Annotated in this window: 91 protein-coding genes, 1 tRNA gene and 1 pseudogene (2 of these 93 running past the window's edge); 35 read left to right on the forward strand and 58 right to left on the reverse strand. The window is 71.3% G+C overall.

Features of this window, described 5'->3' with window-relative positions:
- Nucleotides 1–57, forward strand: the final stretch of a protein-coding gene (locus tag ACIGYR_RS19225; RefSeq protein WP_391840875.1) for an LLM class flavin-dependent oxidoreductase. Its footprint begins 972 nt before the window's first position; 57 of the gene's 1029 nt are visible here — the last part of the coding sequence; the start codon falls outside the window, past its left edge; it ends in the stop codon at nt 55–57.
- 121 nt (nt 58–178) lie between these two features.
- Here ACIGYR_RS19225 and ACIGYR_RS19230 read toward each other — a convergent pair whose 3' ends face one another.
- Entirely contained in the window at nt 179–571 is a 393-nt protein-coding gene (locus ACIGYR_RS19230; protein WP_399597981.1) for an SCO5389 family protein, read from the reverse strand.
- A 277-nt stretch (nt 572–848) separates the two neighbouring features.
- Here ACIGYR_RS19230 and nucS point away from each other — a divergent pair, with 277 nt between their 5' ends.
- The gene (gene nucS / locus ACIGYR_RS19235) at nt 849–1520 is read left to right on the forward strand and encodes an endonuclease NucS (RefSeq protein WP_391840871.1); all 672 of its coding nucleotides are present in this window, start codon (nt 849–851) and stop codon (nt 1518–1520) included.
- Nucleotides 1521–1661: 141 nt separating this feature from the next.
- On the opposite strand, the gene ACIGYR_RS19240 is transcribed toward nucS, so the two are convergent.
- From ACIGYR_RS19240 to ACIGYR_RS19255, 4 genes are all read right to left on the reverse strand, one after another.
- Nucleotides 1662–4316: an ATP-binding protein gene (locus ACIGYR_RS19240; protein ID WP_399598684.1), complete on the reverse strand. Its 2655-nt coding sequence runs from the start codon at nt 4314–4316 to the stop codon at nt 1662–1664.
- A 265-nt stretch (nt 4317–4581) separates the two neighbouring features.
- On the reverse strand, nt 4582–4905 hold the full coding sequence (locus tag ACIGYR_RS19245) for an STAS domain-containing protein (protein ID WP_014675024.1): 324 nt from the start codon (nt 4903–4905) through the stop codon (nt 4582–4584).
- Between the two features lie 158 nt (nt 4906–5063).
- Nucleotides 5064–5912 carry a 3-hydroxyacyl-CoA dehydrogenase family protein gene (locus ACIGYR_RS19250; RefSeq protein ID WP_399597977.1) on the reverse strand — a complete coding sequence of 283 codons (849 nt, stop codon included), beginning with the start codon at nt 5910–5912 and terminating at the stop codon, nt 5064–5066.
- A gap of 245 nt (nt 5913–6157) precedes the next feature.
- A complete protein-coding gene (locus ACIGYR_RS19255; protein ID WP_399597974.1) occupies nt 6158–6799 on the reverse strand; it encodes a TetR/AcrR family transcriptional regulator in 642 nt (213 codons plus the stop codon).
- A 79-nt stretch (nt 6800–6878) separates the two neighbouring features.
- Here ACIGYR_RS19255 and ACIGYR_RS19260 point away from each other — a divergent pair, with 79 nt between their 5' ends.
- Genes ACIGYR_RS19260 through ACIGYR_RS19270 form a run of 3 tightly spaced genes read left to right on the forward strand, consistent with a single transcriptional unit; the run spans nt 6879 to nt 9010 of the window.
- Entirely contained in the window at nt 6879–7664 is a 786-nt protein-coding gene (locus ACIGYR_RS19260; protein ID WP_399597973.1) for an ABC transporter ATP-binding protein, read from the forward strand.
- A 10-nt stretch (nt 7665–7674) separates the two neighbouring features.
- Entirely contained in the window at nt 7675–8424 is a 750-nt protein-coding gene (locus tag ACIGYR_RS19265) for an ABC transporter permease (protein ID WP_399597970.1), read from the forward strand.
- 13 nt (nt 8425–8437) lie between these two features.
- Nucleotides 8438–9010, forward strand: coding sequence for a cob(I)yrinic acid a,c-diamide adenosyltransferase (locus ACIGYR_RS19270; RefSeq protein WP_391840861.1), 573 nt, complete (start codon nt 8438–8440; stop codon nt 9008–9010).
- A gap of 48 nt (nt 9011–9058) precedes the next feature.
- On the opposite strand, the gene ACIGYR_RS19275 is transcribed toward ACIGYR_RS19270, so the two are convergent.
- A complete protein-coding gene (locus ACIGYR_RS19275) occupies nt 9059–9604 on the reverse strand; it encodes a hypothetical protein (protein ID WP_399597967.1) in 546 nt (181 codons plus the stop codon).
- 151 nt (nt 9605–9755) lie between these two features.
- Here ACIGYR_RS19275 and ACIGYR_RS19280 point away from each other — a divergent pair, with 151 nt between their 5' ends.
- From ACIGYR_RS19280 to ACIGYR_RS19290, 3 genes are all read left to right on the forward strand, one after another.
- Nucleotides 9756–10928 (forward strand): sensor histidine kinase, encoded by a 1173-nt coding sequence (locus ACIGYR_RS19280; protein WP_399597964.1) that lies wholly within the window; start codon nt 9756–9758, stop codon nt 10926–10928.
- Nucleotides 10925–11566, forward strand: coding sequence for a response regulator (locus ACIGYR_RS19285; protein WP_399597962.1), 642 nt, complete (start codon nt 10925–10927; stop codon nt 11564–11566). The genes ACIGYR_RS19280 and ACIGYR_RS19285 overlap by 4 nt, the downstream gene beginning before the upstream one ends.
- 125 nt (nt 11567–11691) lie before the next feature.
- Nucleotides 11692–13512, forward strand: coding sequence for a glycosyl hydrolase family 18 protein (locus ACIGYR_RS19290; protein WP_399597960.1), 1821 nt, complete (start codon nt 11692–11694; stop codon nt 13510–13512).
- Nucleotides 13513–13584: 72 nt separating this feature from the next.
- On the opposite strand, the gene ACIGYR_RS19295 is transcribed toward ACIGYR_RS19290, so the two are convergent.
- The 25 genes and pseudogenes from ACIGYR_RS19295 to ACIGYR_RS19415 form a co-directional block, all read right to left on the reverse strand.
- Entirely contained in the window at nt 13585–14031 is a 447-nt protein-coding gene (locus ACIGYR_RS19295; protein ID WP_399597957.1) for a DUF2550 domain-containing protein, read from the reverse strand.
- 154 nt (nt 14032–14185) lie between these two features.
- Nucleotides 14186–14560: a F0F1 ATP synthase subunit epsilon gene (locus tag ACIGYR_RS19300; RefSeq protein ID WP_399597955.1), complete on the reverse strand. Its 375-nt coding sequence runs from the start codon at nt 14558–14560 to the stop codon at nt 14186–14188.
- A gap of 110 nt (nt 14561–14670) precedes the next feature.
- Nucleotides 14671–16107, reverse strand: a complete 1437-nt coding sequence (gene atpD, locus ACIGYR_RS19305; RefSeq protein ID WP_399597953.1) for a F0F1 ATP synthase subunit beta — start codon at nt 16105–16107, stop codon at nt 14671–14673.
- The gene (locus ACIGYR_RS19310; protein WP_391840848.1) at nt 16107–17024 is read right to left on the reverse strand and encodes a F0F1 ATP synthase subunit gamma; all 918 of its coding nucleotides are present in this window, start codon (nt 17022–17024) and stop codon (nt 16107–16109) included. The genes atpD and ACIGYR_RS19310 overlap by 1 nt, the downstream gene beginning before the upstream one ends.
- 21 nt (nt 17025–17045) lie before the next feature.
- The gene (gene atpA, locus ACIGYR_RS19315; protein WP_391840846.1) at nt 17046–18638 is read right to left on the reverse strand and encodes a F0F1 ATP synthase subunit alpha; all 1593 of its coding nucleotides are present in this window, start codon (nt 18636–18638) and stop codon (nt 17046–17048) included.
- Between the two features lie 141 nt (nt 18639–18779).
- Entirely contained in the window at nt 18780–19595 is an 816-nt protein-coding gene (locus tag ACIGYR_RS19320; RefSeq protein WP_399597950.1) for a F0F1 ATP synthase subunit delta, read from the reverse strand.
- Nucleotides 19592–20140, reverse strand: coding sequence for a F0F1 ATP synthase subunit B (locus tag ACIGYR_RS19325; protein WP_391840842.1), 549 nt, complete (start codon nt 20138–20140; stop codon nt 19592–19594). Before ACIGYR_RS19325 ends, ACIGYR_RS19320 begins: the two co-directional genes overlap by 4 nt.
- A gap of 38 nt (nt 20141–20178) precedes the next feature.
- The gene (gene atpE / locus ACIGYR_RS19330; RefSeq protein ID WP_014675009.1) at nt 20179–20424 is read right to left on the reverse strand and encodes an ATP synthase F0 subunit C; all 246 of its coding nucleotides are present in this window, start codon (nt 20422–20424) and stop codon (nt 20179–20181) included.
- A gap of 79 nt (nt 20425–20503) precedes the next feature.
- Nucleotides 20504–21274 carry a F0F1 ATP synthase subunit A gene (atpB, locus tag ACIGYR_RS19335; RefSeq protein ID WP_391841044.1) on the reverse strand — a complete coding sequence of 257 codons (771 nt, stop codon included), beginning with the start codon at nt 21272–21274 and terminating at the stop codon, nt 20504–20506.
- Between the two features lie 273 nt (nt 21275–21547).
- Nucleotides 21548–21985: a hypothetical protein gene (locus ACIGYR_RS19340; protein ID WP_391840840.1), complete on the reverse strand. Its 438-nt coding sequence runs from the start codon at nt 21983–21985 to the stop codon at nt 21548–21550.
- Nucleotides 21986–22286: 301 nt separating this feature from the next.
- Nucleotides 22287–23600, reverse strand: coding sequence for an MraY family glycosyltransferase (locus ACIGYR_RS19345; protein ID WP_399597946.1), 1314 nt, complete (start codon nt 23598–23600; stop codon nt 22287–22289).
- A 181-nt stretch (nt 23601–23781) separates the two neighbouring features.
- Nucleotides 23782–25020 (reverse strand): serine hydroxymethyltransferase, encoded by a 1239-nt coding sequence (gene glyA / locus ACIGYR_RS19350; protein WP_399597944.1) that lies wholly within the window; start codon nt 25018–25020, stop codon nt 23782–23784.
- A 100-nt stretch (nt 25021–25120) separates the two neighbouring features.
- Nucleotides 25121–25798, reverse strand: coding sequence for a protein-tyrosine-phosphatase (locus ACIGYR_RS19355; RefSeq protein WP_399597941.1), 678 nt, complete (start codon nt 25796–25798; stop codon nt 25121–25123).
- Nucleotides 25795–26442 carry an L-threonylcarbamoyladenylate synthase gene (locus tag ACIGYR_RS19360; protein WP_391840833.1) on the reverse strand — a complete coding sequence of 216 codons (648 nt, stop codon included), beginning with the start codon at nt 26440–26442 and terminating at the stop codon, nt 25795–25797. The genes ACIGYR_RS19355 and ACIGYR_RS19360 overlap by 4 nt, the downstream gene beginning before the upstream one ends.
- A 52-nt stretch (nt 26443–26494) precedes the next feature.
- Nucleotides 26495–27340: a peptide chain release factor N(5)-glutamine methyltransferase gene (gene prmC, locus ACIGYR_RS19365; RefSeq protein WP_391840832.1), complete on the reverse strand. Its 846-nt coding sequence runs from the start codon at nt 27338–27340 to the stop codon at nt 26495–26497.
- Between the two features lie 35 nt (nt 27341–27375).
- A complete protein-coding gene (gene prfA / locus ACIGYR_RS19370) occupies nt 27376–28452 on the reverse strand; it encodes a peptide chain release factor 1 (protein WP_399597938.1) in 1077 nt (358 codons plus the stop codon).
- Between the two features lie 106 nt (nt 28453–28558).
- Nucleotides 28559–28780 carry a 50S ribosomal protein L31 gene (rpmE, locus tag ACIGYR_RS19375; RefSeq protein ID WP_269661659.1) on the reverse strand — a complete coding sequence of 74 codons (222 nt, stop codon included), beginning with the start codon at nt 28778–28780 and terminating at the stop codon, nt 28559–28561.
- 154 nt (nt 28781–28934) lie between these two features.
- Entirely contained in the window at nt 28935–30065 is a 1131-nt protein-coding gene (locus ACIGYR_RS19380; RefSeq protein ID WP_399597932.1) for an LCP family protein, read from the reverse strand.
- Between the two features lie 536 nt (nt 30066–30601).
- On the reverse strand, nt 30602–32608 hold the full coding sequence (gene rho / locus ACIGYR_RS19385; protein ID WP_399597930.1) for a transcription termination factor Rho: 2007 nt from the start codon (nt 32606–32608) through the stop codon (nt 30602–30604).
- Between the two features lie 403 nt (nt 32609–33011).
- Complete coding sequence (gene thrB, locus ACIGYR_RS19390) at nt 33012–33929, reverse strand: homoserine kinase (protein ID WP_399598648.1); 918 nt, start codon at nt 33927–33929, stop codon at nt 33012–33014.
- Nucleotides 33930–34203: 274 nt separating this feature from the next.
- Nucleotides 34204–35262: a threonine synthase gene (gene thrC, locus ACIGYR_RS19395; protein WP_391840825.1), complete on the reverse strand. Its 1059-nt coding sequence runs from the start codon at nt 35260–35262 to the stop codon at nt 34204–34206.
- A 6-nt stretch (nt 35263–35268) separates the two neighbouring features.
- Nucleotides 35269–36561: a homoserine dehydrogenase gene (locus tag ACIGYR_RS19400; RefSeq protein ID WP_399597927.1), complete on the reverse strand. Its 1293-nt coding sequence runs from the start codon at nt 36559–36561 to the stop codon at nt 35269–35271.
- A 255-nt stretch (nt 36562–36816) separates the two neighbouring features.
- Nucleotides 36817–38208: a diaminopimelate decarboxylase gene (gene lysA, locus ACIGYR_RS19405; RefSeq protein WP_399597925.1), complete on the reverse strand. Its 1392-nt coding sequence runs from the start codon at nt 38206–38208 to the stop codon at nt 36817–36819.
- 54 nt (nt 38209–38262) lie between these two features.
- Complete coding sequence (gene nrtL, locus ACIGYR_RS19410; protein WP_399597922.1) at nt 38263–39516, reverse strand: ArgS-related anticodon-binding protein NrtL; 1254 nt, start codon at nt 39514–39516, stop codon at nt 38263–38265.
- A gap of 619 nt (nt 39517–40135) precedes the next feature.
- Nucleotides 40136–40627 (reverse strand): annotated as a pseudogene (locus ACIGYR_RS19415) (response regulator); the annotation flags it as partial.
- Between the two features lie 117 nt (nt 40628–40744).
- Between ACIGYR_RS19415 and ACIGYR_RS19420 the strand changes: the two are divergent.
- Nucleotides 40745–40816 (forward strand) — tRNA-Arg (locus tag ACIGYR_RS19420).
- 237 nt (nt 40817–41053) lie between these two features.
- On the opposite strand, the gene ACIGYR_RS19425 is transcribed toward ACIGYR_RS19420, so the two are convergent.
- Nucleotides 41054–41677 (reverse strand): hypothetical protein, encoded by a 624-nt coding sequence (locus ACIGYR_RS19425; protein ID WP_399597920.1) that lies wholly within the window; start codon nt 41675–41677, stop codon nt 41054–41056.
- Between the two features lie 674 nt (nt 41678–42351).
- Between ACIGYR_RS19425 and ACIGYR_RS19430 the strand changes: the two genes are divergently transcribed.
- On the forward strand, nt 42352–43224 hold the full coding sequence (locus ACIGYR_RS19430; RefSeq protein WP_391840777.1) for a hypothetical protein: 873 nt from the start codon (nt 42352–42354) through the stop codon (nt 43222–43224).
- Here ACIGYR_RS19430 and ACIGYR_RS19435 read toward each other — a convergent pair.
- Nucleotides 43211–45373 carry a DNA methyltransferase gene (locus ACIGYR_RS19435; RefSeq protein WP_399597917.1) on the reverse strand — a complete coding sequence of 721 codons (2163 nt, stop codon included), beginning with the start codon at nt 45371–45373 and terminating at the stop codon, nt 43211–43213. The two genes, ACIGYR_RS19430 and ACIGYR_RS19435, sit on opposite strands and share 14 nt — an antisense overlap.
- 199 nt (nt 45374–45572) lie before the next feature.
- Between ACIGYR_RS19435 and ACIGYR_RS19440 the strand changes: the two genes are divergently transcribed.
- On the forward strand, nt 45573–45980 hold the full coding sequence (locus tag ACIGYR_RS19440) for a GntR family transcriptional regulator (protein WP_399597914.1): 408 nt from the start codon (nt 45573–45575) through the stop codon (nt 45978–45980).
- 724 nt (nt 45981–46704) lie between these two features.
- Here the strand turns inward: ACIGYR_RS19440 and ACIGYR_RS19445 are convergent.
- On the reverse strand, nt 46705–48747 hold the full coding sequence (locus tag ACIGYR_RS19445; RefSeq protein ID WP_399597911.1) for a TerD family protein: 2043 nt from the start codon (nt 48745–48747) through the stop codon (nt 46705–46707).
- Nucleotides 48748–49577: 830 nt separating this feature from the next.
- Here ACIGYR_RS19445 and ACIGYR_RS19450 point away from each other — a divergent pair.
- Nucleotides 49578–53930: a HEAT repeat domain-containing protein gene (locus ACIGYR_RS19450; RefSeq protein WP_399597908.1), complete on the forward strand. Its 4353-nt coding sequence runs from the start codon at nt 49578–49580 to the stop codon at nt 53928–53930.
- Nucleotides 53931–54246: 316 nt separating this feature from the next.
- Here the strand turns inward: ACIGYR_RS19450 and ACIGYR_RS19455 are convergent, their stop codons facing one another.
- Nucleotides 54247–55278, reverse strand: a complete 1032-nt coding sequence (locus tag ACIGYR_RS19455) for a Ku protein (RefSeq protein WP_391840768.1) — start codon at nt 55276–55278, stop codon at nt 54247–54249.
- A gap of 53 nt (nt 55279–55331) precedes the next feature.
- Here ACIGYR_RS19455 and ligD point away from each other — a divergent pair, with 53 nt between their 5' ends.
- The gene (gene ligD, locus ACIGYR_RS19460; RefSeq protein WP_399597905.1) at nt 55332–56219 is read left to right on the forward strand and encodes a non-homologous end-joining DNA ligase; all 888 of its coding nucleotides are present in this window, start codon (nt 55332–55334) and stop codon (nt 56217–56219) included.
- A gap of 37 nt (nt 56220–56256) precedes the next feature.
- Here ligD and ACIGYR_RS19465 read toward each other — a convergent pair whose 3' ends face one another.
- Nucleotides 56257–57060, reverse strand: coding sequence for a nuclease-related domain-containing protein (locus tag ACIGYR_RS19465; RefSeq protein ID WP_399597902.1), 804 nt, complete (start codon nt 57058–57060; stop codon nt 56257–56259).
- 100 nt (nt 57061–57160) lie between these two features.
- On the opposite strand from ACIGYR_RS19465, the gene ACIGYR_RS19470 reads away from it, so the two are divergent.
- From ACIGYR_RS19470 to ACIGYR_RS19490, 5 genes are all read left to right on the forward strand, one after another.
- The gene (locus tag ACIGYR_RS19470) at nt 57161–57667 is read left to right on the forward strand and encodes a protein phosphatase (protein ID WP_399597900.1); all 507 of its coding nucleotides are present in this window, start codon (nt 57161–57163) and stop codon (nt 57665–57667) included.
- 138 nt (nt 57668–57805) lie between these two features.
- Entirely contained in the window at nt 57806–58636 is an 831-nt protein-coding gene (locus ACIGYR_RS19475; RefSeq protein ID WP_399597897.1) for a hypothetical protein, read from the forward strand.
- Nucleotides 58633–59877, forward strand: coding sequence for an ATP-binding protein (locus ACIGYR_RS19480; RefSeq protein WP_399597895.1), 1245 nt, complete (start codon nt 58633–58635; stop codon nt 59875–59877). The genes ACIGYR_RS19475 and ACIGYR_RS19480 overlap by 4 nt, the downstream gene beginning before the upstream one ends.
- Nucleotides 59878–60023: 146 nt before the next feature.
- Complete coding sequence (locus tag ACIGYR_RS19485) at nt 60024–61385, forward strand: FtsW/RodA/SpoVE family cell cycle protein (protein ID WP_391840758.1); 1362 nt, start codon at nt 60024–60026, stop codon at nt 61383–61385.
- Nucleotides 61382–62878: a penicillin-binding transpeptidase domain-containing protein gene (locus tag ACIGYR_RS19490; protein ID WP_399597892.1), complete on the forward strand. Its 1497-nt coding sequence runs from the start codon at nt 61382–61384 to the stop codon at nt 62876–62878. The genes ACIGYR_RS19485 and ACIGYR_RS19490 overlap by 4 nt, the downstream gene beginning before the upstream one ends.
- 19 nt (nt 62879–62897) lie before the next feature.
- Here ACIGYR_RS19490 and ACIGYR_RS19495 read toward each other — a convergent pair whose 3' ends face one another.
- Both ACIGYR_RS19495 and ACIGYR_RS19500 read right to left on the reverse strand, forming a co-directional pair.
- Complete coding sequence (locus tag ACIGYR_RS19495) at nt 62898–63737, reverse strand: hypothetical protein (RefSeq protein ID WP_399598645.1); 840 nt, start codon at nt 63735–63737, stop codon at nt 62898–62900.
- A gap of 58 nt (nt 63738–63795) precedes the next feature.
- Nucleotides 63796–64905, reverse strand: coding sequence for a ferritin-like domain-containing protein (locus ACIGYR_RS19500; protein WP_399597890.1), 1110 nt, complete (start codon nt 64903–64905; stop codon nt 63796–63798).
- Nucleotides 64906–65028: 123 nt separating this feature from the next.
- On the opposite strand from ACIGYR_RS19500, the gene ACIGYR_RS19505 reads away from it, so the two are divergent.
- The 4 genes from ACIGYR_RS19505 (at nt 65029) to ACIGYR_RS19520 (ending at nt 68262) form a co-directional block, all read left to right on the forward strand.
- Entirely contained in the window at nt 65029–65967 is a 939-nt protein-coding gene (locus tag ACIGYR_RS19505) for a diiron oxygenase (RefSeq protein WP_399597888.1), read from the forward strand.
- 146 nt (nt 65968–66113) lie between these two features.
- The gene (locus ACIGYR_RS19510) at nt 66114–66764 is read left to right on the forward strand and encodes a TetR/AcrR family transcriptional regulator (protein WP_391840751.1); all 651 of its coding nucleotides are present in this window, start codon (nt 66114–66116) and stop codon (nt 66762–66764) included.
- 10 nt (nt 66765–66774) lie between these two features.
- Nucleotides 66775–67077, forward strand: coding sequence for a hypothetical protein (locus ACIGYR_RS19515; protein ID WP_399597885.1), 303 nt, complete (start codon nt 66775–66777; stop codon nt 67075–67077).
- A gap of 111 nt (nt 67078–67188) precedes the next feature.
- The gene (locus ACIGYR_RS19520; RefSeq protein ID WP_399597883.1) at nt 67189–68262 is read left to right on the forward strand and encodes an NlpC/P60 family protein; all 1074 of its coding nucleotides are present in this window, start codon (nt 67189–67191) and stop codon (nt 68260–68262) included.
- Here the strand turns inward: ACIGYR_RS19520 and ACIGYR_RS19525 are convergent.
- From ACIGYR_RS19525 to ACIGYR_RS19545, 5 genes are read right to left on the reverse strand one after another with little or no spacing between them, the layout of a single operon-like run.
- Entirely contained in the window at nt 68235–69488 is a 1254-nt protein-coding gene (locus tag ACIGYR_RS19525) for a styrene monooxygenase/indole monooxygenase family protein (protein WP_391840746.1), read from the reverse strand. The two genes, ACIGYR_RS19520 and ACIGYR_RS19525, sit on opposite strands and share 28 nt — an antisense overlap.
- A gap of 44 nt (nt 69489–69532) precedes the next feature.
- Nucleotides 69533–70180: an ATP/GTP-binding protein gene (locus tag ACIGYR_RS19530; RefSeq protein ID WP_391840744.1), complete on the reverse strand. Its 648-nt coding sequence runs from the start codon at nt 70178–70180 to the stop codon at nt 69533–69535.
- Nucleotides 70161–70568, reverse strand: coding sequence for a DUF742 domain-containing protein (locus tag ACIGYR_RS19535; protein WP_391840742.1), 408 nt, complete (start codon nt 70566–70568; stop codon nt 70161–70163). Before ACIGYR_RS19535 ends, ACIGYR_RS19530 begins: the two co-directional genes overlap by 20 nt.
- Nucleotides 70565–71062 carry a roadblock/LC7 domain-containing protein gene (locus ACIGYR_RS19540; protein ID WP_399597879.1) on the reverse strand — a complete coding sequence of 166 codons (498 nt, stop codon included), beginning with the start codon at nt 71060–71062 and terminating at the stop codon, nt 70565–70567. Before ACIGYR_RS19540 ends, ACIGYR_RS19535 begins: the two co-directional genes overlap by 4 nt.
- Entirely contained in the window at nt 71059–74148 is a 3090-nt protein-coding gene (locus ACIGYR_RS19545; RefSeq protein ID WP_399597876.1) for a nitrate- and nitrite sensing domain-containing protein, read from the reverse strand. Before ACIGYR_RS19545 ends, ACIGYR_RS19540 begins: the two co-directional genes overlap by 4 nt.
- Nucleotides 74149–74521: 373 nt before the next feature.
- Between ACIGYR_RS19545 and ACIGYR_RS19550 the strand changes: the two genes are divergently transcribed.
- Nucleotides 74522–75310, forward strand: coding sequence for a protein phosphatase 2C domain-containing protein (locus tag ACIGYR_RS19550; protein ID WP_391840736.1), 789 nt, complete (start codon nt 74522–74524; stop codon nt 75308–75310).
- 4 nt (nt 75311–75314) lie between these two features.
- Here ACIGYR_RS19550 and ACIGYR_RS19555 read toward each other — a convergent pair whose 3' ends face one another.
- On the reverse strand, nt 75315–75806 hold the full coding sequence (locus ACIGYR_RS19555) for a MarR family winged helix-turn-helix transcriptional regulator (protein ID WP_399597873.1): 492 nt from the start codon (nt 75804–75806) through the stop codon (nt 75315–75317).
- A 251-nt stretch (nt 75807–76057) separates the two neighbouring features.
- On the opposite strand from ACIGYR_RS19555, the gene ACIGYR_RS19560 reads away from it, so the two are divergent.
- The 3 genes from ACIGYR_RS19560 to mscL all read left to right on the forward strand — a co-directional run bounded on the left by ACIGYR_RS19560 (nt 76058) and on the right by mscL (nt 80596).
- Nucleotides 76058–76900: a lysozyme gene (locus tag ACIGYR_RS19560; RefSeq protein ID WP_399597870.1), complete on the forward strand. Its 843-nt coding sequence runs from the start codon at nt 76058–76060 to the stop codon at nt 76898–76900.
- 533 nt (nt 76901–77433) lie between these two features.
- The gene (locus tag ACIGYR_RS19565; RefSeq protein ID WP_399597867.1) at nt 77434–79812 is read left to right on the forward strand and encodes a SpoIIE family protein phosphatase; all 2379 of its coding nucleotides are present in this window, start codon (nt 77434–77436) and stop codon (nt 79810–79812) included.
- 340 nt (nt 79813–80152) lie between these two features.
- On the forward strand, nt 80153–80596 hold the full coding sequence (gene mscL / locus ACIGYR_RS19570) for a large conductance mechanosensitive channel protein MscL (RefSeq protein WP_391840728.1): 444 nt from the start codon (nt 80153–80155) through the stop codon (nt 80594–80596).
- 235 nt (nt 80597–80831) lie between these two features.
- Here mscL and ACIGYR_RS19575 read toward each other — a convergent pair whose 3' ends face one another.
- From ACIGYR_RS19575 to ACIGYR_RS19585, 3 genes are all read right to left on the reverse strand, one after another.
- Nucleotides 80832–81842 (reverse strand): serine/threonine-protein kinase, encoded by a 1011-nt coding sequence (locus ACIGYR_RS19575; protein WP_399597865.1) that lies wholly within the window; start codon nt 81840–81842, stop codon nt 80832–80834.
- Between the two features lie 121 nt (nt 81843–81963).
- Complete coding sequence (gene lon, locus ACIGYR_RS19580; protein ID WP_399597862.1) at nt 81964–84384, reverse strand: endopeptidase La; 2421 nt, start codon at nt 84382–84384, stop codon at nt 81964–81966.
- Nucleotides 84385–84829: 445 nt separating this feature from the next.
- Nucleotides 84830–85723 carry a rhomboid-like protein gene (locus ACIGYR_RS19585; protein WP_399597861.1) on the reverse strand — a complete coding sequence of 298 codons (894 nt, stop codon included), beginning with the start codon at nt 85721–85723 and terminating at the stop codon, nt 84830–84832.
- 201 nt (nt 85724–85924) lie between these two features.
- Between ACIGYR_RS19585 and ACIGYR_RS19590 the strand changes: the two genes are divergently transcribed.
- From ACIGYR_RS19590 to ACIGYR_RS19605, 4 genes are all read left to right on the forward strand, one after another.
- Nucleotides 85925–86602 (forward strand): spermidine synthase, encoded by a 678-nt coding sequence (locus ACIGYR_RS19590; RefSeq protein ID WP_399597858.1) that lies wholly within the window; start codon nt 85925–85927, stop codon nt 86600–86602.
- 112 nt (nt 86603–86714) lie between these two features.
- Nucleotides 86715–87455, forward strand: coding sequence for a response regulator transcription factor (locus tag ACIGYR_RS19595; protein WP_391840716.1), 741 nt, complete (start codon nt 86715–86717; stop codon nt 87453–87455).
- Nucleotides 87452–88576 (forward strand): ATP-binding protein, encoded by a 1125-nt coding sequence (locus tag ACIGYR_RS19600; RefSeq protein ID WP_391840714.1) that lies wholly within the window; start codon nt 87452–87454, stop codon nt 88574–88576. Before ACIGYR_RS19595 ends, ACIGYR_RS19600 begins: the two co-directional genes overlap by 4 nt.
- Before the next feature lie 301 nt (nt 88577–88877).
- Nucleotides 88878–92693: a multifunctional oxoglutarate decarboxylase/oxoglutarate dehydrogenase thiamine pyrophosphate-binding subunit/dihydrolipoyllysine-residue succinyltransferase subunit gene (locus tag ACIGYR_RS19605; protein ID WP_399597854.1), complete on the forward strand. Its 3816-nt coding sequence runs from the start codon at nt 88878–88880 to the stop codon at nt 92691–92693.
- Between the two features lie 153 nt (nt 92694–92846).
- On the opposite strand, the gene fxsT is transcribed toward ACIGYR_RS19605, so the two are convergent.
- From fxsT to ACIGYR_RS19645, 8 genes are all read right to left on the reverse strand, one after another.
- Nucleotides 92847–95849, reverse strand: coding sequence for an FxSxx-COOH system tetratricopeptide repeat protein (gene fxsT / locus ACIGYR_RS19610; RefSeq protein WP_399597850.1), 3003 nt, complete (start codon nt 95847–95849; stop codon nt 92847–92849).
- Nucleotides 95850–95923: 74 nt separating this feature from the next.
- The gene (locus ACIGYR_RS19615; RefSeq protein WP_399597848.1) at nt 95924–97189 is read right to left on the reverse strand and encodes an aKG-HExxH-type peptide beta-hydroxylase; all 1266 of its coding nucleotides are present in this window, start codon (nt 97187–97189) and stop codon (nt 95924–95926) included.
- Nucleotides 97190–97680: 491 nt separating this feature from the next.
- Nucleotides 97681–97959: a hypothetical protein gene (locus ACIGYR_RS19620; protein WP_399597845.1), complete on the reverse strand. Its 279-nt coding sequence runs from the start codon at nt 97957–97959 to the stop codon at nt 97681–97683.
- A 92-nt stretch (nt 97960–98051) separates the two neighbouring features.
- On the reverse strand, nt 98052–101597 hold the full coding sequence (locus ACIGYR_RS19625) for an SAV_2336 N-terminal domain-related protein (RefSeq protein ID WP_399597844.1): 3546 nt from the start codon (nt 101595–101597) through the stop codon (nt 98052–98054).
- Between the two features lie 7 nt (nt 101598–101604).
- Nucleotides 101605–102618, reverse strand: a complete 1014-nt coding sequence (locus ACIGYR_RS19630) for an AAA family ATPase (RefSeq protein ID WP_391840703.1) — start codon at nt 102616–102618, stop codon at nt 101605–101607.
- Nucleotides 102619–102799: 181 nt separating this feature from the next.
- A complete protein-coding gene (locus ACIGYR_RS19635) occupies nt 102800–105493 on the reverse strand; it encodes a trypsin-like peptidase domain-containing protein (RefSeq protein WP_400014267.1) in 2694 nt (897 codons plus the stop codon).
- Nucleotides 105490–105900, reverse strand: a complete 411-nt coding sequence (locus ACIGYR_RS19640; protein ID WP_399597841.1) for a CU044_2847 family protein — start codon at nt 105898–105900, stop codon at nt 105490–105492. The genes ACIGYR_RS19635 and ACIGYR_RS19640 overlap by 4 nt, the downstream gene beginning before the upstream one ends.
- A 331-nt stretch (nt 105901–106231) precedes the next feature.
- Nucleotides 106232–106411 carry a DUF6104 family protein gene (locus ACIGYR_RS19645; protein ID WP_003992906.1) on the reverse strand — a complete coding sequence of 60 codons (180 nt, stop codon included), beginning with the start codon at nt 106409–106411 and terminating at the stop codon, nt 106232–106234.
- Nucleotides 106412–106692: 281 nt separating this feature from the next.
- Here ACIGYR_RS19645 and ACIGYR_RS19650 point away from each other — a divergent pair, with 281 nt between their 5' ends.
- Both ACIGYR_RS19650 and ACIGYR_RS19655 read left to right on the forward strand, forming a co-directional pair.
- Complete coding sequence (locus tag ACIGYR_RS19650) at nt 106693–107679, forward strand: DUF4097 family beta strand repeat-containing protein (protein WP_399597838.1); 987 nt, start codon at nt 106693–106695, stop codon at nt 107677–107679.
- A 1-nt stretch (nt 107680) separates the two neighbouring features.
- Nucleotides 107681–108754: a PadR family transcriptional regulator gene (locus ACIGYR_RS19655; protein ID WP_399597835.1), complete on the forward strand. Its 1074-nt coding sequence runs from the start codon at nt 107681–107683 to the stop codon at nt 108752–108754.
- A 608-nt stretch (nt 108755–109362) separates the two neighbouring features.
- Here the strand turns inward: ACIGYR_RS19655 and ACIGYR_RS19660 are convergent.
- Together ACIGYR_RS19660 and ACIGYR_RS19665 are read right to left on the reverse strand one after the other, a co-directional pair.
- Complete coding sequence (locus ACIGYR_RS19660) at nt 109363–110328, reverse strand: zinc-binding dehydrogenase (RefSeq protein WP_391840692.1); 966 nt, start codon at nt 110326–110328, stop codon at nt 109363–109365.
- A 193-nt stretch (nt 110329–110521) separates the two neighbouring features.
- Nucleotides 110522–111745, reverse strand: a complete 1224-nt coding sequence (locus tag ACIGYR_RS19665; RefSeq protein WP_399597832.1) for an NADP-dependent malic enzyme — start codon at nt 111743–111745, stop codon at nt 110522–110524.
- 546 nt (nt 111746–112291) lie between these two features.
- Here ACIGYR_RS19665 and ACIGYR_RS19670 point away from each other — a divergent pair.
- The 3 genes from ACIGYR_RS19670 to ACIGYR_RS19680 are packed head-to-tail and all read left to right on the forward strand — an operon-like array spanning nt 112292 to nt 115029.
- Entirely contained in the window at nt 112292–113251 is a 960-nt protein-coding gene (locus tag ACIGYR_RS19670) for an ABC transporter substrate-binding protein (RefSeq protein ID WP_399597830.1), read from the forward strand.
- Between the two features lie 39 nt (nt 113252–113290).
- A complete protein-coding gene (locus ACIGYR_RS19675; protein ID WP_391840686.1) occupies nt 113291–114226 on the forward strand; it encodes an amino acid ABC transporter permease in 936 nt (311 codons plus the stop codon).
- A 50-nt stretch (nt 114227–114276) separates the two neighbouring features.
- Complete coding sequence (locus ACIGYR_RS19680; RefSeq protein WP_399598640.1) at nt 114277–115029, forward strand: amino acid ABC transporter ATP-binding protein; 753 nt, start codon at nt 114277–114279, stop codon at nt 115027–115029.
- Between the two features lie 264 nt (nt 115030–115293).
- On the opposite strand, the gene ACIGYR_RS19685 is transcribed toward ACIGYR_RS19680, so the two are convergent.
- Nucleotides 115294–115343, reverse strand: the final stretch of a protein-coding gene (locus ACIGYR_RS19685) for a class I SAM-dependent methyltransferase (protein WP_399597827.1). It continues 709 nt past the right edge of the window; only the last 50 of its 759 coding nucleotides appear in the window; the start codon falls outside the window, past its right edge; it ends in the stop codon at nt 115294–115296.

Below are 115343 nucleotides of genomic sequence, written 5' to 3' on the forward strand. Positions count from 1 at the left end.
GCCACCGAGGAGAACCTACGGCGTCTCGGCGCCGAGGTGCTGCCCCAACTGCGCTGACCGCCCCGACGCGCAGGCCACCTGGGGGGCTTGCCGCCCCAGTAACGAATGCACCTCCCGCGGGTGGAGCGGCAAGCCGACGGCTCTCCGTCCCGGTCTCGGCCCGTGCCGCGGCCGAGCGTCAGCAGTCCCGAAGCTCCGGCGACTGGTTCAGCAACTGGCTGCGCACCGACGTGAAGCGGGCCAACGTCTCGTCCACCGAGTCGTCCAGCGGGAACACCGCCACGCGGTGGCAGTTCTGGAAGGCCAGCCGCACACCGAAGTGCCGCTGCAGCGCGCCGCGGATGGCGTCACTCGCGAGCGCGCGCAGCAGCTGACCGCGTGCCTGCTCGTCCGGCGGGGGCGTCTGGTTGTCGGCGAAGGATCCGCCGTCCACCTTCAGCTGGGCCACCAGGGAGCTGATCATCTCCCACGCGTAGGGCAGGGAGGTCCGGACGCAGTCGACGAATGCTGCTTCGTCGACCTCGCCTCGCTCGGCCTGTTCGAGTAGGGCCGGTGAGACGTCGAGCGACATGGGTTCTCCTCTCGCACCCCCGAACAGCCGGGGGTTGCCGGACAGATAGGGGAGTTCGCGATTTCGAACACGCTCAGTACATGGGCCGCAACCTCCCGTTCCCTACCGTAGGCAACGGTCGGTGACCACACCAGCAGAATGGGTATATGGAACGGTCCCGTTACGCCCACAATCGGCCAGGGATGAACAAGAGTCTCAAGGGACAAATGGTGCGATCCACAGGGAGCGGGACGGGCGGATCGCGCGCACCTGCGGGCGTCGAGTAGCGTTGCCGACCATGCGTCTCGTCATTGCCCGATGCTCGGTCGACTACGCCGGCCGGCTCACCGCCCACCTGCCCTCGGCGCCCCGCCTGATCCTGGTCAAGGCGGACGGCAGCGTCTCCATCCACGCCGACGACCGGGCCTACAAGCCCCTCAACTGGATGTCGCCGCCCTGCGCGCTGAAGGAGGGCGCGGGCGAGGACGAGGGCGTGTGGACCGTCGTCAACAAGGCGGGCGAGAAACTGATCATCACGATGGAGGAGATCCTCCACGACTCCTCGCACGAACTCGGTGTGGACCCCGGTCTGATCAAGGACGGCGTGGAAGCGCACCTTCAGGAGCTGCTCGCCGACCGCATCGAGACGCTGGGCGAGGGTTACACGCTCATCCGGCGCGAGTACATGACCGCGATCGGCCCGGTGGACATCCTGTGCCGGGACGCCGCCGGCCAGACGGTCGCGGTCGAGATCAAGCGCCGGGGTGAGATCGACGGTGTGGAGCAACTCACCCGGTACCTGGAGCTGTTGAACCGCGACCCGCACCTGGCGCCGGTCCGTGGTGTCTTCGCCGCGCAGGAGATCAAGCCCCAGGCCCGCGTCCTCGCCACCGACCGGGGCATCAACTGCCAGATCCTGGACTACAACGCCCTACGCGGCATCGAGGACGACAAACTCCGCCTCTTCTGACCCGCGCCCGGCCGACTCCCGACACTCCACCCTCCCCCACCCGATCCCGACCGGCCCCATCCCGGACACCCGATTCCGTCCCGGCGCCGGCCGCACCGGGGCGCGCGGTGCGATCCGGCCGTGCCCGTCACCCCCGTGCCGTCAGATCACCGCGTCCGGTGTTCCCGGCGGGGTCTGGGGGGCCGATGCGGTGCTTGACGTGCCCCCGGCGGAGCCGGTCGTGCCGGTGTCCGTGCCGCCCGTCGTCGTTCCGCCGCTTTCGCCGCCCGTGGTGCCGCCCGTCGTGCCGTCCGTGCTGCCGCCCGTGGAGGTACCGCCCGCCGAGTCTCCGCCGGTCGCGCCGCCCGTCGTGCCGGTGGTGCCGCCGGCCGCGCCGCCGCTGCCGCCGTCACCGCCGGTGCCACCGGTGCCACCGGTGCCGCCGGTGGACGTACCCGTCGAACCGCCGGTGTCCGTACCGCCCGTGGGGCCGCCGCTGCCCGTGCCACCGGTCGAGCCCCCCGTCGTACCGCCGCCCGACGAACCGCTCGACGAGCCGGTCGGCCCCGACGGCTCGGGCGACCTGGACGGTGAGCCGGAGGGCGAGCCGGAGCCGGCCGGGGCGACGCTCTCCGACGGCTGGGCCGTGTTCGCCGGCGGCGCCGGGTCGTCCGCCGTGCCGTACGTGCCGTCCGGCCCCGGTGAGGTCGGTCGGACGGCGGCCGTGCCGGTGCCGCCGTCCCCCGTGGTGTCGGTCGGGTCCGCGCCGGTACCGCCGTCTTCCAGGCCCTGGCTCGCCGACGGGTTGACCTCGACCTTGCCTGCCGGGTTCCGGTCGCCGTCCGGGTCGGACGACATGCCGAGGGTGATGACCGTGCCGAGCACGGCGGCGAGCAGCGCGCCGGAGCCGACCGCCACCAGGTTGCGCCGGACCACGCCCCGGATGCCGCCGCTCCGCGCCCCGGCCCGCGGCAGTTGCTGGGTGACCAGGGTGTCGCCCGCGGGGACGTACGGCACCGGTGCGGGCTCGTCCTGCCGTACCTCCGGCACCTCCTCCGCCACCGCCGACACCGGCAGCCCGGGCGCCTCGCCGGCGCGGTCGGCGAGCAGGGCCAGCGCCCGGCGGCCGGCGACCGCGCCCCGCTTGTCGGCGAGGGCGCCGCGCAGCCCGCCCGACGCCTCCAGTTCGGCACGGGCCCGGTCCAGCTGTCCGGCGCAGAGCGCGAGGATGCCCAACTCGTGGTGGAAATAGGCTTGATCAGGTACCTCGCCGGCCAGCCGGGAGGCTTCCGCGCCGGACCGCAGGGCCCGCTCCCAGGCACTCCAGTGAAGTCCGGCGGCGAAGGCGGGCGCGGCCGTGCGAGCCAGCCGCACGGCGCCGCTCTCCTCGCCCTCGGCGGACGGGGAGGTCCGCGGTACGGCGGCGGCCAGCGCGGCCAGGACCGCGTCGGCCTCGGCGCACACCCGTTCCGGGGTGACCGAGGGGTGTCCGGCCCACCAGGCGTAGTGCTGGGCGGCGGTGAGGGCGCGCTCGGCGGCGTCGGCGGCGTATCCGGCGGCCTCCAGCTGGGTCAGTACGCCGGCCGCGAGCCGGTAACGGGAGCCGACCGGGGAGACCAGGCCGCAGCTCACCAGCTCACCGAGGGAGGCGTCGGCATGGGTGTCGCCGATGAGCGCGGGCAGGTGCGCCTGGTGGGGTATCTCGCCGCCGAGGGCGACCGCGAAGCGCAGGGCGGCGCGGGCGGAGGGGGTGAGCCGGGAGGCGAGCAGCGGAGCGGGGGCCGCGGCCTCGCCGAGAGGCGGCAGCGGAACGTCCTCCGCCAAGTCCGCGGAGGGGTCCGCCTCCAGACCCGCGGGCAGGTCCGCGGCCGGGCGTACGTCCTCGAAGACGCCGTACTCGTCCACCGCGCCGGCGCTGGCCCGCAGCTGGTCGCGCTGCCGGAGCAGGGCGCCGGCCTGAACGAACCGCAGGGGCAGTCCCTCGGACTCGAACCACAGGTCCCCGGCCCAGTTGGCCTCTTCCTCGGTGAGCACCCGGCCGACGGTCCGCTCCAGGATCTCCACGCCGGCGGCACGGTCGAGGCCGGCGAGGAAGACCTCCTCGACCTCCGACTCGGCGGAGGGCGCGGGCACGTCGGGGGTGGCACCGAACAGGAACGCGCACTCGGGGGTGGCGTCGAGCAGTTCGTCCAGCGCGGCGCCGCCGAACTCCAGGTCGTCCAGGACGACGACCGCGCCGATCTCCCGGACGCGGGCGACCAGTTCGTCCCGGTCCGGGCGGTATCGGGGGGCGTCGTAGACGGTGTGGAACAGGTCGTGCAGGAGGTCACCGGGCGCCCGGTGGAAGCCGTTGAGGCGGACCACGCCGTCGGGGGCGAGATCGAGGCAGTCCTCGGCGACCAGGTCGAGCAGGGCGGTGCGGCCGGAGCCGGCCGGCCCGGTGAGGCGGACCGAACGGCCGCGGGCGAGGAGGCGGGCCAGACGTTCGCGCTCGTCCTGGCGTTCCAGCAGGGACAGCGCGGGCTGTGCGGGGCCGGGCGGCACGGGCGGGTGGGCGGCTCGTCCGGTCCCGGCACGCTCGTCGGCGGTGCGCTTGCGGGGCACGCCGGGACGCTCGGCGGGCGGGCAGGGTTCTATCTCGCTGCCGTCGACCGGATTGACGGTCACCTGGAGGTCACCGGCGACGAACTGCGCCATTCGGGCGGGCGCGGGCGAGCCGGGGGCGAAGTCGGAGGTGAGGGGGTCCCGGGACGGGCGGCGGCTGTGCGCCTGGCCGTGCTCCTCGGGTCCCGGGGTGATCGGGTCGATCGGGTCCATGGATTCCAGTCCCCCAAAAGCGTCGTGTGCCCGTGTTCCGGCCCTCCCGGCCTTTTCGCACACCGCGCTGTCGCTTCTGGTCCGGGCCCGCTCGGTCGAGGGTTGCGAGGTGGCGGGCGACCGCACCCTAAACCTTCACTCAGTATCTCCGACAGGGCGGGGTGCCATGCGGTCCGAGACGTCACGATCTCAGGAGGATTGCCCCCGCTGTGCGTTTCGGGGACGCGCCCGCTCCCGTGTCACCCGGCTCACCGCCGGGCGCGCCTCACACGCGGGGCAGCGACTCCACCCCGATGCCGCCCTCGATGGCGAGGATGCGGTGCAGCCGGGTGGCCACCAGCAGGCGCTGCATCTGCGGGGGCACGCCCCGCAGCACCAGGCGGCGCCCGCAGCGGCCGGCCCGCCGGTGGGCCCCCATGATCACGCCGAGGCCGGTGGCGTCCCAGGAGTCCAGTTCGGACAGGTCGAGCACCAGGTCGCCGACTCCGGTGTCGACGGCCGAGTGCAGGGCCGTACGGGCGTCCGCCGCGCTGCGAACGTCGAGGCGGCCCCCGACGACCAGCTCGGCGTGGTCGCCCCTGATGTGCATATGCGCTCCCCGTTGAGTGCGGTTGGCGTACTCGGTGACGGTGCTGTGCAACGTCTGACTGTGCGGGTGGCGGTGCGGTTGCTGCTTGTAAGCGAACCGATACCGAATTCACCCCTGGGAGTGACACTCCCGGGGTGATTGTCCGTGAACGGGTTGACTCAGTACTTGTAGAAGCCCTGCCCGCTCTTGCGGCCGATGTCACCGGCGTCCACCATCCGGCGCATCAGCTCCGGCGGGGCGAACTTCTCGTCCTGGGACTCGGTGTAGATGTTGCCGGTGGCGTGCAGCAGGATGTCCACGCCGGTGAGGTCGGTGGTGGCGAGCGGGCCCATGGCGTGGCCGAAGCCCAGCTTGCAGGCGAGGTCGATGTCCTCGGCGGTCGCGACGCCGGACTCGTAGAGCTTGACGGCCTCGACCACGAGGGCGGAGATCAGCCGGGTGGTGACGAAACCGGCCACGTCGCGGTTGACGACGATGCAGGTCTTGCCGACGGACTCGGCGAACTCCCGCGCGGTGGCGAGGGCTTCGTCGCTGGTCTTGTAGCCGCGGACGAGTTCGACGAGCTGCATCATCGGCACCGGCGAGAAGAAGTGCACACCGACGACCCGCTCGGGGCGCTCGGTGACCGCCGCGATCTTGGTGATCGGGATGGCGGAGGTGTTGGAGGCGAGCACGGCGTCCTCGCGCACGATCTTGTCGAGCGCGCGGAAGATCTCGTGCTTGACCTCCAGCTTCTCGAAGACGGCTTCCACGACGACGTCCGCGTCGGCGGCGGCGTCCAGGTCGGTGGTCGGGGTGATGCGCGCGAGGGCGGCCTCGGCGTCCTCGGCCGCCAGCCGGCCCTTGCCGACGAACTTGTCGTAACTGGCCTTGATGCCGTCGGTGCCGCGCTTCAGTGCCTCGTCGGTGACGTCCCGCAGGACGACCTCCCAGCCCGCCTGTGCGGCGACCTGAGCGATGCCGGAACCCATGAGACCGGCCCCGATGACGGCGAGCTTCCGTGCCACTCCGACTCCCTTGAACGCGCTCCAAGTCTGCTTCCCCGGCGGACCCTAGCGCTCTGGCGGCGCTGTGTGAGCGGTTAGTAACGCGTGTCACGGTCTCAGGGCGTGAGACGCCGGTCACGTCTTGTTCGACGGACTCGGCCGTTCTCCCGCCGGCCGGTCCCGCGGGCTCGCGGCGACGGCGGCCGGATGGGCAATTGCCCGCGAGTCAGCGCCGGTTGGCGCCTCGTGGGCCGGGGCCGGCACGCTCAGGGCGCCTTCCGGACAGCGTAGTGCAGGACCCGCTCGCTCAGCAGGTCCTCGATGTCGTCGAGGAGAACGAGCACCTCTCGTGACACTTCGTCCGTTTCGCGCCCCTTGACCATCTCGCGCCCGATGACCGCCATGATCGTGCTGTGCACCCAGCCGATCTGACCGGCCATCAGGTCCGGCAGCTCGTCGTCGTCCGCGGCGCCGGTCTCCTCGCGCAGCGTCTCCGCCAGGTTGGCCTGGACCTCCTGGGCCATCGCCCACAGCCGGGAGCGCAGGGCGGGCGCCTCCTCGACGACCTTCATGAAGGCCGCGTATCCGGGGAACAGGCCGACCCGGGGCGAGACGGCCTCCACCTCCTCGCGCAGCTCGCGCAGGACCGCGGCGGCGGCCGACTCCCCTCGCGGGCGGCCCCGCACCCAGCGGGCCAGCCGGTCGACCATGCCGGCCGAGCGGTCGAAGAAGAGGTCCTCCTTGGCGGGGAAGTAGTTGTAGACGGTGTTGACGGAGACGTCGGCGGCCTCGGCGATCTCCGCCATCGTCACCGCGTCGAACCCGCGCTCCACGAACAGCCAGGTGGCGACATCCGAGATGTGCTGCCGGGTCTGCCGCTTCTTCCGCTCCCTGAGCCCCTCTGCCATGCCCGCATCCTAACTTCGCTGGACCCACTGAAAACTTGGTGTCATTGCAAAATTTAAGGGACTCTGTTTTTCTGGGTGCATGGCAGCAGTCATCAGTACGGCGGGCCTCGCCCGCACCTTCCGGACCAAAGCCGGACCCGTCGACGCCGTCGGCGGCGTCGACCTCACCGTCCACGAGGGCGAGATCCTCGGGTTCCTCGGCCCCAACGGCGCCGGCAAGACCACCACCCTGCGCATGCTCACCACCCTGCTGAAGCCGACCGGAGGCGCGGCCACCGTCGCCGGCTGCGATCTGACGACCGATCCGGCCGGGGTGCGCCGGGCCAGCGGCTATGTCGCCCAGGCCGGCGGAGTCGACCCGCAGATCACCGTCCGGGAGGAGCTGGTCACCCAGGGCCGGATGTACCGGCTGTCCAGGGCCGAGGCGGTCGCGAGGGCCGGGGAACTCGCCCGGGAGCTGGACCTCACCGGGCTCCTGGACCGCAGGACCGGCGCGCTCTCCGGAGGCCAGCGCCGCCGTCTCGACATCGCGATGGCCCTCACCCACCGCCCGAAGGTGCTGTTCCTGGACGAGCCGACGACCGGCCTGGACCCCGGCAGCCGCGCCGATCTGTGGGACCTGGTCCGCCGACTGCGCGACGAGCACGGCACGACCGTCTTCCTGACCACCCACTACCTGGACGAGGCCGACGCCCTCGCCGACCGTCTGGTGATCGTCGACCGGGGCACGGTCGCGGCGGAGGGCACCCCGAGCGCGCTCCGGCTGCGCCATGGCGGCTCGCTCGACGCCACCCTCCAGGACACGTTCCTCGCCATCACCGGCCGCGGGCCCTCCCCGGCCGACACCGCACCCGTCGCCGTATAGGACCGCGAACATGCTGCTTCACGACACGGCCCTGATCTACGGCCGCTATCTGCGCCAGTCCCTGCGCTCCCGCTTCGCCCTGCTCTTCGGGGTGCTGACGCCCCTGCTCCATCTGCTCTTCTTCGGCCCGCTGCTCACCAGTCTGCCGCTGGGCGGCGAGGGCAGCTCCTGGCAGGTGCTGGTCCCCGGGCTGTTGCTGCAACTGGGCCTGTTCGGAGCCTTGTTCGCCGGGTTCACGGTCATCATCGAGAAGGGCCAGGGGGTGGTGGAGCGGATGCGGGTGACCCCGGTCAGCCGGCTCGCCCTGCTGCTCGGCCGGGTCCTGCGGGACGCCACGGTGTTCGTCTTCCAGGCGGTGCTGCTGGTGCTGGCGGCGCTGGTGATGGGCCTGCGCGCGCCGCTGGCCGGGGTCCTGATCGGCTTCGCCTTCGTCGCGCTGCTCACGCTCTCGCTGGCCTCGGTGTCGTACGCGCTCGGCATGAGGGTCCGCACGCCGCAGGAGTTCGGCCCGCTGATCAACATGGTGTCGATGCCGTCGATGCTGCTGTCCGGGCTGATGCTCCCGATGTCGCTCGCGCCCGCCTGGCTGGACGTGCTCTCGCACTTCGTCCCGTTCCGCTATCTGGTGGACGCCGTCCGCGACGCCTACGTCGGCCAGTACACGAGCGCGCACATGCTCCACGGCGTCCTGGTCGCCGTCGGCTTCGCGGCGCTGGCTGTGACGGCGGGCACTCGGGTGTTCCGGACGGCCGGAGCGTAACTACGCTGGCCGTATGGTCAATCTGACGCGCATCTACACCAGGACCGGCGACCAGGGCACCACCAGCCTGGGTGACATGAGCCGGGTACCCAAGACGGACCTGAGGATCTCCGCCTACGCCGACGCCAACGAGGCCAACGCGGTGATCGGCACCGCGCTCGCGCTGGGCGGCCTGGAGGCGGAGACCGCCGCGGTCCTCACCCGTGTCCAGAACGACCTGTTCGACGTGGGCGCGGACCTGTCGACGCCGGTGGTGCAGAACCCCGAGTTCCCGCCGCTGAGGGTGGAGCAGTTCTACATCGACCGGCTGGAGGCGGACTGCGACCGCTTCAACGAGCGGCTGGAGAAGCTGCGCTCCTTCATCCTCCCGGGCGGCAGCCCGGGTGCGGCCCTCCTCCACCAGGCGTGCACGGTCGTACGCCGGGCCGAGCGCTCCACCTGGGCTGCCCTGGAGGTGCACGGCGAGACGATGAACCCGCTGACCGCGACCTACCTCAACCGCCTCTCGGACCTGCTGTTCATCCTGGCCCGCAGCGCCAACGGGGAGGCCGGCGACGTGTTGTGGGTGCCGGGCGGAGAGCGCTGATCCGGTCCCCGGCTCGGGTGGGGTGCCCTGTGGTGGCCGGCCCGGTCGTCAGCGCTGCCCGGCCGGTCCCCTCTTCGGGAACAGCGTGTAGCTGCCGGCGATGACGACGTTGATGCCGATCACCCAGAGCATGCGCGTCTGCCACGCCCGCAGCGAGCCGGTGTCACCGTCGTCGCCGACGTACCAGACCGCGCCCTGGAGCAGGGCCAGGGCGACGACCGAGGCCAGGATCCAGCGGGCCGCGACCTTCCACTCGTGGACGGTGCGGGCCGTGCCGTACTTCGGGGGCTTCACCGGGGGCGGCCCGCCGGCGAAGCGGTGGGCCACCCGGGCGTCCGCCCACGTGACGGTGGAGTGTCCGAGGCCCACCGTGAACCCGATGTAGACGGCGGCGAGGCCGTGCCGCCAGTCGGGCTCGGCGCCGTTCTTCAAGTCGATCGCCGTGACCGTGAACAGCACGATCTCCAGCAGTGGCTCGCACAGCAGCAGCGCCAGGCCGGTGCGCGGCATCCGCAGCCCGTACCGGAACGCCAGTCCGGCCGCCAGCAGCACCCAGAACGCCACCTCACAGGCGATGACCATTCCGACGATCACGGTTCGCTCCCCTCGTCCACCCTTCCAGCCTCCCGGCCCGCCGCGCCGCTCTCGTCGTCGTCCCGGACGAACCCGCCGTAAGCGAAAGTCGCAGTCCGGCACCCTTCCCCGGGTGCAGGCGGGTTGCCGGGCAGCCGTGTTGGATAGGGGCATGTCCCGCCCACTCCCCCGCCCGCACCGCGACGACCTGTGGATCGCCGTGGGCGGACTGCTCGGCGGTGTGCTGCTGTGGGCACTGGGCATCCATCCGCGCCCGTCCTCGGACAGCGTCGTGCTGTGGCAGGCGCCCTGGGCCCCGCTGGTGCCGCTGGCCGTCACCGCCGCCTGCGAGCCGCTGCGCCGCGTCCGGCCGCGCACCGGACTGCTGATCGGCACCGCCGCGCTGGTCCTGGACACGGTGACCCCGGGCAGCATCGTCACCGTCGTGCTCTACACCGACCTGGTGTACGCGGCCGTCCTGTACGGCACCCCGGCCTCCGCGCGCCGCATCCCGTGGATCACCGGGATGCTGACGGTCCTCGGCGGTGTCGTCCCCGCGGCGCTCCTGCGTGATCCGCAGGGGCTGCTGATCGGGGTGGGCGTCGGGGTGATCGCGCTGGCCCCCGCCAGCACCGGCGCGCTCGTGCGCAACCACCGCGACGCCGCCGAGGCCGCCCGGCTGCGCGCCGAACAGACCGCGCTGCTGGCCGAGATGGACCGGACCCAGGCAGTGACCGCCGAACGGGCGCGGGTGGCACGGGAGTTGCATGACATGGTCGCCAACCATCTGTCCGCCATCGCCATCCACTCCACGGCCGCCCTGTCCCTGGACGACCCGGAGACCTCCGCGCGGGCCCTGACGGTGATCCGGGAGAACAGCGTGGCGGGGCTGGACGAGATGCGGCGGCTGATCGGCCTCCTGCGGGACGGCTCCGGTGACCGGGAGCCCCTGGCATCGCCCACACTCGACGGCCTCGGCGCCCTGGCCGAGGGGTTCCGCGCCCATGGCCTGGACGTCCGCCTGGACACCGGGCACGGTGAGGTGCCCGCGCCGGTCGAGCTGGCCGCGTACCGGATCGTGCAGGAGTCGCTGACCAATGCGCTCAAGCACGCGGCGGACGGGCCGGTGCTGGTCGGGCTGCGGCAGGAGGGTGGCTCCCTGTGGGTACGGGTGACCAGCCCGTACCGGCCCGGTGACCGGCCGCGCGCCCCCGGCTCGGGCGCCGGGCTCACCGGGATGCGCGAGCGGGCCGCACTGCTCGGCGGCCGGTTCGAGGCCGGCGCCGAGGACGGTGTGTGGGCCGTGCGTGCCGAACTTCCGCTCAGCGAAGGAGACCCCGCATGATCCGTGTCCTGGTCGCCGAGGACCAGTCCGCCGTACGCGCCGGGCTGGTGCTGATCCTTAGCAGCGCGCCGGACATCGAGGTGGTCGGTGAGGCGGAGGACGGCGAGCGGGCGGTCGAGCTGGCCCGGGACCTGGGGCCGGACCTCGTCCTGATGGACGTTCAGATGCCTCGTCTGGACGGGGTGACCGCGACCCGGCGGATCGTCGCCGAGCGGCTCGCGGACGTCCTCGTGCTGACCACCTTCGACCTCGACGAGTACGTGTTCGGGGCGCTGCGGGCGGGGGCGGCCGGGTTCCTGCTGAAGAACACCGAGGCGAAGGACCTGCTGGACGCGGTGCGGGCGGTGGCGCGGGGGGAGGGGATGGTCGCGCCGGCCGTGACCCGGCGGCTGATCGCCGAGTTCGCCGCGGCGCCCGCCCGGGGAGCGGAGGCCGATCCGGCCGTGCTGGAGGGCCTCACCCGGCGGGAGCGGGAGGTGCTGGGCCGTATCGGCGAAGGGCTGTCGAACGCGGAGATCGCGGCCCGGCTGAACATGGCGGAGGGCACGGTGAAGACGCACGTCAGCCGCTTGCTGGCCAAGCTGGAGCTGCGCAGCCGGGTGCAAGCGGCGGTACTGGCCAGGGAGTTGGGTCTCTGACGAGGCGCCCCCAGAGTGGTCCAGACCTATTGACCTGTGGTCCAGACCTTTCTACCCTCGCAGCACCGTGGGGCGTGAAGGCTCAGTCATGCCCCTGACATCCCCAATGACGAGGGAGGCGCAGCATGCGCTTCAGACACAGAGCCGCGGCAGGGTTCGCGACCCTGCTGCTCCCCCTGGCCGGCCTGGTCGGTCTCGCGGGCCCCGCCCAGGCCGCGACGAGCTCGACGGCGAGCTTCACCAAGACCAGCGACTGGGGAACCGGCTTCGGTGGTCAGTGGACCGTCAAGAACACCGGCACCAGCAGCATCAGCTCGTGGACCGTCGAGTGGGACTTCCCCTCCGGCACCTCGGTCACCTCCGCCTGGGACGCGGACGTCACCGGATCCGGCACCCACTGGACCGCCAAGAACAAGTCCTACAACGGCACCATCGCCCCCGGCGCCTCCGTCTCCTTCGGCTTCAACGGCGCGGGCCCCGGCTCCCCGTCCAACTGCAAGCTGAACGGCGACAGCTGCGACGGCACGACGGTCCCGGGTGACGCGGCCCCCTCCGCCCCCGGCACCCCGACCGCCTCCTCCGTCACCGACACCTCGGTGAAGCTCGCCTGGAGCGCGGCCACCGACGACAAGGGCGTCAAGAACTACGACGTGCTCCGCGACGGCACCAAGGTCGCCACGGTCACCACCACGTCGTACACCGACTCCGCCCTGACCGCCGGCACCGACTACTCCTACACCGTGCAGGCGCGTGACACCGCCGACCAGACCGGACCGGCCAGCGGCGCGGTCAAGGTGCACACCACCGGCGGCGGCACCACTCCCCCGCCCACCGGTGACAAGGTCAAGCTCGGCTACTTCACCGAGTGGGGCATCTACGGCCGCAACTACAACGTCAAGAACCTGGTGACGTCCGGCTCCGCCGCCAAGATCACGCACATCAACTACGCCTTCGGCAACGTCACCGGCGGCAAGTGCGCCATCGGTGACTCCTACGCCGACTACGACAAGGCGTTCACCGCCGACCAGTCGGTCAGCGGCGTCGCCGACACCTGGGACCAGCCGCTGCGCGGCAACTTCAACCAGCTGCGTCAGCTGAAGGCCAAGTACCCGAACATCAAGGTGCTGTGGTCCTTCGGCGGCTGGACCTGGTCCGGCGGCTTCGGGGACGCGGCCAAGAACCCGGCGGCCTTCGCCCAGTCCTGCTACGACCTGGTCGAGGACCCGCGCTGGGCCGACGTCTTCGACGGCATCGACATCGACTGGGAGTACCCGAACGCCTGCGGCCTGACCTGTGACACCAGCGGCGCGGCGGCCTACAAGAACCTGATGTCCGCGCTGCGGGCCAAGTTCGGCTCCACCAACCTGGTCACCTCCGCCGTCACGGCCGACGGCTCGGCCGGCGGCAAGATCGAGGCCGCGGACTACGCGGGCGCCGCCCAGTACGTCGACTGGTACAACGTGATGACGTACGACTTCTTCGGCGCCTGGGACGCCAAGGGACCGACCGCCCCGCACTCCCCGCTCACCTCGTACAGCGGCATCCCGAAGGAGGGCTTCACCACCGCCGACGCGCTGAACAAGTTCAAGGCGATCGGCGTCCCCGCGAAGAAGCTGCTCATCGGCATCGGCTTCTACGGCCGCGGCTGGACCGGCGTCACCCAGGACGCCCCGGGCGGCACGGCCACGGGCCCCGCGGCCGGCACCTACGAGCAGGGCATCGAGGACTACAAGGTCCTGAAGTCGTCCTGCCCGGCCACCGGCACCGTCGCCGGCACGGCATACGCGCACTGCGGCAGCAACTGGTGGTCGTACGACACCCCCGCCACCATCGCGAGCAAGATGGCGTGGGCCAAGAACCAGGGCCTCGGCGGCGCCTTCTTCTGGGAGTTCAGCGGTGACACCAGCAACGGCGAGCTGGTGAGCGCCATCAGCAACAACCTGTAGTCGGGCCGTTCCCGGTCCGATCAGAGCCACATTCGCTCCCCCTCGGCTTCGTCCGGGGGGGAGTGGATGTGGCTACGCCACGTTCACGCGCTGTCCGGGCGGGGCTGCCTCCAGCCACGCGAGAAACCCGGTCAGCGCGTCTTCGCTCATGGCGAGCTCGAGGCGGGTGCCCCGATGGGTGCAGGCGAGGATCACCGCGTCGGAGAGCAGCGCCAGTTCCTCCTCGCCCTCGGGCAGCCGGCGGCCGGCCACCTCGATCTGCGCGCGCTCCAGGACGCGACGGGGCCGGAAGGCGTAGGAGAAGACCCGGTACCACTCGATGCGGTCGCCGTTGTAGCGGGCGACGCCGTAGCTCCAGCCCTTGCCGCCCGTGTCCGGTTTCTCGGGTACGTCCCAGCGCAGGGAGCAGTCGAAGGTGCCACCGGAGCGCTGGATGAGTCTGCGGCGCAGTCCGAACAGGAAGAGTCCCACCGCCACGAGCGCGACCACGATCCCGCACACAGTCAGAGCGAGGACCATCGGCACCGACCTCCTCGTCTCCCTGGCAGCTGCGCTGCTCTTGTCACTGAGTAATGAAACCTAAAAAACACCCACATCTGCCTCAGCCGCGACCGGCACCGGATTGCTCCGGGCCGGCCGCGGCTGAGTGACGTCAACGTACGGCGCGGCTGTTTCAGCCCGCCGTCGCAGCGCGCAGTCGGACGTCCGCGCGGCGCTCGGCGGCGGCGTCGCCCTCCGCCTTGGCGCGCTCCAGCTCCCGCTCCGTGCGCTGGACATCGATCTCGTCCGACAGCTCGGCGATCTCGGCCAGCAGGGACAGCTTGTTGTCCGCGAACGAGATGAAACCGCCGTGCACCGCGGCGACGACCGTTCCACCTTCACTCGTACGGATGGTCACCGGGCCCGACTCCAGCACACCGAGCAGCGGCTGGTGACCGGGCATGACGCCGATGTCGCCGGACGTGGTGCGCGCGACGACCAGGGTGGCCTCACCGGACCAGACCTGGCGGTCGGCGGCGACCAGCTCGACGTGCAGCTCAGCAGCCAAGGGTGGCTCCTCGGGTCACCACCCGGCAGGGGTGCCGGGTGTTGGGGTCAATTCTAGAGGGCGTGGGAGAGGGGGCGGGACGCGCCCGCCCCCTCACACGAGCACGGGGCTCAGGAGACGCCCAGCTCCTTGGCGTTGGCCTTGAGGTCCTCAAGACCACCGCACATGAAGAACGCCTGCTCGGGGAAGTGGTCGTACTCACCGTCGCAGATCGCGTTGAACGCGGCGATCGACTCGTCGAGCGGCACGTCCGAACCGTCCACGCCGGTGAACTGCTTGGCGACGTGGGTGTTCTGGGACAGGAAGCGCTCCACGCGACGGGCACGGTGGACGACGAGCTTGTCCTCCTCGCCCAGCTCGTCGATACCGAGGATCGCGATGATGTCCTGGAGGTCCTTGTACTTCTGCAGGATCGTCTTCACGCGCATGGCCGCGTTGTAGTGGTCCGCCGTGATGTAGCGCGGGTCCAGGATCCGGGACGTGGAGTCCAGCGGGTCCACGGCCGGGTAAATGCCCTTCTCGGAGATCGGACGGGACAGAACCGTCGTCGCGTCGAGGTGGGCGAAGGTGGTGGCCGGGGCCGGGTCGGTCAGGTCGTCCGCGGGGACGTAGATCGCCTGCATCGAGGTGATCGAGTGACCACGGGTCGAGGTGATGCGCTCCTGGAGGAGACCCATCTCGTCGGCCAGGTTCGGCTGGTAACCCACCGCGGACGGCATACGGCCGAGCAGGGTGGAGACCTCGGAGCCGGCCTGCGTGAAGCGGAAGATGTTGTCGATGAAGAACAGCACGTCCTGCTTCTGGACGTCACGGAAGTACTCGGCCATGGTCAGGCCGGCCAGCGCGACGCGCAGACGGGTGCCCGGGGGCTCGTCCATCTGGCCGAACACCAGAGCGGTCTTGTCGATGACGCCCGAGTCCGACATCTCCTCGATGAGGTCGTTGCCCTCACGGGTGCGCTCACCGACACCGGCGAACACGGAGACACCGTCGTGGTTGTTGGCGACGCGGTAGATCATCTCCTGGATGAGCACCGTCTTGCCGACGCCGGCACCACCGAACAGACCGATCTTGCCGCCCTTGACGTACGGGGTCAGCAGGTCGATGACCTTGACGCCGGTCTCGAACATCTCGGTCTTCGACTCGAGCTCGTCGAAGTTCGGGGCCTTGCGGTGGATCGGCCAGCGCTCACCGTCGTACTGCTCGTCGACGTTCAGCACCTCACCGAGGGTGTTGAACACCTTGCCCTTGGTGAAGTCGCCGACCGGGACGGAGATGGCGGAGCCGGTGTCCGTCACGGCGGCCTGGCGGACCAGACCGTCGGTGGGCTGCATGGAGATGGTGCGGACCAGGCCGTCACCCAGGTGCTGGGCGACCTCCAGGGTCAGCGTCTTCTTCTCGCCGTCGTTCGCCGGGTCGGCGACCTCGACGTGGAGGGCGTTGTAGATCTCCGGCATCGCGTCGACGGGGAACTCCACGTCGACGACCGGGCCGATGACCCGGGCGACGCGGCCCGTAGCCGTCGCGGTCTCAACAGTGGTGGTCATTATCGGTCACTCCCCGCGGTCGCGTCGGCCAGGGCGCTGGCGCCACCGACGATCTCGCTGATTTCCTGGGTGATTTCGGCCTGGCGGGCCGCGTTGGCAAGACGGGAGAGCGTGTTGATCAGCTCGCCCGCGTTGTCGGTGGCCGACTTCATCGCGCGCCGCGTGGCGGCGTGCTTCGAAGCGGCCGACTGGAGCAGCGCGTTGTAGATCCGGCTCTCCACGTAGCGCGGCAGCAGGGCGTCGAGGACGTCCTCCGCCGACGGCTCGAAGTCGTACAGCGGGAGGATCTCGCCCTTGGGAGCGGCTTCCTCCGCGACCTCTTCGAGGCGCAGCGGCAGCAGGCGCGAGTCCAGCGCCGTCTGCGTCATCATCGAGACGAACTCGGTGAAGACGATGTGGAGCTCGTCCACACCACCCTCGGCCGTCTCCTTCTCGATGGCCTCGATCAGCGGCGCCGCCACCTTCTTGGCGTCCGCGTACGTCGGCTCGTCGGTGAAGCCCGTCCACGACTCCGCGACCTTGCGCTCACGGAAGTTGTAGTGGGCGACACCTCGCCGGCCGACGATGTACGTCTCGACCTGCTTGCCCTCGCGCTCCAGGCGCTCGGACAGCTGCTCCGCCGCCTTGATGGCGTTGGAGTTGAAGGCACCGGCCAGACCGCGGTCGCTCGTGAGGAGCAGGACCGCGGCACGGGCCGGGTTCTCCGCCTCCGTGGTGAGCGGGTGCTTGGTGTTCGAACCCGTACCGACCGCCGTGACCGCGCGGGTCAGTTCCTGCGCGTACGGCGTGGAGGCCGCCACCTTGCGCTGCGCCTTGACGACGCGCGAGGCGGCGATCATCTCCATCGCCTTGGTGATCTTCTTGGTCGCGGTGACGGATCGGATGCGACGCTTGTAGACCCGGAGCTGGGCTCCCATGAGTCAGGTCCCTTCCTTACGTCACTTGGCGGCAGCGGCAGGGGTGTCCTCGCCGAGCAGCTTGCCGTCCGAAGTCTCGAACTGCTTCTTGAACTCCACGATCGCGTCCGCGATGGCCGTGAGGGTGTCGTCGGACATCTTGCCGCCCTCACGGATGGAGGTCATGAGACCCTGCTCCTTGCGGTGCAGGTACTCCAGCAGCTCCTTCTCGAAGCGGCGGATGTCGACGACCGGCACCTCGTCCATCTTGCCGGTGGTGCCGGCCCAGACGGAGACGACCTGGTCCTCGGTGGACATCGGCTGGTACTGGTCCTGCTTCAGCAGCTCGACCATGCGCTGACCGCGCTCCAGCTGCGACTTCGAGGCGGCGTCCAGGTCGGAACCGAAGGCGGCGAACGCCTCCAGCTCACGGAACTGCGCGAGGTCGACGCGGAGGCGGCCGGAGACCTGCTTCATCGCCTTGTGCTGCGCGGAACCACCGACTCGGGAGACGGAGATACCGACGTTCAGCGCGGGGCGCTGACCGGCGTTGAACAGGTCCGACTCCAGGAAGCACTGGCCGTCGGTGATGGAGATGACGTTGGTCGGGATGAACGCCGAGACGTCGTTGGCCTTGGTCTCGACGATCGGCAGACCGGTCATCGAACCGGCACCCATCTCGTCGGAGAGCTTGGCGCAGCGCTCCAGCAGGCGAGAGTGCAGGTAGAAGACGTCACCCGGGTAGGCCTCACGGCCCGGCGGGCGGCGCAGCAGCAGCGACACGGCACGGTAGGCGTCGGCCTGCTTCGACAGGTCGTCGAAGATGATGAGGACGTGCTTGCCCTCGTACATCCACTGCTGACCGATGGCCGAACCGGTGTACGGCGCCAGGTACTTGAAGCCGGCCGGGTCGGACGCCGGGGCGGCGACGATGGTCGTGTACTCCAGGGCGCCGTTCTCCTCCAGCGCGCGGCGCACGCCGGCGATGGTGGAGCCCTTCTGGCCGATGGCGACGTAGATGCAGCGGACCTGCTTCTTCGGGTCGCCCGAGCGCCAGTTGTCGCGCTGGTTGATGATCGTGTCGACGGCCAGGGCGGTCTTGCCGGTCTGCCGGTCACCGATGATCAGCTGACGCTGGCCACGGCCGATCGGGGTCATGGCGTCGACGGCCTTGTAACCGGTCTCCATCGGCTCGTGCACCGACTTGCGCTGCATGACCGTGGGGGCCTGCAGCTCGAGGGCGCGGCGGCCGGACGTCTCGATCTCGCCGAGGCCGTCGATCGGGTTGCCGAGCGGGTCGACGACGCGGCCGAGGTAGCCCTCGCCGACCGCGACGGAGAGGACCTCACCGGTGCGGGTGACCGGCTGCCCCTCCTCGATACCGCTGAACTCACCGAGTACGACAGCACCGATCTCGCGCTCCTCGAGGTTGAGGGCGAGACCGAGGGAGCCGTCCTCGAACTTCAGCAGCTCGTTCGCCATGGCCGAGGGCAGGCCCTCGATCTTGGCGATACCGTCGCCGGCGACGGTGACCGTACCGACCTCCTCGCGCGAGGCCGCGTCCGGCTTGTACGACTGGACGAAGTTCTCCAGCGCGTCCCGGATCTCCTCCGGCCGGATCGTGAGCTCCGCCATCTGGGTTCCCTGCTCTCCTTGTTGGGCCCGAAGTTTCACTTGGGGGGATGGGGACTCCCCCCATCAGGAGGTGAATCCTCTGCACGGCCCAACCGGGCCGTCGTAAGTACGTACTGCTTTTCTCGAAGTATCGAGTTGCTGCTAGCTCGCCATGCGGCGGGCGGCCTCGTCCAGCCGGTCCGCGATCGAGCCGTTGATGACCTCGTCACCGACCTGGACCCGGATGCCGCCGACGACCTCGGGGTCGACGTCGAGGTTGAGGTGCATCCGACGCCCGTAGAGCTTGGCCAGGGCGGCGCCGAGGCGCTCCCGCTGACCGTCGCTCAAGGGCACCGCCGACGTGACGACGGCGACCATGCGGTTCCGGCGCTCCGCGGCGAGCCTGGACAGGGACTCCAGTCCCGCTTCCAGGCTACGTCCACGCGGCACGGTCACCAGGCGCGTCACCAGACGCTCGGTGGCCGGCTTGGCCCGCCCGCCGAGCAGCCGGTGCAGCAGCTCGGACTTGGCCGAGCCGCCGGCGGCACGGTCGGTGAGCGCGGCGCGCAGCTCGGTGTTGGAGGAGACGATCCGGCCGAACCGGAACAGCTCGTCCTCGACGTCGTCGAGGGTGCCCGTCTTCTCCGCGGCCGTGAGGTCGGCGATGTTCGCCAGCTCCTCCAGCGCGTCCACCAGGTCGCGGGGCTGCGACCAGCGGGAGCGCGCCGTACCGGCCACCAGGTCGGCGGTCGCGCCGCTGACCTGGCCACCGATCAGGCGCTGGACCAGCTCCGCCTTGGCCTCTGCGGGCTGCGCCGGGTCGGTGAGGACCCGGCGCAGGCCGACCTCGCGGTCGAGCAGCGCGGTGACGGCCGCCAGCTCGCCGGCGAGCTGCCCGGCGTCCACGGACGTGGAGTCCGTCAGCGCGTCGAGACGCTCGCGTGCGGCTGCCAGGGCCTCGCGGCTCGCTCCGTTCATCGCGCGGCCTCGGCCTTCTCCTCGAGCTCGTCGAGGAAGCGGTCGATCACACGGCTCTGGCGGGCGTGGTCCTCGAGGGACTCGCCGACGAGCTTGCCGGCCAGGTCGGTGGCGAGCTTGCCGACGTCCTGACGCAGCGCGGACGCGGCGGCCTTGCGGTCCGCCTCGATCTGGGAGTGACCGGCGGCGACGATCTCCTCGCGCTGCCGCTGGCCCTCGGCCCGCATCTCGGCGATGAGCGTGGCACCCTGCTCCTGCGCCTCCTGGCGCAGGCGCGCGGCCTCGTGCCGGGCCTCGGCGAGCTGGGCCTTGTACTGCTCAAGGACGCTCTGGGCCTCGACCTTCATGGCGTCGGCCTCTTCGATGCCGCCTTCGATCGCCGCGCGACGCTCCTCCAGAACCTTGTTGATGTTCGGAAGCAGCTTCTTCCAGAAGAAGAAGAACACGATGGCGAAGGCGATGGTGCCGATGAGCAGCTCAGGCCCCGGAGGAACGAGCGGGTTCTGCTCCTCCTCGGCCGCGAGTGCAACCAGGTTGGCGATCACATCAGTGCCTTTCGTCGATTCGTGTCAGGTAAGGCTGATTACTTACCGAACACGAACGGCATAACGATGCCGATGAGGGCGAGCGCCTCACAGAACGCGAAGCCCAGGATCTGGTTGGCACGGATCAGACCGGCGGCCTCGGGCTGGCGGGCCAGGGCCTGGGTGCCGTTACCGAAGATGATGCCGACGCCGATGCCGGGGCCGATCGCGGCGAGGCCGTAACCGATGGAGCCGACGGAGCCGTGGACGCCGGTTTCAGCAGCAAGGGTCTGGAGAGCGGACATGCCGGTTCTTCCTTCTCTTTCATGGACCGGTGGGGGTTGGCCACCGGACGACTGGGGGTTTGCGAGGAGGTGGTACGACTCAGTGGTGCTCGGCGAGAGCGCCCTGAATGTAGGAGCAGGCGAGGAGTACGAAGACGTACGCCTGGACGGCCTGCACGAAGAGCTCGAAGCAGATCATGGCCATCGTCATCACGAAGGAGACGCCGGCGGCCGGGACCATCCAGCTGTTCAGCAGGTACCAGGAGGCGACGGTGAACATCACCAGCATCAGGTGACCGGCGAACATGTTGGCGAACAGACGCACCGCGTGCGTGAACGGGCGGACCAGCAGGTTCGAGAAGAACTCGATGACCATCACGAGCGGCAGCACCGGGCCGAGCGACTTGTCATAGCCGGTGACGTTCTTGAAGAAGCCGACAAAGCCGTGCTTCTTGAAGGTCAGCGAAACCCAGGTGATGTAGACGACCGCTGCGAGCACCGCCGGATAGGCGATGATCGACGACACCGGGAACTGTGCCAGCGGGACCACGGACCAGACGTTCATGATCCAGATGAAGAAGAACAGCGAGACCATGAACGGGACGTACTTCTCACCCTCGCGCTTGCCGAGGGTCTCGTACACGATGCCGCGGCGTACGAAGTCGTAGCCGGCCTCGCCGATCATCTGGAGCTTGCCCGGGACGACCTTGGCCTTGCCGAAGGCGGTCCAGAAGAAGCCGACGACGAGCACGGTGGTGACGAGCGCGAGCAGCATCACCTTGTTGAACTCGAAGCCCCCGACCGTGGCGAGCGGCTTGAACAGGAACGAGTGCAGGCCCGGAGCCGGGAAGCCACACCCGTTGTCGGACATGATCCGGCAACTCCAGTCGAAGGCGAGCTGGGTCTGGTCAGCACTCACCGCGGGCTCCTTCGGCGTGACGCATAGGTACGGCAACCTCGTTGTGTCGGCGCGGCACACGGCCGCGGATCGGCACCGGACTGGTGTTACGAATGTGGGGGCGGCTGAGGGGCAAAGAGCCTCGCGTTCGAGCAGGCGTCAGCTCAGATGCCCGCGCCCGCGATGCCGCAGTTGGCACCGGACGATAGCAGGAGATCTCACAAGCCTTTATCCCGCCCCTACCCCTCACGGCTTCGGCCCTGTCTTCTCGGGCTTCTCACTCTTCGCGGAGTCCGGGTCGATGTAGAAGATCTTGGCCTTCATGTGCGCACGTGCCTGCGCGGCCATCCACACGACGGTCGCCACGACGAGCGACACGGCGAACGTCTTCGCGTTGAAGAGGGAGGTGTCCTTGAAAACAGCGACGAAGATCAGGAGAAGCAGCAGCTGGGCGACGTAGAGCATCAGGCCCATGGCCTGGAACAGCTGCGGGAGCGTTTTTGCCGTTCGCTGGAGCACGTAGAGGCCGATTCCCATGAACAGGACGGCCAGCACCGTGCCGACGACCGCGCCGAGCGCGCCCTTGCCCCCCGCGACCGCGGCGCTCACGGCGACGGCGATCACGCCGGCGGCCGCTGTGGGCACAGCGATCTGCAAGAGGTTCCGGACGTCATTGGACGGCATGGCGGCAACTCCGCTTTCACAGGGGGCAGGGTGTCGTCATGGACGAGCGTAGTCCCGGGCTGAGTGATCGAGACCTCACGCCGGCGGACCGTCGCACTACGGTCCTTCGGCTCTATCCCGGGTTCTCGTGAACCGTATCACAAACTATTTGATGAGGTCTTTACCTGCTTGGTGTGCTTGCTGTCACACATGAGAGTGACAGTGCGCGCCTGAGCGAAAACCGAGCCGTCTTGTCTGGTATTGGGAACTTTGCTCCCCCACGACTTGGCAATGCTCTAGTCAGATTCTTACCTTGACCGTCTTACCGGCGATCGACGAAACGCGAACGAGCGCCGATCGCGGTCGCCCCGTTGACGCCCGAGGCGCCGGCGGTGACCGGGGCGCGCTCCTCCGCCTCCGCGGCCTCGGACGCCGCGGTCTGCTCCAGCGCGGCGTCGGGAGCCCCGCGCCGCCTCCGGTACCGCGGCGGCACGAACCGCTGCGCCCACACCGGCACCCGCGGGGTGAAGCGCGGGAGCAGCAGCAGGATCAGGCCCACCGAGCTGAGGAAGACCACCCCCAGCACGATCCACATCGACGCCGAGTTGACGGAGTACGCCAGCGCCCCGAAGCCGATCAGCGCCGACCAGAAGTACATGATCAGCACAGCGCGGCTGTGCGAGTGGCCGATCTCCAGCAGGCGGTGGTGCAGATGGCCGCGGTCGGCGGCGAACGGCGACTGACCGCGCCAGGTGCGGCGGACGATCGCCAGGATCAGGTCGGCGGCGGGTACGGCGATGATCGTCAGCGGCAGCAGCAGCGGGATGTAGACCGGGACGGTCTGGTGGACCGCAGCCTTCTCCGAACCGGTGAACAGGGCCAGCGCGTCCGGGTCCACCTGTCCGGTGATGGAGATCGCCCCCGCCGACAGCACCAGCCCGATCAGCATCGAACCCGAGTCGCCCATGAAGATCCGCGCCGGGTGCATGTTGTGCGGCAGGAAGCCCAGGCACATGCCCATCAGGATCGCCGCGAAGAGCGTGCCGGGAGCGGCGGCCTCGATGCCGTACGAGTACCAGATCCGGTACGCGTACAGGAAGAAGGAGCCGGCCGCGATGCACACCATGCCGGCGGCGAGGCCGTCCAGGCCGTCCACGAAGTTCACCGCGTTGATCGTGATGACCACCAGCGCCACCGTCAGCAGCGTGCCCTGCCACTGGGTCAGGGCGACGTTGCCGACGCCCGGGATGGGCAGCCACAGGATCGTCAGACCCTGCATGACCATCACGCCCGCGGCGATCATCTGGCCGCCCAGCTTGATCAACGCGTCGATCTCGAACTTGTCGTCCAGAACACCGATCAGCCAGATCAGTGCGGCGCCGGAGAGCAGCGCCCGCGGCTCGTTGGACTTGGCGAAGACCTCGTTGAGGTTGGTCAGGTGGTCCGCGACCAGCAGGCCCGCGCACAGGCCGAAGAACATCGCGATGCCGCCGAGGCGCGGAGTGGGCTCCCGGTGCACGTCACGTGCCCGGATCTCCGGCATCGCCCCGGCCACGATCGCGAACTTCCGTACCGGCCCCGTCAGGAGATACGTCACCGCGGCCGTGATGCAGAGCGTCAGGAGGTATTCACGCACGGGCTTCCCCACAGGTCTCGCTGGCCATCACAGCCCCACACCCTAGCGACGGATGCATATGGATGAGGACAGCCGGGTAGCGACGATGGTTGCACGCGGGGCTGTGTGCCCCGTCCCGCCGCGGTCCCCGGAGGTCCACAACGGGACACACCAGGCTGTACGGAATCGCCCCTACCCCCGCTCAGCCGGGGTACGGCGGATAGGGGCCGGTGAGTGCGCGCACCTCCTCCCGCGCCGTGGCCGGTTCCGTCTCCCCGCGCAGCACGGCCGCCAGCAGCGCCGCGATCCGCACCATCTCCGCCTCGCCCATGCCCTGCGTCGTCACCGCGGCCGTGCCCAGGCGCAGCCCGCGGCCGTCGCCGTGCGGCAGCACGCAGCAGTCCAGCACCAGACCGGCCGCGAGGAGCCGGCCGCGCGCGGTACGGCCGTCCACTCCGAGCGGAGCCGGGTCCGCGGTGATCAGGTGGGTGTCCGTGCCGCCGGTGGTGACGACCAGCCCCTCCGCGGCGAGATGGCCGGCGAGCACGCGCGCGTTGGCGACCACCTGATGGGCGTACACGGTGAAGGCCGGTGTCGCCGCCTCGCCGAACGCGACGGCCTTGGCGGCGATGGTGTGCATCTGGGCACCGCCCTGGGTGAAGGGGAAGACGGCCCGGTCGACGCGCTCGGCCAGCTCGGCGCCGCACAGGATCATCCCGCCGCGCGGGCCGCGCAGCACCTTGTGGGTGGTCGCGCAGACGATGTCCGCGTACGGCACCGGGTTCGGTGCCGCTCCCCCGGCGACCAGGCCGATCGGATGGGCCGCGTCCGCGATCAGGTAGGCCCCGACCTCGTCGGCGACCTCGCGGAAGAAGGCGTGGTCGATGTGGCGGGGGTAGGCGATCGAGCCGCACACGATGGCCTTGGGCCGGTGGTTCCGCGCCAGGTGACGCACCTGGTCGTGGTCGATCAGCCCGGTCTCGGCGTCGACGCCGTAGCCGACGAAGTCGAACCAGCGGCCGGAGAAGTTCGCCGGCGAGCCGTGGGTGAGATGGCCGCCGTAGGGCAGGCCGAGGGCGAGGACGGTGTCGCCGGGGCGCAGCAGGGCCGCGTAGGCGGCCAGGACGGCCGAGGAGCCGGAGTGCGGCTGGACGTTGGCGTGCTCGGCGCCGAACAGGGCCTTGGCCCGGTCGACGGCGGCACGCTCGGCGACGTCGACGATCTCGCAGCCGCCGTGGTGCCGGGCGCCCGGGTAGCCCTCGGCGTACTTGTTGGCCAGCGGGGAGCCGAGGGCGGCGAGCACGGCCGGCGAGCAGAAGTTCTCGGCGGCGATCAGCTGGAGCGTCGTGGACTGCCGCGTCAGCTCCCCGAGCAGGAGTTCGGCCATCGCCGGGTCCTGCCGCCGCAGGACATCGGTCTCGTGAGCGGTGGTGACCGACATGACGGGCTCCGGGCGGTCGACGGTGACGTATCCCCAATGTAGGCCCGGGGTACGACGGACGCGCGACCGTTACCGCCATTTATGTCCGCATATTCGGGAGTCAGGTGTGCGCGGGTACGCCCGTCAGCGCGGTGACGACCGGGTCCAGCGCGTCCCGTATCTCGTCACCGATGGACCGGAAGAAGGGGAGCGGGGCGCCGTACGGGTCGTACACCTCGTCCGCCTCGGCGGTCGGGGCGAGCAGCCAGCCGCGCAGGGCCGCCGCGGCACGCACCAGTGCCCGGGCCCGCATGACCACACCGTCCTCCAGCGGCGGCAGGGTGGCCGGATCTATCGCCCGGACCAGCCGGGTGAACTCCTTCAGCGTGAAGGTGCGCAGGCCCGCCGAATGGCCCATGGAGATGACCTGGGCACGGTGGTCGCGGGTGGCGGTCAGCACCAGGTCGGCCATGATCACGTGCTCGTCCAGCAGCTCCCGGCCGACGAAGCCGGCGGCGTCCGCGCCGAACTCGCCCAGCACGGTCTCCGCGTTGGCCTCCATGGGCGCGCCCTCGTGCCCCCAGGTGCCCGCGCTCTCCACGACCAGCCCCCCACCGAGCACGCCGAGCCGCTCCGCGACGAAGTGGCGGGTCAGCCGCTCGGTGATGGGTGAGCGGCACACGTTGCCGGTGCTGACGTGGAGGATGCGGAAGGTGTCGCGGGGAAACCCGAACGTCGTCGTCTCCTCCGCGCTGAAGCCCCCGCCGCCTATGCCACGCCCCGCTTCAGGGGCCGTCAATTCGCCACCTCGAGGTCGGGTACGACCTTGCGCAGCTCCTCCGCGGAGAGCGCGCCCGCGCGCAGCAGCAGCGGCACCTCGCCGGAGACGTCCACGATGGACGACGGGACGTTGCCGGGGGTGGGGCCGCCGTCGAGGTAGACGGAGACGGAGTCGCCGAGCATCTGCTGGGCGGCGTCACAGTCCTCCGGCGCCGGGTGACCGGTGAGGTTGGCCGAGGAGACGGCCATGGGGCCGACCTCGGTGAGCAGCTCGATCGCGACCGGGTGCAGCGGCATGCGCACGGCGACCGTGCCCCGGGTGTCGCCGAGGTCCCACTGGAGGGACGGCTGGTGCTTGGCGACGAGCGTCAGGGCGCCCGGCCAGAACGCGTCGACCAGTTCCCAGGCCAGCTCGGAGAAGTCGGTGACGAGGCCGTGCAGGGTGTTCGGGGAGCCGATGAGGACAGGGGTGGGCATGTTGCGGCCCCGGCCCTTGGCGGCGAGCAGGTCGGCGACCGCCTCCGAGGAGAACGCGTCGGCCCCGATGCCGTACACCGTGTCGGTCGGCAGCACCACCAGCTCGCCCCGGCGGACGGCGGACGCGGCCTCGCGCAGACCCGTCACGCGGTCGGTCGCGTCGTTGGTGTCGTATCGCCGTGCCATGTCTAGCGGGCCTCCTCGTAGAGGTACTGCGGGGTTGAAGTCAGCGGGGTGGTCACGGCAGCGCCTTGCGGGCGGTGGCGAAGCGTGGCCGGTTGTTGAGGTCCGGGTGATCGGCCGCGTCGGCCCAGCCCCGCTCCTCGGTGAAGATCCACGGCACCTGGCCGCCCTGGGTGTCGGCGTGCTCGATGACGACGACGCCGCCGGGACGCAGCAGCCGGTGCGCGGTGCGCTCGATGCCCCGGATGAGGTCGAGTCCGTCCTCGCCGGAGAACAACGCCAGCTCGGGGTCGTAGTCGCGGGCCTCGGGGGCGACGTACTCCCATTCGGTGAGCGGGATGTACGGCGGGTTGGAGATGACCAGGTCGACCTGGCCGTCGAGGTCCGGGAAGGCGGTGAGGGCATCGCCCTGGCGCAGGTCGACCCGCGAGCCGGCCACGTTCTTCCGCGTCCACACCAGGGCGTCCTCGGACAGCTCCACGGCGTGCACGCGCGAGCGCGGGACCTCCTGGGCGAGGGCGAGCGCGATGGCGCCGGAGCCGGTGCACAGGTCGACGATGCACGGCTCGACGACGTCCATGGCGCGGACCGCGTCTATGGCCCAGCCGACCACGGACTCGGTCTCCGGCCGGGGCACGAACACCCCGGGCCCGACCTGGAGTTCCAGGTAGCGGAAGTAGGCCCGGCCGGTGATGTGCTGGAGCGGCTCACGCTGCTCGCGCCGGGCGATGACCTCCCAGTACCGGGCGTCGAAGTCGGCGTCCTTCACGGAGTGCAGTGCACCGCGCTTCACGCCGTGCACGAACGCGGCCAGCTCCTCCGCGTCGTTGCGCGGCGAGGGCACACCGGCGTCGGCCAGCCGCTGGGTGGCCTGGGCCACCTCGGCGAGCAGCAGGTTCACGCGAGTCCTCCGTGTCGTACTCGTGCGTACGGGTGTTACGCGGCGGCGAGCTTCGCCGCCGAGTCGGCGTCGACGCAGGCCTGGATGACCGCGTCGAGCTCGCCGTCCAGGACCTGGTCCAAGTTGTACGCCTTGAAGCCGACGCGGTGGTCCGAGATGCGGTTCTCCGGGAAGTTGTAGGTGCGGATCTTCTCGGAGCGGTCGACGGTACGGACCTGGCTGCGGCGGGCGTCGGCGGCCTCCCGCTCCGCCTCCTCCTGGGCCGCTGCGAGCAGCCTGGAGCGCAGGATACGCATCGCCTGCTCCTTGTTCTGCAGCTGGCTCTTCTCGTTCTGGCAGGAGGCGACGACTCCGGTCGGCAGGTGCGTGATGCGCACGGCGGAGTCGGTGGTGTTCACGGACTGGCCGCCCGGGCCGGAGGACCGGTAGACGTCGATGCGGAGGTCGTTCGGGTTGATCTCGACGTCGATCTCCTCCGCCTCCGGCGTGACCAGGACGCCGGCCGCGGACGTGTGGATCCGGCCCTGGGACTCGGTCGCCGGGACGCGCTGCACGCGGTGCACGCCGCCCTCGTACTTCAGCCGGGCCCAGACGCCCTGGCCGGGCTCGGTGGCGCCCTGGCCGCCCTTGGTCTTCACGGCGACCTGGACGTCCTTGTAGCCGCCCAGCTCGGACTCGGTGGCGTCGATGATCTCGGTCTTCCAGCCCACGCGCTCGGCGTAGCGCAGGTACATCCGCAGCAGGTCGCCGGCGAACAGGGCCGACTCGTCGCCGCCCGCGCCCGCCTTGATCTCCAGGATGACGTCCTTGTCGTCGCTGGGGTCGCGCGGGACCAGCAGCAGGCGCAGCTTCTCGGTCAGCTCCTCGCGCTGCTTCTCCAGGTCCTTGGCCTCGGCCGCGAAGTCGGGGTCGTCGGCGGCGAACTCCCGCGCGGTCCCGATGTCGTCGCCGGTCTGCTTCCAGGAGCGGTACGTGGCGACGATCGGGGTCAGCTCGGCGTAGCGCTTGTTCAGCTTGCGCGCGTTCGCCTGGTCGGCGTGGACCGACGGGTCGGCGAGCGTCTTCTCCAGATCGGCGTGCTCGGCGACGAGTTCCTCGACGGCCTCGAACATCTTGGGCTCCTGTACTGCGGTGAAGGGAAGGAGGGGCGACCAAAAACGCCGGTCCCGGGCACACCCCGGAGAAGGGCGCGACCGTGGACCGGCGAAATGGGGCTCGCTACTTCTTGGAGCCGGCAGCCTTGCCGAAGCGGGCCTCGAAGCGGGCCACACGGCCACCGGTGTCGAGGATCTTCTGCTTGCCCGTGTAGAACGGGTGGCACTCGGAGCAGACCTCGGCCCGGATGGCGCCGGACGCGATGGTGCTACGGGTGGTGAACGACGCGCCACAGGTGCAGCTGACCTGCGTCTCGACGTACTCGGGGTGGATGTCGCGCTTCAAGGTGTCTCCTAGGTTTCGGGAGGGCGCCGGGTCGCCGCCGCGGGGTGCGGGAGCGTGAACCGGAGCCGACGTACCAGTCTGCCAGGACTGGGGCCATCCACCCAAACCGGGGGTGCGGCTGTTCTATTCCTGCGGCTGAGCGGGGTGCGCGGCCCTAGTTCACCACGCCGTTGGCCTCACCCGTGGCCGTGCCCTCCGTGGCCGACTTCGGGATCGGTCTGTCGTTCTTCAGGGCGTCCCAGACCAGCTGTGCCTTGGACTTGGCCAGCAGGACGCGGTTGGGGTTGGCCGGGTCGTACTGGACGGGCATCGTCACCATCTTCATGTGGGACGAGCTGATGCCCTGGAGGTTGCCCGCGAAGTCCATCAGGGAGTTGACCGAGCCGAGGTCGGAGTCGGTGGTGACGGCCTTGGTGGCGGTGTCGGCGAGGTCGTACAGCTTCTTGGGGTTCGTGAAGACGCCGACGTGCTTGACCTGGTCGATCAGCGCCTTGATGAACGCCTGCTGGAGCTGGATGCGGCCCAGGTCGGAGCCGTCGCCCACGCCGTGCCGGGTGCGGACCAGGCCGAGGGCCTGTTCGCCGTTCAGGGTGTGGGGGCCGGCCTTGAGGTTCAGGTGGCTCTGCGGGTCGCGGATGTCCTTCGTCGTGGTGACCCGGACACCGCCGAGGTCGTCGATGAGCTCCTGGAAGCCCGCGAAGTCGACCTCGAGGTAGTGGTCCATGCGGATGCCGGTGATCGACTCGACGGTCTTCACCGCGCAGGCCGCGCCGCCGGTGGAGTACGCCTCGTTGAACATCACGCCGGACGCGGCGGCGTGCTGGGTGCCCTGCGTGTCGGTGCACTGCGGGCGGTCGACGAGGGTGTCCCGCGGGATCGAGACCACGCTGGCCGTCTTGTGACCCTCGTACACGTGGACGATCATCGCCGTGTCGGAGCGGGCGCTGCCGTCGTCGGTGCCGCCGCCGAGCTTCTTGTTCGCGCCGGAGCGGGTGTCCGAGCCAAGGACCAGGATGTTCTCGGAACCGTTGTCGATCTTCATGGGCCGGTCGGTGCCGAGGGCCTGGTTGATGTCGACGCTGTGCAGGTTGCCGTTGAGCTTGAAGTACACGTACCCGGCGCCGGTGCCGCCCAGCACGACCACGCCCGCGGCCGTCCAGGCCGTCGCGCGCATGGTCCTGCGGCCCGTGCTGGGCGCCTTGCGGCGGCGCCCCTTGCCCCGGCGGCGGGGCCCGGTCGTGCCCGGCTCGGATATGGCGGGCTCGGGCGTGCTCTCGGCGGCCACATCGCTCCTAGGTCTCGGTGGTCGGTTACCCCCTGCAGTCAGGGTCAGGCGCGGTTGTCACCGCTCCATCGTCGCTCCGACCGGTCAGACGGAGAAACTCGGGAAAGGGTTGCACAACGCACTGTGCCCGTCGCGTGCAGCGACGGGCACAGTGCGTTGCCGTACGGGTCGGGCGTACCCGGCTCACCTGCGATTTCAGCCGGAGATGTCGTACTGCTCGGCACCGGCCCCGATTGTCCTGGGTGTGGCAAAGGTCTCGCCGATCGCCGTGCCCGTGCCCGGGTACAGGCGGTGCCGCCGGAGCTTGTACCGGTTCCGGGTGGTGCTGGGCTCGAACGGCGCCGTTGCCCTCCAAGGGGCCCGTGGGGCGCCCGACCTCCGCAGCGCCGAAAGGCCGCCCCCTGTCACTCCTGTGACAGGGGGCGGCCCTACTCCGACCTGCGGGTCAGCACCCTTGAAGGCTCAGGTGAACGCGCGAGCGACGACGGCGATCCGCGTCGTCGGCCGGTCACCGTCACCTGGACGGCGCTCGGCCGCTAGTCGCCGTTGCCCGGCGTCGGCGTCGTCTTCTGGATCTGCATCAGGAACTCGCCGTTCGACTTGGTCTGCTTCATCTTGTCGAGAAGCAGCTCGATCGCCTGCTGCTGGTCCAGCGCGTGCAGCACCCGGCGGAGCTTCCAGACGACGGCCAGCTCCTCGTTGCCGAGCAGGATCTCTTCCTTACGGGTACCGGACGCGTCCACGTCCACCGCCGGGAAGATGCGCTTGTCGGCGAGCTTCCGGTCGAGCTTGAGCTCCATGTTGCCGGTGCCCTTGAACTCCTCGAAGATCACCTCGTCCATGCGGGACCCGGTGTCCACCAGGGCGGTGGCGAGGATGGTCAGCGAGCCGCCGTCCTCGATGTTCCGCGCCGCACCGAAGAACCGCTTCGGCGGGTACAGGGCGGTCGAGTCGACACCACCGGACAGGATGCGGCCGGAGGCCGGCGCCGCCAGGTTGTAGGCGCGGCCCAGTCGCGTGATGGAGTCGAGCAGCACGACCACGTCGTGACCCAGCTCCACCAGGCGCTTGGCGCGCTCGATGGCCAGCTCGGCGACCGTGGTGTGGTCCTCGGCCGGGCGGTCGAAGGTCGAGGAGATGACCTCGCCCTTGACCGACCGCTGCATGTCGGTGACCTCTTCCGGACGCTCGTCGACGAGGACGACCATCAGGTGGCACTCGGGGTTGTTGTGCGTGATCGCGTTGGCGATCGCCTGCATGATCATGGTCTTGCCGGTCTTCGGCGGGGCCACGATCAGACCGCGCTGACCCTTACCGATCGGCGACACGAGGTCGATGATGCGGGTGGTGAGCACGCCCGGGTCGGTCTCCAGGCGGAGCCGGTCCTGCGGGTAGAGCGGGGTCAGCTTGTTGAACTCCGGGCGGCCACGGCCGTGTTCGGGCGCCATGCCGTTGACGGAGTCCAGGCGGACCAGCGCGTTGAACTTCTCGCGGCGCTCGCCCTCCTTCGGCTGACGGACCGCACCGGTGACGTGGTCGCCCTTGCGCAGGCCGTTCTTGCGGACCTGGGCGAGGGAGACGTACACGTCGTTCGGGCCCGGCAGGTAGCCGGAGGTCCGGATGAAGGCGTAGTTGTCGAGGATGTCCAGGATGCCCGCGACGGGGATCAGGACGTCGTCCTCGGCCAGCTGCGGCTCGACCGCCATGTCGTCACGGCCGCGACGGCCACGACGGTCGCGGTAGCGGCCACGACGGCCACGACGGCCGCCCTCGAAGTCGTCGTCGTCCTGCTGCTGCTGGCGGTCCTGACGACCGCCGCCCTGCTGAGCCTGCTGCTGACGCTGGCCGCCCTGGCCCTGCTGGTCGTCGCCCTTGTTGCGGCGGTCGCGGTCCCGGCCACGCTCGCGGCGGTCGCGGCGGCCACGGCCCTCGCCGTCACCGGCGTCGCCCCTGGCCTCGCCCTGCTGCTGCGTGGCGGTCTCGGCCTTCGGCTCGGCCTTGGCCTCGGCGGCGGCGCTCTCGGCACCGTTCTGCGCCGGGCTGCCCGCGTCGGCGGTGGCGCGGCGGCGACGGCGCTCGGTCGGGGCGTCGTCTCCCCCACGCTCGGCTTCGCCCCCGCGGGCGGCCGGCTGGCCGGGGATCTCGATCTGCTGCTGGGCCACGGCCTTCTCGGCGGGCGTCTCGGCGGCCTTCTCGGCCTTCTTGCCGGCGTCCTCACCGGTACGGGCCTTGGAGGTGGCCCGGCGCTTCGGCTTGGTCTCGGTGGCGTCCCCGGCGGGGGAGGACGCTGCCTTGGGGGCGGCGCCCCCGGTGGCCTGCGCCTCCTTGATGACCTCGATCAGCTGGCTCTTGCGCATCCGCGCGGTGCCCCTGATCCCGAGGCCCGAGGCGACCTGCTGCAGCTCGGCCAGCACCATGCCCTCGAGGCCGGTACCGCGGCGCCGCCGGGAGCCGGCACCGGCGGCAGGCGCGGAGGCGTCCGTGGCGGGCGCGGCAGCGGTCTCCTCGACACGTGCGCCCATCAGATCGGTGGTGTCGCTCACGAAGGGTCCTTCCCTGGAGCGGACGTCGGCCTGTCTGGCTCGGCGACCGGTTGTGCTGTCCGACTACGGTCCTGTCTTCTGTGAACCGTGCCGGGGCGGTGGTCCGCCAAAGCGGCGGAAGAAATGTGCGGTGATGGCGCTTCCGCGAGTCGTGGCACCCAGTGTCACGCGGCGTGGGAGCACCAGTTCCGAAGCGTGCCCGGCGGCCCGCTCAGTGCCCGCATACGACGTACTGCCCAGGTACGGCGCAAGGAACACGGAGTGGCGCGGGAGGCTCCCGGAAGAATGTCTGTCCCGGACGGGGACACGAGGCACCTCGCCATGGTGGGGTCGGGTGCAGACTTGAGATTAACACTACCGGATCCAACAAACATTCCCCCTCTCCAAATCCGGCAACCGTGTGTCAGGTCGCAAGCGGCAGCACGCTCGCTCCCTGGACGTCCAGGTCCAGCCGGTTGGCGGCCCAGCCCGCACCCGCGAGGTGAGACACCTTGTCGGCGCTGTCGGCGTCGGCGAGGGCCATGACGGTGGGGCCGGCGCCCGAGATCACGGCCGGGATGCCGTCGCCGCGCAGCCGCTCCACCAGTGCCGCGCTCTCCGGCATGGCCGGGGCGCGGTACTCCTGGTGCAGACGGTCCTCGGTGGCGGGCAGCAGCAGCTCGGGGCGCCTGGTCAGGGCCTCGACGAGCAGGGCGGCGCGGCCCGCGTTGGCGGCGGCGTCGACGTGCGGCACGGTGCGCGGGAGCAGGCCGCGCGCGGTCTCGGTCAGGACCGGCTTTCCGGGTACGAAAACCACCGGAACGATGGAATCGTGCGGCTCCATCCTGATGGCCCGGGCGGCGCCGGCCTCCATCCAGGACAGGGTGAAACCACCGAGCAGACAGGCGGCCACGTTGTCCGGGTGGCCCTCGATCTCGGTGGCCAGCTCCAGCAGCGCGGCGTCGTCCATGCGGGCCTCGCCGCCTATGGTCACGGCGCGGGCGGCGACGATGCCGGCGCAGATGGCGGCGGAGGAGGAGCCCAGGCCCCGGCCGTGCGGGATGCGGTTGGCGCAGACGATCTCCAGACCGCGGGGCTGTCCGCCCAGCAGGTCGAAGGCGGTGCGCAGGGAGCGGACGAGGAGGTGGCTCTCGTCCCGCGGGAGGGTCTCGCCGCCCTCGCCCGCGATGTCGATGTGCAGCCCGGTGTCGGCCACCCGGACGACCACGTCGTCGTAGAGCCCCAGCGCGAGACCCAGGGCATCGAAACCCGGGCCGAGATTGGCGCTGGTGGCGGGAACGCGCACCCGGACGGCGGCGGCGCGGAAGGCTGGACCGGCCATCGCTCGAAGACTCTCCTTGAGCTGCGTGACGGTCGAATGACGCTCGAGGGATTCGATGGTCATTCGGTGGACTGCCGATGACTGACGTACGAAGACCCGTCGGGCCGCGGAGACGACGCGGCCTCGTGCCATACGCGAGGGCATATGCGGTAGGCGGGTTCGCTACAGCCTATCGAAGGAAGGTTCTGTGGCGACATAGGGCGCACAGGAGGCGCACGATGCGTGTCGTAAGCCCCCTGTGCACCGCGTCAGGGATTCACCGGAACCGGGGCGCTCAGGCGAGGCCGAGACGCTCGGCGGCGGTGGCCGCGTCGACCGGGACGGTGACCGGCTGCGGGGCGCCGGCGACGGCCCAGTCGGGGTCCTTCAGGCCGTTGCCGGTGACGGTGCACACGATGCGCTGGCCCGGGTCGACCTTCCCCTGCTCGGCGGCCTTGAGCAGACCGGCCACCGAGGCGGCGGAGGCGGGCTCCACGAAGACACCCTCCTGCGCGGCCAACAGGCGGTAGGCGCGCAGGATCTCACGGTCCGTCACCTCGTCGATGGCGCCGCCGGACTCGTCCCGCGCGGCCAGGGCGTACTGCCATGAGGCGGGGTTGCCGATGCGGATGGCGGTGGCGATGGTCGACGGGTCCTTGACGACCTCGCCGCGCACGATCGGGGCACTGCCGGACGCCTGGAAGCCCCACATGCGGGGGGTCCCGGAGGAGATGCCGTCGGCGGCGTACTCCTTGTAGCCCTTCCAGTAGGCCGTGATGTTGCCCGCGTTGCCGACCGGGAGGACATGGATGTCGGGGGCGTCGCCGAGCATGTCCACGATCTCGAAGGCGGCCGTCTTCTGGCCCTCGATGCGCACCGGGTTGACCGAATTCACCAGCGCCACGGGGTAGTTCTCGCTCAGTGCCCGCGCCAGGGTGAGGCAGTCGTCGAAGTTGCCGTCGACCTGGAGGATCTTCGCGCCGTGCACGAGGGCTTGGCCCATCTTGCCGAGGGCGATCTTGCCCTGCGGCACCAGCACGGCGGACACCATGCCCGCCCGCACCGCGTAGGCGGCGGCGGAGGCAGAGGTGTTGCCCGTGGAGGCACAGATGACGGCCTTCGCCCCCTCCTCCTTGGCCTTGCTGATGGCCATGGTCATGCCGCGGTCCTTGAAGGACCCGGTGGGGTTGGCCCCCTCCACCTTCAGGTGGACCTCGCAGCCCGTGCGCTCGGAGAGCACCTGCGCGGGCACGAGGGGGGTGCCGCCCTCGCGGAGCGTCACGACCGGCGTGGTGTCGGATACCGGCAGCCGGTCCCGGTACTCCTCGATGATTCCGCGCCACTGGTGGGTCATTGTTGGTTACTCTCCTTCAACCCGCATGATGCTGGCGACACCCCGCACGGTGTCGAGCTTGCGCAGTGCCTCGACGGTCCCGGAGAGGGAGGCGTCGGAGGCCCGGTGGGTGACGACGACGAGGGAGGCCTCGCCGTCCTTGCCCTGCTGCCGAACGGTGTCGATCGACACCCTGTGCTCGGCGAAGACGGTCGCGACCTGGGCGAGCACACCCGGTTTGTCCGCGACGTCGAGGCTGATGTGGTAGCGCGTGACGACGTCGCCCATCGGGGAGACGGTCAGGTCGGCGTACGCCGACTCGCCGGGCCCGGTGGCGCCGTTCAGCCGGTTGCGGCAGACCGCGACGAGGTCGCCGAGCACGGCGGAGGCGGTGGGCGAACCACCGGCGCCGGGCCCGTAGAACATCAGCTGTCCGGCCGCGTCGCTCTCCACGAACACGGCGTTGTACGCGCCGCGCACGGAGGCGAGCGGATGGCTCAGCGGAATCATGGCGGGATGCACGCGCGCGGTGACGGACGCCCCGTCCCTGGACCGCTCGCAGATGGCGAGCAGCTTGATGGTGCAGCCCATCTCCTTGGCGGAGCGGAAGTCGGCGGCGGTGACCTCGATCATGCCCTCGCGGTAGACGTCGTCCAGGCGCACGCGCGTGTGGAAGGCGATTCCGGCGAGGATGGCGGCCTTGGCGGCGGCGTCGAAGCCCTCGACGTCGGCGGTCGGGTCGGCTTCGGCGTACCCGAGCGCGGTGGCCTCGTCCAGGGCCTCCTGGTACCCGGCGCCCGTGGAGTCCATCTTGTCGAGGATGAAGTTGGTGGTGCCGTTGACGATGCCGAGCACCCGGTTGACCTTGTCACCGGCGAGCGACTCGCGCAGCGGCCGGATCAGCGGGATGGCGCCGGCGACGGCGGCCTCGTAGTAGAGGTCCTTGCCGTGCTCCCCCGCGGCGGCGTGCAGGGCGGCGCCGTCCTGGGCGAGCAGGGCCTTGTTGGCGGAGACGACGGAGGCGCCGTGCTCGAAGGCGGTGGTGATGAGCGTCCGGGCGGGCTCGATCCCGCCGATGACCTCCACCACCACGTCGATGTCGCCGCGTTTGACGAGGGCGGTGGCATCGGTGGTGACGAGCGCGGGGTCGATGCCCTCGCGCTCCTTGCCGGTACGCCGCACCGCCACGCCGGCGAGCTCCACCGGGGCCCCGATCCGGGCGGCGAGGTCGTCGGCGTGCGTCGTCATGATGCGCGCCACCTCTGAGCCGACCACTCCACAGCCCAGCAGCGCCACCTTCAGCGGACGCGTACGCATCATCCGACCTCGTTTCCTCATACCGTCTACGGTTGGACCAGTCTCACTCACCGGACGGGAGTTTCTACCCTTCGTCCGGATCGTGAGACATCTATTTCATTTGTACGGGACCGGAAGACCGTAGATCTTCCGGCCCCCGCACGGCGTCACCCGGCGACCGAGATCTTCCGGCCCTTCGGCGTCACCCGGCGACCGTGACCCTCCGGCCTCCGCGCAGCGTCACCCGGCGACCGTGGACCCTCCGGCCTCCGCGCAGCGTCACCCGACGTCGAGACGGAGGAGGTCCTCCTCCGTCTCACGCCGGACGATCTCCCGGGCCGCCCCGTCCTGTACGGCGACGACGGGCGGCCGGAGCACGTGGTTGTAGTTGCTGGCCATGGACCGGCAGTACGCACCGGTGGCCGGCACCGCGATCAGGTCACCCGGCGCCAGGTCGGCCGGCAGGAACGCGTCCTTCACCACGATGTCCCCGCTCTCGCAGTGCTTGCCGACGACCCGGGCGAGCATCGGCGCGGCGTCGGAGACGCGGGAGACGAGCGCGACGCTGTACTCGGCGTCGTACAGCGCGGTCCGGATGTTGTCCGACATGCCGCCGTCGACGGAGACGTACGTCCGCAGCCCGTCGAGCTGCTTGACGGTGCCGACCTCGTAGAGGGTGAAGGCGGTGGGGCCGACGATGGCGCGCCCCGGCTCGACGGAGATCCGAGGGGTCCGCAGCCCGGCGCTGTCGCACTCCCGCGCGACGATCTCGGTGAGCGCCTTGGCGATCTCGTGCGGCTCACGGGGGTCGTCGTCACTGGTGTAGGCGATGCCGAGCCCACCGCCGAGATCGATCTCGGGCAGCTCGACCCCGTGCTCGTCCCGGACGTCCTTGAGCAGGCCGACCACCCGGTGGGCGGCGACCTCGAAGCCCGACATGTCGAAGATCTGCGACCCGATGTGGGAGTGGATGCCGATCAGCTCGAGCCCGTCGAGCTCCAGGGCCCGCCGTACCGCCTCGGCGGCCTGCCCCCCGGCGAGCGGAATCCCGAACTTCTGGTCCTCGTGGGCAGTGGCGATGAACTCGTGCGTGTGCGCCTCCACGCCCACGGTGATCCGGATCTGGACCTTCTGCCGCTTGCCGAGCGACTGCGCCGCGTGGGCGACCCGCACGATCTCCTGGAAGGAGTCGAGAACGATCCGCCCCACGCCGGCGCTTATCGCGCGGTGGATCTCCTCGGTGGACTTGTTGTTGCCGTGGAAGGCGATGCGCTCGGCGGGCATCCCGGCGGACAGCGCGGTGGCCAGCTCCCCTCCGGAGCACACGTCCAGATTGAGCCCCTCCTCGTTCAGCCACCGCACGACGGCCCGGGACAGGAACGCCTTCCCGGCGTAGAAGACGTCGGCGTCCGGACCGAAGGCGGTGCGCCAGGCACGCGCCCGGGCCCGGAAGTCGGCCTCGTCGAGGATGTAGGCGGGCGTGCCGAACTCCTCGGCGAGCCGGGTGACGGGGATCCCCCCGACGGTGACCACACCGTCTTCGGTCCGGCCGACGGTCTGGGCCCACACCTTGGGGTCGAGGACGTTGAGGTCGGCGGGCGGCGCGGTGTAGTGCCCCTCGGGCAGGACGTCGGCGTGACGGGGCCCGGCGGGATGGGCGGAACGGCTCATGACGTGGCTCTCAGACTCTCTGTCTCTCTCCGGGGCGCATCCTCATCGGGCGCCTCAGAGGTGTTCGGGTGCGTCGATACCGAGCAGGGACAGGCCGCCGGCCAGCACCGTCCCGGCGGCTTCGGCGAGGGCCAGCCGGGCCCGGTGGGCGGCCGAGGGTTTCTCCTCGCCGACGGGAAGCACGAAGGGCAACAGCGGCAGTACGGCATCGGCAACGGTGACGAGATGCCGGGCAAGCCGGTCCGGGGCACGGTGGGTGGCGGCCACGGTGAGAACGCGGGGGTGGTCGGCGAGGGGGGTCAACAGGGGGCGGACGGGGGGGGTGGGGCGGGGGGCGGTGGGGGTGGGGCCTTGGGCGTCGGAGGTGGCGCCAGGGGCGTCGGAGGTGGCGCTTTGGGCGTCGGAGGTGGCGCCAGGGGCGTCGGGGGTGGGGCGGGGGCCGGTCGGGGTCGGGCTGTGGCCGGCGGAGGTGGGGCCGGAGTTCGGGGCGTCCGGCTCGGTGATGGTGCCGGGGCCGGTCGCGGCCGGGTGGGCGATGGGGCCGGAGTTCGGGGCGCCCGACTCGGTGATGGTGCCGGGGCCGGTCGCGGCCGGGTGGGCGATGGGGCCGGGCTCGGCGGTGAAGCCGAGGCGGACGGCGTTACGGCTGAGGGAACGGATGCGGGCGTGGGCGTACCGCACGCGGAACAGCGGATTGCTCTCTCGCTGGACCAGATGATCGGCGGTGATCCGGGGCCGGTCGTGCGGGGCGGGGTGGAGCAGGGCCCACTGGGCGGCGTCATGGCCGAGCGGGGCCGGGTCCTCCGGGGCGGGCACGGGCCGCAGATTGACGGGCTCGCCGTGCTCGACGGTGGCCCGGCCGCCCTGTGTCCCGACCATCCGTACGACGGCGTCGGCGACGACCTCGGCACGCACCTCGTACGGCACCCGCAGCGCGACGACCTGACCGGCGAGGGCGTCGCCATGCCCGTACCGGGTGCCCTTCTCCCGAATCTCCCGCACCAGCCCGACGACGGGGTCGGCCTGCGCGTCGAGGCTGATGTTGAGGAAACCGGGCCCGGTGACGACGACGTCCCGGATGCCGGCGGTCTCGGCGAGACGGGGCCGCAGGATCTCGGCGACCCGCAGGGGCGGCTGCCCGGCCGGCCGGGCGAGCTGCAGCGCGATGGTGGTGGCGAAGTCCCCGCATCCGCCGGGCCCAGGTTCGGACACCACGGCACGCTCGGGAACGGTCACGCTCAGCTCCCCGTCGTCGACAGCACGACGCACCGCGTGCAACACGGTGCGGGAGAGCTCGACGGGGGTCACGGGACAAGCGTAGGGGAGGAGGGGGGTCGGTACGCGAGCCGGTTATGCCTGTTCACCTGCCGGACGGATCGCCCTGCGCTCCGCAGGACCTCCCACCGGGAACGCCGCCGGACACGCCACCAGCGCGGGAAACATCGTGAAAGCCGCGGCTTCCGTCACTGTCCCGGGAGTCCTCCGTGCCCATCGGCCGCCCCACACTCGGAAGAACTACCGCGCCCGGCGAAGCCGTCACAACGGCGGAAGACTTCGTGCCCGGGGAAGCTTTCGTGCGCTCCCGGGGGGGGACGCCTTCATGACTGGGGGAGCTTTCGTACCCGGAGAAGCTTCCATCTTTCGTGCCCGGAGAAGCTTCCACGCCGGGGCAGGATGCGCCCGTGGAAGCTTCCGTACCCAGGGACGCTTTCAGGACTGGGGGGAGCTTTCAGGACTGGGTAGAGACCCCATGCCCAGGAAGGCTTTCGTGACCGGGAGAGCCCCCGGGCCCAGGGACGCCTTCATGACCGGGAGAGATCCCGTACCCGGGGATGCCTTCGTACCGGACAGACCCCTCGCCCCCGTCGATCTCCCGATCGACTTCCCCGTCACCACCCCCACCCCGATCTCCTCCGCCACTCCCGTCTCCTCCGCGCCCATCTCCCCCACGGCCCTCTCCCCCAGGCCCGTCTCCCCCTCCGCCCTCGTGCCCGGAACTCCGCTCGATGAGGTGCTTCACGAGCCGTACGAGCTCGGAGGGTTCGAAGGGCTTGGCGAGAAAGGCGTCGACGCCGACGTCGAGGCCGGCCTCGACCTCGTACTGCGTACACGCGCTGATGATGGCGAGAGGCAGGTGCTGTGTACGGGGGTCGGCCCGGAGCCGGGCGGCGGTACGCAGCCCGTCCAGCCGAGGCATGACGACGTCGAGCGTAACGACGTCGGGGCGCACTTGGTGCACCACGTCCAGACACTCGGCACCATCGGCCGCGGTCACGACCTCAAGCCCTTCAAGCTCGAGGTTGACCCTGATCAGTTGCCGGATGACCTTGTTGTCGTCCACAACAAGCACCCGACCCGAAGCGCCTGGCACAACTCGAGAGTAGGTCCGGACCGGCCACCGCGTCCGGGTTTTCCCCACTTCCACCCCGTACAGGGGACCCGCCCACCCGGCCCGGGGAAACGGGTTCCTGATCACCCCCGCGGACCTGCTAATGTTCTACCCGTCGCCGCGAGCAAGAAGCTCAGCGCCCGACACGCCCCCGTAGCTCAGGGGATAGAGCAACGGCCTCCGGAGCCGTGTGCGCAGGTTCGAATCCTGCCGGGGGCACCCAGCATGAGGTGCCCAAAGACCCCGTCACCAGCGGAAACGCTGAGGCCGGGGTCTTCGCGTATGTGCAGGCGTATGCGGCCCGAAGCAGCCGTATGTCGGGGTCTGTGGACGAGGCGTGGACGGGATCTTGAGGCATCGCGGCAGGTCACCTCGGGAAGACCCAACCCTTGTGAACTGTCGACCGGGCCGGCGCCTGGCGGCTTCACGGCCTCGGGAAGCCATCAGGTCGACAGGTCAGCCCTGGGCGGCGGAGCACGAGGACTCAACAGGATCCTCTGCCGCTTGCGGAGTGAGAGCGATGATCCCGGCCCCTTGAACGCGCGTGTCCGCCGTCAGCTTGAACGGGCTGACGCCCAGAGCCGCGGCGATCTCGGGAGCGAGGTCGAAAGCGGCCAACTTCCACTCGTCCTCGGCCTCATCGGGTTCCGTCGCCTCGTCCCATATTGCTGGCAGCCCGAGTTGTTCTCGGCGAACCCGTTCAAGGGGCAGGGGCTCTCCCAGTGTCAGGTAGGCGTCCTCAGCTTCACCGGTCTCGCAGTAGCGCCGCAGCACGACGCCGTCCTGAGCAACGAGCCAAGCCGAACCATCGCCCTGGGATCCGTAGTAGTACGCCTGGGCCTGCCCATAGCGGACGCTCAGGTCCCTGCACAGCCGCAGCACATCATCACTGCGCTCAGCGTCACACGGGTCGCACCACGGGCCGATGACCAAGGTCCACCTGTCCAACTCCGGGCTGACGTACACGCGCGCCCTGCCATCCGGATTGCCCTCGGACTCACCGTGGCCGTCAACATCGATGATTTCCTCGGCCTCAGCGAACGTCACGTGACGAAGCTGGAGAAGCCCCATCATTTCCATGACCCCCACTTGATCGCCCGTCGGTAGAGCGATCCAATGCAACCAGCACGTGGTCAGGACTCTTGGTAAATCAGCAGAAGAGGGCACGAGGACACATTGCCACGAGCTACTACAGCAACGAAGAGGCACCTGGAACTCGCCGGCTCCAGGGGCCTCAAGACAGGTGCCCGCCGGCCGCGGTCGCCTCTCCGCTCGCCGCGCCCGTAGGCAGCAGGTCACCCGCCATGGAGGACGCCATGGCCATCACCGTCGCATCTTCCCTAGGGATCCTCGGGAACTCCGCGCCGCGCACAGTTGGACCCGAGCCGCGCTGGAAAGTCACCCCCACTCCGACGACGCAGCACTGATCGTCACCGAACTCGGCACCCCTACCCTTATGCACACGCCGGCGGCGACACTGCCGGCACCTTCCACGTCACCCTCACCGTTTCCGAACTGACCATCGCCCTCGCCGTAACCGACGCGGGAGACGCCAAGACCACACCGGGGTACGTCGTGGTTGAGCCGGTCGACTCCGTGGCAAAACACCCATTCCGGGCATCGCGAACTGCGGATCGGCCGAGCGCCCTGTAGCAGTGTGATCAACACTCAGCCGATCGTCTGCCGCATGTGCTACCTCTGGCGCCATGAACTTCGATGGAACTGGCAGGGTTCGCCCTGGCGATCTTCCGGCGATGGCCTTCACCATCCTCTCGGAAAGATTCTTCGATGACCAGGGACACTCTGTTTCCTTCCAACTCCGGGACAAGCGGAACACTCAGGACGACCCCTTCGATGAGTACGTCACAGAGCTGTTGCGTCAGGAAATGCCGAAGGAAGTTATTGTTCTCCGTGCGGACAAGCCTCTGGTATCACCGGACGCCGTCATCGCTCGGCCGGAAGAATACGAGCTGCTAGAGGTCGGCGGGGTGGATTACGACCCCCGTGCGATCTTCGGTCTTGAGGTCAAGAAGGTTGATCTCGGAAAGAACGGAAAGCCTGCCCGCTCCGCGGGCTTGGACTACAACAGCACCCCACCGTGCGCGACAATGCGCGTGTACGCCGAGGACGGCAGCGAGATTCGAATCCCGGGCTTCTATCTCTTCGTTGCATTGGAAGGCAACAAAGAGGGCGGCACCGTCCGTGTGCACTCCATGGTGCTGGTAGCCGGCGCCGTCCTCAATAAGGATGTCGACCTGTACGACAGCATCACAGGCACCCGGACAAAGGAGATCGGACTCGGTACCTACGGCGACGGAGCGAATCGCCTGCGCCCTATGCTGCTGTTCTCCAACCCACTCGGCTGGGACTGGATGCTTGGCGCAGCTACGCTGATCAGCGAGCGGAATGACCTCGCGGACGAGCAGCCTCTCATCCATGTGCGCGACATGACCCGCACTGTCTCACCCGGTGTGTTCGAACTCTTCCACTGCTACCGACTTGCCAAGCTATCTCCTCCCAGGGAGGGCACCGCGCTGGATCCCTTCCCGCAGCCGTCGAAGCGTAAGGAAGAGACAGCTCAGCGAGGCCGGTTCCAGATCGACCTGCGAACGTTCACCCTCGGTTAGAGCGCACGCCGAGGACGGCGGCAGCTTCGGCGACTGCCTCGCCGGCTGTCGCCGTTAGCGATTCCACGGTCAGAGAGTTACCGGGAAGCGTGTGCAGCGCGAGGACAGACCCTCTGACTACCGACTCAACATCCGCATAACCGACCTTGACGCCTGCCTCCTGACACTCGCGCAGTGCAGCAACAGCACGTTCTCGCACCGCCTCAACTGTGGCCATCTCAGGAATGGCACGCCCTGCAGGTCGGCACACCACGATTGAGTCCAAGTTGGAGGGATCAGCAGCACTGGACTTAACGGTGCTGGTGCTCATTTCCGCCTTGACGGGCTGGATTGCGGTGATCACCAGTCCCGCGGACTCCAGCGCCTTTACCAACTCGACCCATCCAGTGATGCGTGCTTGATGGAAGGTGAAGGCGAGGATTCCGTTCGACTTGAGCAAACGCGCGCACTCTTTCCACACGGCAGCAATGGCACGGCCAAACTCTGCAGGATCAGCGGACTGAACCTCGTCCGTGTGACGGGTCGTGGCGGACTGCACCGGATAGTCGGTGAAAGGCTGGATTCCGCGAAGCCAGGCGTGGAAGAAGTCCGCAAGCTCACTGTAGTGGACGTTGTCCATAAACGGCGGATCAGTGATTACCAAGTCGACTGATGCGTCCGGAAGATCGAACGAGGCAGACGAGCCGCACTGGACGTACGCACTGGCTCGCCCATGCTCGAAGTCTTTAACGTCTCCCATTTCCAGCGAAAGAGGTTGTGACAATCCGAAAACACGCTCTGGGCCATCACCCACTGGCACGAGGTCATGCGGATCGCGCTTGTATTCCCATGCACGGATGATGCGTGACCGATAAAGCGTGGAGAAAGCCCCTGAGGACGCAGGCGTGCCCCACGGATGCGCTTCGAGCGGCGTCCGCTCGGGCTTCAGTACGTGGTTGGAAAACATGTGACGGACAGCGCCGGTTCCTTCGCCCTTGAAAGAGCAGAAAAGGTTGTTGAACTCCAACACGCCGGAGAAGAGCGCAGCCAGCGCCTCGCGCTCGGAATCCGGGGCGAGATCACGGATTGCCGAGCCGAGCAGCCCCAAGCTGTAGAGTTGACGGGCGTTGAAGAACTGCTGCCACTCACGATAGTTCCAGCGGATCGCCTGCCGGGTGTTGTGTCCGTCGTCGAGCGCGCCGACGGGCAGTACAAGCTCAGAACGCCGCTCGTCTAGAAGCTTCTCGGCTTCTGCATAGAGAGCCAGGTCGAAGTCATCGATCGGTTCGTACAGCCGCGTACCGTCAGCACCGAGTACTTGTTTTGCGTACATCCGGAACCGCGGAGGCTGGTCCTCGAGAGCAGCGAGAACTTTTGTCGTATGTCCTTGCGGGCAGGTCATGTTCGCACGGCTGACTGGTCCAGTCAGGCCCGAGGTACGGCCGCAGGAGTCGCAGACGAGCTGATCATCTTCCACCACGTTGACGATCACGACGGCGTGGCAGTGCGGACACGTCGCCCTACCGGTCGGGTACTTTTTCGGGTAAGCGTGCTGTGCGAACACGTACCGGCTGAACAGTTCCACTGGCGGCGCATCCGAAGGGCATTGTGGGCACGGAGCGAGAGCGACCCAGAAATAGTAGAGGACAGGTCGGCCGTGCTTATCACGATGTAGTTGGTCGATCTCGTGACGAACCTGGGTTTCCACCTGCTTGAATGCGCGGTCCAGGCGCGCGCGGTCCCACGGAGCCAATGCCTGCCGCTGCACCAAAGTGGCAACAGGATTGATATCCCTGCCGACCACCTTTGCACCCAGCTTGGCCGCCTCGGCCAGCGTGGTCCCCGAGCCGGCGAATGGGTCGCAGACTACAAGACCATCGAGCCGCAGTGCATTGCTGTAGCACTCGATCGCGTCCTGTTCGTCCTCCGCCACTGCGGCGGCCAGGATCCCACGGAATACGGAGCCGAGTCGCTGCGCCCACCACTTGTGGGTGTGTGTGGCAGGGCGGTGCACTTCCTTACGCCAAGACTCCCGCTCGGCAGCAGCCGACACGACTCCGGCAGGAAAACCTGTCTCCAGCGCCGTTGCCGCCGGGACCACGCTCCGGATGATCGACGTCGGGCCGTCTTCCGCAGCGCTGAACATGCTCTCCTGCTCGAAGATCGTCACTTGCACCTCCAGGTTCCATCCCAAGTATCTCCGGTCCCCGCCACCACATGGCCGACTCCCACATCACACGGCCAACGAGCCCTGCAGCGCCCCGCCCCCTGATGATATAGGTCGACCTAGATCACTCAGAGGTTACCTAGGTGGCCAGTGGTCGACAAGGCGATGCGTTCAACTGACCTAGAACGACTAGGATCGCTAGATGGAGTTGAACCCTGATGATCAACGCCCGGCTTACCTGCAAATCGCCGCCACCCTCCGCGAAGACATCGCAACCGGAAAGCTAGGACCTGGAAGTCGACTCCCGTCCGGCCGGGAGCTGGCGAAGGAGTTCGGTACGGCGCTGATGACAGTCCAGCACGCGCTACGCGTCCTTCGCGATGAAGGGCTCGTGATTTCCCAACAAGGCCGTGGGGTGTTCGTTCACACTTCCACAGAAGCCAATCCGCAAGCGCTGAAGCCTCATGTCTTGGAGGCGGCCGTCGCAACCCAGCTCGAATCGATCCGGCTTGAGCTAAACAAGATGAACGAGCGGCTGGCATCCATCGAGCAGCAGCTCAAGGACCGGCCTGGTGGACGGCGAGAGGACACCATCCCCGACCGCCCGTAATGCGAACGGGCTGCGGACCGTGGGCCTCCTGCGATGGCCGTGAGGGTGCCTGGCCGGACTGTCTGGCGACTGATTCTGGCAACCCGGAGGGGATATAGCTTCTGACCAGCGGCTTTCTCGGAGGCTCAATGGGCCTCCGGAGCCGTGTGCGCAGGTTCGGATGCTGCCGGGGGCACCCGCTATGAGGTGCCCAAAGACCCCGCTTCAGCGAGAACTCTGAGGACGGGGTCTTCGCGTATGTGCAGACGTGTGCCGCTCGGAGCGGGCGTATGTCGGGGTCTGTGGGCTATTCGCGGAGAGGATCTCGGGGCACGCCCCGGGTCAGGCCAGGAGATGCGAAGGCCCCCGGACGGATCCAGGGGCCGTACGTGACTTCAGCATCCGCGCCCTCTGCCGGTCGAGCTCCACCTGACACCAGCCGGTTCCCGCCTCGCCAGGAAGACGACGTCGACCGCAAGCCGGCCCATGCGAAGTGCTCGGCTATGGAGGATGTGTCTCGGCAGCGCCGCAGCACCCAACAGACGTTGTTGCCGCCCTCGATCCTCGTGGGAGCAAGTCCGGCGCCCTCCTCGGATCTGTCCCACACCGGAGTGTGAAGGCCTGCCACGCAGGCGTTCACTCGTGCTCGCGCAACACCTCTTCGGTCCTGCGGTTGGCGACCTCCTGTCGGCTGTGATCACCACGGCCACGTCCAGTCCGAGGCCGGCAGGGTGATCGCCGAGCGTCAGCCCGTCGTCACCCCTCCCTTGGACGGCGTTCGGCGAGGCGTCGTACCGTCCAGCTGGACCACCACGGTGGTGTAGAAGCGGTGCACCGCGTCGTCGACGCTACGGATGAACCCGGACTCCGCATTGCCGCGGCTGCTTCCCATGCTCTTGAACAGGGACAGGCGGAAGCCTGCGATTTGGGCGCCGTTCTCCTTGGGCAGCATGTCCGCCGGCTCGGGGCGGAGCCGTTCCAGCGTCCCCCGTGGGCCGCCCGTCTCCCCTTCGATGAGGGTTTCGATGTGGAGATCCGCAGGTGCCTCAGCCAAGCGCCGGACGAGCCGCTTCGCCCACGCCAGCGGGTAGCCCTGCTCAGGTGTCGGGATCTCGATGGAGGTACGGAGCTTGCCTGTACGCAGGTCTGCGCTGATCCCCAGAACCCCGGGTGTTCCCTCGATGCGCAGCTCCGCTTGAAGCTTCCCGTCGCGACAGAGCTGATCGGCGAGGCGGTCCCGGAGCGCCTTCGGATCGTTTCCACGCTTGGTGGGCGGGACGGGCAGTACTTTCTGCCCCAGTTCGCCGCCCAGCCGGAGGCAGACCTGGCGAATGAGCCGCTCCCAGCTCTCCACGACCTCCAGTGCGCGCCGGTCTCCCTGGCACAGGGTTTCGTCGTCGATCCCGTTGCGGACCGGTACCCAGGCCGGCCCCATGTTCTGAAAGCCGTGGCATCCAGAGTTCTCGTGCTGCAAGTAGTGCAGCAGTTCCTGAAGGAGCCAGGCGTGCGCCGCGTTGCCCACGCCCTCGTGCCGGATCAGCATCTGGGCCTGGTGAGCGACTTCCGCCCATGAGAGATGCCGGAGAGCCACCTTGTGCTTTCGCCGTCCATCGATCTTCACGTCGACGAGCGGGCTGCCCTCCAAGGCGACGTCGTTCGAGAGGGTGATCACGGCTTCATAGCCACGGCGCGCGGCGATGTCCATGTATGCCTGTACCTGTTCGGCCTTGAGGGCATTGCCGTTGGTCTTCGTCTCGACCAGCGCCGTCCACAGCTTGCCGGCCCGCTCGACACGGATCACTCCATCAGGGCGCCGCGGGCTGTCACCATGCGGAAGGGTGACCTCGGTGAAAGTCTCCATACGGCCGGCCGGCGCTCCGAACGCGGCGGTGAGCCTCCTGCCGAACTCCGGCACCTGTGCCATCACCGACAGCAGCACCGAGGTCGCACGCATCTCGCGGTCCCGGTCACTCTTGAGCACCGATACCGGGAAGAGTCGGGCCTCTTTCCACGACTCGTTCTCCGCCAGCGTCTTCTTGGCCGCCTTGGGTAGAGTGACCTTCTTCTTCGCGGTACGAGGCCGCGTGCTCGGCTTTCTCGGCTCGGCCCCGTCGCCAGGCCGACGAGGAGCGGGAACGGCCCCCAGAGTCCCTTGCGGCGTCGGTTCGTCGGTCGGCACCGGTGCCGTCGTGTCCGCCTGGTCATCGATGCCGACGTCGTCCTGGGCTTCGTCTGCCTCCGCGTCGTCCTCGATGTTCACGCCGAAGTCCGTGGCCAGTCCGGCGAGGCCCGTGTCGTAGCCCTGACCGACTGCGCGGAACTTCCACTCTTCCCCACGCCGGTACAACTCACCAAAGATGATCGCACTCACCGAGTCGACGTCGTCGATGGCGAAGCGGAGGAGTTCCTCACCGCTCCCGTCCGCCAACGACAGCTTCACGCCCTCCAAATCTCCGAAGCGAGCGCCCTTGTACCGGCTGGCAGCCACGACGATGCGGTCGGCCTCGGAGGGGACCGCGGTCAAGTCGAAGCTGATCCGGTCCTCGCTTCCGTCCGCCGTCGGCGTCTTGCCCAGAAGTTGCACGCTCCCGTCGGCGGCAACCTGGTTGTTGTAGAAGTAGAAGTCGGTGTCGCTGCGGACCTTGCCGTTCGCGTCCAGCAGCAGGACGGACACATCGGCATCCCCTTCGCCGGTCGGGCTGCCCCAGCCCAGACTGACGATCACCGAACCGACGTTCTCACTCAGGGCCGACAAAGATACGTTCGAGCCTTTGACCATTTCGCGCATATAGCCCCCAAACGACGCAACCTGGGCACGAGAAGCACCCCCCGCCCCAGCTGCCTGATGCGCAGCACGAAGTGACGAGCCACACACGGATGACTGTAATGCCCACTGAGTGCGATCGTAGAGGCCGCGGAGAATCTGCGGAGTCCTCGTGGAGATGATCTTGAGGTGTCTGCCCTGGTGGGTCATCGAGCGGAAGGCCCGGACCGGTCTCCCGGGCCCTGGTGCGTAGCGGCGCGCGAGATCACTCGTGCTCGCGCAGCAGCTCATCGCTTGCGGTGGGGGACCTCCTGCCTGCCGTCTATGCACTTGGCATAGCGGCTCAGCACAACCTCGACGCTGTTGCTCGCTCGGCGACCTCAGTCGCGTCCACCCCGGAGTCGAGTCACGTCGACAGTGCCGGGTGCCTGAGGTCGTACGGCCGCGCGGCCGGCGGCGAAGCGACCGCAGCCGGCGGAGGCGCCGGCCCGCCGGCTGCGCAAGGCGAGCGCCCGGGCTCCCTGCCGGCCGCGGTGGTAGGCCGACGAGCCGACCACTCCCCCACGCTCGTTGGTGAAGAGCCGACCATCTTCCGCAGTGCCGCAGGTATCGGGGTGCCGGCGAAGGACGGCGAGGAGCTGAGGGGGGATCGGCACGGGCCGAACCGCTTCCCCCGGCCGGTTCTCCGGACCGCGATCGTCGTGCGTCCGGCGGTGGTCGCAGGCGCGGTGGCGGTGGTCAGGGGCGCGGTGGAGGGCGTCGGGGGAACGCGGAGATTCCGTATTCAACGGGTTTCGTGCGTGCTAGCTTGGATCACATTCGTCGGGGTGGCGTAGAGCGGACACGGGGGACGAATGAGCGGTTCGCCGTACAGCGCGATGCGCGCCCGGTTGGTGAGCAGAACCGTCGAGCACTACCTCCGCCCCACTTTCCGGGTCCACGGTTCCGCGGACGAGTCCGGGGAGCGCCTTCGGTTCGACGCGCTCCTCGAGCAATTGTCGGCGCACCGGTCCAAGTCCGACCCCAGGCCCAAGACATGGCTGGTGACCGGCGGCGCGGGCAGCGGCAAGAGCACCGCCGTCCTGCAGTACGCGATCGCGCTCCTGGACCGTGAGACTCCCTGTGCCGTCGTCGACAACCGCTTGATCCGGCAGTTGGACGTGCAAGGTCTGGGTGTCGTGGAATTCGCCAGGCAATTACGCCCGTCGGGCGTCGACGAGAAGTTATGGAAAGCGCACGTCAAGCAGAAACGCGTGGTCTTCCTGGTCGACGCGTTGAACGAATTGGAGCGCGAGTTCGAGGACACGCCCAAGTGGAACTTCATCTGGCAGCTGGCGGCGGGGTCGCACGACTTCACGGTGCTGGCGACGTCCCGTAGCGAAGTCGACGACCTGGACCGGACCATCCTGCGCGATGTCGAGACGATATCCATCGAGCCGCTGGGCGAGCAGGACATCGAGACCTACCTGGGGATGCGCGACGGGTCGGCGTCCGAAGCGCTGGCCGAGATCAGGTCGGGCGACATGCTGGGCGTGGCGTCCAACCCGTTCATGCTGTCGCTGCTGACCGACTGGCTGCTCGGCACGCGGTCCGTCAAGGACCGGGAGATCCCGCGCAGCCGCGCGGACCTGCTTCGGGAGACCGTGGTCCGGCCCAACAGCGAGGGCAGGTTCGGCAAGGCGGAGAAGGACGCGGCGAAGCGCGGGCTCGGTATGGAGGCGGCGCTGTGCGCTGCGGCACTGGCCGCGATCACCACGGGCAAGGGCAACGCGGACTTCCTCGTCCGGGACGTGGAGGCGCTGCTCGGCCGGGTGTGGGACGACGGTGACGAGATCGCCCACACGGTGAAGGCGTTCCAGGACACGCAGATGGTCGAGCCGGTCGGTGACGCGGCGGACGGCCAGTACAGCCTCATCCACCCGGCCTTCGTGGACTTCGGCCTGGCGCTGGCGTGGCAGAACACCAGCCCGCCCCCCGTGGTGCTGGACCCCGTGTACCTGGACCAGTGCCTGGGCGACTGGGTCGGTCTGCAACCCGACCCGGACAGCGCCGTGCTGGACCTGCTCGCCCCGGGCGCCAAGCCGCTGCCGCCCGAGCTGATGGTGGACATCCTGTTGGCCAACCGGGGCGTGTTGGGTGACGAGGTGCGCGGGGTGCTGTGGCGACGGCTCGGCCGTTGCTTCCATCAGGGGCGCCAGACACGCGACCGCCTGGCCGGGGTGCTGGCCAGCCTGCCGCCCACCGTGCTGCGGGACGGGCTCCAGCGGGGTCTGCTGCGGGCGCTCAACGCCAAGGACCCGGATTTCGCGGACGACGTCTTCGCCGCACTGTGGAACGGCTCGCTGGACGCCCAGGCGCTTCAGCGGCTGCGCCAGACGCATCAGCGGAACAAGAAGGAGCTGGCACCGAAGGCGCCCGATCGCGATGAGGCCCTGGCCGCGAAGCGGCGGGTGTGGCTGCGCGAACACACCGATCCGCTGGCGCGCCGGCGCAGCGCGAACTGGCTGAGCAGCAACGGCGGTGAGCAGGACGTCGACGACCTGCGGGCGGCGATGCTGGCCGACCCGGACGACCCGGTCCGCGGCGCCTCCGCCACCGCGCTCGGGCGCATCGGCGTGCTGCGGACCGTGCCCGACCTGATGGAGGCCACGAAGACCGACCGCGCCGCCGCGGTCCGGGGGGCGGCCGCCACCGCCCTCGGCGGCATCGGCCACGCCCAGGCGGTCCCCGCGCTCACCACCGCCCTCGCCGACGCCGACGCCAGTGTCCGGGGCTCGGCCGCCACCGCCCTCGGCGGCATCGGCCACGCCCAGGCGGTTCCCGCGCTCACCACCGCCCTCGCCGACGACGAGGCCAGTGTCCGGGGCTCGGCCGCCACCGCCCTGGGCCGCATCGGCCATCCCCGTGCCGTCACCGCCCTCGCCGACGTGCTCACCGACGACGAGGGCAGCGTCCGGGGCTCGGCCGCCACCGCCCTGGGCCGCATCGGCCACCCCCAGGCGGTCCCCGCGCTCACCATCGCCCTCACCGACGCCGACGCCATCGTCCGCGGGTCGGCGGCCAACGCCCTGGGCCGCATCGGCCACCCCCAGGCGGTCCCCGCGCTCACCATCGCCCTCACCGACACCGACGCCATCGTCCAGGGGTCGGCCGCCACCGCTCTCGGCCGCATCGGCCACCCCCAGGCGGTCCCCGCGCTCACAGCCGCCCTCAGCGACATCGAGTCCAATGTCCGGGGGGCGGCCGCGACGGCTCTCGGCCGCATCGGCGACCCCGGCGCCCTCGACGCGCTCATCACCGCCCTCGCCGAGGACACCGACAGCCGCGCCAGGGGATCGGCGGCCGAGGCTCTGGGACGCATCGGCCACCCCCGAGCCGTCCCCGCCCTCGCCACCGCGCTCACCGGTGACCCCGACAGTTTCGCCCGGACGTCCGCGGCCAACGCCCTGGGGCGCATCGGCGACCCCGGCGCCCTCGACGCGCTCACCATCGCCCTCGCCGACGACACCGACACCCACACCCGGGGGGCGGCCGCCCACGCCCTCGGCCGCGTCCACGCCCCCGGTGCCCTGGCCCCGCTCACCGACTCGCTGCTCCACGATCCGGACGACCGGGTGCGTGGATCGGCCGCCAACGCTTTCGGGCACCTGGGCGATCCGGCGGCGGCGGAGGTGCTGCGAGCCACCATCGGCAACCCCGAGGAGACCTATCAGACGCGGCGCGCTGCCGTGGGTTCCCTCGCCCACCTGGACACCGGGGACGAGGTCTGGATAACGCAGGTGGCCGACCGGCTGAAGTTCACCGCCCGTGACCGGCACGGACGCGCGCTGCGCGGGGCGATCGTCGACCTGGTGGCCCGCCGGGAGATCACGCCGGAGACGAAGGACTGGCTGGTCGGCGTGATCCGCGAGGACAGGGACCCGCTGAACCGTACGACGGCTCTCGAAGGGCTGGCACGGGCGGGTCAGGCGGACGCGAACCTGATCAAGTTCATCATCGCGCCCGAGCGCCCGCGGAAGGACAAGCGGCCCCGGGACACCGACTCGGGCGTACTGGGCGTCGCGGCGGCGGCCGTCGTGCGCGCCGCGGCCGAACAGCCGGCCTACACCGACTCCCTGCTCCCCAGCGTCGTCCACCTGCTCACGCGGAAGGACACCCACTGGACGACGGTCATTCCGCCGCTCACCCAACTGCGCCTGCTCCCCTTGCCCGTCGCGGAACGGGTCTTCTCCCGCATCGTGGCGCTGACGGGCACCGACTCGTCGGGGAATCCGCACCTCGCGGCGGCACTGGTCGTCGAACGGGAGTCGTTGGCGGAGCGCAGGCGCGTGCAGTCCGATGTCGAGTCGTTCACCAGCAAGCCCGAGGCGGTGCTCGCCGGGTTCCGCGAACAACGGAAGTCGAGGTTCGAAGTGACCGCACCCAGGACCGGCGACGAGTACCACGTCGCTCTGCTCACGGCCGTGCCGGTGGAGACCAAGGCGCTCTTCCACGCGCTCGACGAGCGCGGCACCACCACGACCGAGGTGCAGCGCGACGGGCGGTACTACGACGTCTTCGAGCTGGCCTCCGCGGGTCAGCCCCCGGTCCGGGTGGTCACCGCGCAGGCCACCGACCAGGGTGGCCAGTCGGCGGCGGCGGTGACGCGCGACCTGCTGTCCGCGTTCCGGCCGGACCTGGTGTTCCTGGTCGGGGTGTGCGGTGGCTTCGGGGAGCGCGGGGTGTCGCTGGGCGACGTGCTGTTGGCGCGGGAGGTGTTCGACTACGGCCCGGAGAAGGTACGACCGGAGGGGGGCGGCCTGCGGCCGCAGGTGTACCGGACGGACGAACAGGTGCTCCGGCTCGTCACCAGGCTCGACACCCGGGGCAGGCTGGACGCGTCGCTGGACGGCGTCGAGTTGTTGGTGAAGGACTTCGCCAGCGGTGAGAAGGTGATCGCTTGGCGGGATTCCGACCTGCGCGCCCAGCTGCTCGGTCTGTCCGCCGACATCGGCGGGGTGGAGACCGAGGCGCACGGGGTGCTGCACGCGATCTGGGAGGCGTTCAAGGCGAAGGAGTTCGTCGGCGGGGCGATGCTCAAGTGTGTCAGCGACCTCGGTGACGAGGAGATGACCGTGGACAAGAAGGCCAAGCAGACCGAGGCCGCGCGGCGGGCGGCACGGGTCGCGCTGGACGTGGCGGCGGCGTTCCGCCGCGCGGACGCGTGACCTGCGGTCGGCAGCGGACCTGAACCGTGCGGCCGGGGCGCAGGCGCGGACCCGAACCGTGCGGCCGGGGGGCGGGAACGGACCTGAACCATGCGGCCGGGGGGCCAGGAGCGGACCTGAACCCGTGCGGCCGGTCTGTGCACCGGTGGTGCGGTCGGTGCCGTACCAGGGCTGCGGGGGGGGGGGAAGGGCGTACGGAGCGGGGGCCGAAGGCCCAAGGGAGCAGGGGGTCTTCTGCGCTTGCCGGGGTTGGGGGCTCTGGTTCCGGCGCGTCGCGGCCGGAGTCGGACCCGTACCTGTCCGGTGCGAGCCCGCCTCAAGCCGTCCGCTTGCGCGCCGTCGTCTTCTTCGCCGCCGTCTTCTTCCCCGTGGCCGACTTGGCCGTCGACTTGGCCGTCGCCGTCTTCTTGCCCCCCTCCCCCGCCTTGGACGTCGACTTCCGCGCCGGCGTGGCCTTCTTCGCCGCGGCCGTCTTCTTGGCGGACGCGGACGTCGACTTCTTGCCCCCCGTCTCCTTGGGTGCGGCCCGCCCCCGCCGCAGTGGCCTGACCTCGGCCTCCGCGTCAACGGCGCCACGCGACTCCCGTGCCGCCCGCACGCTGTTCTCCAGCGCGGCCATGAGGTCCAGCACCTTGCCGCCGGCGGCGGGGGCCGGGGCCTCGGGCGGGGCCTCGCCGGACGCCTTCGCCGCGATGACCTCCTCCAGCGCCTCCCGGTACTCGTCGTGCAGGTCGTCCAGGTCGACCTCGCCGAGGGTGTCCATCAGGGCGTCCGCGAGGTCGAGCTCCTTGTCGCGGATGGTGACGTCGGTGTCGGGGGCCACGCCCTCCGGGGCCCGGACCTCGTCCGGCCACAGCAGGCCGTGCATGGCGATGGCCTCGCCGACCACGCGGAGCATGCCGAGGCGTTCCCGGCCGCGCAGCGCGTACTTGGCGATGGCGACCTTGTTGCTGCGTTTGAGGGCTTCGCGGAGCAGGGTGTACGGCTTGGCGGCGGGGGCTCCGCCGGCCGCGAGGTAGTACGCCGCACCCATCTGGAGCGGGTCGATCCGGTCGGCCGGCACGAAGGCCACGATGTCGATGGTGCGGGCGGTCGGGATGGGCAGGTGGGAGAGGTCCTCGTCGGTGATCGGGACGATCGTGCCGTCGGCGTCCTCGTACCCCTTGCCGATCTCGGCCTGGCTGACCTCGCGCTCGTCCAGTTCGCACACCTTGCGGTAGCGGATGCGGCCGTTGTCCTCGGTGTGGATCTGGCGGAAGGAGATCGCGTGGCTCTCGGTGGCGTTCACCAGCTTGATCGGGATGCTGACGAGACCGAAGGAGATGGCGCCGTTCCATATCGATCGCACGTGCCGCACCCTTCCTTTCCCGAATCTTCCGTTTCGTCTGGGATTGTCATCCTATGACGCCTATCACAGAGGTGGAGGGGCGCCGGGTCGCGCTCAGCAACCTGGAGAAGGTGCTGTATCCGGAGACCGGCTTCACCAAAGGGGAGCTGCTGCACTACTACGCGACCAGCGCCGGGGCCCTGCTGCCGCATCTGCGCGACCGGGCGGTGTCCTTCCTGCGCTATCCCGACGGCCCGGACGGGCAGCTGTTCTTCACCAAGAACGTTCCGCCGGGTACACCCGACTGGGTCACGACCGCCGAGGTGCCGCGGTCGTCGGCGGACAGTCCGGCCCGGATGGTGGTGGTGGGGGATCTGCCGAGTCTCGTCTGGGCGGCGAACCTCGTCACCGAGTTCCACACCCACCAGTGGCTGGTGCAGACACCGGACGAGGCGGACCGGCTGGTCTTCGACCTCGACCCGGGGCCACCCGCGCACCTCGTGCACTGCTGCGAGGTCGCCCTGTGGCTGCGCGAGCGGCTCGCGGCGGACGGGATCGAGGCGTACCCGAAGACCGCCGGGTCCAAGGGGCTGCATCTGCTGGCGGCGGTGCGCGGCAGTTCCTCCGAACGGACGTCCGAGTACGCCAAGGCGCTGGCGGTGGAGGCCGAGCGGGCGATGCCCCGGCTGGTGGTGCACCGGATGACCAAGAGCCTCAGGCCGGGGAAGGTGTTCGTCGACTGGAGCCAGAACGCGGCCCGCAAGACCACGGCCGCCCCGTACACGGTGCGCGCCCGCCGGACCCCGCTGGTCTCCGCGCCGGTGACCTGGGAGGAGGTCGCCGGCTGCCGGAACCCGGCACAGCTGGAGTTCCAGGCCGACGACATCGCCCCGCGGCTCCAGGACCTCGGCGATCTGATGGCTCCGCTGACGGATCCGGGAGGGGCCGTACCCCTGCCCTGACCCACACCCTGCGCCAGGGCCGTACCCCTGCCCTGGCCTACACCCTGCGCCAGGTGTTCCGGTCCCGCGCCATCCCGTGCAGTGCCTCCACGTCCGCCGGCTTGAGGACCCCGCCCAGCCGGGCCAGGCCCGCCAGCTCGCCCTCGCGCAGGACCCGCACTCCGCGCGGCTGCGCCGTCACGGTCACCTCGGCCGGCTCCACCAGGGCCAGCAGCGGGCGGACCTCGGCGGTCAGGGCGTAGGAGGCGCGGTCGGCGTCGGCGCGCAGCCGGCGCAGCAGCGGCTCGGCCTCGCGGCGGCCCAGGGTGACCATCGGGTCGGCGACCAGGACCCGGGCCTTGCGGGCGTAGAGGGCGTGGACGGCGAGCAGGCCGCCGGGTCCGATCGCCAGGTGGTGGATGCGGTCGCCGCCGGGCAGCGGCACGGAGTGCAGGGTGTGCCAGCCGGCGCCCTCCAGCCGGTCCAGTCCCTGACCGACGGCCTGCTCGGCGGTCAGGGCGCGCCGGCGCGGGTCGGGGCGCAGCCGGCGGGCGGGTCCGGGGTCGCGTTCGAGGGCGACCAGCAGCGCCTCGCCGGGACGGTTGGGGGCCAGGTCGTCGTCCGGGTGCAGGGTCAGCCGGGCCAGTTCGGCAGGTGTCGGGACGGGGGGCGGCCCCACGGTCACCTGGCCGGTGAGGAAGGGTTTCAGGGCGTGGAGCACCTCGTCCCTGCGGTCCTCGCCGAGCAGGTTCACCCGGCCTGTCTCGCGGTCGTACCAGGCGACATTGCTTCCGTCCTCGCGGCAGACGTACAGCCGCTCCCGGCCGTGCCGGTAGGCCGGCACCACGCGCAGTCCGCTCATGCGCCATCACCCCTCGACCATGGGAACAGGCGGGGTGCTCCCGGGGCAAGACCGGTTACCGTGGAGGGCGGCCCGGTGAGGGGGAGTTGGGGAGGCGCCGTTGCGGACCCGCGGAAAGCAGCCCGACGTACCGGCTCCGGAGTGCCCGTGGAGCGAGATCGTGCCCGGCCTGTGGATGGGCGGGCACGAGTTCCGGGGCCGTTCCGGACGCCTGGAGCTCGCCGTCGTGCGGAGTGAGTTCGATGTGGTGCAGTCCCTGCTGCGACTGCCGGGGTACGGGCCCGATCCGGGCGTGGAGCACCATGTGTGGCCGATTCCGGACGGGCCGCTGGACGGGACGCAGCTGGCCGGGGTGATCCGGCTGGCGCGCGCGGCGAACGAGGCGCTGGACGCCGGCCGCCGGGTGCTCGTGCGCTGTTACCACGGGTACAACCGCTCGGGGCTGGTCGTCGCGCACGCTCTGGTCCAGCGGGGTGACACGACCGACCAGGTGATCCAGCTGATCCGGGCCCGGCGCTCGGCGTGGGCGCTGCACAACGAGTTGTTCGTGGAGTACCTGCGGACGGGTCTGGTGACCGCGCGGCTGCTGGAGGAGCTGGCCGAGTAGCCTCTCTCCCAGCACCGCGTCCGGTGCGCAAAGCGCACAAAGCGGATTTCCGTCGGAATCTGAGAACACTTCCCTACGAACCCACGAATTATGGTGGACGGGACCCCCGCCGAGCCGACCCCGACGCCCAGGAGCACCGTGCCAGCCCGTCGTCCCGCGCGCACCGCCCTCGCCATGACCGCCGTCGCCCTGCTGTCGGCGACGGCGGCGGCCTGCGGGGACACGGGCGGGCTGCGCGGCGCCGGGCCGACCCCGACCGCCGTCAGCCCCGCCAAGCTCTGGCCGGACCTCAGGCCCGCGTCCAGCCCGGCCTACCCGTACGACGTGGCGACCCGGGAGACCGTCAAGGGCGTCACGGTTCCCGGTGACGACATCCGGAAGGTGGATCCGGTGGACGTCGTCGAGGCGGAGCTGAAGGCGCACCCCGACGACTACGGGTCCAAGGGGGCGTACCACGCGACCGAGGACCGGATGAAGGAGTGCCGGCCGGGCGGGGACCGGGCCCGGTGCCCGCTGCTGAAGCCGTACTACCGGGACCTCACCGGGGACGGCCGGGCGGACCTGACGCTCGGCTTCCGGCTGTACCCGACCAACCAGACGGCGGTACGGGTCTACACCGTCGAGCGGCACCGGCTGGTGCAGGTGCTGGCCGACAACGACGCGATCATCGGGGTGGAGCTGGCCGGGCGGGCACTGATCGAACGCTCGCCCGCCGACATCTCCGGATACGAGTACCGCACCACCTGGGTGTGGGACCCGGGCCAGCGCGCGATGGTGTTCTCCCGCGACGAGTACCTGCACGTCGGCGACGGCCGCCCCAGCAGGACACCGTCCCCGTCGGCCTCCACCTCCGCCAGTTCCGCCCCCTCCCCCTCCGCCCCCGCGTCTGCCTCTGCCGCCGCCTCCGCCAGCACCTCCGCCCCCGCGTCCGCCACGCCCTCGGCCCCCGCCTCCCCGGGCGAGCGATGAGGATCGCGCTGCCCCACTGGGCCGGGGCCCTCGCCGTCAAGGCCGCCGCGTTCATCACGGTGATGTGCTGCGCGCTGGCCGCGCTGCTCGGTGTCCTGGTGCATGTCTCGGTGACCAACCAGACCGTCGGCCAGGCCCGCGACCTGGCGCTGTCCCGGCTCGGGGACGCCACGCAGGCGTACGAGGCCGGGGACACGCTGCTGCCGGGTGCCGCGGTGGACCCCGGGGGACTGCCCGCGCCGCTGCGCTCGCTGGCGGTGGGCGGCCGGCGCGGCACGATGGTCGCCACCTACCGGGGGCGCCCGACCATGTGGGCGGCGGGGCCGGTGGCCGGGCACCGGGCGCTCGCCGTGGAGGTCGACTACTCGCAGCAGTCCCGCACCATCACCGGTCTCGACCAGTCGATCCTGTGGTCGTCGATGCTGGCGATCGGGGCGACGGTGCTGGTCGGCGTGTTCGCGGTGACCCGGGTGACCCGGCGGCTGCACGGCACGGCGCGGGTGGCGCGCAGGATCAGCGCCGGCGACCTGGACGCCCGGGTGAACGACCCGCGCACGCAGGACCCGTCCCGCCCGCAGGACGAGGTCGCCGTGGTGGCCGCCGCGCTGGACTCGATGGCCTCCTCCTTGCAGGGCAAGCTGCTGAGCGAGCAGCGGTTCACCGCGGACGTGGCGCACGAGCTGCGCACCCCGCTCACCGGACTGCACGCGGCGGCCGAGCTGCTGCCGCCGGGCCGGCCGACGGAACTGGTGCGGGACCGGGTGGCGGCGCTGCGCACCCTCACCGAGGACCTGCTGGAGATCTCCCGGCTGGACACCCGGCGGGAGAAGCTGGAAATCGACACCGAGGAGCTGGGTGCCCTGGCCGGGCGGGTGGTACGGGCCTCGGGCACGGAGACGGACGTGCGGATCCTCCGCGACGCGCGGGTGGAGACCGACCGGCGGCGGCTGGAGCGGGTGCTGGGGAACCTGGTGGCCAACGCCCACAAGCACGGGCGGGCGCCGGTGGTGCTCACGGTGGACGGGGCCGTGGTGACCGTACGGGATCACGGGGAGGGGTATCCCGGGTATCTGGTGGCGCACGGGCCGCAGCGGTTCCGTACGGAGGGCGGCGCCAAGGGGCACGGGCTCGGCCTGACCATCGCGCTGGGCCAGGCGGAGGTTCTGGGGGCCCGGCTCTCGTTCACCAACGCGGTGGACGGCGGCGCGGTGGCGACGCTGACGTTGCCCGTGACCGAGTAGCACCCGGGCGTCGCGGACCGCGGAGGCGCCGTGATGGTCGCACCCCTGCGGCACAGCCCCGCACCGACACGGCAGCGCGCCTCTTTCGAGGCGCTGCCTCCGGGCGGCGTCGCGCACAAGACGCCCTGTTTGGGTAGGTTCCCGGCATGACGAAGGCCGGAACGACCGTGGCGGCGGCCCCCGCTCCCGCGCACGCCGTACGCCTCCCCCGCCGCCGGGGCATCGAGCTGGCCCTGCTCGTGCTTGCCGTCCTGCTGTCCGTGTACGGCTACTGCGCGGTGGGAGTGGCCCGGACCGGTACCGTCCCGCCCGGCGCCGTCGGCTACGGTGCCGGGCTCGGCGTGCTCGCCCTGTTCGCGCACATCGCGGTGCGGATCCGGGCACCGTACGCCGATCCGCTGCCGTTGCCCATCGGCGTGCTGCTCAACGGTCTGGGGCTGGTCCTGATCTACCGGCTGGACCTGGAGACGCCGGGCGACCAGGCCGCCCCCACCCAACTGGTGTGGTCCACGCTCGGGGTGGGCCTGTTCATCGGCGTCGTCCTGGTGCTGCGCGACCACCGGGTGCTCCAGCGGTACTCGTACGTCTGTGTGGTGGCCGCCCTCGTCCTGCTGGTGCTGCCGATCCTGTTCCCGGCGGTCAACGGCGCCCGGATCTGGATCCGGATCGCCGGGTTCTCCATCCAGCCCGGCGAGTTCGCGAAAGTGCTGCTCGCCGTGTTCTTCGCCGCCTACCTGGCCGCCAACCGCAGCGCGCTCTCCTACACCGGCCGCCGGCTGTGGCGGCTGCAGTTCCCGACCGGCCGGGTGCTGGGGCCGATCCTGACGATCTGGCTGGTGAGCGTGGGCGTGCTCGTGCTGGAACGGGACCTGGGGACCTCGCTGCTGTTCTTCGGGCTGTTCGTGGTGCTGCTGTACGTCGCCACCGGACGCACCGGCTGGATCGCGGTCGGGCTGCTGCTCGCCGTGCTCGGCGCCTTCGCCGTCGGGCGGCTCGAACCGCATGTGGGCGCGCGTATCGAGGACTGGCTGCACCCGTTCGCCACCATCGAGGCCGGGCAGGGCCCCAACCAGCTCTCCCAGTCCCTGTTCGCCTTCGCCGCCGGCGGGGTCCTCGGCACCGGTCTCGGGCTCGGCCACTCCATCCTGATCGGCTTCGCCACCAAGTCGGACTTCATCCTGGCGACGGCCGGGGAGGAGCTGGGCCTCGCGGGCCTGGCGGCGATCGTGCTGCTGTACGCACTGCTGGTGGAGCGCGGCTACCGGGCGGGCCTGGCGCTGCGCGAGCCGTTCGGCCGGCTCCTCGCGGTCGGGCTCGCCTCGATCGTGGCGTTGCAGGTGTTCGTGATCGCGGGCGGGGTCACCGGGCTGATCCCGCTGACCGGCATGGCGATGCCGTTCCTCGCCCAGGGCGGGTCCTCGGTGGTCACCAACTGGGCGATCGTGGCGCTGCTGATCCGGGTGAGCGACTCCGCGCGCAGCCAGTACGACGGCCGGGAGGCCCCATGACCGAGTACGGCGGGCTTCCCGAGGGCGGACGGCCGATGGCGAAGTACATCCGGCACGCCTGCGCGTTCTGTGCCCTGCTGCTGGCGGCCCTGCTGGCCAACGCCACCCGCGTGCAGGTCGTGCAGTCCCGGGAGTACAACCACAACCCGGCCAACCGCCGGGCCACCATCGCCCGTTACCAGCAGCCGCGCGGGAACATCCTGGTGGACGGCAGGCCGGTCACCGCATCCGTGGACACCGGCGAGCAGCTGCGCTACGAACGCGCTTATCTGGAAGGGCCGTTGTACGCGCCGGTCACCGGATTCGCCTCGCAGACGTACGGCACCTCGTTCCTGGAGCATGCCGAGGACGGGGTGCTCTCCGGCGCCGATCCGATGCTGGCGCCGCTGCCGCTGTGGAACGACGTGACGCGCGGGCGGAATCCCGGAGGTGACGTCGTCACCACCCTGAACGGGCGGGCACAGGAGGCCGCGCACCGCGGACTCGCCGGGCGCAAGGGGGCGGTGGCCGCCGTCGAACCGGCCACGGGCCGGATCCTGGCGCTGGTGACCAGCCCGTCGTACGACCCCGCGGAGCTGTCCGGCAACAACGAGGCGGTGGCGTCGGCGTGGGCCCGGCTCAACCACGACCCGGAGAAGCCGATGCTCAACCGGGCGGTACGGCAGACCTATCCGCCGGGGTCGACGTTCAAGGTGGTGACCGCGGCGGCGGCGCTGGACGCGGGCGTGGTCACCGACCTGGACGCGCGGACCGACTCCCCGGACCCCTACCGGCTGCCCGGCACCACCACCGGGCTGACCAACGAGGGCGACGGCTGCGTGGACGCCTCGGTGCGGGACGCCTTCGAGTGGTCCTGCAACACGGTCTTCGCCAAGCTGGGTGTGGACGTCGGGGTACGGGACATGGCATCCATGGCCCAGGCGTTGGGGTTCAACGACTCGGGCCTGCGCATCCCCTTCTCCGTGTCGCCCAGCACCTTCGACCCGCACGTGGACAAGGCGCAGCTGGCGCTGTCCTCGATCGGGCAGTACAACACGCGCGCCACCCCGCTGCAGATGGCGATGGTCGCGGCGGCGGTCGCGAACGGCGGCCTGCTGCGCCCGCCGTACCTGGTGGAGCGGACCACCCGGCACGGCGGCGAGACGGTCGCCGGGAGCGGGGCCCGGCCGGGGCGGCAGGTGATGCGTCCGGCCACCGCGGCCCGGCTGACGGAACTGATGGCCGGCGTGGTCGAGGAGGGCACCGGCACCAACGCGGCCATCCCGGGCGCGCTGGTCGGCGGCAAGACGGGTACGGCGCAGCACGGGCTCGGCAACGCCGGCGTGCCGTACGCCTGGTTCGTCTCCTGGGCGCAGGCCAAGGACGCGCCGGAGCCGCAGGTGGCGGTCGCGGTGGTGGTGGAGGACGCCTCGGCGGACCGCGGCGAGATCAGCGGCGGCGGGGACGCGGCGCCGATCGCCAGGGAGGTGATGCGGGCCGTGCTCGGCAGGTGAGCCGGGGCGGCGGTGGTGGTCAGTCGATCGGCGTGAGCATCTCCGTACGGACCTCGGCGGCGTCGCGGGCGGCGGCGTCCATGTCCACGTCGGCGGGGGCGGTGTGCAGGGCGCTCGCGTCGATCCTGGCCACCATGGCCGCCGTGTTGCCGTCCGCCCAGGCGCAGAACGGGTAGGTGAGCGTCAGCGAGGACTGCTTCTGGGTCACGACCTCACAGCTGATCGTGACGTCCGTACCGGACGGGGTGAGGTCCTTCGGGGGCACCGCCACCGTCACGCCGTCGGCGTCGCCGGCTCCCTTGAGCATGGAGCGCCGGCCGCCGGCCGGGTTCTGGAACCGCCCGTACAGACCCGACACCACGAGGCTGCCCCGGGTCTCGTCGCCGCCGAGGCTGTAACGGCCCATCACGGCGTCGGTGACCTTGGCGTCCCAGGCGCTGTCGACGTCATCCTCGATCTTCTGCCCCTGGCTGTCGGAGAGGTCGCTGGCGAGTTCGTACTTCTCGTCGAGCAGGGTCTTGGGCAGGACGAGCTTGTTCTTCGCCTCGGGGAAGCCGCTCTCGACGGCCGCCCCGAGCAGCACCAGGCCCACGATGCCGAGCGTGACGACTCCGCCCACGATCCCGAGCACCAGCCCGACGCGGCGCTTCTTCGGCGGCGGTGCCATGGGCGGCACGCCCCAGCCGGGGTACGGCTGTTGCGGGTAGGGCGTCTGCGGCGGGTACGGCTGCTGCTGGGGGTACGGCTGTGCGGGGTACGGCTGCTGCTGGGGGTACGGCAAGCCGTACGGCCCCGGGGCCTGCGGGGGCTGCTGACCGTAGGGAGGCTGCGGCTGGTTCGGGTACGACGGCGGAGGCATGGACACGCCAGCACGCTACTGCACCCGGGTGCGGCAACCGGCACCGCACCCGGGCCGGTCAGCTCTCCGCCGACCCGGACTCGATCGCCGACTCCACCTCGGCCACCCGCGCCCGCTCCTCGGCGGCGAAGCGCTCGGCGTCCAGGCGCTCGGCCAGCTCCTCGTCCTGCGCCATCAGCAGGTCCAGATTCGAGTCGCCCATCTCGAAGACACCCATGTCCGCGTACGCCCGCTGGAGGCGCTCGCCCCACAGGCCGATGTCCTTCACACAGGGGACGATGCGGCTGAACAGCAGCTTGCGGAACAGCTGGAGGAACTCGGACCGCTCGCTGAGCGCCTCCGCCTCGGCCTTCGGGATGCCGAAGTTCTCCAGCACCTCCACCCCGCGCAGCCGGTCGCGCATCAGGTAGCAGCCCTCGATGACGAACTCCTCGCGCTCGCGCAGTTCGGCGTCGGTGAGCTGCTTGTAGTAGTCGCGCAGCGCCATCCGGCCGAAGGCCACGTGCCGGGCCTCGTCCTGCATCACGTACGTCAGGATCTGCTGGGGCAGCGGCTTGTCGGTGGTGTCGCGGATCATGCCGAAGGCGGCGAGCGCCAGGCCCTCGATCAGCACCTGCATGCCGAGGTAGGGCATGTCCCACCGGCTGTCGCGCAGGGTGTCGCCGAGCAGCGACTGGAGGTTGTCGTTGATCGGGTAGACGAGTCCTATCTTCTCGTGCAGGAACCGGCCGTAGATCTCGGCGTGCCGGGCCTCGTCCATGGTCTGGGTCGCGGAGTAGAACTTGGCGTCCAGGTCGGGCACCGACTCCACGATGCGCGCCGCGCAGATCATGGCGCCCTGCTCGCCGTGCAGGAACTGGCTGAACTGCCAGGAGGCGTAGTGCCGGCGCAGCTCACTCCTGTCCTTGGCGGAGAGCTTGTCCCAGTACGGGGTGCCGTAGAGGGACATCGCCTCGTCGGGTGTGCCGAGGGCGTCGTACGGGTCGACCTCCAGGTCCCAGTCGATGCGGCTCTGTCCGTCCCACTGCTTGTCCTTGCCCTTCTGGTACAGGGCGAGCAGGCGGTCGCGGCCGTCGTCGTACTCCCAGTTGAAGCGGGCCGCACCGGTGGCGGGCACCTGCCAGAGGGAGTCTCCCGGGTCGCCGGCGTAGAGGTCGTGGGTCGGCATACCCCGCAGGCTCACACGTAGACGCCGGGTCAACAAGTCCTGCGCAAGGGATTGACGGCCTTGCTGACAGGCAGTCTCATAAGAGGCAGGACGACTACCCCCGGGTAACGAGGTGAGGGAGCCATGACGACCCTGACGGAAGCGGACGCGCTGGACGGGCTGCGCGACGCGCTCGGCCTGCTCAAGGACCGGGAACAGGTGGCCGAAAGGCTGCTCGTCTCTTCCGCCAAGCACTCCTTCGACCCGGACAGGGAGCTGGACTGGGACGCGCCCTTCGAGGAGGGCAAGTGGTTCTGGCCGCCGGAGCTGGTCTCGCTGTACGACACCCCGATGTGGAAGCGGATGAGCGAGGAACAGCGCATCCTGCTCTCCCAGCACGAGGCGGCGGCCCTGGCCTCGCTCGGCCTCTGGTTCGAGCTGATCCTGATGCAGCTGCTGGTCCGGCACATCTACGACAAGGCGGCGACGAGCGCGCACGTGCGGTACGCGCTCACCGAGATCGAGGACGAGTGCCGGCACTCGAAGATGTTCGCCCGGCTGATCTCGCGGGGCGGCACGCCCTGGTACCCGGTGAGCCGTGTCCACCAGAACCTGGGCCGCCTGTTCAAGACGATCTCCACGACTCCCGGCTCCTTCACCGCCACGCTGCTCGGCGAGGAGGTCCTGGACTGGATGCAGCGGCTGACGTTCCCCGACGAGCGGGTCCAGCCGCTCGTGCGCGGCGTCACCCGCATCCACGTGGTGGAGGAGGCACGTCACGTCCGCTACGCCCGTGAGGAGCTGCGGCGCCAGATGGTGACCGCGCCGAAGTGGTCCCAGGAGTTCACCCGGGTCACCTCCGGTGAGTTCGCCCGGGTGTTCTCGATCGCCTTCATCAACCCCGAGGTCTACACCAACGTCGGCCTGGACAAGCGGGAGGCGCTGGCACAGGTGAAGGCCAGCGGACACCGCCGCGAGGTCATGCAGACCGGCGCCAAGCGGCTGACCGACTTCCTGGACGACATCGGCGTGCTGCGGGGCGTCGGGCGACGGCTGTGGAGGTCGTCCGGGCTGCTGGCCTGACGCCGGCTGCGGGTGGCGGGGTGCCCGCGCGGTTCCCCGCACCCCTTGAGGCCGGTCGCGCGTCCCCGCCCGAAGGGGCGCGGCCGGCCGGCGCGAACCCCCGGCCGTCCACGCTCCGCACGGTGGGCGGCGATTAGGCTGACGGCATGACCCCGTCGGCCACCCCCGCCTACCGTCGGCTCAGTGTCGAGGAGCGGCGAAGTCAGCTCCTCGACGCCGCCCTGTCCCTCTTCGCGCACCGCGCCCCCGAGGACGTGTCCCTGGACGACGTGGCGGAGGCGGCCGGGGTGTCGCGGCCCCTGGTCTACCGGTACTTCCCGGGCGGCAAGCAGCAGCTGTACGAGGCCGCGCTGCGGTCGGCCGCCGAAGAGCTCCAGAAGTGCTTCGCCGAGCCGCGCGTGGGGCCGCTGCTGCCCCGGCTGTCCCGTGCCCTGGACCGCTATCTGACCTTCGTCGACGAGCACGACACCGGTTTCAGCGCGCTGCTCCAGGGCGGCAGCGTGGTGGAGACGTCCAGGACCACCGCGATCGTGGACGGGGTGCGCCGGGCCGCCGCCGAGCACATCCACAACCACCTCGGGGTCGCCGGGCCCGGCCCACGCCTGCGCATGACCGTCCGGATGTGGATCACGGCGGTGGAGGCGGCCTCGCTGATCTGGCTGGACGAGGACAAGCAGCCCCCGGTCGAGGAGCTGCGCGACTGGCTGGTGGAGCAGTTCGTGGCCGTTCTCACCGTCACCGCCGGCCGGGACCCGCAGACGGCCGCCCTCGTCGGCGCGCTCGCCGAAGAAGGCTGAGACTGGAGCCGTGAAGAGTCAGGACACCCCCTTCGAGGGCGGCCCCATGGACGGGCGCGTACTGCCCGTCCTGCTCGGGCCCACCGGGCACCCTCCGAAGACGTACCGCATCCCCGTGCCGGACCCGGACGGCGGCCCGCCCGCAGTGCTGGTCTACCGCCGCGTGCCACGCGGGCACAGCAGACGGCTCGGGCTGATCCAGGGATGGAAGTACCAGTACGACCCGGACGACAGGTCCGGGGGGAAGCTCAGATGGCCCTGGTCCAAGCCGGGTGTCACGCCGTCCGGCAAGCCGGACGAGGCGAACGGGTGACAGCGTTGCGCCGAGCCGCGTAGATTCGTGCCGTTTTCCCTCCGACATGTCTGATTATCACGGTGCGACGGGAGGCGGAGAGCCCGCTCTCCCCGCACCGGAGGTGATGACGTGTCAGGAGTGCTTCTGCGTCTGGCCTGTACGGCGGCGGTGGCGGCCCAGGCCGTCCTCGCGCCCGCACCCGCCGTGGCCGCGCCCGGACCACGGCCCTCGGTGGCCCAGCTGCTGACGGACCTTCAGCGGCTGTACCGGCAGACCGAACGGGCCACCGAGACCTACAACGCCACGACGGAGCGGCTTCGGCGGCAGCGTGCCGAGGTGGCCCGCCTGGACGACGAACTGGCCCGCGCCCGGCTCACCCTCCGCTCCGGCCGGACCGACGCCGGCCGGCTGGCCCGGCAGCAGTACCAGAACAGCGGCGGCCTCGGCCCCTACGTCCGCCTCCTCCTCGCCCCCGACCCGCAGCACGCTCTGGACGAGGGCCATGTCATCGGCGAGCTGGCCCGGGAACGCGCCCGCACGGTGGCCCGGCTGACCACCGCGGAGAAGCGCACGGACGTACTGGCCCGCGCGGCCCGCAAGGCCCTCGACACCCAGCTCGCTCTCGCCGGCCGGCAGAAGCGGCAGCGCGACGACGTCCAGGCCGGACTCGCCGACGTGGAACGCCTGCTGGCCGCCCTCACCCCGGAGCAGATCGCGGCCGTGGCCCGGCTGGAACAGCAGGGGGTCGCCGAGGCGCAGCGGCGTCTCACCACGGCGGGCGCGCTCCCCGACGACCGCCCGGCCACCCCACCGGCCACCCCGCAGGCCGACCGCGCGGTCAGCTACGCCATGGACCAGCTCGGCAAGCCGTACCAGTGGGGTGCGCAGGGCCCGGACGCGTACGACTGCTCGGGTCTCACATCCTGGGCGTGGTCCCATGCGGGCACCCCGATCCCGCGTACCAGCCAGGAGCAGTGGCAGCAGCTGAGGCGGGTCCCGCTGAAGGAACTGCGCCCGGGTGACCTGGTCGTCTACTTCCCCGAGGCCACGCACGTGGCGATGTATGTGGGGGACGGCAAGGTCGTACAGGCACCGCGGCCGGGCGAGCAGGTGCAGGTCTCGCCGCTGGCCTCCTATCCGGTCCTCGGTGCCGTACGCCCCGGCGGTTCCCCCGGTCAGGCCCCGGCCACGGAAGCCAGGTAGGCGGCCGTCCTGTCCGGCTCGTAGAAGAAGTTCTCGAAGTCGGCCGGGTCGTTGAACGCGTTGGCGAACCGGTCCGCCACCGGTTGCAGCTGTCCCGCCGCGCCGATGAGGTTCAGCACGTGCTCCGGCGGGGGCGCCAGCATGGCGTTCGTCCACTTGGTGACGTGCTGGGCGGTGGCCCAGTAGCGGTCGAACGTCTGCCGCATCCACTCCTCGTCGAACGGCTCGTCCCCCCGCTCCAGGATGGACGCGAGGTACGCCGCCGCGCACTTGGACGCCGAGTTGGAGCCCTGCCCGGTGATCGGGTCGTTGGCGACGACGACGTCGGCCACGCCCAGCACCAGCCCGCCGCCGGGCAGCCGGCCGATGGGGTTGCGGACGGTCGGGGCGTACCGGCCGGCCAGGGTGCCGCCGGCGTCGGTGAGTTCCACCTTCGTGGCCCGCGCGTACTCCCAGGGCGTGAACTTCTCCATGAGTTCCAGAGTCAGGGAGAGGTGCTCCGCCGGGTCCTTGACGCCGTTGAAGACGTCGAGCGGGCCGCCGGGTATGCCCTCCCAGAACAGGATGTCGGCGCGCCCGGACGTGGTCAGGGTCGGCATGACGAACAGCTCGCCGACTCCCGGGACCAGGTTGCAGCGGACCGCGTCGAAGTCCGGGTGCTCGGGGCGCGGGCCGAGGCCGTGCACGTACGCCACCGCCAGCGCCCGCTGCGGCTCGCTGTACGGGGAGCGCTCCGGGTCGCGGGCGAACATCGACACCAGCTCGCCCTTGCCGGCCGAGACCAGGACGAGGTCGTAGGTGCGGGAGAAGTAGTCCAGGTCGCCGACCGCCGCGCCGTGGATCACCAGCTGGCCGCCGCGCTGTGCGAAGGTCTCCATCCAGCCGGCCATCTTCACCCGCTGGTCGACCGACTGCGCGTACCCGTCGAGCCTGCCCACCCAGTCGATCGCCCGCTGGGTGGGGCCCGGGTCGTGGGAGCCGGGGGCGGCGACCGAGACGCCGAGCCCCTCGATCTTCGGGGCCTGGGACTCCCAGAAGTTCAGCTGGAGATCGCGCTCGTGCCCGAGGGCCGTGTCGAACATGCACTGCGTCGACATGACCCGGCCGGAGCGGATCTCGTCCGCGGTCCGGTTCGACATCAAGGTCACCTCGTAGCCGTGCGACTGCAGGCCGAGGGCGAGCTGGAGGCCGGACTGGCCGGCTCCGACGACGAGTATCTTCCGCATGCGGGTGGTTCTCCTACGAGGTGAGGACTGCTGGGGGGGCAGGACTACTCGGGGGTTTCGTCCAGCGCGTGCGCCACCAGGGCGAGGAGGGTCTCGATGACCGAGATCCGCCGCCGCGCGTCCATGATCATGACAGGGATGTGCGCGGGTATCGTCAGCGCCTCCCGTACGTCCTCCGGTTCGAACCGCTCGCTGCCGTCGAAGTGGTTGACCGCGACGACGTACGGCAGTCGGCAGCTCTCGAAGTAGTCCAGGGCCGGGAAACAGTCCTTCAGACGGCGGGTGTCGGCCATGACGACGGCCCCGATCGCGCCGCGCACCAGGTCGTCCCACATGAACCAGAACCGCTGCTGGCCCGGCGTGCCGAACAGGTAGAGCACCAGGTCGTCGTCGAGCGTGAGGCGGCCGAAGTCCATGGCCACGGTGGTGGTGAGCTTGCCCGGGGTGGCGGACAGGTCGTCGGTGCCCTCACTGGCCTCGGTCATCAACGCCTCGGTCTGCAGGGGCGTGATCTCCGAGACGGAGGTGACCAGGGTGGTCTTGCCGACGCCGAAGCCGCCCGCCACCACGATCTTCGTCGCGATGGGGGCACGCGTCCGGTCCGTCTGCCAGGACTTCAGGTCCTCGTCGGGCTCGGCGAATCCGGCGACGAGGGGCGAGACGCCGGTGGCGTCAGAGACGGCGGAGTCCACTCAGCACCCTTTCCAGCAGCGCGCGGTCCGGGCGGCCGGTGCCGTGACCGGTCCCGGTGCCGTACACACGGATCTTTCCCTGGTCCGCGAGATCGCTCAGGAGCACACGGACCACGCCGAGCGGCATCTTCAGCAGCGCGGCGATCTCTGCCACCGTGCGCATACGGCGGCACAGTTCGACGATGGCCCGCATCTCCGGCATGACCCGGGTGGTGAGCGAGCCGTTCGTCAGTTCCTTGCGCTCCTCGGGGGCCTCCAGCGCGGCCACGAAGGTCTCCACGAGGAGGACGTGGCCGAAGCGGGTACGGCCCCCGGTGAGCGAGTAGGGGCGGACGCGGGCGGGTTTGCGGTCACCGCCGCGGACGGGGAGCTTCGCGGTACCGCTCATCGGTCGCTCCCGGCCGGCCGGGACTCCAGCGACTGCCGCAGCTCGGAGCGCAGTTCCGGGGTGAGGACGTGGCCGGCGCGGCCCACGAACAGCGCCATGTGGTACGCCACGACGCTCATGTCGCACTCGGCGGAACCGTGCACGCCGAGCAGCGAGCCGTCGCTGATCGACATCACGAACAGACTGCCCTCGTCCATCGCGACCATCGTGTGCCTGACCCCGCCGTAGTCCAGCAGTTTGGCAGCGCCGACGGTGAGGCTGCCGACGCCGGAGACGATGGTGGCGAGGTCGGCGGACGACCCGCGTGGGCCCTTCGCCGGACGGGCCTGGCGGGACCGTTCGGTGTGTCCGGGATCGGACGAGAGCAGGAGCAGACCGTCGGAGGAGACCACGGCGACGGACTGGATGCCGGGTACTTCCTCGACCAGGTTGGTCAGCAGCCAGTGCAGGTTACGGGCTTCACTGCTCAGTCCGTAAGTAGTGGGCGCGGTCAACTGCTTGCCTCCTCGGCTGTGCCCCCCGTGGATTCTTCGGCGTGTGCGTAGCTGGTCGGCCGCTGGTGGCCGGCCGTCCGTTCGGTGATCTCCGCCTCTACGTCGCGGTAGCCGGCCTCGGCACCGCGGCGGAATCCGCCGAGCCTGCGGCGCAGGGCGTCGGCGTCGACGCCTCCGGCGCGCTGGCGGGGCGGGGCTGCGGGGGCGGTGATCTTGGGTGTGCGCTTGGGGAGACCCTTGCTGGTGAGCCGCTCCTCCGGCTCGGCCGGTGCGGATGTGGGTGTGGGTGTGGCCTCCGCCTCGGCTTCGCCTTCGGCGGTCGTGTTCCCACCCGCACCACCCGTGCGGGTCTCGTGCCCACCTGCGGGTGGCCCCTGTGGGGTGTCCTCGCCGTCGGCGGGTGCCGGGATGGGGGAGTGGGACGCGGCCGGTACCGGGGTGCGGGTGTGGGACGCGGACGGGGCCGGGGTGCCGGGGTCGGATGCCGACGGGGCCGGGGTGCCGGGGTTGGATGCCGACGGGGCCGGGGTGCCGGGGTGGGGCGCGGAGGGTGTCGTCGGGGTCGGTGGGAATTCTGGGAGCAGGAGCTCCATCGTCGTCTCGGCGTGGGTCTCCGCCGGGGCCTTCGGGCGGGTCTCGGTGTGCTGGGCGGGGCCGGTGGCCTGTTCGTGGTCCGGGCGGTCACCGGAGACGTCCGGCGCGTCCTGCTCGGCCCAGCCGGCGGGCCCGGCCTCCCTCTCGAACGCCTCGGCGTCGGCCGGCGCCCCGGTGTCTCCCGCCGCGGCCTCGGCCGGCGCCCCGGTGTCTCCCGCCGCGGTCTCGGCCGGACCGTCGATGGCGTTGCGCACGGCCTGTTCGGCCAGGGTGACCAAGGGGTCCGAGGACTTCGCGCGGCCGTGCAGGACGTTGGAGTTGGCCTCCGCGTCGGCGCCGGGGAGGGTGAAGGTGCCCGTGGCGCCGGGTGCCGTCCGGGGCGGGAGTGCCGTCGCCGGGGCCTCGGTGAGGAGGGACGCCGGCAGGACCACCACCGCCGCGGTGCCGCCCTGCTTCTGCTCGCGCAGCCGGACGCGGACGCCGTGCCGGTGGGCGAGGCGCGCGACGACGTACAGGCCGAGCCCCAGGCCGCCGTCGCCCTCCTGGTCGTAGAGCGACTCGGGGTCGAAGTCGGCGAGGCGGGCGTTGAGACGGGCCAGGCGCTCCTCCGTCACACCGATGCCCTCGTCCTGGACGGAGAGCATGACCTCACCGGATTCCAGCAGCCAGCCGGACACCTCCACGGGCAGGTCCGGCGGGGAGAACGAGGTGGCGTTCTCCATGAGCTCGGCCAGCAGGTGGGAGAGGTCGTCGGCGGCGAAGCCCGCGATGTGGGCGTGCGGGGGCAGGGCCGCGATGCGGACGCGCTCGTAGCGTTCGATCTCGCTGACCGCCGCCCGGACCACGTCGACCAGCGGCACCGGGCCGGGGTGCTGCTGCACGTGCTCGGTACCGGCGAGGACGAGGAGGTTCTCGCTGTGCCGGCGCATGACCGTGGCGAAGTGGTCCAGTTTGAAGAGCGTGGCGAGGCGGTCGGGGTCCTGTTCGCGCTCCTCCAGGCCCTCGATGACCGCCAGCTGGCGCTCGACCAGGCCCAGGGTGCGCAGGGCCAGGCTGACGAAGGTGGAACCGATGTTGGTGCGCAGCCGCTCCAGCTGGGCGACGGCCTCGGCGAGTTCGGTGCGGAGGTCCTCGCGGGCGTCCGCCATCTTCTGGCGCTGGCCGACCAGGTGCTTGCGGTCGGTCTCCAGGGTGCCCACGCGCTCGTGCAGGGCGGAGGCGTGTGCGTGGAGGGCGTTGACGGAACGGACCACCTGGGCGAACTCGTCGTTGCGGCCGGTGAAGCCGATCGGTTCCTGGGCCGCCGGGTCCTCGGCCTGAGCGAGGCGGGCCGAGCCGCGGCGCAGGACCGACAGCGGACGGGTGAGGGTGCGGGCCATGGCCGTGGCGACGCCGATCGCGACCAGCAGCAGCGCGCCGAGGACGGCGACACGGATCTCCAGGGCGGTGACGTCGTCGTCCCGGAGCCTCTCCAGCTCCTTGGTGCGGTGGTCGTAGAGCGCGGACTCGGCGCCGCGCATCAGGTCCACGCGGGCGGACAGGACCGCGTCCAGCTTCTTGGTGCTGGTGGTCAGCTCGCTGTCGGCGAGGGTCGGCTGGTCGGTGAGCGTGGCCAGGTACTTCTCCGCCGAGTTGACGTCCGGGCCGGTGACCGTGGAGTCGTAGGAGTCCGCGGCCTTCTCGGGCGCGGTCTCGCGGAAGTCGGCGAGCGCCGCGTCGGCGCGCAGGCGGGCCTGCTGGGCGGCGACGGTCAGCGCGTCGCGCTGCTTGCTGTCGGCGTCGCTGCTGGTGGCGGCCGTGGCGGGCAGGCCGGTGACGGGGTCGATCACCGTCTGGGTGCGGGACGGGATGTTCAGCGCGGCCAGCAGCAGGCCGCGGGCGGCGGCGGACTGCTGGACGGCGGAGTCCAGTTCGGCGAGGGCGTGGGCGCCGGAGCCGGCCCGCGGGGGCATCCGCTCGGCCAGCTGTTCGGCGAGCCGGTGCAGTTCGGTGATCGTCGCCGAGTACGCCTGGTGGGTCTGGAGGGTCGTGGTCTTGCCGGTGAGGGCGGCCCGGCGGACGGTGTCGATGCCGTCGAGGTCGGTGCGCAGGCTCGCCGGGGTGTCGGTGTCCGCGCGCAGCTCCTCGACCTGCCGGTCCACGCGGGCGCTGCGGTCCTCCGAGGGCGCCTTGGACTTGGGGCGGCCGGCCGCGACGTAGGAGGTGACCTCGTCGCGTTCGTCGGCCAGCGAGTGGGCGAGAGTGAGCGCGTCCTGGGTGCGCGCGGCGAGCGTCACCAGGTCCTGGGAGTCGCTGACGTCCCCCGACGCGGTGAGCAGCGCGGGCGCGCCTGCTCCGGCGACGGCGGCGGCCACCACGGCGACGGCGACGATCAGCCGGGTGCGCACATGGGTGGGACGGCCGCTGCCCACGGGGGTCTGGGGAACGGTCCCCTCGGGGGCCGTCTGCCTACCTGTGCGCCGAGGCCGCTTTTTCTGCACCGGTGCTCGCATTCCTGAACTCGTCTACCCAGGGGCCCGGGTGGCACCCCGTCATATCGGTGCCAAGTGGTGCGTACACCCGGTTCGTATGGTTCCCGACCCTCCCAGCGCCGGTGGGCAGTGGTCGCGCATCACCTGACCCGCCACCCGAAGGAGTGAACATCGGAGGGGAGTTGGCGGGCAAGTTCCTCTGGCGTGTGCGCGCCCCTTGCGCGGCGGGCCGGTTGGACGCACGCGGCAGGCTTTGACAGTATTCGCCGCCACGCCTTCCCGGAGTGTCCCATTCCTGCCCAAAGCAGGCGCCTGACCTGCGGGGTAGTGAGAATTCACCGTGCGCTTGCCAGCCTTTGGTGCACCGTGTGAAGGGCTCGTGCAGACTGGCCGGATGCGCACTGATCTCGTCTCGGAACCCGGCGACCCGGGCCGCCCCAACGAGGACTTCGCCGGTGTCGGACTACCCGCCTCCGGACAGGGCGGTTGTGTGATCGTCCTGGACGGAGTGACCCCGCCCAGCGGTGGGACGGGCTGTCTGCATTCCGTCCCCTGGTTCACCGCGCGACTGGGCGGCGCACTGACCGAACTGACCGTTTCCGGCCGAGATCTGACGCTCTCGGAGATACTCTCGCGGGCGATCCGCCGCACCGCCGACGCCCACGCGGGCACCTGTGACCTTTCTCACCCGCGAACCCCTCAGGCAACCGTGGTCCTGACCCGCTGGGGCGCGGCCTCGGTCGAGTACCTGGTGCTGTCCGACTCCGCGCTGCTGGTGCGGGGCGCCGACGGGGCCGTCACCCCCGTGCTGGACGACCGGCTCGCCCGGCTCCCCCGCTCCGCGCTCGCCACCGACGCCCTCGTCGACGCGAACCTGCGCAACAAGGAGGGCGGCTTCTTCACGGCCGCCGCCGACCCTGCCGTGGCCGCCCGGGCGGTCACCGGCTCCCTGCCCCGGCACGAGGTCCGGGCGCTGGCCGCGCTGACCGACGGTGCGACCCGCTGGACGGAGAAGTTCCGTGAGGGCGACTGGACGGCCCTGTTCGACGTGGTCGCCAAGGAGGGCGCCCGCTCGCTGGTCGAGCGGGTACGGGAGCTGGAGGCGGCGGACCGGGAGCAGCGGGCCTTCCTGGGGCGGAGCAAGACCCACGACGACGCGACGGTGGTGTACGCGGAGCTGTAACCCGCTATTTCGCCATGACGCCGTTCAGCTCGTGGAGCAGCCGGGCCAGTTCGGAGACCTCCCGGCGGTCCCAGTGGGCGAGCTGGCGGACGTAGCGGGCACGGCGGGCCTCGCGGACGGTGCCGACGCGGCGGCTGCCCTCCTCGGTGAGGGTGACGAGCCAGGCGCGGCCGTCGGCCGGGTCGGGTTCGCGGGCGATCAGGCCCAGTTCCTCCAGCGCGCGCAGCTGCCGGGACATGGTGGCCTTGCCGACGCCGATGTAGGCGGCGAGTTCCGTGGCCCGCTGGCCGCCCAGTTCGTCCAGCCGGATGAGCAGGCCGTAGGCGGAGGACTCCAGATCCGGGTGGACCTCCCGTGCCATCTCGCCCTGGTTGGCCCGGGCGCGCCGGAGCAGCACGGTCAACTCGCGCTCCAGTGCCAGGAATTCCTGGTCTGCACCACTGGGCGTCGCCTGGCCGGCGGCGTGGTGTCCGCCACCGTTTGCGTCCTCGTGCACGTCAGCACCCCTGATCGGTTTCGCAGTACTGAAAGTTTCTGTCAAGCGTCGTCATCGCCGCAGCTCCGTAAGTATTTCGTAGGCGTAGACCAACGGCATCGACCGGACCCTCTTCCACGCCGTCATCTACGTGCGTAGCTTCTTTACCACGCCTTTGGTGGCATGCCCACGCCCAGTGGGCCCGGCGGTCAGCGCCACGATCCCCCACGTCTCTCTCCCTCCTCCCCCACCCCACTCCCCGGAGGCACGTCATGACCGTGCTCAGACCCGGCTTCCTCCGTTCCCCCCGCTCCTTCCGCCCGGGCCCCCTCGCCGTCCTCGTCACGGCCCTGCTCGCGGCGCTCTCCTGCGCGCTCCCCCTCACCTCCGCCCAGGCCGCGGCCACCCCCAGCCGCGGCTCGGCCTACATGGGCATGGGTGTCCTCGCCCACGACGGCCGGGACGGTTCCCCCAGTACGGGTGACGCCACCCAGACCGAGGGAGTGGACGTCTCCGCCTATCAGGGCAACGTCGCCTGGTCGACGCTGTGGGGCAGCGGAGTGCGCTGGGCGTACACGAAGGGCACGGAAGGCACGTACTACACGAACCCGTACTTCGCCCAGCAGTACAACGGCGCCTACAACGTAGGCATGATCCGCGGCGCCTACCACTTCGCCACCCCGGACACCACCAGCGGCGCCACCCAGGCCAACTACTTCGTCGACCACGGCGGCGGCTGGTCCCGGGACGGCAAGACCCTGCCCGGCGCCCTCGACATCGAGTGGAACCCGTACGGGGCCGCCTGCTACGGCAAGAGCGCGAGCCAGATGGTCAGCTGGATCGCCGACTTCATCAACACGTACAAGGCGCGCACCAGCCGGTACCCCGTGATCTACACGGCCACCAGCTGGTGGACCCAGTGCACCGGCAACTACGGCGGCTTCGCCGTCAACGACCCGCTCTGGATCGCCCGCTACGCCACCGACCCGGGGACGCTGCCGGCCGGGTGGTCGTACTACACGATGTGGCAGTACACCTCCTCCGGCCCGACCGTCGGTGACCACGACAAGTTCAACGGCGCCCTGGACCGCGTCCAGGCCCTGGCCAACGGCTAGGACAACCCCCTCCCGGCCGGGGGCGCGGGGGTCGCCCCCGCACAAGCACAGCAACGGCGCCCTGGACCGCGTCCAGGCCCTGGCCAACGGCTAGGACAGCCCCCTCCCGGCCGGGGGCGCGGGGGTCGCCCCCGCACGAGCACAGCAACGGCGCCCTGGACCGCGTCCAGGCCCTGGCCAACGGCTAGGACAACCCCCTCCCGGCCGGGGGCGCGGGGGTCGCCCCCGCACAAGCACAGCAACGGCGCCCTGGACCGCGTCCAGGCCCTGGCCAACGGCTAGGACAACCCCCTCCCGGCCGGGGGCGCGGGGGTCGCCCCCGCACGAGCACAGCAACGGCGCCCTGGACCGCGTCCAGGCCCTGGCCACCCGGCTAGGACAGCCCTCTCCCGGCCGGGGGCGCGGGGTCGCCCCCTGAGGTGTGCCGCGGCGGGACGGCCCGGTTTCCCGGGCCGTCCCTGCGTTGGTGCTCCGCGCCGCCCGGGATCATGCTGGTCAGGAGAGCCTGCCGAGCAAGGGCGAGATGAGCGGCGATGGAGCGACAGTCGACGTACACCGCGTACACGGCCACGGCCACCATCGATGAGCAGGGCATCCTGACCGGCTGGAGCGACGGCGCGCGGCGACTGCTCGGCTACGACTCCTCGACCGTCGTCGGCCGGCCCGCCTCCGCGCTGCTCGCCGCCGACGCCGCCGCGGCCCGGCGGGCACTGGCCGGCCGCAACCGCTGGAACGGCTCCCTCCCGCTGCTCCACCAGGACGGCCGGCACGTGGAACTGGGCGTGCTCGCCCACCATCGGACCTCGGACACCGGGGTCGCCGACTGGCTCGTGGTGAGCGCCGTGACGGGCCGGCCACAGCCGCCGCGGGGCGAACCCCTGGAGGAGTGGACGTTCCTCCAGTCCCCCTTTCCGCTGGCCATCTTCGACGCGGACCTGCGGCTGGTGCGGGCCAACCGCCGGCTGGAACACGCCCTCGCCCTGCCCGAGGCGGCGATGCGCGGGCTGCGCCTCGCCCACATCGTGCCGGGGGCCGGGAGCGAGGAGGCCGAGCGGTCCATGCGCCTGGCCCTGGAGACCGGCCGGCCCCTGGAGGCTCCGGGCCGCCTCGGCCCGCTCGGCCGGCCCACCGTCCTCACTCCGCTGAAGGACGCCGACGGCCGGGTGCGGGCCGTCTGCCTGTCCGTGCAGCAGCCGACCCAGGACTCCGCCGGCCGGCACCGCCCCCCGGCCGATACCGGCTCGCGCGTCGGGACGGCGGCGGACCAGGCGCGCGCCGCGCAGGAACTCGGTGAGGTCACGGTCCCCCGGCTGGCCGACGTCATGGCGGTCGACCTGCTGGACTCCCCGCGGACCGGCACCGAGGCCGCCGGCCCGCCACCGGCCCCGGTCGTGTTGCGCCGGGCCGCCCTGCGCGCGGTTCCGGACGGCGACGGGCCCGCCCACGGCACTGGCACCAGCACCGGCACCGGCGAGGTGATCGTCTGCACGGCCGGCTCGCTGCCCGCCCGGTGTCTGGCCGTGGGCCGCCCCCTGCTGTACGACACGACGGACCCGGCCGTCGCCGAGTGGGCGGCGCTGGATCCGGGCGCCGCATGGCTGCGCGCGTCCGGGGCGCGCTCCCTGCTGGCGGTGCCGCTGCTCGCCGAGGGCAGCACGCTCGGTGTCGCCCTGTTCGGCCGGCATCCCTCGCGCGAGCCCTTCGGGCCGGAGGACCTGCGGCTCGCCGAGGAGTTCACCGCCAAGGCGGCCGCCGGCATCGAGCAGACCCGTGCCACCGTCACGGCCCGCACCACCACCATGGCCCTGCAGCGCAGCCTGCTCCCGCACACGCTGCCCGAACAGGCGGCCCTGGAGATCGCGACCCGCTATCTGCCGGCCGCGAGCCGGGCCGGTGTGGGCGGCGACTGGTTCGACGTGATCCCGCTGTCGGGGGCGCGGGTGGCACTCGTCGTGGGCGACGTGGTGGGCCACGGCATCCGCGCCTCCGCCACCATGGGCCGGCTGCGCACGGCGGTGCGCACCCTGGCCGACGTCGATCTGCCCGCCGACGAGCTGCTCACCCACCTGGACGACCTGGTGCTGCGGCTGGCCGCCGACGAGGGCAGCGCGGACCCGTCCGCCGAGACCGCCGGCGGCATCGGCACCACCTGCCTGTACGCCGTCTACGACCCGGTCTCGCGCCGGTGCACCGTGGCCCGGGCCGGGCATCCGCCGCCCGCCGTGCTGACCCCGGACGGCATCGTCCGCTTCCTCGACGTGCCCGCGGGGCCGCCGCTGGGGCTCGGTGGGCTGCCCTTCGAGGCGGTCGAGACGGAACTGCCCGAGGGCAGCGTGCTCGCGCTCTACACGGACGGGCTGCTGGAGGCCCGCGACCACGACATCGACGAGGCGCTGGACAAGATGTTCGCCGCGCTCGGCCGTCCCGCGAAGTCGCTGGACTCGGTGTGCGACCGGGTTCTCACCGAGCTGCTCAGCCATCGCCCCGACGACGACGTGGCCCTGCTGGTGGCCCGTACCCGGGCGCTGCACGAGGACCGGGTCGCGTCCTGGGAGCTGGACGCCGAGTTCAGCGTCGTCGCCCAGGCCCGCCGGTACGCCGACGAGCAGCTGGCGGTGTGGGGTCTGGACGAGGCCGCGTTCACCACCGAGCTGATGGTCAGCGAGCTGGTCACCAACGCCATCCGTTACGGCCGCCCGCCCATCCGGCTCCGGCTGATCCACCAGGGCACCACCCTGACCTGCGAGGTCTACGACTCCAGCGGCACGACCCCGCACATGCGCCGGGCCCGGATCTTCGACGAGGGCGGCCGGGGCCTGCTGCTGGTCGCGCAGCTCGCCGAGCGCTGGGGCACCCGGCACGACCGGATCGGCAAGACGGTGTGGGCGGATCAGTCGCTGACCGCGCCCTGACGGCACTGCCGCGCGGGGAGGGGCGGGGCAGTGGCTGGTCGTCTCTCCGCGTCCCGCCCTGCTCGGGCCCGGGCCCAAGGATCACGAAACGGACGCCCGACGACTCCGCTGAGGCCCAGGCTGTTGGCTTGCCGCGCCTCCTCGGCGGTATGGCGTCACGAGATGTGCAGTCGTCCCGCCGAGGAGAGCTAAGCCGCGGAGCTGTAAAGCGACTACATCACCGCGCCGTGCGGCGGAGACGGCATGGGTGAGGGGTGGCAGGGCATCCGACGTGAAGGGGTGGGCTGACCGCGCTTTCGGTGCCGCCCGTCGACGTCAAGAGCCTCTTAGGGAGGAGAAGATGAAGGGCTTCCGCAGCTTCATCCTGCGCGGCAACGTGGTCGACCTGGCCGTCGGCATCGTCATCGGGGCAGCATTCACCGCAGTGGTGAACGGCTTCGTCAGCGCCTTCCTGACCCCACTCGTCGGGCTGGCCACCGGCGCCACCGGCGACATGAGCCGCAAGACCTTCACCGTAGGCGCCATCAAGTTCCCCTACGGCGCCTTCGTCAACGCGGCGATCAGCTTCCTCCTCCTCGCCAGCGCCCTGTACTTCCTGGTCGTGCTCCCGATCAACAAGCTCCACGAACGCCTCGCCCCGCACCAAGACGTCCAGGCCCCCAAACGGGACTGCCCCGAATGCCTCAGCCCCGTACCCGCCCAGGCCCGACGCTGCGCCTCCTGCACCGTCTCCCTGCCCGCCGTACCCGCTCAGGCCGGAGGGACAACCCAGCGCGCCGGGTGACCCGACCTCCATGGCCCGGCCTGGGTTGCCGGGCCCGCGCGGGCACGTCCGTGGTGACCGTTGATCTCGGTGCCGTCTGGCAGGACGGCCGCCGTACCCTGCGGCCTCATTTCCTGTTCGGTGGGGCCGTACATCCAGTAAGCCCAATCAGCAGGGCACAGGGCACGTTCCGAAATATCGGGGCTTGACGGTTCCGCGGAGGCGGGTTAAAAGCTCCGCACAGCCGAGAGACCGGCTACCGCGGCGAACGGAGGACAGGGGCCGCCCAGGCCGGCGGTTCGGGCACCTCGGCGCAGCCGGCACCCCGGCCCACCCCCGGGTCCACGCGCGCGGCGGCCACCCTCAGGTCCACCAGCGTCGGCGTACGGCCGCGCGGGCCGACCTCGCCGACGGCGCCCCGCAACGCCGCCACGAACTCCAGGCACGTGTCGTAGCGGTCGTCGGGGATCTTCGCCAGGGCCCGGTGCAGGACCGCGTCGGCCTCGCCCGGGATGTCCGGCCGCTCCTCGCTCAGCGCGGGCGGCGGATCGTACTGATGGGCCCAGAGCAGATCCAGGTGGTCCGTCCGCCGGAAGGGCGGGGCTCCGGCGAGGATCTCGTGGACCACGCAGGCGAGGCTGTACTGGTCGGACCGGCCGTCCACCGGGCGCCCGGCGATCCGCTCGGGCGCCACGTAGTCCAGCGTGCCGACGAACTCTCCCGCCGACGTGAACCCGGTGAGCGACAGGGACTTCTTCGCCAGCCCGAAGTCGGTGAGGTAGACGTGCTCGGGGTGGTCACTGTCGACGCCCTTCGCGACCAGCACGTTGCCGGGCTTGACGTCCCGGTGCACCAGGTCGCGCGCATGGGCGGCGTCGAGCGCCGAGGCGAGCTGGGCGGCGATGCGCAGCGCGGCCGGCACCGGGAGCGGGCCCTCGCGGTCGAGCAGACCGCGCAGGTCGAGGCCGGAGACGAAGCACATGGCGATGTACAGGATCCCGTCGGCCTCGCCGGCCTCGAAGACGGGCACGATGTTGGGGTGGTCGATGGCGGCGGCCACCCGCGACTCCTGGGCGAAGCGCCGGCGGAAGGCGTCGTTGCGCGTGTACTCGGGGGCGAGCAGCTTGAGGGCGACCGTCCGGCCGAGGCGCAGGTCCTTGGCGCAGTAGACGACGGCCATGCCACCGCGGCCGAGTTCGCGCTCGACCCGGTAGCCCGCGATCTCCGTCCCGATCAGACCGGAGGGCCGGCCGTCCTGCCCGCTCACGCCCGAATTCTACCGAGTTGATCCACCGGCGCGCCCGGCCACGGCCGGGCGGGCGCGCGACCTGGCGAAGGCCCGGGCCTCCCTCACGGAACCCGGGCCCTCACTCATCCCGCGGCGTCCGTCACGCCGCCACGGGAACCTCCGGCGCCGCGCCGTTCGTGGCGGGCGCGAGCGCCAGCTCCAGGACCTGACGGACGTCGGTCACGGCGTGGACGTCGAGCTTGTCCAGCACCTCGGCCGGGACGTCGTCCAGGTCGGGCTCGTTGCGCTTGGGGATGATCACGGTGGTCACCCCGGCGCGGTGCGCGGCGAGCAGCTTCTGCTTCACGCCGCCGATGGGCAGCACCCGGCCGGTCAGCGAGACCTCGCCGGTCATGGCGACGTCCGTGCGGACCAGGCGGCCGGAGAGCAGCGAGGCGAGGGCCGTGGTCATCGTGACGCCCGCGCTCGGGCCGTCCTTCGGCACCGCGCCCGCCGGGAAGTGGATGTGCACACCCCGGTCCTTCAGGTCGGCCACCGGCAGCTCCAGTTCGGCACCGTGGCTGCGCAGGAAGCTGAGCGCGATCTGCGCCGACTCCTTCATCACGTCACCGAGCTGGCCGGTCAGGGTCAGACCCGCCGCTCCCGTCTCGGGGTCGGCCAGGGACGCCTCCACGAAGAGCACGTCGCCGCCGGCACCGGTGACCGCGAGACCGGTCGCCACACCGGGCACGGCCGTACGGCGCTCGGCCGGGTCCTGGGCGGACTCGGGCACGTGGTGCGGGCGCCCGATCAGACCGCGCAGATCCTCGCTCCCCACGGTGAACGGCAGTTCCTGCTCGCCCAGTTCGTGCCGGGCGGCGACCTTGCGCAGCAGCCGCGCGATGGACCGCTCCAGGGTCCGTACGCCCGCCTCGCGGGTGTACTCCCCGGCGAGCCTGCGCAGCGCGCCCTCGTCGATCGTGACCTCGGCCTTGTCCAGGCCGGCCCGCTCCAGCTGGCGCGGGAGCAGGTGGTCCCGGGCGATGACGACCTTCTCGTCCTCGGTGTAGCCGTCCAGGCGGACGATCTCCATCCGGTCGGCGAGCGCCTCCGGGATGGCCTCCAGAACGTTGGCCGTGGCGAGGAAGACCACGTCGGACAGGTCCAGCTCGACCTCCAGGTAGTGGTCCCGGAAGGTGTGGTTCTGGGCCGGGTCCAGGACTTCGAGCAGGGCCGCGGCCGGGTCGCCGCGGAAGTCGGAGCCGACCTTGTCGATCTCGTCCAGCAGGACCACCGGGTTCATCGACCCGGCCTCCTTGATGGCCCGCACGACCCGGCCGGGCAGCGCGCCCACGTACGTACGGCGGTGACCGCGGACCTCGGCCTCGTCGCGGACGCCGCCGAGCGCGACGCGGACGAACTTGCGGCCCATGGCGTGCGCGACCGACTCCCCGAGGCTCGTCTTGCCGACGCCGGGCGGGCCGACGAGCGCGAGCACGGCACCGCCGCGCCGCCCGCCGATGACCCCGAGACCACGGTCGTTGCGCCGCTTGCGCACGGCCAGGTACTCGGTGATGCGCTCCTTCACGTCCTCCAGGCCGGCGTGCTCGGCGTCGAGCACCGCCTTCGCGCCCTGGATGTCGTAGGCGTCCTCGGTCCGCTCGTTCCACGGCATCTCCAGGACGGTGTCCAGCCAGGTGCGGATCCAGGAGCCCTCGGGCGACTGGTCGGAGGCGCGCTCCAGCTTGTCGACCTCCTTCAGGGCGGCCTCGCGGACCTTCTCGGGCAGGTCCGCGGCCTCCACCCGGGCGCGGTAGTCGTCGGACTCCTCGCCCTCCTCCTGGCCGTTCAGCTCACGCAGCTCCTTGCGGACCGCCTCCAGCTGCCGGCGCAGCAGGAACTCACGCTGCTGCTTGTCGACGCCCTCCTGGACGTCCTTGGCGATGGTCTCGGCCACGTCCTGTTCGGCGAGGTGGTCGCGCAGCTGCTGCGTGGCGAGCCGGAGACGGGCCACCGGGTCGGCGGTCTCCAGCAGTTCGACCTTCTGCTCGGTGGTCAGGAACGGTGAGTAGCCGGAGTTGTCGCCCAGCGCCGAGACGTCGTCGATGGCCTGGACACGGTCCACGACCTGCCAGGCGCCGCGCTTCTTCAGCCAGGCGGTGGCGAGCGCCTTGTACTCCTTGACCAGTTCCGCGGCCTGGCCCGGCAGCGGTTCCGGAACGTTCTCCTCGACGCGGGCGCCCTCGACCCAGAGCGCGGCCCCCGGGCCGGTGGTGCCGGCGCCGATGCGCACCCGGCTCCGGCCGCGGATCAGGGCCCCCGGGTCGCCGTCGGCCAGCCGGCCGACCTGCTCGACCGTGCCGAGGACGCCGGTCTTGGCGTACGTACCGTCGATGCGCGGCACCAGCAGCACCTTGGGCTTCCCGGGCGCCGACCGGGCGGCGGCCTGTGCGGCCTCCACCGCGGCCCGCACCTCGGCGTCGCTCAGGTCCAGCGGAACCACCATCCCGGGCAGCACGACCTCGTCGTCGAGCGGCAGCACGGGCAGGACGAGCGTGAACGCCGTGGACTCAGCAGCCATGATCTCCCCTTAGGCAGTCAACTTGAGCTATGCCGACTCAATGTTTTGGCTGCCCGCGATGTTCCCGGCAGCGTGTTCGCTGTCAGCGATCACCCGATTCCCGCAGGTCGAAGGGCCCATACCCGGCAGGCTCGGACGCGAAGGCACCTCCTGACCCGAGGCCCCGCGCCGCCCCGCCCGGCCCGGCCCGGCACGGCCGCACCGCTACCGACCCGGAGACACCGCAAGGCCCGGAGTCACCGCAGGGCCCGGAGACACCCGGCAGGGCCCGGAGACACCCCGCAGGGCCCGGAGACACCGCCGACCCGGAGGCGCCCCCCGGCCCAAGACGGAGAACAAGCAGAGGTGCGCAACTGCTTCCCGGATCGCGCCCCCGGTCGTGGTGCACCGGCCGCCGGCAGCGCTCGCCGGCAGTGGCCGTCGGCAGCACCCGGCCGCGAGATCCCTACGCGGCGTGCGCCGGTTTCCCCACGGCGGCCGGAAGCGCGGGGGCGTTCCGCCGCCCGCGTCGCAGCAGCGGCCAGCCGGCCACGCCGGTCGCGAGGGCGATGAGATGACCCCAGTTGGTCATCGGGTCCTGGAAGGCGATCAGGTCGTTCAGGAGCAGGCCGCCCGTCAGGGCCAGCAGGGGCCAGCGCAGCCACGGGGTGAGCAGCCCGGCCAGGGCGCCGGCGGTGGCGGCGACGCCGAAGCTGATGCCGTAGTCGAGGCGGTGCAGCGAGGTCGGCGGCAGGTGCCCGAACAGGACCGCCAGGCCCACCGGGACCTCGGTGGCCAGGGTGGCCAGGACATGGCCGGCCAGGAAGACACAGGCTGCCCGTACCCCGCCCGTCCGCCGTTCCAGCGCGGTGAGCACCAGCACGAACGCGAGCGCGTACGGCGAGAGGATCCCGCCCGCGATCCACAGCGCGCTCGCCAGCAGCACCGGCATGGGAGCGCTCGCCAGGTGGACCACGTCCGTGCTGGAGCCCTGGTGGAGGGCGTGCACCCAACCGGGATCCGCCTGGGCCGCGACCAGGGAGGTGACGGCGAGGACGACCGCGTAGCCGAAGGTGAACGGCGTGCCGGCCGGAGTGGGCAGCAGCCGCCACACCCGTTGAGCCGTACGGAGAAGCGGTGCGGCCGGACGGAGAAGCGGTGCGGCCGCAGGCACCGGACCGGGCGCGCGGGCCGCGGCGGGCCCGGGCCCCAGGGGGGACGCGGGGGCGGTGCCGCGCTGGCGTGGCATGCCGTCCAGCAGGCCGGCCGGCGGTGGGACGGCGGCCGTGCCGTCCGGAAGAGGCGTGCCCAGGGCGGGCGGGGACGCGTCCGTCGCAGGGCCCGGCGTGATCCGTTCCACGGTGAGGCGCTCCTTCCGTCGCGCCCCACCCTTCGTGTTCGGCATGCCGCTGTCTATGACCGACGCCACGCGAGAGCGGATTCACAGCAACCCCTCGCCCCCTGCCCGCGTCCGGGTCCGGGTCCTCGCCCGGGCCACTCGTCCGTGGGCGTCATGCGTAATTCCCGTGAATGGCGGGCCGCGTTCAAGCAGGATGTGTCCATGACTGCCCTGCACGACACTCCCGTGGTCCTTGACCGGTGCGACGGCCCCTACGGCGAGGTGGTGCTGCGCAGGCACGGCGCGCTGCTGCAGATCATCGTCAACGGCTGTTTCCTGATGGACACCTCCGACGGCCGCTCGGAGCGGCTGCTGGTGGACGCCGCCCGGGACGCGCTGGACGGGCGGCCGGCGCCGAAGGTGCTGATCGGCGGGCTCGGTGTGGGGTTCTCGCTCGCGCACGCCGCGGCCGACCCCCGGTGGGGGCGGATCACCGTGGTGGAACGGGAGCCGGCCGTCATCGGCTGGCACCGGGACGGGCCGCTGGCCGAGGTGTCCGCCGGCGCACTCGCCGACCCGCGCACCGAGATCGTGGAAGCGGATCTCGTGGCTTACGTCAATGAGACATCGGACACGTTCGACGCGCTGTGTCTCGACATCGACAATGGGCCCGACTGGACCGTCACGGCAGCCAACGACAGTCTCTACTCGCCGGCCGGACTCGCGGCCTGCGCGCGGGTGTTGAGGCCCGGCGGGGTGCTCACGGTGTGGTCGGCGCAACCCTCTCCGGATTTTGAAGGAACCTTGCGGAATGCCGGGTTCCGACAGGTGCGTACCGAAGAGGTGCCCGTTGCCCGGGGCGTTCCGGACGCCGTCCACCTCGCCGTCCGACCTGGATAGCGACAGCGCGGTGAGTCCCCGTAATGTGCTGCCCTGGCGCGGATCATTCAAGCGTCAAACGCAGACATGGGATCACCCCACGGATTCCGGAAAGCAACAACAGGGGCGGGCGATGGAGCAGACACACACCTCCCAGAGCGGCGCGGCGACGACCACCCCGGGCGCGCAGCGCCGGGTGCTGGTCGTCGAGGACGACACGACGATCCTCGACGCCATCGCGGCCCGGCTCCGCGCCGAGGGATTTCTGGTGCAAACGGCGGCCGACGGTCCGGCCGCGGTCGACACGGCCGAGGCATGGCAGCCCGACCTGCTGATCCTCGACATCATGCTGCCCGGCTTCGACGGGCTCGAGGTCTGCCGGCGGGTGCAGGCGCAGCGGCCGGTGCCGGTGCTGATGCTCACCGCGCGGGACGACGAGACGGACATGCTGGTCGGGCTCGGCGTCGGCGCCGACGACTACATGACCAAGCCGTTCTCCATGCGGGAGCTGGCGGCACGCGTGCATGTGCTGCTGCGTCGGGTGGAGCGGGCCGCGCTGGCCGCCACCACGCCCCGCTCCGGCATCCTGCGGCTGGGCGAGCTGGAGATCGACCACGCGCAGCGCAGGGTGCGGGTGAAGTCCGAGGACGTCCACCTGACGCCCACCGAGTTCGATCTGCTGGTGTGCCTGGCGAACACCCCGCGCGCGGTGCTCTCCCGGGAGCAGCTGCTGGCCGAGGTGTGGGACTGGGCGGACGCCTCCGGCACCCGCACGGTCGACAGCCACATCAAGGCGCTGCGCCGGAAGATCGGTGCCGAGCGGATCCGCACCGTGCACGGCGTGGGCTACGCGCTGGAGACACCGACCCCATGAGCGGCGGCGGGCGCCAGGCCGCACGGAGGAGCCCCGGGACCCTCGGCGAGGAACCCTGGGGCGGCGTTCGCCCGTTCTCGATCAAGACCAAGCTGGGTGCTCTGGTCGTCATCGCGGTGCTGATCACCACCGGTCTGTCGATCGTCGCGGTGCACACCAAGACGGAGCTGCGCTTCATCACGGTCTTCTCGATGATCGCCACGCTGCTGATCACGCAGTTCGTGGCCCACTCGCTCACCATGCCGCTGGACGAGATGAACGCGGTGGCCCGCTCCATCTCGCAGGGCGACTACACGCGCCGGGTGAAGGAGAACCGCCGGGACGAACTCGGCGACCTGGCCCAGACGATCAACGTCATGGCCGACGAACTGGAGGCCCAGGACAGCCAGCGCAAGGAGCTGGTGGCGAACGTCTCGCACGAGCTGCGCACTCCTATCGCGGGCCTGCGGGCGGTGCTGGAGAACATCGTCGACGGGGTCACCGAGGCCGACCCGGAGACCATGCGGACGGCCCTGAAGCAGACCGAACGGCTGGGCCGCCTGGTGGAGACCCTGCTGGACCTCTCCCGCCTCGACAACGGCGTCGTGCCGCTGAAGACGCGGCGCTTCGAGGTGTGGCCGTACCTGTCCGGTGTGCTGAAGGAGGCCAACATGGTCGCCTCGGCGCGCGCGGGCATCGCCTCCGGCTCGGGCAGCCACACCCGCACCGACGTCCACCTGCACCTCGACGTCTCACCGCCGGAGCTGACCGCGCACGCGGACCCCGAGCGCATCCACCAGGTCGTCGCCAACCTGGTCGACAACGCGGTCAAGCACAGCCCGCCGCACGGCCGGGTGACGCTGAAGGCACGGCGCGGGTCGCAGCCGGAGTCGCTCCAGCTGGAGGTCCTGGACGAGGGGCCCGGCATCCCCCGGTCGGAGTGGCACCGGGTGTTCGAGCGGTTCAACCGCGGGGCGGTGACCCGGCCGCACGGCCCGGGCAGCGACGGCGGTACCGGGCTGGGGCTGGCCATCGCCCGGTGGGCCGTGGATCTGCACGGCGGCCGGATCGGTGTGGCCGAATCCGAGCGGGGCTGTCGGATCATCGTCACTCTTCCGGGCCTGACTTCCGTCCCGAGTTGACGTAGGGTCCGAACCGGAAGCACAAGATCCACGACGATCGCTGCCGCTCCGTGCAGCTGGACACGTGTGATCAGGGCAGGCCCGCGCCACCCGTCGAACGAAGACGCGCCGGGCCCGCGCCGGTGCACCCTCTCACATGCGGAACCACGCTTGTTTCCCGCCATTTCAAGCCCTGAAACAAGATTTCTGATGTGACTTACGCGACGATGAACCGGCCCGACCTGACCTTCACGGTCTTGGAGGCGTAGCCTTTATTCCCGCTGTCCATCACCTTGTGAAGCGGAAGAGGGCGGTTGCCGCCGTGTCGCCACAGTCCCCCAGTAACTCGAGCATCTCGACCGACGACCAAGCCGGGAAGAACCCCGCTGCTGCGTTCGGTCCCAACGAGTGGCTCGTCGACGAGATCTATCAGCAGTACCTCCAGGACCCGAATTCGGTAGACCGAGCCTGGTGGGACTTCTTCGCCGACTACAAGCCGGGTGCTCCTGCCACCCCGGCTCCGGCGGGTACTGCGGCCGCGGGGGCCGCAGAGCCCACCGCGGCCCCCCAGGCCCGGCCAGCGGCCCCGGCTCCGGCCCCCCAGGCCGCCGCCCCGGCGCCCGCGGCCCCGAAGCCCGCCCAGGCCCCCCCGGCCCAGCCCGCCGCCGCTCCCGCGGCGCAGGCCGCCCCCGCCCCGGCCAAGCCGGCGACGCCCGCACAGGCGCCCGCTCAGCCGAAGGCGAAGGCCGCCCCCGCCGCGCAGGCGCCCGAGGGTCCGGAGTACGTGACGCTGCGTGGTCCGTCCGCAGCCGTCGCGAAGAACATGAACGCCTCGCTGGAGCTGCCGACCGCCACCTCGGTCCGCGCGGTCCCGGTGAAGCTGCTGTTCGACAACCGGATCGTCATCAACAACCACCTCAAGCGCGCCCGCGGCGGGAAGATCTCCTTCACGCACCTCATCGGGTACGCGATGGTGCAGGCCATCAAGGCCATGCCGGCGATGAACCACGCCTTCGGCGAGAAGGACGGCAAGCCGACCCTGATCAAGCCGGCGCACGTCAACCTCGGCCTGGCCATCGACCTGGTCAAGCCGAACGGTGACCGCCAGCTCGTCGTGGCCGCCATCAAGAAGGCCGAGACGCTGAACTTCTTCGAGTTCTGGCAGGCCTACGAGGACATCGTCCGCCGCGCCCGCGACGGCAAGCTGACGATGGACGACTTCACCGGTGTCACGGTCTCCCTGACCAACCCCGGCGGCCTCGGCACCGTCCACTCCGTGCCGCGTCTGATGCCCGGCCAGTCCGTGATCATGGGCGTCGGCTCCATGGACTACCCGGCGGAGTTCCAGGGCACCAGCCAGGACACCCTGAACAAGCTCGGCATCTCGAAGGTCATGACGCTCACGTCGACCTACGACCACCGGGTGATCCAGGGCGCCGCCTCCGGCGAGTTCCTGCGCCAGGTCGCGAACCTGCTGCTGGGCGAGAACGGCTTCTACGACGACATCTTCGAGGCGCTGCGCATCCCCTACGAGCCGGTCCGCTGGCTCAAGGACATCGACGCCAGCCACGACGACGACGTCACCAAGGCCGCCCGCGTCTTCGAGCTGATCCACTCCTACCGGGTCCGCGGCCACGTCATGGCCGACACCGACCCGCTGGAGTACCGCCAGCGCAAGCACCCCGACCTGGACATCGTCGAGCACGGCCTCACCCTGTGGGACCTGGAGCGCGAGTTCGCCGTCGGCGGCTTCGCCGGCAAGTCGATGATGAAGCTGCGCGACATCCTCGGCGTGCTGCGCGACTCGTACTGCCGCACCACCGGCATCGAGTTCATGCACATCCAGGACCCCAAGCAGCGCAAGTGGATCCAGGACCGCGTGGAGCGCCCGCACTCCAAGCCGGAGCGCGAGGAGCAGCTGCGCATCCTGCGCCGGCTGAACGCGGCGGAGGCGTTCGAGACCTTCCTGCAGACCAAGTACGTCGGCCAGAAGCGCTTCTCGCTGGAGGGCGGCGAGTCCGTCATCCCGCTGCTCGACGCGGTGATCGACTCCGCGGCCGAGTCGCGTCTGGACGAGGTCGTCATCGGCATGGCCCACCGCGGCCGGCTGAACGTGCTGGCGAACATCGTCGGCAAGTCGTACGCGCAGATCTTCCGCGAGTTCGAGGGCAACCTCGACCCGAAGTCGATGCACGGCTCCGGCGACGTGAAGTACCACCTGGGCGCCGAGGGCACCTTCACGGGCCTGGACGGCGAGCAGATCAAGGTCTCGCTGGTCGCCAACCCCTCGCACCTGGAGGCGGTGGACCCGGTCCTGGAGGGCGTCGCCCGCGCCAAGCAGGACATCATCAACAAGGGCGGCACGGACTTCACCGTCCTGCCGGTGGCGATCCACGGCGACGCGGCCTTCGCGGGCCAGGGCGTGGTGGCCGAGACCCTGAACATGTCGCAGCTGCGCGGCTACCGCACCGGCGGCACGGTCCACATCGTCATCAACAACCAGGTCGGCTTCACCGCGGCCCCCGAGTCCTCGCGTTCCTCCATGTACGCGACGGACGTGGCCCGCATGATCGAGGCCCCGATCTTCCACGTGAACGGTGACGACCCGGAGGCCGTCGTGCGCGTGGCGCGGCTCGCCTTCGAGTTCCGCCAGGCGTTCAACAAGGACGTGGTGATCGACCTCATCTGCTACCGCCGCCGCGGTCACAACGAGTCGGACAACCCGGCCTTCACCCAGCCGCTGATGTACGACCTGATCGACAAGAAGCGCTCGGTGCGCAAGCTCTACACCGAGTCCCTGATCGGTCGCGGCGACATCACCCTGGAAGAGGCCGAGCAGGCCCTCCAGGACTACCAGGGCCAGCTGGAGAAGGTCTTCACCGAGGTCCGCGAGGCCACCTCGCTGCCGGCCACCGGTGACGCCCAGGCGCCGCAGGACGGCTTCCCGGTCGCGGTCCCGACCGCGATCTCGGCGGAGGTCGTCAAGCGGATCGCCGAGTCCCAGGTCAACGTCCCCGACCACATCACCGTCCACCCGCGTCTGCAGCCGCAGCTGCAGCGCCGTGCGGCGATGGTCGAGGACGGCACGATCGACTGGGGCATGGGCGAGACCCTCGCCGTCGGCTCCCTGCTGCTGGAGGGCACCCCGGTCCGCCTCGCGGGCCAGGACTCCCAGCGCGGCACCTTCGGCCAGCGCCACGCGGTGCTGATCGACCGGGAGACCGGCGAGGAGTACACCCCGCTCCAGTACCTGTCGGACGAGCAGGCCCGCCTGAACGTCTACAACTCCCTGCTCTCCGAGTACGCGGCGATGGGCTTCGAGTACGGCTACTCGCTGGCCCGCCCGGACGCGCTCGTGATGTGGGAGGCGCAGTTCGGCGACTTCGTCAACGGCGCGCAGACGGTCGTGGACGAGTTCATCTCCTCGGCCGAGCAGAAGTGGGGCCAGACCTCCGGCGTCACCCTGCTGCTGCCGCACGGCTACGAGGGCCAGGGCCCGGACCACTCCTCGGCCCGCCCCGAGCGCTTCCTCCAGCTGTGCGCGCAGAACAACATGACGGTCGCCATGCCGACGTCGCCGTCGAACTACTTCCACCTCCTGCGGTGGCAGGTGCACAACCCGCACCACAAGCCGCTGGTCGTCTTCACCCCGAAGTCGATGCTGCGTCTGAAGGCCGCGGCCTCGAAGGCGGAGGAGTTCACCACGGGCGAGTTCCGCCCGGTCATCGGCGACAGCACGGCCGACCCGGCCGCGGTCCGCAGGGTCGTCTTCTGCGCCGGCAAGGTCTACTACGACCTGGAGGCCGAGCGGGTCAAGCGCGGCGCCACGGACACGGCGATCATCCGCATCGAGCGCCTGTACCCGCTGCCGGGTGCCGAGCTCCAGGCGGAGGTCAACAAGTACCCGAACGCCGAGAAGTACCTGTGGGCGCAGGAGGAGCCGGCGAACCAGGGTGCCTGGCCGTTCATCGCGCTCAACCTGATCGACCACCTGGACCTGGCGGTCGGCGCGGACATCCCGGCCGGCGAGCGGCTGCGGCGCATCTCGCGCCCGCACGGCTCGTCCCCGGCGGTGGGTTCGGCCAAGCGCCACCAGGCCGAGCAGGAGCAGCTGGTGCGTGAGGTGTTCGAGGCGTAGCGCCTCCGGCGGTTCACCGAACCTCAGGGCCCGGTGCCGAGTTCTTACTCGGCACCGGGCCCTTCGCCTACTCGTGGGGGCGGTGGAAGCCGTGCGCGACTGCGGGCCCTCCGTGGCCGCTCGCGCAGTTCCCCGCGCCCCTCTCGGGGCGCTCTAGCCCAAGTACGCCTCGAAGTCCCAGTACGGCCTCACCCGTTGGCGGGCCGAGAGGGTGTGGGGGTGCTGGGCTCCGAGGGAGCGGGTGAGGGCCAGCAGCGCGTCCTCCTCCAGCTTGCCCGCCTCCTCCTGCTCGTGTGCCGCCCGCAGATCCGCGGCCAGCGCCACCTGGCAGGACAGGGTGAGCGGGTGCTCGTGCCCCAGGGTGTGCCGGACCCGGCGCAGGGTGTCCCGGCTCAGCTCCACCGCGTCGTCGATCCGGCCGTTGAAGTTGCGCGCGCCGGCCGCGTTGAGGGCGCAGCCCAGGACCCAGGGGTGGTCCGGGCCGAGCGTCGCGGTGAGACCGGCGAGCGCGGACTCGAACATCGACAGCGCCTCGGCCCGCTCGCCCGCGGCCTGCATCACCAGCCCGGTGTTGGAGAGCATGCCCGTGGCCACGGGGTGTGCGGGGCCGAGCAAGGACCGATAGCCCGTCTCCGCCTCGTCGATGAGGTCGCGGGCCTGCCTGAGGTCGCCGTGTTCGCGCAGGAAGTTGCCGTAGTTGGTGAGGAACGACAGGGTGCGGTAGTGCTCGCGGCCGTGCAGCTGGATCAGCTGGTCCAGCAGGCTGGACATGGCCGGCCCGACGTCCGGGGCGTGCCCGCCCTCGCGACGCCGGCACATGGCCAGCTGGGAACGGGCTTCGAGGGTCTGCGGGTGCTGCGGGCCGAGCACCTGCACATGGAGCCGTACGACCGGTTCCTGCCGGGCCAGCGCCTCCCGGTAGCGGCCGAGCAGCCGGAGGCTGTGGGTGACCGCGTTTCCGGAGTGGAGGGTGTTGATGTGCCGGGCGCGCAGCACCGTCTCGCCTCGGGCCAGGGTGTCCAGGTCGAGGTCCAGTGCCTCGGCGTACCGGCCCAGCATACGCAGGGTGACGGCGAGGTTGTGCCGGGCGACCAGGGTGGGGGGCTGGTCCGGGCCGAGGAGCCGCTCGTTGCCGTCGAGCACCTCGCGCTGGAGGTCGTACGCCTCCTGGTAACGGCCCAGGGAGCGCAGGCCGGACGCGATGGCGCTCTTGCTGACCAGCTCGCCGATCTCGTTGCGCCGGGGCGCGGCCCGCAGCTGCTTCAGCACGCCCCGGTGCAGCTCGTACAGCTCGCGGAACCGGCCACGGTTGCGCAGCATGTTGCCCTCCTGGGTGGCCAGGTCGAGCATCGGCTGGTCGATCGGATCCATGAACCGGGCCCACTGTTCGCGCACCTGCTGCGCCAGTTCCAGGCCGCCGCTGTACTCACCGCTGCGGGTGCAGTACCGCAGACAGTTCAGCACCAGCTCCTGCACGCGTGGCTGGCGGCTCTCCAGGGCGCCGGACGGCTCCAGGTGGGGCAGGAGTTCGGCGTAGCGCGGCCAGTTCCGGCTGTCGGCGGGGTTGCCCGGGTCGGCCTCGGCGAGCAGGGTGCGCACCGCCCGCCGGTGCAGGTCGCCGCCGTTGTCGCCGGTCAGTTTGGAGACGATGTCGTGGACCAGCCGGTGCATGTGCACCGACTCCTGGTGCGGGCCCGCCTCGGCGGCGAGCGGCCCGCGGGTCTCCCGGGTGAGCACCGAGTAGTTCACCAGGGTGTCCAGGGCCCGGGTCCAGGCCGGCAGGTCGGCGGACATCCAGCGCAGTTCCTCAGGCAGCTCCGCGCGCGGGTAGGCCCGGATGAGGCCGAGCGGGATGCGGCCGGGAGCGAAGGACGTGCACAGGCCGAGCACGTCGATGGCCTGCGGCTGGGAGCGGCGCAGCCTGTTGAGCAGTATGGCCCAGGAGGTGAGGGAGGACTGCGGGAAACCCTCGCCGGTCACGGGCTCGTCGACGGTGGACAGCCGCCGTTCGCGGACCATCCGCAGATACTCGTCCACCTCCATGCCGGACTCGCCGAGCCAGGAGGCGGCCTGCACCAGCGGCAGCGGCACGTCACCGAACTCGGCGGCCACCTCGTCGGCCTCCTGTGCGGTGATGTGCGTGGCGCGGCGCATCAGATAGCCGGTGGACTCCGGTCGCAGGAACGTGGGGATCTCCAGCACGTCGGTGTGCTCGCCCCAGCCCCGGTTGCGGGAGGTGATCAGGACGTGTCCGGTGCCCTGCGGGAGCAGCGTCGTCACACCCTCGATGTCGTCCCAGCCGTCGAAGACCAGCAGCCAGTTCGCGTACGGCTCCCCGCGGCGCAGCGCGTTGCGGACGGCGCGGATGCGTTCGCCGGGCTCGCTGCCGATGCGCAGGCCGAGTTCGACGGCGAGTTCGCCCAGGCGGTCGCGCTGGATGGTGCGGTCGTCGCTGTTGACCCACCACACCAGGTCGTAGTCGGTGCTGAAACGGTGCGCGTACTCGGCGGCCAGCTGTGTCTTGCCGATGCCGGACATGCCGACGAGGGTGCAGGCGGCGGCGCCGCGCTCGGCGTCGGCGAGCCGCTGGTGGAGTTCGCCCAGCAGGTCGTCGCGACCGGTGAAGCGCGGGTTGCGGCGCGGCACCTCGCCCCAGATCTCGCAGCGCTCGTCCGGGTAGCGGATCCGGCCGGACAGCGCGCGCGGACGGGCCAGCGGCTCCAGGCCGAGCCGGTGCAGCAGCCGCTCCTCGGCGGCCTCCTCGCTCAGCGCCCACAGGCTGGCCGGTTCCAGTACGGCGGTGGCGGGCAGCAGCGACCGGTTGGTGAGGTTGACCGCGGCGAACCGGTCGGCGTGGGCGGCGACGAAGCCGCGCAGCGCGTCGTTCCACTCGCCGGGCGGGCGCGGGCCCAGCTCGAAGAACCAGTCGTTGAGGACCAGCAGCACCTTTCCGCTGGCCAGCAGCAGATCGCCGAGCGAGTCCTCCAGCGCGACCTCGCGCGGCGGGTCCCAGCGCTGGAGGGTGGCCCGGTGTCCGTGCCGTTCGAGGCACTGCGCGATCCACGCCGCCCACGACCGGTAGTACCCCGGGAAGACCACGAGCACATGCTCGGGTACCGCCGCGCCGTTCGCGCCCGGCCGCCGCTGTTCCGCCATCGCCGCTCCCTGCTCCCACCGCGGCTGCCGGTCTCCTGCGGCAGCCCCGTGCACAACGTAACGCAATAAGCCGTCTACGGAGCGTCATCCCGGCGGCGGGCGGCCACCCCGAGGTGTGCGTGATGGCGGCCCATATGCCGGACGAACTCCCTTCCCTGCGGGGTCAGTTCATCGGACTCGGCCAGCACGGACAAGGCCCCGGCGACCTGCTCCCGGCACATCTCGAACCGTTCCGCGGCGCGCCGTCGCCACGCCCAGGCGGGTCCGGCGCGGGCCCGCCACCACAGGTCCAGCAGCGCCAGGTGCGCGTAGGCGCCCTGGAGGACGCCCGGGACCGGGCGCGGGTCGCGCCGCCAGCCCACCCGGTGCAGGCTGCCGCCGGGCCGCCACAGCGGGACGAGTTCGTCCAGCACGGCCAGCTTGGTGTGGTGCGTCTCGTGCACCAGCAGCTCGACCAGCTCCCGCCGGTCGGCCGGCAGCTGGGCCAGGACGGCACCGGGCGCGGTCCGCACGGTGGCACTGAGCGGCGGTCCACCCGCCGGCGGTACGAGCGGGACGACGGCGCGGACGAGCGCGGTGGTCTCGGCGGCCCGGGCGGGGTGGGTCGCGGCCAGCAGGGCGTGCGCGTCCCGCCACCGGGCGGCCCACCCGGCATGGTCGGAGCAGGGGCGCTCGGCCGCGGGCAGCGCCGCCGGTCCGATGCCGCCCACGGGCACCCGGTAGGGGTCCACGTCGTCGAGTACGGCGGTGCCGCCGGGCAGCGTGTGCAGCGCCGACCAGGCGAGGGCGCCGTCGGCGCTCCAGCGGGTGCCGGGTCCGGCCACGGCGGGGCCGGGCAGCAGCAGGGTCTGGCCGGCACTGTCGGTGATCCGCAGGGCGCCCGCCCGGCCGGACAGCCGGACCCGGCCGCGGGCGCAGCGCAGCAGTCCGATGCCGGGCAGCGGCAGGGTGCCGGCCGGCAGCGGGCGGGTGGTGGTGAACCGGCAGCGGGCGCGCAGGGCGGCGGCGACGGCCACCGCTCCCAGGCCGGCCAGGGCCTCGTGGAAGTCCGGGCCGTCGGGCGCGGCGAGCGCCGCGGCCAGCCAGGCGCCGGTCGTCGGATAGTCGAGTACGGCGCGTACGGCCGGGGCGTCGGTCCGCTCGGCCCGCTCCAGCAGCGCCCAGTCGTCCTCGAAGCGCCGCCGTACCGCCGCGGACAGGGTGCCCCGCAGAGTGTCGACCCGGACCAGGAGGGACTTCAGCAGCAGCATCCGCCGGGCATGCAGGGCGGCGCCCAGAATCCCGGTGGCCGCGGGCACCGGCCGGGTACGGGCCAGGTCGCGGAGGATCCCGGCCGGCACCGGGGCAAGCATCCCGGACGGCACCGCTCCGCCCCCGGGGGCGACCGGCCGTACGCCTCCAGCAGGCCCGGAAGTGACCGGCCGTACGCCTGCAGCGGGGCCGGGGGCGGCCGGGACGGTGGGCCGTATGTCTTCCGCGGGTCCGGATGCGGCCGGTCGTACGCCTCCCGCGGGGCCGGAGGCGGCCGGGGCGGTCGACCGCACGACTTCCACAGGCCCGGAAGTGACCGGCCGTACGCCTCCAGCGGGGTCGGAGGCGGCCGGGACGGTCGACCGCACGACTTCCACAGGCCCGGAAGTGACCGGCCGTACGCCTCCAGCAGGCCCAGGGGCGACCGGGGCGGCCGGTCGAACGGCTCCGGGGGCGGCCGGGTTGGCCGGCCGTACGCCTTTGGCAGGTCCGGGGGCGGCCGGTCGTACGCCTCCCACGGGGCCGGGGATGGGCGGGGCGGTCGGGCGTATGTGTTCCGCGGGTCCGACGGCTCCCGGGTTCATGCCACGGTGTCCTCGCCGCGTAAGGACTGCCTCGCGGGTCCGGCCGAAAACACACGCTCGGGTCCGTCCGGCGCGATCCCGTCGTCGCCGCCGGTGGTGTACCAGACCCGGCGCAGCCCCTCCGGGTCGGCGAGCACCCCGGCGACCGCCGCGAGCACCGCCGGATGGTCCATGGCACGCAGTGTCCGCAGGTCGACGTCGGTGAGGTCGGACGGCAACACGGCCTCTACGACGTCCTCGCCTAGGCCGGCCCCCCGTGACTTTGGCTCCCCCACCCTCGGCTCCTCCCTGCACTACGCCCGCCCCGCGCAGCCGCAGTGGCTGCCCACTTCTTCCCGACAGGCCGGAAGCAGAAACCCCGGACGGCTCAACTCCGGTCAAGTTCGCCCGCGCCGACCCAGTCCTGGGCCCAAGGCCACCAGGGCGGAGCCGTTTCCCGCCACGCCTGCTCCGGCAGCGACCGGGCGTCCGCGGGCGGCGGTTCCTGCTCCGCCCGCCGGGTCAGCTCGACATCGGCCCAGTCGACCCGGCGCAGCGCCCCGACGAGCCGCTGCCACTGTTCCCGGGCCGCCCGGAACGCGCCGCCGGCCGCGCCGGGCCGCCCCATCAGCGCCAGCACCGCGCCGCAGCCGTGCCGGGCGCGGGCGGCCGTCACCGAGCCGGGGTCGCCGCCATGGGCCGCCTCCGCCTCCCGCTCGGCGTTCTCGTACGCCTGTAGCGCCTCCGTCAGCATCGGCGCGCCCGCGTGGTACCAGCCCTCCAGCCGCACCCGGCCCAGCTGGAGCCACACCTCGGCCCGTACGGCCGCGTCGGTCGCCGCGCGCACCGCCTGGCCGAGCAGATGCCGGCTCTCGAACAGGTCGGGCAGGAAACCGAGATGGCGGAAGCGCTGGGCGAGCGCGCTGCCGACCAGGCCCTGGAGCCGGCCGCGGTGCGCGGAGCGGGCGGGCAACGACTTCAGCGCCTCGCGCAGCACGTACTCGGCCCGGTCCACCACACCGGCGCCGTCGCCCGCCGAGGCCCGTCTGAGCAGCGACTCGCCCCAGGCGGTGAGGAGTTGGACGCGCAAAGTGCCGTCGGCGGGGGCGAGCAGCGCGGCACGCTCGTAAGCCGCGTCGGCCTCCCCGGGCTCCCCGGCCGCGGCGTGGAACGCGGCGAGCGCGGTCAGCGACGGCAGCAGCAGGGCCGGGTCGTCGCCGGCGGCCCGCCGGGCCTCGTGCAGCGCCTGCCGGGTCTCGGCGTCCTCGGCGCCGGCCCCGCGCAGCGCCCGCGCGAGATCGAGCAGCGCGGGCCCGCGCACGGCGTCGGAGGCCCGCTCCCGCACCAGCAGCGCGCAGGCTTCGCGCAGTTCGGGTACGGCGGCACCGGGATGCCGCAGATCGAGCAGGATCCGGCCCCGCAGCAGCAGCCGTTCCCGATGAACGCCCACCTCCCAGGGCGCCACCGCCGCCCTGGCCCCGCCTCCCTGCCCAGCTCCCCCGGCCTCACCTGCCCCACGGACCCCACCGACGCCAACGCCACTCACGCCACCCACGCCAACGCGGAACGACGCGTCGCCGACCCCGATGCCGCCACCGCCGCTGTCCCGGCCCGCGGTCCCGTCCGCGCCCCGGTCGCTGTCCCCGTCTGTGCCCGCGCCCGCGTCCCTCTTCCCGCCCGCGTCCCGGCCCCCGACCTCCGGGTCCCGGCCCCCGGCCCTGCCGGCGTCTCCGGCCCCGATCGCGACCCCGCCGGCGTCCCGGGCCGCGGCCCCGTCCGGGTCTGAGGTGGGGGCGCCCTGCCAGCTACGGGACGTGGTGGTGATCCGGGGCCAGGGCGGGGTGTCGGCGTCCAGGGTGCGCAGGGCTTCGGCCAGTTGGTCCGTCTCCGCCGTCAGGCGCCACAACTCACGGCGGCAGGAAGCGAGTTCCAGGGCCGCCTCGGCCCGCTCCCGGCTGTCGGCCGGGGCCGCGGCGTACGCGGTGGCGAGTTCGGCCGCGGCCTCCCGCAGCAGCCCGGCCCGCCGTCCCTCCGTCCGCGCGCCCGCCGTGCCGGCCTCCGCGCGCAGCACGCGGCCGAGGACCAGGCGGGCCCGGGTCGCCGCGGCGGGTGCGAGGGCGGGGGCAGGGGCCGGCGCGGCGGCCGTGCTCGCCGCGGCGATCCGGGCCTGTTCCCGGGCCCGGCGCAGCATCTCCGGGTCGGCGAGCTGCCGCCACCCCGCGAGCAGTCGTTCGGCCTCGGTCAGCGGGTCGGGCGTGACCAGGTCCGGGAGGTAGAACCGCAGCACACGCGCGGGGATGCGGGCGAACAGCTCGGTCTCCACGCTGCCGCCGTCCCGCGCCCCACCCTCCTCGGTGGGCTGCCCGGTGCCTGCGGCCGGGGCGCGATCGGCCAGCCGGGCCGCGGCCAGGGCGGCGAAGTTGCGGGTGCCCTTGCCGAAGTGCCGTTCCACGTAGGCCGAGCAGTGCTTGAGGACGAGACCGGCGGTGTCCTGGTCGAGGGAGGACAGCAGCAGGTCCTGCATCCGGGGCGAGTAGGCGAAGCAGGGCTGGCCCCCGGTACCGGGCAGCTGCCGCAGCAGTCCGCCGAGCAGCACCTCGGCCAGTTCCATGGGTCCGGTGTCGGGCAGCATGGCCCGCTGGACCAGCTGCATCACGGGCAGGGTGAGAGGCGCGGCGGCGAGGTAGACGGCGAGCCGGAGGGCGCCGGGCGAGGCCCCGGCGCGGAAAGCGCGCAGCAGGTCGTCGTCGCTGCGCGGCGGCGGGGCGGTGGCCGGTTCCGCGGGTACCACGGCGGGGTGGGCGAAGCCGGCCCAGGCGTGCTCGCGGGTCGGTCCGGTACCGGCGAGCAGCCGGGCGAACGCCTCGAACGCCTCCGGGGTGGGCTGGAGCACGGGCACCGGCCGGGCGCCGGGCGGGATCTCCTCCCAGGGCTCGTCCTCGGGCAGGAAATCGAGGCGCCCGCCGGTCTCTCCGGTGCGGACCAGCAGCCCGGGCTCGGCGGGCAGCGCGGTACGGCCCCACAGGCGGGGCGGCAGCGGCTGGATCACCGCCAGCGGGGCGGTGCGCGGCCAGCCGTGCAGCAGGCGCTGCGCGATGCCGTGCTGCCACAGCGGACCGACGCAGTCGCTGATGACGAAGGTGAGCCGGCGCCCGCTGGGATCGTGCAGCTCGTCGGCGGGGCGCAGCCGGGTGCGCCGGCCGGGACCGGCGGTGGTACCGACGAGGGGAGCGCCGGAGTCGTCGGCGTACAGGTGGTGGACGCGGACGGAGGCGAACGCGCCGGACTGCTGGCAGGCCTGGCGCAGTTCCTCGACCATCTCGCCCCACACGGCCATGGCGGGACCGGTGTCCATGAGCAGCTGCACGTCGCAGCGCCGGTGGCGGCCGGGCCGGGTGACGGGGAGCAGGATGCCGCTGGCGGCGGCCCGGTCCGCCGTGGCCGCCTCGTCGATCCGCTCGTCCTGGCCGTGCACGGAGGCCGTCCGGTACCGGCCGAGGACACGCAGTGCCTTCTGCAGGCCCAGCAGTCCGGGCAGGGCGCCGGCGGCGGGGGCGCGGACCGGGAAGAGCACGGGGGCGTCCCCGGTCCGGCCGTGCGAGCCGGGGCCGAGGGTGTGCAGCGGGACGGCCGGGGCGGGTGCCGCCGCGGAGGGCGCCGGCGGGGCGCCCGGACCGGCTGCCGGAGAGGCACCGGCCGGTGCGGCCTCCGCTTCCGGGCCGGGCACGCCGTCCGGCCCCGCCGCGCGGGTGCCGGTGCGGGGGGTGCCCGGGCTACCAAAGTTGGGGTTGCCAAGGCTGCCGGGGTTGTCGCCGGATGGGGTCGTGCCGAGCCGCCGGGCCAGCCACAGCGCGTCCGCCACGTCCTCGGCGGTCGGCTGGAGGCCGCCCTGGCGCAGCTTGCCGATCAGCTCGTCCAGACGCATCCCCGGCATCCGCCTCTCACCTCGTGCGGTCGAGTGGTTGCATCAGCATCTCGGCGATCCGCTCGCGGGTGAGGCCCTGGGCGTGCGGATCGTGCTGGGTGAGGAACAGGGCGTTGAGGAGCTGGTCCGCGGCGAGCACCTCGCCGGGTTCGCGCTCCAGGAACCTGCGGATCAGGTCGGCGCCGGCGCCGGCGCCGTCCTCACCGAGGTGCGCCTCGACCATGGCGGTGAGCTGCTCCTCACCGGGCGGGTCGAGTTCCAGCTGGACGCAGCGGCGCAACAGCGGGGCGGGGAAGTCCCGTTCGCCGTTGGAGGTCAGCACGATCACCGGGAACGCGGTGCACGCGATGCGCCCGCCGTGCACGGCGACCCGGTCACCGTCGTGCGTGAGCACCTCGACGACGGGTTCGCGGTCCGCCAGCCGTTCCAGCTCGGGAATCGAGAACTCGCCCTCCTCCAGGGTGTTCAGCAGGTCGTTGGGCAGGTCGAGGTCGCTCTTGTCCAGCTCGTCGATGAGCAGCACACGGGGCTGCTCGGCGGGCAGGAGCGCGGTGCCGAGCGGCCCGAGCCGGAGGTAGGAGCCGATGCCGGAGGCGGCGGCACCCCCCTCGTCCCCGCGGGCGCGCTCCAGCTGGACGTCCTGGAGCCGGGCTATGGCGTCGTAGCGGTACAGCCCGTCCTGGAGGGTGGTGCGGCTGACGATGGGCCAGCGCAGCACCTTGCCCAGGCCGAGTTCGTGGGCGATGGCATACGCGAGGGTCGACTTGCCCGTTCCCGGGTTGCCGGTCACCAGCAGGGGCCGCCGCAGATAGAGGGCGGCGTTGACCGCGTCCACCTCGGCCGGCCGGGGCGCGTAGTTCTCGACCAGACGGCGGCGCACTCCGAGCCGGCGGGCGCTGCTGGGGTCCTCCGGGCCGCTCCCGGTGTCCTCCCGGGAGGCGGCGAAGTCGCGCCAGGGCGGCGGCGCCGGCAACCGTCGCATGCCGTCGTGCGGCTGACCCACTCCGCGGTAGATCCGCCAGTCGTTCACCTTGGGCTCCTCCCGGCTTCGGTGATCATGCAGCGGGCCCGGCCGTCCGACGTACGAGGCTACCGTCCGCCGCCCGTGCCCGCCGGGGTTCGCGGCGCCCAGTCCCCCATCCTTTCCGGTGAACGGCCCTATCACTCGGTGGAGTTGACGGCGCGTTCACCCGGACGGGGGCACCGGCGGGTCAGCCGCCGGGCGAGGCCAGCGGCGGCGGCCGCATGCTCTCCGTCCCGTACGGCGGCCGGTCCGGCGGGTCGAACAGTACGGCGATCTTCCCGCGCAGGCCGTTCGCCCGGGCCGTGTCCGGGTCGGCCAGCCGGATGCGCAGGTCGCGGACCGGGCCGTGCAGCCCGTCGGCGTGCCCGGCGAATCCCAGCAGCCCGGCGGCCTGCTGATGGAAGTCCCCGCACTCCCCATGATCATGCCGGTCGCGGCGCCACAGCACCACCGAGTGCCCGGAGCGCAGCGCGTCCCGCATCGCCGCGTACCCCTCGCCGCTGCCGACGGGGCCGCAGTAGACGGGCACGGAGGCGTCGCTCATCGCCGACAGATCGCCGTAGTACGGGTACTTGCCCCCGGCCGGGGCACCCGGCGGGTGGCCGTCGGCGGGGGGCCGCCCGTGCAGCGTCCCGTGCGCCAGCGGTCCGCGCAGGACGCCCTTCCAGCGTCGGCGCCATTCCGGGGAGGGCGGCAGGCCGTTGCGCCGGACGTCCCGGACGACGACGGTCCGCCGCATTCCGAGCGGCAGGGCCCGCTCGTCCACGAAGTCGTCGTCCTCGTCGTCCTCGTCGTCCTCACCGCCCCAGCCTCCCCCGGCGCCCCAGCCGTCGTCCGGCGCGCCGGGCAGCAACTGCCAGTCGTCCACCGGGAGATCGAACAGCTTGCGGGGCAGGAAGACCTCGATCGCGGCGAGGTGCTCCCCGTGGTCCCCCTGGCTCAGCGCCCGGGCCAACGGCTCCCGCAGCGCCCCCGCCAGCTCCTCGGCCCGCGCGCCCCGGTCGTCGCCGGCGACCGGGGTGACGTCCTGGCCGTCGTAGATCAGCTGCACGCTCCACGGATGCCGGCCGTAGGTGGCGGGGCCGACCTTGACGAGCACGTCGGTGCGGGTGCCGGAGGTGGACACGCCGGTGCGGAGGCCGAAGGGGGGCACGTCGGTGCGGGTGCCGGAGGGGGGCACGCCGGTACCGGTGCCGTAGGAGGGCACGCCGGCCGACTGTGCGGCGCGGCTCCGGTCGGCGGCGGGCGACGGCGCCGGTTCCGGGGCGCCGACGGGAGCCTCGGCGGGCGCGGTGGACTCGAGCGCGGTGGGCGCAGGCGCGGTGGACGTGGACGCGTGTCCGGTGGGGAGCGGCGGCTCGGTGGGTGATGGCGTGCCGGCGCATTCGGTCGGGGGCGGCGCTTCGACGGAGCCGACCGCGGACAGCGCGTCCAGGGACTCGGCCGGCGGGGGCACTTCGGCCGTCCCACCCTGCGGCAGGACGCCGGACGTCCCGTTCAGCACCGGCGCCCCGTTCGGCGTCGGCGCCCCGTTACACACCGGCGCCCCCCTAGGCGTCGGCGGCCCGTTAGGCGTCGGCGCTCCGGTCGACGTCGGCGCCCTGTCCGGCGGCACCGGCGTTCCGTTGGGACGGCCGTCGGGAAGCATCCCGGAGGGGGGATCACCGGGCGACGTGGGCGCGCAGTCGGCCCGCTCCGCCCCGTCGGCCCCCTCCAGCAGCGCGCGGATGGCCTCGCCGACCGCCCAGTGGCTGTGCCCGACGGCCTGCGCGGCGATCCAGTCGGTGAACGCCCGCAACCGCTCCGCGTCCACCTTGCCGGCGCACTCCCGGTCGGTCCTGCGGGCCACCCGGGCCGCGTACAGCAGAACGGCGTCCAGGTCGACCAGGGTTCCGCCACCGCCCGGCTCCAGCGTGCGCAGACCGTGGAGCAGCCCGGCACCCTCACGCCAGGTCCGCACGTTGCGCAGCACCAGCGAGCGCAGGCGTTCACCCCGCACCTGCTCCTTCACGTCCTCCACGAGGTGGACGACCTCGCCCGCTCCGGCCGGGGGCGGCAGGTGGGCGAGATGGCCGTAGAGCCGTGTGCGCAGCTCCGCGGTGATTCCGGAGACGGAGGTCGCGGGCCCGGACAGGGCGGCCTGGAAGGCGGTCCAGTCCGGGTACGGCGACGCGGTGCCGAGGAGGCTCGCGTGGTGCAGGTCGTGCGCGCGCAACACCTCGCGCACCACGCGTCCCGCCTCGCGCGAGTCCAGCAGTTCGTACAGCGCGGTGACGGGGACGGCGACGCCCTCCTCCCGCCGGCGCCCTTTGATCACGCCGATGACCGCGCCCTGCCGCAGGTCGAGCACCGGGCCGCCGGACAGTCCGCCGATCGGCAGGCTGCCGGCGAGCAGCAGGGCCCGCGCGTCGGATCCGGCGAGTTCACCGGTGCCGTGCCGGATGCCCAGCTCGCCGGTCTGCACCGACCAGCCGTAGAGCCCGAGGGAAGTGCGCGGGCCCGCTTCCCGGTCGCCGAGCCACAGGCAGCGGACCTGGTCGGCGCCGGTGACCCGGACGAGCGCGAGGTCGGGGAAGGGCCAGGGGTCACGCGCCGGCCCCGCGCCCTCGGGCCGGGGCACGACGACGACGGCCGTCCCGGTGCCGCTGCGCGGCTCCCAGGCGCCGACGGCGGTGCGCTCCTGCCAGGTCACGCTCAGGGCGCTCTCCCCTCGGCACACCGCGGCTCCCCCCTTCCCCACGACGTGGGCGCAGGTCAACAGCCAACCCGGGGCTATGAAGAACCCCGACCCCCAGTACGAGTCACGGTCCGTTGCATACCCGTCACCCGGTGCGCCGATGCGTGCGAGAGAGGGGCGCACCATCTCGTCGAAGGCGCTCATACGACCCCGGGAGCCGGGGACTGCGGCGGTACGACACCATCGCCCCGCGCCGCGGGGTTCGCGCCGTCCGTCGCCGTGGCCGGTTCCGTCCAGGTCAGGGAGACGGTGAGGGAAGACGTGCCACCGCCCTCGGCGATGGCACTGACGATCTTGCCCGATTGCGCCGTCAGTTCGATCCCGAAGCTGACGGAGACCTCGACGGGAGCCGGTGCGTCCAGACCGGCGCGCAGGGAGCGCACGACACCACCGACCGTGCCGGCCAGTCCCTCCGCCATGTCGATGACCCGGCCACCGAGTCCGGTGTCCCAGTAGCCGCCCTCGTCCAGCGCCTCCTCGTCGACCGCGCCGATCCTGGCCCAGACGACCGTTCCGTCGTCCAGGCGTACACGTTGGACTCCTCCGGCCATGACGCACCCCCGTTCGCCGATGGGAGGAGAAGGCTAACTCCCGGGAAGGAAGAGGGGGAGGGGAAGACGAGAGCCGGTGAACGATACGGCCGATGATCGCCCCTGAGGGCGCGGAAGTGGCCGCACCGGCGCGGCCCTCGCCCACTCGCCCCCCTAGCCCGCTCGCCCCCTTGCCCTCGCCGCACCCTTGTCCGCCGGCGCCCGCGCCCCACCCTTGTCCGCCGGGGCCCGCGCCTCGGGCCGCCGGTCTCTTTTGCCCGCCGGCCACTTTTGCCCGCCGGCCGCACTTGTCCGCCGGCCGCCCTGGCGCGCGTCGTCCTCCTGCGCTCGGCTACTCGTCGTCCTCGTCGTCGAGCCGCGCGAGCCAGGTGGCGAGCCGCTCCACGGGGACCTCGAAGTCCGGGTTGAGATCCACGAACGTGCGCAACTGCTCGGCAAGCCACTCGAAGGTGACCTCTTCCTCGCCGCGCCGCTTCTCCAACTCCTCGATACCGCGGTCGGTGAAGTACATAGGGGTGCGTCTCCTGCGTTCACATCCAGCCTGGAAATAACTCCCACCAGACTATGCGCCCCGACCGGGGTGACGATCCGGGAGCCACCGCGGCGTTCGGGCCACCGCCCCCGCGCACACCTCCCCCGCGCCGGCGCGTCCCCTCGTCCACCACCCGGGCGCCCCGCGCCGGCCGCGCCCCGTGGCGCCACCCGCCTTGACTTCCCACGGCCGCGATATATCGTGTTTGTCACGCGGACGCGATATGGCGCGTCACGACCGTGTCCGGCCGAGGAGGTCCCATGTCCGAGTGGTCCGTCACCGAACCCCAGAAACTGACCTTCGACACTCCCGTGCGCGACCTCCAGGTCCGCATCGTCAACGGCACGGTGAACGTCGTGGGCACGGACGAGGTTTCCGCCCGCCTGGAGGTGTCGGATCTCGAAGGGCCACCCCTGCTGGTCACCCGGAACGGCGGCACTCTCACCGTGGCGTACGAGGACCTGCCCTGGAAGGGCTTCCTCAAGTGGCTCGACCGCAAGGGCTGGCGGCGCAGCGCCGTCGTCTCCCTCGCCGTCCCCGCCGACACCCGCGTGGAGGTGGGCGTGGTCGGCGCCGGAGCGGTCGTCTCCGGCATCCGCGGCCCCGCGGTGATCAAGGGCGTGACCGGCGACACCACCCTGGTCGGCGTCTCGGGGCCGGTGCGCGCGGACACCGTCTCCGGGAACCTGGAGGCCCAGGCCGTCACCGGTGACCTGAAGTTCCACTCGGTCTCGGGAGATCTGACGGTCGTCGAGGCTTCCGGCCCCTCCGTGCGCGCCGACACCGTCAGCGGCTCCATGATCGTCGACCTGGACCCGGACGGTCCGACGGACGTCGGCCTCACCAGCGTCTCCGGCGAGATCGCCATCCGCCTGCCGCACCCGGCGGACGCCGAGGTGGAGGCGAACACCGCGAGCGGCACGATCTCCAACGCCTTCGACGGTCTGCGCGTGCACGGCCACTGGGGCGCCCACAAGATCACCGGCCGCCTGGGCGCGGGCACCGGCAGGCTCCGGGCCACCACGGTCTCCGGCTCGATCGCCCTGCTACGCCGCCCTTCCCGGGACGACGAGGAGAGCGTCCCCTGGGAAACCGAGCCTCCACGAACCGCCGACACCGGCACCGGCACCGCACCCCACCCGGCCGACCACCCCCCGGCCGCCCCGGGGGACACTTCCGTCTCCGGCCAGGACACCGACGCCGGCGGCGCCCCGGCCGACGGCACGACCGACAAGAAGGTGCTCTGACATGGCCCCCGTCTTCGCCCACGGCCGCCTCCGCCTGTACCTGCTCAAGCTGCTCGACGAGGCCCCGCGCCACGGCTACGAGGTGATCAGGCTCCTGGAGGAACGCTTCCAGGGTCTCTACGCCCCCTCGGCGGGCACGGTCTACCCCCGCCTGGCCAAGCTGGAGGCGGAGGGCCTGGTCCGGCACACCACCGAGGGTGGCCGCAAGGTGTATGCCATCACGGACGCGGGCCGCGCCGAGCTGGCCGACCGCAGCGGCGAGCTGGCCGACCTGGAACTGGAGATCCGCGAGTCGGTGGCGGAACTGGCCGCCGAGATAAGGGCTGACGTGCGCGGCGCGGCCGGCGACCTGCGCCGCGAGATGCGCGCCGCCGCGTCCGAGGCCCGCCGGGGCGAGCGGGCGCCCGGTGGCGAGTCGCCCTACGGGGAGTACGGCGAGATGAACGACAAGGAGGCATGGAAGGCCGCCAAGGAGGAGATGCGCCGGGTCAAGCAGGAGTGGAAGGAGCAGGCGCGGCGCGCCAAGGACGAGAGCCGCCGGGCCCGCGAGGAGGCCCAGCGGGCCCGGAGCCAGGCGCAGGAGGCGCAGGCGCGTGCGCGGGCCCAGGCCCAGGAGGAGATGCAGCGCATCGCCCGTCGGGTGCAGGACCGGGTCCAGGACCACTTCACGCGCGGCGACTGGCCGACGGGCGTCCGCGAGGGCCTGACCGAGCTGGCCAAGGAGTTCGGCGAGTTCGGGAAGGAGTACGGCAAGGGGTTCAGCAAGGAGTTCGGCAAGGACTGGGGTTTCGGCCGCACCACCGAGGAAACGGCGACGGCCAACGGTTCCGCGGAACCGCACCACACGTCCGCCGCGAAGGACTTCCCCGCCGAGTACGAGCCGTCCTGGGCCCACGAGGAGTCCACCGGCGACCCGGCCCGCGATCTGGACCGTCTCCTGGACCGCTTCCGCGACGACATCCGCGACACGGCCCGCGACCACGGCGTCACCCCGACCCAGCTCCGCGAAGCCCGCCACCACCTGTCCACAGCAGCGGCCCGCATCGCGGCCCTGCTCCACACCCCGCCCCGCTGACGCTCCGCCCCGGCGAGCGGCACGAACAGCCCGGCCCCCCGAGACAGCCGACCGAGACGACCGGGCAAACACCGGACCCCGGGACAAACCCCCGACCGACCACCCTCCAGCCAACCGCAACCCCAACCGATCCGTATGGCCGGGTGGGCAACCCCCCGGGCCCGGGGGGTTGCAGCGGGCGGGCGACCTTTCAGCCGGCCGAGTCGGACAGGCGGCCGGGCGAGCAAACCCCCGGGGGGCCCGGGGCGAAGCCCCGCGAGGCGCCCACCTCCCAGCCCACCGAGCCGCGCAGCCGGGCAGGCAGACACCCGCTCGAGGAGCGCGAGCAGCAGATGCTCGGCGTCGACGGTCTGCGCGCCCGCGCGGATCGAACCCGCCTCGGTCTCGACGCCCTCTCAGCCCGAACCCGGCCCGGACTCGACGGCCCCTCAGCCCCAACCCGCCCGGGCTCGACGCCCGCCCCCTCCGACGCGACGACCGCTCAGCTCACAGTTCCCCGCAGCCGCGACGACCGCTCAGCCCGAAGCCCCCCCGCAGCCGCGACGACCACTCAGCCCGAAGCCCCCCGCAGACTCAACGGCCGCTCAGCCCCGACGCGCCGGCATATCTCAGGAGTTGGTGAGCACGATCTTCCCGAACTGCTCGCCGGACGCCAGCCGTTCGAAGCCCTCGCGGGCCCGGTCCAGCGGCAGCTCCTCGTCGATGACGGGCCGTACGCCGGTCGCGGCGCAGAAGGACAGCAGGTCCTCCAGCTCGTCCTTGGTGCCCATCGTGGAGCCGACCACCTTCAGTTCGAGGAAGAAGATCCGGGTCAGTTCGGCATGCGAGGGCCGGTCCCCACTGGTGGCACCGGAGATGACGAGCGTGCCGCCGGGCCGCAGGGACTTCACCGAGTGGGACCAGGTGGCGGCACCCACGGTCTCGATGACGGCGTCCACCCGCTGCGGCAGCCGTACCCCGGGCTCCACGGCCTCCACCGCCCCGAGCTCCAGGGCCCGCTTCCGCTTCGCCTCGTCCCGGCTGGTGGCGAAGACACGCAGCCCGGCCGCCTTGCCGAGGATGATCGCGGCCGTGGCGACACCGCCGCCCGCGCCCTGCACGAGGACCGAGTCCCCCGGCCGCACCCCGGCGTTCGTGAACAGCATCCGGTACGCCGTCAGCCAGGCCGTCGGCAGACAGGCGGCCTGGGCGAAGGACAGTTCCCGCGGTTTGGGCAGGACGTTCCAGGTCGGCACGGCGACCTGTTCGGCGAAGGTGCCCTGATAGCGCTCGGTGAGGATGGAGCGCGGCTCACCGGGGCCGACGCCGTGGCCGGTCTGGCCGATGACGGAGTGCAGGACGACCTCGTTGCCGTCCGCGTCGACGCCGGCGGCGTCGCAGCCGAGGATCATCGGCAGCCGGTCCTCCGGCAGGCCGACGCCCCGCAGGGACCAGAGGTCATGGTGATTGAGGGAAGCGGCCCGCACGGTGATGGTGCTCCAGCCGGGACGGGCCTCGGGAGCCGGACGCTCCCCCAACTCAAGGCCGGTGAGCGGCTGGTCGCGGTCGATTCGGGCGGCGTAGACAGCGAACATGCTGCCGACGATAGGTGCGCGGTGCAGCCGACGGAACCACGGCGCCCTGTGACACATACCCTCTTGCGCGAGAGCACTCGTGCGGCGCAGCCCGCTGACAGCACCCCGAGAGCACGCCTCCTTCACCCGGCAAGGCGGGCGGACGGGCAGAGAAACGGCCCCGTCCGGGCGGACGGGGCCGTTCAGTGGGGCGTCAGCGACGAGCGACACCCGCGGCTCGAGCCGCGGCGGCGACCGCCGCGGTCACCGCGGGAGCGACCCGCTCGTCGAAGGGCGAGGGAATGACATAGTCGGCGGCGAGGTCGTCCCCGACCACCGCGGCCAGCGCCTCGGCGGCGGCGATCTTCATCCCCTCCGTGATCCGCGTGGCCCGCACCTGCAGCGCGCCCGCGAAGATCCCGGGGAAGGCCAGCACGTTGTTGATCTGGTTCGGGAAGTCCGAGCGCCCGGTGGCGACGACCGCCGCGTACTTGTGCGCGACGTCCGGGTGCACCTCGGGGTTCGGGTTGGCCATCGCGAACACGAAGGCGCCCTCGGCCATGGAGGCCACGGCCTCCTCCGGGACCGTACCGCCGGAGACGCCGATGAAGACGTCCGCGCCCGCGAGGGCGTCCTCCAGCGAGCCGGTGAGGCCGGCCTTGTTCGTGAACCCGGCTAGCTCGCGCTTGACCGGGGTCAGGTCCTCCCGCTCGGCCGCCACGACGCCCTTGCGGTCGGCCACCGCCACGTCCCCGATGCCGGCCTCGACCAGCATCTTGGCGATGGCGACACCGGCCGCGCCGGCGCCCGAGATGACGACCCGCAGCTGCCCGATCTCCCGTCCGCTCAGCCGTGCCGCGTTGCGCAGCGCGGCGAGCGTCACGACGGCCGTACCGTGCTGGTCGTCGTGGAAGACCGGGATGTCCAGGCGCTCCTGGAGGCGGCGCTCGATCTCGAAGCACCGGGGCGCCGAGATGTCCTCCAGGTTCACTCCGCCGAACGAGGGAGCCAGCCGGACGACGGTCTCGACGATGTCGTCGACGTCCGTGCAGTCGAGCGCGATCGGCACCGCGTCGACTCCGCCGAACTGCTTGAACAGGATCGCCTTGCCCTCCATCACGGGGAGGGATGCCTGGGGACCGATGTCCCCGAGTCCGAGCACGGCCGTACCGTCGGTCACGACGGCGACCACCGACGACTTCCACGTGTAGTCGTTGACCAGGTCCGGCTGTTCCGCGATCGCGGTGCACACGCGCGCGACGCCGGGCGTGTACGCGAGGGAAAGGTCGTCCTTGTCGCGGACCGGCACGGTGGCCTGCACGGCCATCTTGCCGCCGCGGTGCAGCGCGAACACCGGATCGAAGGAATCGAGGGGCTCGGCCCCGCCGTCCTGGTCCGTTTTGCTGTCGCTGCGAGGATTGACGATCTCCGCTGCCACTTTGTCTTACCCCTTAGGTATGCATGGTTTGAGGGTCGACCACTCCTGGTGAGGGGTGGGCGGGCACCGCGTACGGCCCGATTGCTGATACGTGCGAGGCCATACGCGACGGGCGCGCCGCACACGCGCCCTGAGCCCCGGATGAGGGGTGTAAAGAACCTTCTTACCGGACGGACGGTGCCCGCGACGAGTCCATTAGGTCCAAGGTCACATCCCGGAACCGGAGGGCGGCGCGGACGTGACGCACGGCCGACGGGCCTCAATGGCGGGAAAACGCGCGAGCCCGGCTGATCACATCGTGAGACATGCTGAAGATTTTCCGGTGGGGATGCCGGATTTCCGCAGATGGTTCGGGGGCTATAGACCAAGGATGTACCGACCTGATGCGGTTCGGGGGTCACCCGTTATCCGATTTTGACATAGCGAGTCCCCTGAACGGCGTAGTCCGAATGGCAAGATGCCGTAAACCCACGAGGTCGCGACACCCGAAGGTGTGTGTTTCCGTCGACCCATCGGCAACTCTTCCCATCCGCCGGAGGAACCACGATGACCGCAAGCTCCACCCGTCGTACCACCGCCGTGCGCTCCCGTCTGGCCGCGGTCGGTGCGATCGCGGTCGCAGGCACCCTGCTGCTCACCGGCTGCGGTGACCAGACCCAGGACAAGGACAAGGACTCCGGCAGCGCGTCCACCAGCAGCGCCCCGCTCGCCGACAAGCTCCCCCAGGACATCCGGAGCAAGGGCAAGATCAAGGTCGGTTCGGACATCGCGTACGCCCCGGTGGAGTTCAAGGACTCCTCCGGCAAGGTCGTCGGCCTGGACCCGGACCTCGCGGCGGCCATGGGCAAGCAGCTCGGGGTGACGTTCGAGTTCGAGAACGGCACCTTCGACGCCCTGCTCACCGGCCTGCGCTCCGGCCGCAACGACATCGCGATGTCGGCGATGACGGACAACAAGAACCGCCAGCAGGGCATCGACCCCGACACGGGCAAGAAGGTGGGTGAGGGCGTCGACTTCGTCGACTACCTGACCGCCGGCGTCTCCATCTACACGCGCAAGGGCGACACCCAGGGCATCACGAACTGGTCGGACCTGTGCGGCAAGAAGATCGCCGTCGAGCGCGGCACCGTCTCCGAGGACCTGGCCAAGCAGGAGGCCAAGAAGTGTCCTAAGGGCAAGAAGCTCACCATCGAGGCGTTCGACGACGACCAGCAGTCCCAGACCCGGCTGCGCTCGGGCGGTGTGGACGCGGCCTCCTCCGACTTCCCGGTGGCGGCGTACGCGGTGAAGACCTCCGGCGGCGGCAAGGACTTCGAGATCGTCGGCGACCAGGTCGAGGCGGCCCCGTACGGCATCGCGGTCGCCAAGGACGACGCCCAGCTGCGGGACGCCCTCCAGGCCGCGATGGACGCGATCATCAAGAACGGCGACTACCAGAAGATCCTCGAGAAGTGGGGCGCTCAGGACGGCGCCGTCAAGAAGTCCGCCGTCAACGGCGGCAAGTGACCCGCGACCGGCAGAAGCGGCCACTGAGAGGCATCACCCGTGACTGACATCGACAAGACGGCGGGGCCGGCGGACACGCCGCCGGCCGGCGCCGAGGCGATCAAGGCCATCCCGGTCCGGCACTACGGACGTTACGTCTCCGCCGTCATCGCGATCGCGCTGCTCGTCGCGATCATCTACGCGTTCGGCCAGGGCAAGATCAACTGGGACGCGGTACCCGACTACTTCTTCGACGACCGGATCATGACCGGTGTCGGCAAGACCCTCCTGCTGACGGTCCTGTCGATGCTGATCGGCATCGTCGGCGGCATCGTCCTCGCGGTGATGCGGCTGTCGAAGAACCCGGTGACGTCGTCGATCGCCTGGTTCTACATCTGGTTCTTCCGGGGCACCCCGGTCCTGGTCCAGCTCGTCGTCTGGTTCAACCTGGGCCTGGTCTTCGAGTTCATCAACCTCGGTCCGCTGTACAAGGACGAGTGGTCGGACTTCATGACCCCTCTCCTGACCGCGCTGCTCGGCCTCGGCCTGAACGAGGCGGCGTACATGGCGGAGATCTGCCGCGCCGGCCTGCTCGCCGTGGACGAGGGCCAGACCGAGGCCGCCCACGCGCTGGGCATGAGCCACAGCAGGACCCTGCGCCGGATCGTCATCCCGCAGGCGATGAGGGTGATCGTGCCGCCGACCGGCAACGAGGTCATCAACATGCTGAAGACCACCTCGCTGGTGTCGGTGGTCCAGTATCCCGAGCTGTTCCGCTACGCCCAGGACATCGGCCAGAACTCCGGCGCACCGGTGGAGATGTACTTCCTCGCCGCCGCCTGGTACCTGGTGATGACCTCGATTCTGAGCGTGGGCCAGTACTACATCGAGCGGTACTACGCCCGCGGCTCCAGCCGCCAGCTGCCGCCGACACCGTGGCAGAAGATCAGGACCAGCATGTTCTCCCTGGGCCGGCCCAAGGGAGGCATGGCATGACCGACAAGCTGAGCAAGACGCAGGACACCCCGGCCGCGGGGACCGTCCCGATGGTCCGGGCGCAGGGCGTGCACAAGTCCTTCGGCCACGTCGAGGTACTGAAGGGCATCGACCTGGAGGTGAAGCCGGGCGAGGTGTTCTGCCTCATCGGCCCCTCCGGCTCGGGCAAGTCGACCTTCCTGCGCTGCATCAACCACCTGGAGAAGATCAACGCCGGGCGGCTGTACGTCGACGGTGAGCTGGTCGGCTACCGGCAGCAGGGCGACAAGCTGTACGAGCTGCGTGACCGCGAGGTCGCCACGAAGCGCCGCGACATCGGCATGGTCTTCCAGCGCTTCAACCTGTTCCCGCACATGACGGCCCTGGAGAACGTCATGGAGGCGCCGGTGCAGGTGCGGCGCGCGAACCGGTCGGAGGCCAAGGGGCGCGCCATGCAGCTGCTGGAGCGCGTGGGTCTGGCCGACCGGGCCGGGCACTATCCCTCCCAGCTCTCCGGCGGCCAGCAGCAGCGCGTGGCGATCGCCCGGGCGCTGGCGATGGACCCGAAGCTGATGCTGTTCGACGAGCCGACCTCGGCCCTGGACCCGGAGCTGGTGGGTGACGTCCTGGACGTCATGCGCGACCTCGCCGAGTCCGGCATGACCATGGTCGTCGTCACCCACGAGATGGGCTTCGCCCGGGAGGTGGGCGACAGCCTGGTCTTCATGGACGATGGTGTGGTGGTCGAATCCGGTCACCCGAGGGACGTTCTGACGAACCCACAGCACGAGCGGACGCAGTCGTTCCTGTCCAAGGTGCTCTAGCGCTCCGCCGGAGTGCGTATGTCCGGCCGCGGACCGGCTGTGGCTGGTCACGCGGTTCCCCGCCCCCCTGGGGGTGCGGCACGGGGCAGGCGGGAGGGGCGGTACGGATCTTCCGTACCGCCCCTCCCGTTCTTGTCCGGCTCACGTCGGAGCGTTCAGTCCGGCTCGCTTCGGAGCGTCCTTGTCCCGCTCACTTCAGAGCGTTCAGTCCCGCTCGCTTCGGAGCGTTCATGTCCGGCTCGCTTCGGAGCGTTCGGTCCCGGCTCACTTCAGGGCCAGCAGCAGCGTGTCCGACGGCGAGCACCACACCGGCC

The organism is Streptomyces sp. NPDC053076 (assembly GCF_044546845.1).
Classification (GTDB): Bacteria; Actinomycetota; Actinomycetes; order Streptomycetales; family Streptomycetaceae; genus Streptomyces.

Coding starts and splice junctions, on each gene's coding strand:
- ACIGYR_RS19230 (WP_399597981.1), bottom strand. CDS start 571: ATGTCGCTCGACGTCTCACCGGCCCTACTCGAACAGGCCGAGCGAGGC.
- nucS (WP_391840871.1), top strand. CDS start 849: ATGCGTCTCGTCATTGCCCGATGCTCGGTCGACTACGCCGGCCGGCTC.
- ACIGYR_RS19240 (WP_399598684.1), bottom strand. CDS start 4,316: ATGGACCCGATCGACCCGATCACCCCGGGACCCGAGGAGCACGGCCAG.
- ACIGYR_RS19245 (WP_014675024.1), bottom strand. CDS start 4,905: ATGCACATCAGGGGCGACCACGCCGAGCTGGTCGTCGGGGGCCGCCTC.
- ACIGYR_RS19255 (WP_399597974.1), bottom strand. CDS start 6,799: ATGGCAGAGGGGCTCAGGGAGCGGAAGAAGCGGCAGACCCGGCAGCAC.
- ACIGYR_RS19260 (WP_399597973.1), top strand. CDS start 6,879: ATGGCAGCAGTCATCAGTACGGCGGGCCTCGCCCGCACCTTCCGGACC.
- ACIGYR_RS19265 (WP_399597970.1), top strand. CDS start 7,675: ATGCTGCTTCACGACACGGCCCTGATCTACGGCCGCTATCTGCGCCAG.
- ACIGYR_RS19270 (WP_391840861.1), top strand. CDS start 8,438: ATGGTCAATCTGACGCGCATCTACACCAGGACCGGCGACCAGGGCACC.
- ACIGYR_RS19280 (WP_399597964.1), top strand. CDS start 9,756: ATGTCCCGCCCACTCCCCCGCCCGCACCGCGACGACCTGTGGATCGCC.
- ACIGYR_RS19285 (WP_399597962.1), top strand. CDS start 10,925: ATGATCCGTGTCCTGGTCGCCGAGGACCAGTCCGCCGTACGCGCCGGG.
- ACIGYR_RS19290 (WP_399597960.1), top strand. CDS start 11,692: ATGCGCTTCAGACACAGAGCCGCGGCAGGGTTCGCGACCCTGCTGCTC.
- ACIGYR_RS19295 (WP_399597957.1), bottom strand. CDS start 14,031: ATGGTCCTCGCTCTGACTGTGTGCGGGATCGTGGTCGCGCTCGTGGCG.
- atpD (WP_399597953.1), bottom strand. CDS start 16,107: ATGACCACCACTGTTGAGACCGCGACGGCTACGGGCCGCGTCGCCCGG.
- ACIGYR_RS19310 (WP_391840848.1), bottom strand. CDS start 17,024: ATGGGAGCCCAGCTCCGGGTCTACAAGCGTCGCATCCGATCCGTCACC.
- atpA (WP_391840846.1), bottom strand. CDS start 18,638: ATGGCGGAGCTCACGATCCGGCCGGAGGAGATCCGGGACGCGCTGGAG.
- ACIGYR_RS19320 (WP_399597950.1), bottom strand. CDS start 19,595: ATGAACGGAGCGAGCCGCGAGGCCCTGGCAGCCGCACGCGAGCGTCTC.
- atpE (WP_014675009.1), bottom strand. CDS start 20,424: ATGTCCGCTCTCCAGACCCTTGCTGCTGAAACCGGCGTCCACGGCTCC.
- atpB (WP_391841044.1), bottom strand. CDS start 21,274: ATGTCCGACAACGGGTGTGGCTTCCCGGCTCCGGGCCTGCACTCGTTC.
- ACIGYR_RS19340 (WP_391840840.1), bottom strand. CDS start 21,985: ATGCCGTCCAATGACGTCCGGAACCTCTTGCAGATCGCTGTGCCCACA.
- glyA (WP_399597944.1), bottom strand. CDS start 25,020: ATGTCGGTCACCACCGCTCACGAGACCGATGTCCTGCGGCGGCAGGAC.
- ACIGYR_RS19360 (WP_391840833.1), bottom strand. CDS start 26,442: ATGGCACGGCGATACGACACCAACGACGCGACCGACCGCGTGACGGGT.
- prfA (WP_399597938.1), bottom strand. CDS start 28,452: ATGTTCGAGGCCGTCGAGGAACTCGTCGCCGAGCACGCCGATCTGGAG.
- thrB (WP_399598648.1), bottom strand. CDS start 33,929: ATGGCCGGTCCAGCCTTCCGCGCCGCCGCCGTCCGGGTGCGCGTTCCC.
- thrC (WP_391840825.1), bottom strand. CDS start 35,262: ATGACCCACCAGTGGCGCGGAATCATCGAGGAGTACCGGGACCGGCTG.
- ACIGYR_RS19400 (WP_399597927.1), bottom strand. CDS start 36,561: ATGATGCGTACGCGTCCGCTGAAGGTGGCGCTGCTGGGCTGTGGAGTG.
- lysA (WP_399597925.1), bottom strand. CDS start 38,208: ATGAGCCGTTCCGCCCATCCCGCCGGGCCCCGTCACGCCGACGTCCTG.
- ACIGYR_RS19425 (WP_399597920.1), bottom strand. CDS start 41,677: ATGGAAATGATGGGGCTTCTCCAGCTTCGTCACGTGACGTTCGCTGAG.
- ACIGYR_RS19430 (WP_391840777.1), top strand. CDS start 42,352: ATGGCCTTCACCATCCTCTCGGAAAGATTCTTCGATGACCAGGGACAC.
- ACIGYR_RS19440 (WP_399597914.1), top strand. CDS start 45,573: ATGGAGTTGAACCCTGATGATCAACGCCCGGCTTACCTGCAAATCGCC.
- ACIGYR_RS19445 (WP_399597911.1), bottom strand. CDS start 48,747: ATGCGCGAAATGGTCAAAGGCTCGAACGTATCTTTGTCGGCCCTGAGT.
- ACIGYR_RS19450 (WP_399597908.1), top strand. CDS start 49,578: ATGAGCGGTTCGCCGTACAGCGCGATGCGCGCCCGGTTGGTGAGCAGA.
- ligD (WP_399597905.1), top strand. CDS start 55,332: ATGACGCCTATCACAGAGGTGGAGGGGCGCCGGGTCGCGCTCAGCAAC.
- ACIGYR_RS19465 (WP_399597902.1), bottom strand. CDS start 57,060: ATGAGCGGACTGCGCGTGGTGCCGGCCTACCGGCACGGCCGGGAGCGG.
- ACIGYR_RS19480 (WP_399597895.1), top strand. CDS start 58,633: ATGAGGATCGCGCTGCCCCACTGGGCCGGGGCCCTCGCCGTCAAGGCC.
- ACIGYR_RS19485 (WP_391840758.1), top strand. CDS start 60,024: ATGACGAAGGCCGGAACGACCGTGGCGGCGGCCCCCGCTCCCGCGCAC.
- ACIGYR_RS19490 (WP_399597892.1), top strand. CDS start 61,382: ATGACCGAGTACGGCGGGCTTCCCGAGGGCGGACGGCCGATGGCGAAG.
- ACIGYR_RS19495 (WP_399598645.1), bottom strand. CDS start 63,737: ATGCCTCCGCCGTCGTACCCGAACCAGCCGCAGCCTCCCTACGGTCAG.
- ACIGYR_RS19500 (WP_399597890.1), bottom strand. CDS start 64,905: ATGCCGACCCACGACCTCTACGCCGGCGACCCGGGAGACTCCCTCTGG.
- ACIGYR_RS19505 (WP_399597888.1), top strand. CDS start 65,029: ATGACGACCCTGACGGAAGCGGACGCGCTGGACGGGCTGCGCGACGCG.
- ACIGYR_RS19510 (WP_391840751.1), top strand. CDS start 66,114: ATGACCCCGTCGGCCACCCCCGCCTACCGTCGGCTCAGTGTCGAGGAG.
- ACIGYR_RS19525 (WP_391840746.1), bottom strand. CDS start 69,488: ATGCGGAAGATACTCGTCGTCGGAGCCGGCCAGTCCGGCCTCCAGCTC.
- ACIGYR_RS19535 (WP_391840742.1), bottom strand. CDS start 70,568: ATGAGCGGTACCGCGAAGCTCCCCGTCCGCGGCGGTGACCGCAAACCC.
- ACIGYR_RS19545 (WP_399597876.1), bottom strand. CDS start 74,148: ATGCGAGCACCGGTGCAGAAAAAGCGGCCTCGGCGCACAGGTAGGCAG.
- ACIGYR_RS19550 (WP_391840736.1), top strand. CDS start 74,522: ATGCGCACTGATCTCGTCTCGGAACCCGGCGACCCGGGCCGCCCCAAC.
- ACIGYR_RS19560 (WP_399597870.1), top strand. CDS start 76,058: ATGACCGTGCTCAGACCCGGCTTCCTCCGTTCCCCCCGCTCCTTCCGC.
- ACIGYR_RS19565 (WP_399597867.1), top strand. CDS start 77,434: ATGGAGCGACAGTCGACGTACACCGCGTACACGGCCACGGCCACCATC.
- mscL (WP_391840728.1), top strand. CDS start 80,153: ATGAAGGGCTTCCGCAGCTTCATCCTGCGCGGCAACGTGGTCGACCTG.
- lon (WP_399597862.1), bottom strand. CDS start 84,384: ATGGCTGCTGAGTCCACGGCGTTCACGCTCGTCCTGCCCGTGCTGCCG.
- ACIGYR_RS19590 (WP_399597858.1), top strand. CDS start 85,925: ATGACTGCCCTGCACGACACTCCCGTGGTCCTTGACCGGTGCGACGGC.
- ACIGYR_RS19595 (WP_391840716.1), top strand. CDS start 86,715: ATGGAGCAGACACACACCTCCCAGAGCGGCGCGGCGACGACCACCCCG.
- ACIGYR_RS19600 (WP_391840714.1), top strand. CDS start 87,452: ATGAGCGGCGGCGGGCGCCAGGCCGCACGGAGGAGCCCCGGGACCCTC.
- fxsT (WP_399597850.1), bottom strand. CDS start 95,849: ATGGCGGAACAGCGGCGGCCGGGCGCGAACGGCGCGGCGGTACCCGAG.
- ACIGYR_RS19625 (WP_399597844.1), bottom strand. CDS start 101,597: ATGCCGGGGATGCGTCTGGACGAGCTGATCGGCAAGCTGCGCCAGGGC.
- ACIGYR_RS19635 (WP_400014267.1), bottom strand. CDS start 105,493: ATGAGCGCCTTCGACGAGATGGTGCGCCCCTCTCTCGCACGCATCGGC.
- ACIGYR_RS19640 (WP_399597841.1), bottom strand. CDS start 105,900: ATGGCCGGAGGAGTCCAACGTGTACGCCTGGACGACGGAACGGTCGTC.
- ACIGYR_RS19645 (WP_003992906.1), bottom strand. CDS start 106,411: ATGTACTTCACCGACCGCGGTATCGAGGAGTTGGAGAAGCGGCGCGGC.
- ACIGYR_RS19650 (WP_399597838.1), top strand. CDS start 106,693: ATGTCCGAGTGGTCCGTCACCGAACCCCAGAAACTGACCTTCGACACT.
- ACIGYR_RS19655 (WP_399597835.1), top strand. CDS start 107,681: ATGGCCCCCGTCTTCGCCCACGGCCGCCTCCGCCTGTACCTGCTCAAG.
- ACIGYR_RS19660 (WP_391840692.1), bottom strand. CDS start 110,328: ATGTTCGCTGTCTACGCCGCCCGAATCGACCGCGACCAGCCGCTCACC.
- ACIGYR_RS19670 (WP_399597830.1), top strand. CDS start 112,292: ATGACCGCAAGCTCCACCCGTCGTACCACCGCCGTGCGCTCCCGTCTG.
- ACIGYR_RS19680 (WP_399598640.1), top strand. CDS start 114,277: ATGGTCCGGGCGCAGGGCGTGCACAAGTCCTTCGGCCACGTCGAGGTA.